We start from the raw sequence: 115,343 nt of genomic DNA, 5'->3' as shown, positions 1-115,343 counted from the left end.
GTCTTGACCTTCCCCATCTTGTGTTGGTCCTGTCAATACAAATTCCCACAATTGGATCCCCTATGGCGTCCATAAAACGGGCAATTAAAAAAAGCGTACCAATAGCTGAGGCATCAAGTCCGGAAATATCTGTATAAAAATACATCAGGTACGTGGAAGACATCATGAAGATTAAGTTTCCTGCCGTATCACCTAATCCATAACTAATTCTCTCTTTAAAAGGCACCTTTTGCCTATGCATACTTTGCGTTTTATTAAAAGAGTCATCTATCTCTGTAACATATTGCTCCTTTTCACTCATTGTTAACACCCCATTCTCATTGTTTTAAAAAGAAAGATTTTAACTGGCATGCGCTTTCATTTTTCGTTTAAACCACATGTTTAGGTAAGCATAGATTGTCTTGTATCTTTATAAACATAATTTATTATGCAGCTGGATTGTTTTCAAGAGTAAATAAAAATGAGACGGGTAAAATATTGCTGCCAGAGGGAGAGGGGGGCATATCATGCTTAGCTGAAAATGACCGAATCAAGGAATCGAAATGACTTGCAGAGTGTGAGCATAATAGATTCTATTTAATGCAACCACCTGAAAAGGGGCCGGAGAATCCGCTCCTTAAGTAGTCTCAGGCTGGATAAATAAGGAGAGATCCAAGCAGCCCAAATAAACCTTTTTATAATCGTGGGGTTTTATGTAATGTACATATATCCAATTCTATCGACTAAAGCATCCTGTCTAAAATCGCTGGGTGAAACTTTCATCCACTTTTTAAACACTTTAGCAAAATAATTACCACTAGAAAACCCACACTGGATAGCAATATTCTCCATAGAATCGGATGTATCTATAATTAACTGAACAGCTTTTTTAATTCGTAATTTAATTAAATATTGAACAGGCGACTCTCCTAAGTTTTCTTTGAACAACCTGATCAGGTGGTACTTTGAAACACCAGAAGCAAGAGTCATTTCACGAAGTCCAATACTTTTGTGGAAATTTTTCTGAATAAATGTCATACAATCCCGAATTGGCCTGGAAAGCGCGCGTTCCTCTGGCGCCCTGTCAACCCACCGCTGCAGCTCCATCAAAAAGCAATAAGCCAAAGAGGAGCTTGTATACACATTTTTAATAGCGTCAGAACATGCTAAACCATAAATATACTCCCAATAGGTTAATACATCATTTTGATTTTTGAAATTACCAAAATTAATGATGTGTCCATTTTGTTTTATAATAGAACTCCACAAGGAAGTTAAACCAAGAGACAAGGTAATAAATTTAAACTCCCAAAACTTTTGGCTGGGTTCCTGCCAATATCTATACGGACCAGGTGCCATGATTAAAAAACCTTGTCCCGGCTTAAGTTTATGAACCTTGCCGTGCACTTCTAATCTCCCTTCACCAGAAACTGTATATTGGAAAATAAGCTGGGGTTCTTTGCGCAGTCTGCAATCATGATTGTATTTGTCTTCTGGAATTCTGCGTTCCCAACCGATATTATAGATTGCTGGTAATTCTTTATACTGATTATCTAAGAATCTGAACCCTATGTTTTTCTCAAAGTTTAATTGCAATATAATCTCCTCCTGCAGAAGGCAATTTTTCACCTATATCTGTTTTATTTACTATTGTATTCCATATCTTAACATAATAAATTTGTAGTAGCGTTATAGGAATATAATGCTTTACAGCCAAAGATATAAAGTATGACAGGGGGATGTATAAAATTGATTATTGTAAATGATAAATGTTTCATGTTACAAGGGAAAAACACAAGTTATATGATATCGGTCGACGAACATAAAGTGCTTTATCATCTGTACTATGGTAAAAAATTGTCTTCTCGTTCCTATTCATTACATAGGAATTTAAGCAGAGGACGGACCCCCAAAGATAGAGATTATTCTGTCCCGCCAGTAAATGATGTAGGATGGCTGCCAAAAGACAGTCAGGGAGGATTTTCTCTAGATGAGCTGCCACAGGAATACCCTGCTTATGGACATCTTGATTTGCGTACGCCTGCTTATCAAATTGAGACAGAAAGCGGCCACTGTATAACTGATTTAAGGTATGAGAGTTACCAAATTATAGAGGGGAAACCTGAACTAAAAGGGCTTCCAGCTGTCTATGATAACAATCACACTGCGCAAACCTTGATTATCACGCTTGTTGATGAAATAGTCGGGGTGAAAGTTGAGCTTTCCTATACTGTTTTTGATGATAGCGATGTCATTTGCAGGAATACAAAGTTTATAAATACCAGCAAGCATCGCCTTATATTACATCGTGCCCTATCTGCCAATGTTGATTTTGTAGGTTCTAATTATGAAGCCGTTTATTTAGCCGGGGGTTGGGCCAGAGAATATGAGCTCAACAGAAGACCAATAGGGCAAGGAAAACTGGAACTATCGAACGCCAGAGGCGGAAGCGGACACCAAATGAATCCATTTGTTATTTTATGCGATGAAAACACTACTGAAACAAACGGCGATGCTTATGGTTTTTCATTGGTATACAGTGGGAACCATTCTACTGTAATTGAAGTAGATCAATATAATATGACGAGGGTGCAAATGGGTATCAATCCCTTTACATTTCAATGGAACCTGGGCCCTTCTGAAACTTTTCAAACACCAGAATGCGTTCTGAGCTATTCGGATAGCGGGCTTGGAAATCTATCAAGAACATATCACGACCTCTATCGGAACAATCTTGTCAGAGGTACTTGGAAAAATAAAGAAAGACCGATATTAATAAACAATTGGGAAGCGACATACTTTGATTTTACGGAAGCAAAAATTATGGAGATAGCATCCCGCGCCCAGGAAGCCGGTATCGAACTATTTGTTTTAGACGATGGCTGGTTTGGAAAACGTAACACCGACCATTGCTCTCTGGGTGATTGGAATGTGAATACAGATAAAATACCCAATGGAATAGATGGCCTTGCTAAAAAAGTGAATGATATCGGAATGGACTTTGGACTTTGGTTTGAGCCGGAGATGGTGTCACCTGACAGTGACTTGTACAGGACGCATCCCGAATGGGTAATCAACGTAAAAGGAAGAGAACCGAGCATTACAAGACATCAATATGTCCTTGACCTAACCCAAAAAGAAGTTAGGGAATTTATAATTGAGGCGGTTTCCAGCATATTGGAAAGCAGTAATATATCATATGTAAAATGGGATATGAATCGCCATATTACCGATATGCCCTCTACAGACTTCGCTCATAAATATATGCTGGGATTATATTCTATTTTGGAGACAATCACGAGCAGATTTCCCAAAGTACTATTTGAAAGCTGCAGTGGCGGCGGTGGAAGGTTTGACCCCGGTCTTTTATATTACATGCCGCAAGCGTGGATAAGTGATAACTCTGATGCGGTTGAAAGATTGCATATCCAATATGGAGCTTCCATGTGTTATCCGCTATCAACGATGGGGGCTCATGTAACGACTGTTCCAAATCATCAGACCGGCAGAATAACACCATTGAAAACAAGAGGCGATGTAGCACTAAGCGGGGTATTTGGTTATGAATTAGATATTACTGAAATGACCGATACAGAGTTTGAAATGGTAAAAAAACAAGTTGCAGACTCCAAAACATTGAGGAAGTTAATGCTTACCGGGGACTTCTATCGACTCATTAATCCGTTTGGGAGCAATGAGTGTGCCTGGCAGGTAGTTTCAAAGGACTTGTCAGAAAGCTTTGTTTTATATTCCAGAATCTTATCTGTCCCCAATCCCAATTTAACGATTTTAAAATTACGTGGGCTTGATAAATCGTCCCAATATAAAGATGTGGAAACGGGTACAATATACGGCGGTGATGAGTTAATGTTTTATGGTATCGCTTTGTCTCCATTAGCAATGGATTACAGCACACTTACCATCAGACTTAAAAAAATAGAATAAGTCCATTTTTTCAGTTCTGTTTTTATAAATTTGTCAGGGGGAGTCATTGGATAGTCCAAACAGGGCTAATCAATGGCTTCCCCTGAAGCATTTCTTCTTAATTAAACAGAACCGTCCCGGCGCTTACTATCTATTATCCACTTTTTCCGGATAGAGATCATGTTGCATAAGCCGCTTGTTTGCCATTTCTTCGAACATCGTACCTGGCTTTCCATAGTTGCAATAAGGGTCGATGGATAAGCCGCCACGAGGGGTAAACTTCGCCCAAACTTCAATATATCGAGGATCCATCAATTTGACTAAGTCCTTCATCATGATATTGACACAGTCTTCATGGTAGGCCCCATGATTCCTGAAGCTGAACAAGTATAATTTCAATGATTTGCTTTCTACCATTCTCACATCCGGAATATAAGAAATATAAATGGCTGCAAAATCCGGCTGGCCAGTCATTGGGCATAAACTCGTGAATTCCGGGGCATTGAATTTTACAAAGTAATTATTTTCCTGATGCTGATTTTCAAAAGTCTCCAGCACATCAGGGCTGTATTCATAATGATAGTCTGTATGCTGATTACCTAACAACGTAAGGTCTTTTGTATCGCTTTTTGTCATAGCTGATTTTCCTCCTTATGATATCCTGTTTATCTTGCTGTCTTTATTGACTGTGTATTTGCATGTATATGATCAGTGATATTCGGCTCATATATGCCTAATTTGATAACGAAATGCCTGATTCCTCCTGCTACTATCAGCTGCATGAGTGCTTTTGCCACCCATTGCCCTGCTATGGCATATGGTACTAACTCCCATGGAACGTAGCCAAGCCCTAAAGGACCGATTCCGATGATGACGAAGACAGACGAATCAAGCAAGCCAGCAACCACTCCTGAATACATCACGCGCTTTACAAAAGGGATTTGGAATCGTGTATATATTTCTGTATCTGCCGTTTCGGAAATGATGAAACTTAACGTGGAGGCAAATACGACCCATAATGCGTCACCCAGCAGATGACTGGTAATGGCTGACAATGCCAGCGCCGCCACAATCCACATATATGTTTTTAAACGGCCATACCTATTTTGGACCATATCACGCATGACCAGCGTCAGACCAATGAATAATGTGCCATAAGGGATGATGAACAACCCAATGTTAAGCGGGGCGAATTTCGCTGTAATCACATTCGCAAGTATAATAGACAATAAATATATGAGCACTCTATACATGTTGATATCCTCCCGCCAAATAGGCTTTTAAACCTTGCTGTCTTAATTTGCAGGAAGGACATTCACCGCATCCGTCTCCGATTATGCCATTATAGCAGGTAGTGGTATGCTCCCTGACATATTCCAACCTTCCCATTTGATCTGCCATTTCCCATGTTTCCGCTTTGTTTTTCAGCATTAGCGGTGTATGAATCTTTAAATCAGCATCCATAGCCAGATTCAGTGTTCTGTTCAATGACTGGATGAAATCATTGCGGCAATCCGGGTATCCGCTGAAATCTGTCTCACTTACACCGGTGATGATGTGCTGTGCACCAGCCTGCTGTGCATAAATGGCGGCAAACGAAAGAAAAATATGGTTTCTTCCCGGTACAAATGTATTTGGCACCTTCCCGCTCTCATCAATGTCCATGTCTTTTCTAGTCATGGCATTTTCGGTCAGCTGATTGATTAATTGCATATCGAGTACTTTGTGTTTTACGCCTAAATCCCCCGCAATCTTTTTCGCTGAATCCAGTTCAGACACATTTCTTTGGCCATACAAAAAAGTGACGGCCTCAACTTCGTCAAACTCCTTCAATGCCCACAGAAGACACGTCGTTGAATCTTGACCGCCACTAAATACGACAACTGCTTTTCCCATATGTAATTCCTCCTAGTTTTGTTTATAGAGGGGATGGTTTCGAACCCTCTGTATAATAGTATAGGGCAAATCCCGGCGTTTTTTAAGAAGAAAATATAAATCAGTATCTATATTGCTGGATTTGAAGAAGGAGCTTCCATGTAAAGCCCCCGCCACTTGACATCAAATAGAAAAAAGAGTATAGTTACCCTTGTTAACAGTTAACTAAGGTAACTAAACAAAAGGGTGATGTTATGCAAGGCTTTATCCACCAATATTTACATCTCTATCGACCACTTACGAAAAAACTAAATGAATTGCTGGCTGCGTTTGGATTATCTTATTCTTTATGGCAGGTCATTTTTTATATTGAACAGAATGGATCATCACAGCTTGCATCCATCTCCGCTTACTACCATATTGAAAGACCATCGATTACAAGGGTGGTACAACGATTGGAAGAAAAACAGATCGTCGAACAAATACCAGGAAAAGACAAACGAGGAAAAAGCATCCGGCTTACCAAATTTGGGTTAGAGACATACCGTATCTGCCGGAAAAAGATTACAGAGCTGGAACACAGCATGCTAAGCGATGTACCTGAGGAAATGAAACAGAACGCTTTTGATTTGTTTCCTCAAATCCGCGAAAAACTGATCACTAGCGAGGAGGATAAACGTGAACCAAAGGTTATGGAATAAAGACTTCATTATCGTTTCGTTATCTAACTTATTTTTGTACTTTATATTCTATTTATTGATTTCAACCATCACTGTATTTGCCATCGATACATTCCATGCCAGTACGAGTGAAGCTGGATTTGCAGCAGGTGTCTTTGTCATTGGAATGCTTATCGCACGTATCTTTGCGGGAAAATATGTGGATAGTTTCGGTCCAAAAAAAATGTTGATCCTTGGATTAGTCCTGACAGGAATTACAACGTTTTTTTATTTTGCATCTGCAAATTTAACGATACTTTATATCATCCGGCTGCTGCACGGTGCTTCGTTAGGGATTGCAATTACTGCAACCGGAGCAGTTGTTGCAAGGATCGTACCCCCTGAAAAACACGGAGAAGGCATTGGTTATTATGCATTAAGTGTTCCCCTGGGTGCGGCGATTGGACCGCTTTTAGGCATGTCGATCACACAGCACGCATCCTTTCAAGTAAATATTATATTGTGTGCGCTTTTAGTCGTCGTCGGTTTGCTGTTTGCCATCTTTCTTAAAGTGCCGGAAGTAGACGTGACGGATGAGCAATTAAGCGAAATGAAAGGATTTAAAATGCGTAACTTCCTGGAACCAAAAGCATTTCCGGTTGCTATTATTGCTTTACTGATCGGTACCGGTTATGCAAGCATCATTTCATTTTTGAATTCCTATGCCATCGATATCAACCTAGTTGATATTGCCAGCTTCTTCTTTATTTTTTATGCTGCGGCAACGGTTGTTTCCCGGCCATTTGTCGGCCGCTGGTTTGACCAAAAAGGAGAAAATTTCGTCATGTACCCGGCATTCATATCGTTTGCGATTGGCTTAGTCATATTGAGCCAGGCACATATTGTCGGCTGGTTCATTTTATTGGCAGGTATTTTTGTCGGTCTTGGTTACGGTTCGTTTACATCAAGCGGGCAAGCCATCGCCGTCAAAGAATCGCCAGCCCACCGTACAGGATTGGCTACTTCCACATTCTATATATTCTTAGACGGTGGAGCCGGTATCGGTCCTACAGTGCTCGGGATATTCATCCCTGTTCTTGGCTTTAACGGACTGTATCTTGCCATGGCAGTCCTCGTTGCAGTCAGCGGTGTTCTTTACTATTTTCTGCATGGGCGGAAAAAGCATCATATGGCGCATGGGAGTGCCGCTTAAGGTAATAGGAGTAAAGAGGCAAAAAACATGTTTAAAAGAGTTCCAATCAAATGGTGATTGGAACTCTTTTTTGGCAATCCGGAAAGCATAATCCCTTCAGCATCAGTGCGGCCAAGGCATTCGTTAACCCATTGTGATGTGCCATTTTCTAAGTGAGCTGGTTTCTGCGGCGCGATGTAAAACCACCAAACTTTCTGCATTCTACTCCAAGATGCCGTGAAGGATTGTAGATTATAAAGAATTGTATGCGGATCAGCATCCCTTACCCCATGCACGTCCTAGTTACGCTTTTGTTTCTTTCTTGAAGAATCTTTCTTCTGTCTTCCAGTTTCCCTATTGGTTGTTCCTTGCCCTTCAACATCTGAAGAACCCATTCCAACACCGGCTTTTCTTTTGGCCATGATATCACCTCCAACTATAGTATTCCTAGAAACAGTGAAGGTATTTACGTTGTCTAGATCCGGTCAGCATTACCGAAGGGCGCTTTATTTGAATTGAATAGGACTAGCCTTCAAGTAGTTCATCCGTTTAAGAAAAGCTAGTGGAAGCAAAACGGACTGTAAGCATCATGTACAAGTTCATTTAAGAGCTATGTGATACATTCTTCTAAAAATAGCAGCATTAATTGCAAATTTCATAAAGAAGCGCAAAAAATTCGGAAGCGCCACTTTGTTGGCGCTTCCATTTCACTTACATTGTGCTATAATGATAACAACCTTCCCTGCCAGTCCCCCACATTGCCCGCAACAACTCCAACCTTTTTCAATACAAAAAATAAATAGAAAGAAGATGATAGGATTGAAAAGTAAATACTTTTATACGCATGAAAAAAACAAACTTCATGCGTATAAAAAGGAACGACCGCCTGAAATTAGAATATGGTCGCACCCATTCACTAAAGCAGTCGAACGACAGGCTATGCTGGAAAAATTACAGGTATGTTCCCAATTTGATATGCGCTACCGAGGTTTGTTTGAATTCTACAGCGATGATTTGGCAGCCTACAAGCGCAAAAAAGCTTCGGGAAAATATGCTACCGAATTCCTCCGCATCCTTGCTAAACACTTCACTGACAATCTGGAAGACAATTGTCCATCTTCATGGAAAGCATGTCAACCGCAATTCTGGGAAGAACTAATCCACTGCACATTCCCTCAACGAATGATTATTTCAACCAAACAAAAAGAAACAGAGAATTTTTTACGGCAGCTCAACCGGTTCGTTCAATGGCTCGACCAGAGCACGGGCACTAATTGGGGTAAGTTGGTTCAAAAATATGCAGATACTGCCAAACCAGAACTGATAACATGTGAACGCCTGCTGAACCGCCTCATTTCATGTGACTTCCCGACCATCCATCAAAAGAATTGGGATTTAAGAGAGGAATTGGTTGCAATCGAGACAGGATACAACCAATGCACAATAACCATTGACAGTATTTTTCAAGTAGATAAAGTATCCAACAACGTCGTTACTGTCACTAATCTGGATACTTCCTGGACCTATCAGCTGACCGAAATGCCAATCAGGATGATAAAACCGGGCATGCTGCTGCATGGCAATATTGGCAAAAAAAGCAGTGACATTTGTTGGACATGGTTTGTAACTAAAGGCGTCTACCCTGCTAAAGCAAAAAACTACATTGTATTTGTTGACTGACCATGGGGTAGCTTGTTCAGTCACCCTCCCATTAAAATATGAATAAGTAAGCACTCTAACAGCGTCAAAGATCTTAAGGCAATGACGATATCTGCTAAAAAATTTAAGGTATAACAGCTTAATGGGCTAAGACAAGACCAGCATCTGAACACGAACCGTACTCCTGTTATACCGGGTTAGTAAAACACCTCCACTAGCAGCAGGGCCACGGCCCCTAACAAAGTGGCATCATCTCCAAGGTGGGTCACGGCCACTTTCGTACTTTTTGCATTCTCCGTTAAAGCATGCGCGATGATCGTCTCCTGCACAGAAGGTAAAATGAATTTCTCTGCTTTCATTACGCCTCCACCGAGAATAATCATTTCCGGGTTAACGACATGGATCAAATTAGTAAGGCCCACCCCGATAATCCTTCCGGTTTCCTGAAAAACACGCAGCGCAGTTGTATCCCCCGCCTCTGCCAGACGAAATACATCTTCACCGGTTTCTATTGATTCATTATGTTCCAGCTTTAGGATACGCTTTACTATAGCCGGTCCGGTGATATATGCTTGCAAACACCCTTTATTACCACAGTCACAGACCTCTCCATTTATATCTATGGTCATATGGCCAACTTCACCAGCTAAATCCCTTGTGCCATGGTAGAGTTTTCCATCAATGACAATGCCGGCTCCAACCCCGCGTCCAATATTAATAGCCATGATATTTTTATATGAATCGTCATTACCAAACCACGATTCTCCGATAGCCATCGCCCTGGCGTCATTTTCAACTTTTACAGGGATATCAAAGTTTTTTTCCAATTCTTCTTTAATCGGGATATCCCGAAGTCCAAGATTTGGAGCGACCAGTGCAGTTCCTGTTTTCAGATCCACAGCGCCTTGCATGGCAATTCCTATTCCAAAGACTTTTTCAGTGTTGTCTACAGCTTCCAAGAGGGAAACGATGACGCTTTTTAACGTATGTAAAAATTGATCATTATTTTTAACATTGGATAATGACTGTGATTCGCGTGCTATGATTTTCCCCGATAAATTTGTAACGATGCCATCGATTGTTATAGGACCAGCATCAATACCAATGATATAAAATCGATCATGATTGATTAGCAGTGTCATAGGTTTTCTTCCACCGCTGGATGCTCCCAAAGAACTCTCCTGGACAATCCCTTCCTCTATTAGCTCTTTTACAATACTGCTTACCGTTGGGGGCGTAAGCTTAGTCAATTTTGCAATCGCAGCACGGGAAATTGTCTTGGAGGTGCGTATTTTATTTAGTATTATCGTTCTGTTTACTGTTTTCATCATTTGAAAAGTTCCACGTTCCATACTTCATCACCTTATCCATACTATAATCAATATATATTTTAATTGTCCATAAAAAACGCTTGACTAGTGAAGTGCCAGTCAAGCGTTTCTCTTAGCATGAATAATAGTCATCGAACTATTATTTGAGCGTTTGGATGCTTTTCTCCGAAAACTGTATTGGTGTAAATTTATCCGGTTTATGATTATCATCCGATCCAACAGGGTCCCAAGCCCATCCTACATTTTTATTTAAGGATTTTAGTTTTTCATACCTTGCAAATTGCAGATTCCATTCATCTCCATTTTGCGGAGGCAGGGAACGCCCGTTGGCCAGCCATTTCATCCCTGACCACGGAAAGGCGAGCTCAGCCGTCCAGCCCTTGTCAACTTTCGTATCATCATTTATAGTTCCATTGATGTGAACTGCTGTTTTCAAACCTGGGAAATCCCAATCTGTAAACGCCCATCTTGTCCCTCTGGGATGTGTCCCATTCCAAAAATGCTGTGGCACCCTATCATGGTTTCCGCCAAAAGAATACGCTTGTCGTTCATGTACATTAAACTCCGGGACGTCGTATTTACCACCAGGTTTATATGCATCTCTCCAAATAAAGAATACTTCATAAATGGTATTTAATGCATTTAATTCAAATTCATAATACGTGTCACCGCCATCGATGAAAATTTCAACATCATTCTCCTGAAAAATGATCCCATCCCGCTCAGAGATTTTTGCATCGACATAAGGTTCTTCCACCCAAAAGCCAATATAAAGGTATTCATCATCCCAAAGTACAGCCGAACGAGTATCATAAAGGGCAGGTTCACCATTTACAATATCGACAAAACGCGGTGATTTGGGAGCTAATTCCCAAATCTTTTTGTCTAAGCGGCCATCAATTTTCAATTTTTCATCCGTGCGATAGGCAATATATGTCATTCAAATTCCCCTTCTCATTTCTTTATTTGCTCGTTGCTTTCTGAACAGCTTCATGAAGCTGAAAGTCTTTTTCCAATGGAAAACAAGGCCTTGGGATATGTTTGAAATCAAGCTCTTCAATTAATTGATACGTAGCACCTGGCGTCAATGCTAAAATCTCAAGTGCTGCAAGCTTGCTTAACTCTGGGAACAGATACCCTTGTTTGACAAAAATAACATCGTACTCTTCAAGGTTCAGTCCTGCGGCGCTAAAGTGGCCAACAGTAATAAAGGATTCGCCGCTATTTGCCACCACGATATCAAGATCGCCGACTGAGATCGTACATACCTCGCCTACCTTATCCGTAGTCGCGCCCAAGTATCCCAATAAATCGCCTTTGGCCTTTAACACGCCTTTTACAAGATGGCTCTTACTGGATTCATCGTAATCGACACCTAAGTTGATGCTAACCTCATCTCCAATATCAGACTGATTGCATTGTTCAAACGCTTTTTCATCAAAAATAGCAGTCAGACATACCTTTTTGCCTTTTAAATTCTTTTTCAGCAATAATTCCAGCAGGATGGTGTTGATACCGACTGCGCCTCCTGTCGTGTTATCGCCTGAATCTGAAATGAACACCGGCTTTTTATCAAATGCCAAAGCCTTATCAATGGCCTCTTCCGGCTTCAGGGTAATGGCGTCAAACGTAAATGCATATCTTTTAGAGAAAACATATTCTGCAAGTTCTTCAGCCTTTGTCTTCGCTAAATCTGCATACTGCTCCGATTCAGGTATGACAAAAACGGAAGCCGATGAATCTACTGTATCGGCCCATGAAAAACCGATGAAAAATGATGCTGTCGAAATACCACCTATTGTTTCCAATTCCTCTAATTTGGCAAAAATGGATTTCATAGGCTCCGCGTTGCCAAGTGCTGTTTCTCCGCCTATGATCATCGGAACCCTTTGATAAGCCGGAATAATGTGCGTACCGTTATTTAGTGCATCTACTAATAAACGCGCTGTAATTGCTTCTGTTTCACCCTGATCCGTATGCGGCACTGTTCGATAAGCCCTCACAATGTTTACATATTTCTCCAACTCCACTGCGTTGTTGCCATGTATATCCAGTGCAAGTGAAATCGGAATGTCATAGCCGACAATCTCTCTCATTTCTTTCAACAGCTGCAATTCCCCCGAACCAATTCGTTCAACCGTCATAGCACCGTGAAGATGCAGCCAAATACCATCAATGTCTTTTTCGTTTTTCAATACCGCCAGCAATTTATCAGCAAAGTATCTATATGCGCTTTCTGTAACCATACCAGAGGATAAGCCAAAGGCATGGATGCTTGGTACTATTTCAAATCCAGCTTTTTTAAAAACGCTGGTGCTTTCTACTCTGTTCAACATCTCTTCTCCTTCAACAAGAACAAAATCTTTTTCGCTTGTTGAAAAAGGATTAAATGTGTTTGATTCATGATATAAACCGCCTACTACTACTTTCATGTCATCACCTCAGAAGAAAAAATTATATGTTTGACATATGTGACAAAAAATCTATTACCAAACTTTATCACTTATCCAAAAATTTAGCTTTCAAGATCCTCAATAATCTTGTGGTGGAATTTATCCAGCTTATAAAACAACAGCAATATCACTTGCAACGCTGTTATAATAATTGGAAAACCAAACGTTAGCATTTTCATCATGTCTTTTGCATTGTCTGTCACTGCAGCGGGGTCATAGCCGGCAAACCCTAAAGCAAACCCTACCAAAGAAGATCCTATAGCAACACCTACCTTTAGTGAAAAGCTATAACTGGATGTTAATAATCCTTCCAGCCGATTGCCGAACTTCCACTCATGGTAATCTATCGAATCTCCCAGCATTGTCAGATTAGCAGGATCACCGAACCCAACTAATATATTTGCCAGGAAAAATAAAGTGGAGAATAGAATTGTTGAATCGCTTCCAAGCAGGTATAGAACAATAAACAGTACGGTTGCTATGGCATACATGATCACACTGGAATTTCTGCTTCCCCATCTTTTTAGAACAAAGAAAGCTAAAACTGTCCCAAGCAGATTCGCAACATTGAGCAAGGTCAAATAAAACGGTATCATTCCGGGTTGTCCAAGGTAATACTTAATATAGTATATTAAAGCTGCATTCATCGTCCCTGATCGAAGAAACCACAATGTGGCACTAATCGAAACAAGACTCCAGCTTCTATTTTTCATCATATCTTTTACGGATTGACCTAAACTAACCAGCTTATCCGTGTTTTTGGGAACAACTCGCTCATGACAGCTCTTAAAGGTAACGAAGTACAAAACTGTAGCAACCACTGAATAAATACCCATCGTAATAGGAAACCCTATTTTCTCATCGCCATTGCCAAGTAAACTTGCCAGAGGTAATGTAGCCGCAGCAACAATGATCGTTGCAATCGTCCTGCCCATTCCCCTGTAACTATTGAGCTCCGCTTTCTCCCCTGAATCCCTGGTCATCCTCGGCATCAGCGATGCATAAGGCAAATTAATGGCAGTAAATGCCATTCCAAGCAGGGTGTAGGTTATATACGCGTAAACCAATTTCCCTCCTTCTGAAAAGCTTGGCGTAATAAAAGTCAGCACGCTGATAACAGCTAATGGAATAGGCAAATAAAGTAAATATGGTCTCGTTTTTCCATGCTTACTTTTTGTTTTATCAATAACAATTCCCATCAAGGGATCATTGATGGCATCCCATAACCGGGTAACAATAAACAATGTACCTGCAGCAGCAGCCGTTATCCCAAAAATATCCGTGTAAAAGAAAAGCAAGTAACTTGAAACCATGCCCCACACAAAATTCGAAGCAATATCACCAATGCCATAGCCTATTTTTTCCTTCGTGCTTATCTTACCTGTCACATTCGCACCCTGTACTTCTGTTTCCTTTAATGCATCGGCCAATACCAACGCCTCCCCCTGAAATGTTATCGAACCCGCTCTTCGTCTCTTTGATCACCGCTTTCATTACTTCAGTTTGATTTGATTCATCGTTAACCCGTTTCCACTAACTCAACTAATCAAAAAATTAAATCAGTAAACCGCTGCCAAAACTATTAATATACTCGGTACCGAATTGTCCATTTTCCGCTGTGTGCCGAACCGGTTACTTGGAAACGAATTCATTTGTTCATGCAAGTAAATGCACAACTAAATTAAATTAATTAACAAACTAAATATAATAGTTAATCCAAAGATTGTCAACAGTCCTGTTATGTTAAATTTTCGCTGGAATTTATTTTTATCTATCTTGGTAAGGTTGTCCACCAGCGTTCTTGGAAACGGCGTCGTTTGTTACGTTGATGCATTTAAAGCGATATGTTGCGTCATCTTTTTAACAAATCTACATTCCAGCTTTCAAGTTTAAAACCAATTTACAGAGATTTCCAAAAAGCGTTTGACAACGTTTATTTGAAAGTTTATAATTCACTATAATTTAATATATTACGTTTCATTCTTATCAAGAGAGGTGGAGGGACTGACCCTGTGAAGCCTCAGCAACCAGCAGACACTGCATGGTGCTAATTTCAGGGGATACACTGTATTCCGAAGATGAGAAAAATCGAAGCATGATTGAAACACATCATCCTTCTCTCATCTTATGGGAGGAGGTTTTTTATTGTAAAAAGAACAATAAGCAGGGATTTTTACATAAATAAAGTATTTTTATAGGAATAATATATTTTAAAACGGAGGAATAAATCATGACAACTTATGGTTTGTGGTTAATTTTATTCGCATGTCTCTATACATTTGGATTAATAGCAGCGGGACATGTTTCACGAAAAAAAGCCAATCGGCATACAGGGTTTTTCGTTGGCGGCCGAGCTTTCAATAAATGGATCGTCGCCTTTTGCATAACCGGTTTATTTTCAGGATCTACATTTATATCAATAGTCGAATTGTCCTATCTATCTGGCGTATCAGCAATTTGGTATGGAGTCGCGGAAACGACACAAATATTGATTATAGCTTTCTTGATCATTGGGCCATTCAGGGAAAAGTTGGTAGTCACCGTTTCCGGAATGATCGGAAACCGTTATGGCAGATCAGCGCTTGGTATTGGCGGTGCAATCACTGCCTTTGCTTTTCCGATGTGGTCTGTAGCTACTGCTATTGCATTTGCATCAGCCGTCCACGTATTCACTGGGGTTTCCCTGACAATATCCATCGCATTTACGGCGCTGCTTTTATATATTTATTTGCAAGCTGGCGGCATGTGGTCCATTGCGTTTACACAAACGATCAACATCTTCTTGTTCGCAGCTATGTTTGTGATAGGAATTGTTGCATTTCTGCTTAATCCTGGCATAGACGGCTTGCTTGCATATGCCACTTCCAATCCGGAAATGTTTCAATTTGGCAGCGTCGGAATTCAAATAATCGTCGCATGGTTTGGTACATTTTTGGTCAATGTGATACTGGCTCAGGCAGCATTTCAAATGGCTCTTTCCTGTAAGACACCAGAAGAGGGGCAAAAGGGATTGAAAATAGCATCCATTTTCGGCATCCCTTTCATTGTATTAGGTACATTGTTTGGAATCTCGGCTGCAATTGTTGTTCCAGGGTCCACACTTGGTTTGGTAGCGCTCCCGCAATACTTGATGGAGGTGTTGCCTGCACCCCTTGTCGGTTTATTTTTCCTCGGCGTTTGGGCTTGCGCCCTTGGATGGGGAGCACCGTGCCAATTTTCCGGTGCAACAAGTTTAGGCAAAGATGTAGGAAGCGCCCTTCATCCCACAGCCACCTCTGACCAACTCATCACATATACGAAAAGATCCTTACTGATACTCACCGTACTGATGATCGTCTTTGGCATGCTCAGGACAGAGCAATCTGCATGGTGGAATGTATTGGCCTGGACCATGAGGAATTCCGCGACATTCGCTCCAGTGGTTGCTGTATTGTTCTGGAAGCTTGCTACAAAAGGGGCCGTAGTCAGCTCTATGGTTACCGGGTTTTTATCTGGCATTGTGTGGTATCACCTTGGCGGATGGCTGCCGAATGAATTCTATTTAAATATCCACCCGGTCTGGATCGGGATGTCAGCCAATATCATCATCCTTGTCATCGTAACGTTCATACAAGAAAAAGGTAATATAAAAGTCAATTTGTTCTCAACAGGGGCAAAAAAGGGGTATTATGCATTCGCATTTAGTGTACTGTTGGTTCTTACACTTATCGCAGGATTTCACACGATTTATGATTTGGGATTACTTGGTATAACGCTGTTCACTATCATTATCAGCCTGTTCATAGCCATTATTATCTTGATACCGGAATCAAAAGCAGAGGAGCAGCCCGTGAGTCGGCAGATGTCGATGTGAAGTGAATGGAAGAAGAGGGCTATTAATAAGTAAGTTTTCTCCTGCTTCAGTTCGAAAGTGGAGCAGGAGATTCTAACAATAGACTGGCTTGACATGAGGGATTAGGCGCGCACTCCTTCTGGGATTTTCCCATGAAGGAAGGTGGTGCCATGGATACGTATAACGTATTAAGACTGATGATTTTTTTCGGCATGTTAATCGTGTTTATCGTGTCCCAAAATAAAAAATAATCCCTCCTGTGCGCTAGCCAGCTCGCGAGGAATTATTTCTCTTTCTAAGGCTGCGCCTTCCCCTTTCGTTTGGGTAGCACAATATAATATTTTTACAGGCTTTTTTATTTCCAAACAAAGCAATAAGATTAATAGCTTTGATAGATATATATTTTCAGTAGCACGGCACTTTAGTTATAACCGTTTGATTCAATCTTTTCCATCACTGAAGAGGCTGTCTCTTGAACCACTGCGTCCAAAGCTTCAATATTTTGCTTTCCTTGTGTTTGCAGCCATTCTCTTGCATCACCCTCGCCCAATTCAGAATAGATCTTTACGCCATCCTTCCAAGTGGCTCGACCGCATAAAACACCGTTAAAATTTGATCCCGCAGCATGTGCAAACCGTAACGTTTCTTGAAACATCTCTGCGCTCACTCCGGCGCTCAGGAAAATGAATGGTAAACCTGTTGTGTAGCTCTGTTCCTTAAAATATGCTTGCGCTTCTTGTTCGGAATACACTGCCTCCGCTCCGTGTCCCTCCACGTAATCCATGTTGACAGGGACTTCCACTTTCAATACATCCACTTCATATCGCGATTTAGAAAATTCCTTCATGGACCCGTTTACTTTATGCGGCTTCACCCTTGCATAAGCCTTACTCTTCGAATCTGCAATGTGTGCATCATACGTTACAATCTCCAGAAAAAACGGAATATCTTCCGCCCTACATTCCGCGCCGACGCGCTCGACAAAGGCGTGTTTTTGATCATTGATAGCTGCAGGCTCATCGATATCATAATAAAGAAGGAATTTGATAGCATCCGCCCCTTGTTCTTTTAACCGGCGAGCTGACCATATTGATAAAAGATCTGGTAGTCTGCCAGGCTTGGTCGTATCATAGCCCGTCTTTTCATATGCGAGGAGTAAACCGGCACTGGAAGACCGCTTTTCCGCTGCAGGCAGTCCATATTCGGGATCTAACAGAATAGAAGATGCATAAGGTGTAAGTTCTTCGGAAACAATACTTTTAAATGCTTCTATATCCTCTGTAGTAGCTTCCTCGCTCATCATTCTTTTTAATGCACCACGCTGGTCTATCGCTAGTGCACTGATAATCCCGTTTTCATTCATTATGTTTTTCAATGCCAATCTCTTTTTTTCGCTTACTGTTCTCATTTTATACTCCCCCTTTTAAGATACGCGTTCCTTAAACATTTGATATATTTCGTCTGGAGCCTGTGCTCGATGCAATTGATCAATAAATTCTTGATGAATTAAAAGCTTGGATACCTCTGACAAATATTTTAGATGACCATTACTTTGTCCTTTTGGGATGAACATAGCAATAACGATATTGGTCAGTTTCCCATCGAGGGCGTGCCACTCAACACTTTGATCCAGCTTCAATATGACGATACTGGCTTTACGAATGCTATCCAGCTCTGTATGGGGAATAGCTATGCCTTGCTCCATCCCTGTTGAACTTAATGCTTCTCTCTCTATAAATCCTTTGATAACAGCCTTTTTATCATCACTAATATAATTTTTCTTGGCGATCTCTGCCAATCTTTCAAAAACATCCCTTTGGCTATTTGCTTGCACGTTACAGAAAATGGTTTTTACATCGAGTACGGAAACAAGACTTTCGGATTCCTCCACAGTGGTCGAATCTACTCCATTCATCTCATTTGAAGACTCGTCTGTCACTTTATCTTTTGCAGCTATCCTTTTTTGGTCCGCGGCCATCAAAAGTCCACTGACTAGAGAACCAATAACGATCGCTAAAACCCAGAGGAAAGCATGTGTGACAATCGGCAACACTATGAACCCGCCATGCGGAGCAGGGACCTGCACTTTGAAGACATAAGTTAAAATGGCTGCAATAGAAGACCCCAGCATCAGTATCGGAATGACTTTCAGAGGTTTCTTAGCAGCAAACGGAATTGCCCCCTCTGTAATATGGGTGGAACCTAGCAGGAAGTTTACATATCCCGCACTGCGCTCACTATTGGAATACGCTTTACCCCCGAACATTACAGCAAATCCAGTTGCAAGCGGTGGAGCAATACACGCGGCAGATACACCTGCCATAAAGAAATAATCTCCTTGCGCCAACAATGCTGTACCAGTGACATAAGCAGCTTTATTGACTGGACCTCCCATATCGAATGCGCTCATGCAACCTACTATCAATCCTAATAAAATAGGATTTGAATCTTGTACACTTGTCAGAAATGACATCATACCTTTATTAATGGACTCCATTGGAGCGGAAAGAAACCACATGGCAAATCCGGCTATAAAGATTCCCAAAACAGGAAAGAGGAAAATTGCTTTCAATCCATCCAATTGCTTTGGTAAACCTTTCAGCAGCCGTGCTAAGCCAACCATAATATAACCGGCTAAAAATCCCCCAACGATTCCCCCTAAGAATCCTGTGCCATTCATATAGGCAATCATCCCAACAATGAACCCGATAATTAACCCTGGTCTTTTGGCAATAGACTCTGCAATATACGCACATAAAATCGGTACCATCAAATTCATGGAAATACCGCCGATTGTATTTAAATAATAGGCAAACTGGTTATATTCTGAGCTTTTTGGATCAGCAGAATTGATACCAAACATGAAGGAAATTGCTACCATCACACCACCTGCAACCACAAATGGAAGCATATGGGATACACCATTCATGAGAGATACATAGATACTATGCCAAATAGAACTATTTTTATTACTACCATGACCTGTTTGCTTTCTCTCCCTATCTTGGTGTTCTTTATATCTGGAAACATTTCCAGATAAGATTTGGTCTATGAGCTTGTCTGGTTCTTTAATTCCTTTACTAACAGAAACATTAATGACTGGTTTACCAATAAAACGGTCCGCATCCACATCTTTGTCGGCTGCAATAATCACACCATCAGCTGCTTCAATTTCTTCTTCGGCTAAAGAATTGTTTATCCCTTGCTGACCATGTGTCTCTACCTTGATAGTGACGCCCTTTCGTTTCGCAGCTTCTTCCAAAGCTTCTTGGGCCATGAAGGTGTGGGCAATGCCTGTAGGGCATCCTGTGGCCGCAACGATCCGATATGTTTTCATCTACATTACCACCCTTCTTAATTTAATCTGCTCTTTCAATTTCTGTAAATCACTTAAATCCGTTAGACCTGCTGAAAAAGCTGTTGATGATCCAGCAGCAGTCGCACAGATTAGTGCTTCCTCCAGGTTCTCCCCTTGTATCAGCTTTCCAACAAATACAGCAAGCATGGTATCACCCGCACAGGCTGTATTTACCACCTTCCCAATTGGAGCGGTCGTGAACAGAGATTCATTTTCATCCACATATAGTGCTCCTTTCTCTCCAAGAGATACCAACACTTTCCCCGCCCCTCTATCCATCAATTCTCGCGCGCCACCGATTAATTCTTTATCGGTTTTCAAGGCTGGAACCCCTAACAAATGGGCCAATTCCTCATCATTTGGTTTAATGAGGAACGGATGGTAAGGCAAGCAATTGATTAAGCTTTCTGAACTGATATCCCAAATTAGTTGAAACCCCTTTTGTTGGGATAATTTTGCAATATCAATAAAAACCTCATCCTTTATGCCTTTGGGCAAGCTCCCCGAAACAAATAGCATATCCTCCTCCGTTAAAGTTTGCAGTTTTTCAAGAAGTTTATTCTGTGCAGTTTCGCTAATTTCCGGCCCCTTATTTACTGCTTTATATTCAATCTCGCCTGATCGAATAAAGGTGTTTATTCTCGTTATGCCTTCTACATGAATAAAATCTACGGCAATAGATTTTTTGGCTAACTCTTGTTCAATAAAATCTCCGGTAAACCCACCTAGAAATCCTGTTGCAGTGCTTTCAATACCCATGGCTTTTAGAATAAATGATATATTAATTGCTTTCCCGTTCGCCTGATAGTCTTCTTGTCTACTACGGTTCACTATAAAAGGGGCAAATTGTTCAAATTCCGTAAAAAGGTCGATAGCTGGATTCATTGTGCATGTATAAATCATAGTGTTGTTCCCTTCTCTCTTAGCTGCTTGAAAATTCACTTTGTATTGTAATTATGGCACAATAGGTAATGAAAATGTTTACACAATTAAGCGTTTTCAATGTAAAACTTTACTTATTGGAGCTGGTCAAAATGTCAATGACATTTTTAAACAGGGTTAAAAATGAACATGATTCTTTAAGAGAGACAGAACGTTATTTAATCAATTATGTAAAGCAAAATATAAATGAAATCCCTCAGATTTCTATTGTTAAACTCAGCGAGCAAGCAAATGTTTCCACAGCAACCATCGTCAGAACAATGCAAAAACTAGGATATAGTGGTTTTACTGCTTTTAAAATTCATTTAAAGGATGAATTTGCCGCTAGCCCAGAATTTTCAATAGTGGAGAAAATTGATAAAGAAATACAAGAGGCTATTTTGAAAAATGAACAGGAGGTAGTTAAAACGATTGAACTACTCGAGAGCGGGACAATCGAAGATGCACTGCAAAAGATTATTCATTCTAGCAAAATCACTATCTTTGCAAGAGGATTTTCAGAACTTATAGCGAAAGAAATGATGGTCAAATTTCAGCTGTTGGGAAAAAGCTGCGAATTGCACGACGACCCGAATATCATCCGAACCATCAGCACAAAGATTGATAAAAAGTCGATCGTTATTTTTGTTTCGTTGAATGGAAAAACGGAAGAGCTTGTTGAAGCAGCTGCTAACTGCCAAGAAAATGGCGTGAGTACTATTCTATTGACAGCCAACCAAAGCAGCCCTTTATATGAACTTTGCGAGATTTCACTAGTAGGTTTCAAATCAGAAAAATCCTATTTCCCGGATTACGAGGTACGCTCTCGTTTACCGATACAAGTAATTGCCCGTATCATTTTGGATGCTTACGCTATCCGTATGTAGCACGGAGTCTGTCACTTAATATACTGGCGTAATTTGTCTTTGCTTGATCCTGTTAGAGCTTATATACAATGTAGACATTCAAATACAGTTACGAAGGGAGCAGATAAAGTTGATTGCAAACATAGCGCAAAAAACAGGCGTACTTACCGCAACATATGAACGTTCATTACAACATGAGCCGGAGAGTGTTTGGGCTTATCTAACGGACAACAGTAAATTGAAACGATGGTTTCTGGAGCTGGAAATCCAGGATTTGAAGCGAGGCGGAGAAATACGGTTTGATCTTGGGAACGGGAACCATGAGCGGATGAAGATAACAGAAGTGGATCACCAGAAGGTGTTGGCATTTACATGGGATAAAAATGTAGTTCGCTTTGAATTAACTGCTGATGGAAAATGCTGTATGCTCGTCTTCATAGCGTACTTGTATGAAATTACTGACCATACGCCAAAAGATTTGGCGGGCTGGCATGTTTGCTTGGATGTGATCGAGACCTTGCTTGATGGTCGCACGATGGAAGACCGTACCGCGATTTGGCAAACATATTATCCGAAATACCAGCAGGCATTGCAAAAGGCTGTAGCTGACTTGTGATTTCACAAGCCAGCTTTTTTAAAACCAAGTATTTTTAAGGAAACGTGTATATCAAGCGCTTCTTCAGGATTATTCAAATGAATACCGGTAAGCTCCTCGATTTTCAACATGCGGTTTTTAACTGTCTTCCAGTGAATATGGAGCTTGTCAGCAGTATTTTTATAATGTTGTTTTTCATCCAAGAAAACCATTAATGTGGTCAGCATTTCATCTTTGTTCGAATGATCAGTATCTAGCCATTTTTTGAGCTTGGGATTCATATAGCTTTCCAAGGCTATCTTTTTTTGGAGATTGTACAGCGTTCTATGGATTCCCAGCTCCATATGGGAAAAAATATTTTTCTCTTGCTCGGTGTATAGATGTTTTCCCATCTCCAGTGCGTCATCCGCCTGGGTATAGGCCTTTGGAAAATTCAACGCGGGATCAACTAATTCGGAGATCCCCACACATATTCCAAAATCAGGGGTAAAAAGTGTCGTAAGGCGGTGATATAGGTCCTTTTCCATATCCCTTGCTGATCCTTCAATAATGACAGCAATTCGATTCTCTTGTATCCGGAATTTGATTAATTTTACCTTCCCATACAAATGTAATGTCAACCGGTCATCAAAATGGTGCAAGGCTTTCGAATCAGAACTGCTGTTATTATCAGCGATAATGACAAGAAATTTCTTTTGCGAGGACATTCCAAGGAATGCAAGCCTGCTCTCTCTTTCATGAAATGATAATCCTGTATGGTGCAGCAGGCCTTCAATACTTTGCAAATATTTCTGTTGCCTTTTTTCTTTAATAGTCAGGTTTTTGACGTAATTCAATTTGATAAATGAAGCTGCAACATGGATAGCGATTTTTTCGTTGTTCGTAAGGTTTTGCTTTTGTGTAGAGACAAATAGGTACATCTTCTTTAGTTCGTCCAGCCGGATTATCATGGTATACGCCTTGGGGGAATCATATGCCATCAAATAATCATTCAAGCTTTCTGCACGTACAGTGTCAGTGTCCAGTTGAAAAGGTACACTATGCTGTGATGGGATCACTGCATTTTCACTATCATCATAAAGCGTAACCGGGCGATTAATAATGTCTTGCAAGGATTGGATGATGCTTTCTGACTCCTCGCCGTCCAAGGAAATCGTCATGAATTTTTCGTACATTGCCCGATAGTAGTTCAGTGTTTTGTTTTCCTCATTGAATAGAGCCTGCATGACATCATAGGTCACAGCATTATATGACGTATGCTTACTTATTTGGATTACAGGAATCCCACATTGTTTCCCGCCCTCAATAATACCTTGGGGGACTTTTTTTACATAAGCTTCCGTTTTTATAATGAAAGCGGAGATATCTGTACGTGCCAAACGTCTCATCAAATCAAGCTGCGCGTTATATGAGAAATCCTGGGTCGCATACAAGCTGGTCAGCAGTATCGTCTTTGGCTGAACCCAGCTCTCGAAGTCGGGTGTTTCCATGACCGAAATATTGCCCGCCTCTTTGTAGATCCCTTCCAAACCGGCAAGTAAATGACTTTCCTTCATACTCGGCATTGTCAATATATCCTTTATTAGAATCATTATTTGAACCCCCCGGTGCGCCAAATGGTAAAAAACAATAATATTATTTGCCTATTAGCGCAATTGTCTTATCTATGACATCATATTATACTATTTTTATCTTTTTAAATAGCCTGCCACCTCAATCTGATTCATACTATTTTGCAACCGTGATCATTTTTTGCAAAGGTTTTATCATAACTTCCATATACTGGTTAAATCATTTGATTCTGTCTAAAAATGCTTACGAGAAAGGATACAACTATTATGGACAATATACATTTGCAGTCAATCAATTCACCTGACTTAGGAGAAGTGACATTACTAGTAGGCGATCCAGGCCGTGTAGAACTCATCTCAGCAAACTGGGAAAACACAAGACTTTTATTGGAAAATCGTGAATTTATTCTTGTTTCCGGAACATGGAAAGGTAGACAGGTTTCTATTTGCTCTACTGGAATTGGAGTGGGCTCTACAGAAATAGCAGTTATCGAACTCATCCAAAGCGGTGCAAAAAAGCTTGTCCGTCTCGGGGGCTGCGGGGCCTGGAAGGAAGATTTGGCCCCAGGAGATATTATGCTCAATCATGCAATGGTACGCGACCAAGGTATGCTGGCAGCTTATGTAAGCGATGTATATCCGGCTGTTGCCGATTTCGATCTCTTACAAAAGATCAAATCGTATACTGCACGTGCCGGATTCAACGTACACACAGGAATCGGGATGACAACCCAAAGTTATTATCTGGGACAAGGACGCGGCCATGCCATTGAGAGTGGTCCAAAGCCTGACACATCATTGATGTCTTATTGGCAGGAAAGACATATTGCCAACTGCGAAATGGAAACTGCGGTTTTATTCCTTTTGGCTTCTCTATACCAAATTCCTGCCGCAAATTGCCTGGTTGTCCATGTCAATCGTCTAAGTGATCAATGGGTGCCCGATAAGGTCTATAAGGGTTATCATCTAAAGGCTGCTGAAGCAGTTCTCGGTGCCTGTCTCGAATGACAGGCGTCAAGATGTCTTTGCCTGCATTATAAATTTCATGTTGAAGAGGGGAATAATCATGACAGAAAACCTGCACAAGGTCAGTAACAAAGAAAGCAGATACAGAAAGAAAGTACTTGCTTCTTCTATGTTTGGATTAGGGTTAGAGGGCATGGATATCATGTTCCTGTCGTTCGTATTGACCAGCATTATTACTGAATTCGGTATTTCTTCAGCTGCAGGGGGATCCATTTCTTCTATCACCAATATCGGAATGCTTATTGGTGGGCTGGGGTTCGGGGTTCTCGCAGATAAGTTTGGAAGGATTCGTGTATTTACCTATACTATTTTCATTTTTGCTATTGCCACTGCTTTAATGGCTTTCGCAACCAATATTTATACAATTTATATTCTTCGATTCCTTGCCGGAGTTGGTGGGGGCGGAGAATTCGGAATAGGGATGGCATTGGTTGCAGAGGCTTTTCCAAAAGAGAAACGCGGAAGAATGACTTCTTGGGTAACGATTGGCGGCCAGGGAGGAGCAGTTCTTGCTGCTGTTGCCGCTGCGATCATCATACCTTTATTGGGCTGGAGATCCCTATTCATAGTCGGTATTTTACCTGTAGCATTAGCATTCTTTGTAAGAAGAAATTTGGACGAAACAAGCGACTGGAAGGAAGCGCATCGCCAAGCGAAAAAAGAAAACAAAGAAAAAGCTCCTTTGGCATTGCTATTCAATTCACCTAAAACGACATATGTCACCATTGCGTTGACTATCATGTCCAGTGTACAAGTCGCGGGATATTTTGGATTGATGAACTGGCTGCCATCCATTTTACAGAAGCAACTAGGTTTAAGTGTTTCCGGATCTTCCCTTTGGATGATTAGCACCATTATCGGCATGTGTGCGGGGATGCTGCTGTTTGGACAAATATTAGATCGCCTTGGGGCAAAAGTATCCTATGGAATCTTCCTTGTTGCATCAGCTGCTTCCGTATTCCTTTATGTTTTCGCTCACAGCGCCGCTGCTATTTTGATCGGCGGAGCCATCGTCGGATTTTTCGCGAATGGTATGAATGCCGGATATGGCGCCTTAATCAGCAGCTTCTACCCTACTGCCGCCAGAAGCACCGCCAATAATGCTATCTTTAATACAGGTAGGGCAATTGGTGGACTTTCACCCATTGTTATCGGATTTTTACTGGACAAGTATAGCGTTACCGCTGCAATGGCCTTCTTGTCAGCGCTTTATATCATTTCATTGATCATTATCTTAACATTGCGCGATAACCCGTTAAAGGGTTCGAAACATTTAGCAAAAACAGAATAGAACTAAGGAGAGTGAGACAAAACCCCAAGAAACGAAAAAAAGTTGCGCGGTACCATCTTGACATGGAACCGCACAACTTTTTTGTCGAATGCTGTAATTTCTTCATTGACTGATAATTGATAGAATGTTATTATTAATAGTACGATTCTGTGTAAACGGTTGCATGTTGCGAGTAACCATAAGCTTCCCTTATCGGTCCCTCGCATCGTCTGTCAAACGTTGAAGGAGAATTAGAAAATGTATAATCAGCATACGATTTACGTCATCGGGGATGCGAAAGCTTCGCAAAACAATCCGATTACAAAGAAGTTCAGCCAATTTTTCCTTGCTTTGGTAATAGACTATGACAATGATGAAATTGTTGATAGTGAATGCTCGGCGACTGTCGGATTGACCAATCGATTTGTCCATTCATTGTTTGCAGGGCGAAAAATGGATGACAGCATGATTGAACAAGATATTCGCCAACGGTATCATGGTGCATCACAAAAAGCGCTTATTGTGGCATTTCATGATGCAAAAAATAAATATGTACAAGCAAAAGCTGCTTTGTCTACATAAACCTAGGCAAAATCCAGTCTGACATTCACCCGTCAGGCTGGATTTTTGCTTCTATATTTACGAGGGGGAAACAGAATGATTACAGATGGTTTTATGTACCTCAGTGTTCTCGTGGCACTAGCCGCCCTGATGGTGGCAATTGAGAAGAAGTTCAACACGAATCGATTTTTTAAATTTATTCCTGGAATTGTGTTGATTTATATCGGGGCGGCACTTCTACAAACATGCGGATTGTTTGCTGATAATGATTCCGTAGATGCCGCCTATACCAACGTCAAAGGTGCACTGTTGCCGGCGATGCTGATGATCATGCTTTTAAAATGTGATATCAGGAGCATCATCAAGCTCGGACCGCGAATGCTCGGCGGTTATATGGTTGCTGTTGTCAGCATCCTGATGGGATTTGTCATTGTCTATGCCCTGTTCAAGCATTTCTATGCAGCCGACACGTGGCGGGCGTTCGGCGCGCTAGCTGGCAGCTGGACAGGTGGGTCAGCCAATATGATTGCGCTTCAAGGCATACTTAAAGTACCAGAAAACATCTTTGGCTATGCACTGATAATGGACACGATCAATTATGCTGTATGGGTCATGTTCATGTTCTGGCTTGTTCCGTTTGCCGGACGATTCAATCGCTGGACCAAAGCTGATACAGGTTTCATGCAGCAAGGTCTTGAAGATATGGCAGCAACCCAGCAGAACAATGATTCCAGCATCACATTCCAGCACATTTTATATTTGCTCGGCATTGGACTGCTTGTGTCCTCCTTATCCACCTATGCCGGAGATCGTCTGCCGGAAATCGGGGCTGTTATAAATGGAACAACATGGACAATCATGATCGCGTCTGTGGTCGGTCTTATTCTCGGCCAAACTCGGGTTTCCAAAATTCCGGGTGCACTGGATGTATCCAATGTCATGTTATACATCATTGTGGCACTCATCGCATCCCAATCAGACTTTTCACAGATTACACAGGCACCAATTTATTTGGTTTCCGGTTTTCTTATCATGATTTTCCATTTAGTCATCATGCTATTGCTGGCGAAGCTCTTCAAATATGATTTGTTCACGCTTGGCATTGCGAGCCTCGCCAATATCGGCGGGATGGCTTCAGCGCCGATGCTTGCTGCAGCCTATAGCAGAACATTGATTCCGGTGGGCGTTATCATGGCCCTGATTGGTTCATTCCTTGGAACTTATTTCGGTATGCTGGTTGGCAAAATCCTGGGTGTCCTTTAAATAGCCTGACACCCGCAACTTTCAATGAGGAGTGATGAAATGATTATCAAGGATTTGCAGATTGCACATCGGGGCATCCCGTTAGAAAGACCATTCAAGACTGCGCTGCGGACAGCAACTGAAATCGAAAGCATTGAAGTGGCCCTCATCTTGGAAAATGGCATTATAGGCAAAGGGGCCGCGGCTCCTACCTGGGTGATCACCGGGGATTCCGCGGAAAGTATCCAAGCTGCCTTACTCGGCCCGATCAAGCAGGTTTTGGTCGGAAAGGATGTCTATCGTTTTCGGACACTGCTGGCTGCCATCGAGTCTTGTTGTGTCGGCAACACCAGTGCGAAGGCTGCTGCCGATATGGCAATGCATGATGCCTACTGCAAGCTGCTTGGTGTCCCGCTTTATCGTTATTTAGGGGATAAAAAGCCGCTGGAAACTTGCATGACAGTCGGGGTAGATTCACCGGAAAAGATGGCATCAGATGCCAAACAAGCTGTTACAGATGGGTTTCGGCGACTGAAAATCAAAGTCGGATCCCAGCCTGGCCTGGATATTGATAGGATCGAAGCGATACGCAAAGCTGTACCGGATGATGTGATGCTTCGACTTGATGCGAACCAGGGATGGAAACCGAAACAGGCTGTGCAGCTTATTTCGCAAATGGAAAAGAGAGAATTCGGCATTGAATTGATCGAACAGCCTGTAGCAGCACATGACTGGGAGGGCCTAAAATTGGTCACCGATCACGTGGGCGTCCCTATCATGGCGGATGAAAGCCTGTTTTCCACACGCGACGCACTTCAATTAGTGGCCGGACATTATGTTGATCTGTTGAATATCAAGCTAATGAAATGCGGCGGGATAGCTAACGCTTGGAAGATAGCCAGTATTGCAGAAACATATGGGATTTCCTGCATGATTGGCAGCATGATGGAGCCAGGGCTTTCTGTAGGAGCAGCAGCACACTTTGCCGCCGCTCATCCAAATGTAATTTATTTTGATTTGGATGCACCATTATGGCTGACGGAAAAACCTGATACGATGCAATACAATAGAGGGGAAATCTCGTTATCTGACAAGCCAGGTATTGGCAGGTTATAGATTGCCAAATTTGAAAAGAGCTAAGGGAGGAATGGAAATGAATCGTTGGTTGATACGTTTGCTCACTGTTTTGCTGGTGGGAGGTCTCTTATATATCCCATCTGTATCACACGCAGCAGGCAAGCCTCATGGAAAAGATAAAGAAAAAACAGCATATATAGATGTAGCTGTCGCTACGCTCTGGACAGCACCAGGAATATTGCGTCCAGTGGATGCGCCATCCGCTTCGAATCCAGTAGATATATGGCAATGGAAAAATGATATGAGCTACGAGCAGCAAGTACAACTTTCAGATGACGGTATGCTGGAAACACAGGCATTGTACGGCAACAAGGTTCATATTTTAGAAGAAAAAGGTGACTGGGTAAAAGTGGCTGTTGCCGGCCAGCCTTCTCCCGGGGATGAATTAGGCTATACCGGCTGGATGCCAGCCTCCCAGTTAGTGTACAACAATAAGTTCGATAAAAAAGCTGAAAAACCTTTTGTGATGGTCACATCCCCCACGGCATTTATGTACCAAACACCATCATTTAGACATAAAGATGTCGAGCTAAGTTTTAATACAAAACTGCCATACCTCGGTGAAACGAAGCATGCCTACCGGGTATTAAAGCCAGATGGTAAACATGCGTGGATCAAGAAAAATGATGCTGCCGGCTACAAGTCAAAGCAAGCTATACCGGCTCCGACTGGCGAAGATTTGGTAGCGACAGGCAAACAATTCTTGGGCTTGCATTATCTATGGGCAGGTATGAGCGGGTTTGGCTTTGATTGCTCTGGCTTCACATTTACGATGTATCAATCCCATGGCATCACCATTCCAAGAGATTCCAGCGTCCAGGCAAAACATGGACAACCGGTAGATTTCGCTGAGATGAAACCTGGGGATCTATTGTTTTTCGCGCATGATCAAGGAAAAGGCAATGTACACCACGTTGCTATGTACGCTGGAAACGGAATGATGATTCATTCCCCGAATTCCAAAAAAGACGTGGAAATCATTCCCGTTAAAACGAAAGGATATATAGAAGAGCTGTCCGGTATTCGCAGGTATCTGCCTGATCATAAATAAGCAAGATATCTGTAGGGCACGCTTTATCAAAGACATATTTAAAGAGGACTTGCGTAACCTAAAGATGATTTCTGTATCAGTCAGGAATCATCTTTTTTATATCCCATTAAGGCCATAGCGGCGCGCAAAACGCATAAACCTGTCTTCTATGATACGGCAATTTTTATATATAACTAAAAGTTATCAATTTGTATATTTTTTATGTATTTTATTTATACATACTCTTGTATTATGATTAATTTGTAAGCCAGTAATCCTTACTATAACTTAGAAGGGTTCATCAGTTTGATTTTATTCATGTGACAGCTATGCTGTGCAATCACTTTAAATAGGAGGAGTTATGATGTGGATTATTACGCGTTATGAGGACACAACTATTTCCATGTTTGAATATAAAACAGAACAAGAGGCAAGAGAAGCACTCAAAACAATGAAGGGCAGTAAGATTCTTTCGGAAGTCGGATGTCTCCCTGTCCCTCACACGAAACGTAATGCTGCTTAACTGCTGAAAAATGTACAGGCCCTTAAGATGCTGAACCAAGCGCATCCTAAGGGCCTATGCATTGTATATCCCCCGTACTGGCAAGCCTCAGAAGGGGGGAAGGACCCCAGGAATAGTACTGTAAAAGTTACCTGTGTAAAGCGGGACATGATGGCTGTCATTCAGTCAGATTCATTCCATATTGGCAAACCCTTCAGGAAAATCGATCTTGCCACGGATACGAGAAATTGAAGTATTTTTTCCGTTCAGCCATTCATGAAATTTAAAAATCACCGGTGGCCGGTCGGGACCTATCGCGTACCATGCCTGCATCTCTTTTGGAAAGTAGACAGAGGTATGCAGCGTCCCTGCTGCGGCATCATATTTATCCGAATAGACGTCATATGCAGGGTTGTTCATAACCTGGAACGCCTGATAAGGATTGGTTGTATACTGCTGTTCGTTTTGGATGGTTTTTTCCCGGCGGCGCGACTCCTCCTGACGATAGCGGTTTTCTGCCTCCAACAGATGGAAGTGGTTTGTACATACGTTTGAACGGCGCACTGCTACTTTCCTTGGCGAGGCTTCAACGACATGCGGTTCACCAGAGGGATCCAGCAAGATATAACTGAACGAATGCCGATGCGGTATGTCTTTGAGGAGTTGCACCGCTTCTGTCACATTTTTGCATGTCTCCAATATCAGCCGCCCGATCATATTACATAAAAATCCGTCGGCAGATTTTTTTCGATGAGTGAAATTATATGCCATCACCAGCCCCTTTTCATTCAAACCATCGATTCGGCCGGTGACCTGCATCGAGGGGCCTATCGTAGCATAACCTGCATCTGTCGGCTGGTAAAAAAGATAGCGCCCTTCATACGAACGGGGATGGCTGTCATAATTGCGTACCATGTAGTCTTTATCGGCATAAACGGAACAGCCGCTGCGTACGTATTCCAAATAATAACCGCTGAACAGTTGAATTGCATCGTTCATTTCTATTTTCAATGCCTCGGCCAAGCCGCGTATTTCCTCTAATATGCCCGGGGCAATGGGTTTGATGATTTGTGTAAATCCCTCCGGGTCGATGATGAAATGCCTTTCTTTACGGGGGCCCCATTGTATTTCCCGATTAGGCAGTATGGGGGAAGACAGAAGTTTTTTTCCTTGAAAATAGCCGAACTCTCCATGTGTTCCCCGGAATTGAATCACATCACTGTACACGTTCGTCACGATCTCGTACCTCTCTCATCAAGAATTACCGCTAGGGTAGGATTCTTCCACAAAATGCCCTGGCGAAAGTCATACTTTATGCTAAAGACAGGGTCTCATTTCCCGCCAGCTGCCCCAAAACGAATACACGCTTGAACACGGCACCCCGTGTATCGATATCCTCTAGCGTATCCAACGTCCCATCATGGTAAGCCATCAAGTACGTACCTGCTTTCTAGATTAGCATCAAACAGCACCTTGTTACCAGGATAACAGGTCTCTTAGCTTTTTTGGGCTGATTTTATCGATTATTACTGGTTTTGTGTGTTCATTTTCAGGCTGTTAGGATAAATGAACGGTGTTGTATAGTATACATGCCCAAGCTTGCAGACTTAATCCTGCGCTTTTTTTATCCATGTTTATAAACCATGCGTGTTTCATATAGAATACATACTGTCACACAAAGAAAATTTTGGAAGATGAGTGGTTATGTCAATGGGCAAAGAAAAAACAGCCAACGAAAAGAACTGCAACGCCAATTGTCATTTGTCTAACAATTGGCGTGCAGTTCATTTTGCCCCCTGGCTCTACTCACGATTTCTTGCTGTTGCTGCTGCTTTTTGTTTCTGATATTTTTCCCAGGAAGAAGCTATCGACTTCAGATAGCTTTCCACGCCATAGAATTTTACCTTTGGATGGGGTGGGCTTGCTGTCACCGCAATAAATGCGTGTGTTCTTGAGGTGTATGAAATGGACCTCTTCGCTATTGCCTGATTCTGCCGATTTTCCTGCTTCAGAGAGCTGCTCGCTTAATTTTTGCGAGATATCATTTCCGCCCTCAAAGGATTCACTTAAGCTGTCGAAATAATCATACGCAGGTATTATCGTGCCTGACACGATCGTTCCATTGACAAGCAAGGAAATATCAAGCTCGAATCCATGTTTGTTTGCTGCGGTTACAAAAAACTCCAGAATATTGTCTTTTGCTCCTTCACTCATACTCTCATCTCCAATCGCGATTATTCAGTCAGAGGATGTATCATCATCACTTGAAACAGAGGTGTCTTTATCATCCTTGCCGCTTTTTTTTGATTTTTTGCCAGTTGTTCCTGTTTTCTTCTTGCTGGCAGATTTACTTGTTGACGATTTCTTTTTCTTGTCTTTACCACCATTGTTGTTGGAGGCAGTTTTGCTTTGTGATTTTTTAGAAGAAGTCTTTTCACTGCTGTCCTCGGCCTCGTCATCTTCTTCTTCGTCTTCGTCTGTCTCAGCGGTTTCTTCCTCCTCGTCTTCATCATTTTCATCATCTGGTTCTTCGTCTGATTCTTCTTCCTCTTCTTGCTCCTCGTCTGATTCTCCCTCTTCGCCATTCTGTTTCTTTAAACCAAGCTCCAGTAATTGATCCATTTTATCTTCCAATGTTGCCAAGCGAGTTTTCATTTCTTCATTTTCATCTTTTAGTTTGTTGTATTCCGAATCATCCTCATGGTCATTTTCACTGCTTAATTCGGACTCTTCATCTTCCTCGGATCCATCGGACTCGTTCTTATTGAAAAGACTGGAAGCTGAATCCTTCAATTTTTGAACAGCCTGGCTGGACTTATCTTTACTGCTGTCCTTTAGAGATGCAACAGTTTCTTTCGCTTTATTGCCGAGTTGTGTGCCTTTTTCTTTGACAGCATCCTTGTCGACAGCCTCCATTAATTTCTTACGGTTTTCCGCTGAGGAGATGTACCCGACAGACGCCCCCACTACACCTCCGACGACAGCTCTTTTCAACGTGCCGTTTTTCTTTTCATCTTGTTCTTCGTTCTTCTCGGCTTTTTCTTCTGACATGTTGGCTACCTCCTGTTATTTTTCTTCTGACATGTTCAAACGATCTGTACCTTCCTTGTTTTCCAATGCATCCAGACGTTCCCGCAATTTTTTGTTCTCTTCTTCCAATGCATCGTACGTGTTCTGGTTTGCCTGGGAGCTCAAATAAGGATCGTTTTCCCACCAGTCCATGCCGATCTCCTTCGCTTTATCGACGGAGGCGACAATCAGGCGTATTTTGATGGTGATCAGCTCCACATCCGCGATACCAACACGTATATCTCCGGCGATTACAACGCCTTTATCTAAAACCTTTTCAAGCACATCTACAATCGTATTCGATTGCATCGGATGCTCAACAGCCATAACGTATACCTCCATTCGCTTTTTCACGCCTGCTTAGAGTTATATTCACAGCAGGTTTCCCAAAGGTCCAAGGTCTATATTCAAGTCTTCTGCTGATAGCCCGAAGACTTCTTTCAATTCCTCCATCTTTTCCTCTAAATTCATTAAAGCGACACCCAAATCTTCAATTTGCTGGTCAGTCAGTGTGCCGCCTTCCACGCGGCGGATGGCGTGACGCTCGACAATTTGCCTCAATAATTCGATCACTGTCATCACCAGCTGGGCGAGGCCATCTTCCGCTTTGTCCGGATCCAGATTAATCCGTCCACTTGCTGGATTCGCCGGTTGCATCGACAAGCTCCCTCCTTTGCTCATCAAATTGTTCAGATGTGACATCCTTCCTGTTTTGTCCATAGGACTGGACGAGTGTTTCCACGGAGGAAATCAGCACTCGCAAATCAAGGTAGACGAGATCAACGTTGGCTATGGATATGATTAAATCTCCCTTGATGGCCACCCCCTTATCGAGAATGACATCCAGGATGTCAATCAATCCCACCTCTTTGTTTTCAACGGTTTCTCGCAATGTCGGCATGTTCTCATCTCCCTTGCATTATGAAAGGCGCAAGCGCCCGCTTAGCAACGTACAAACTGGAGAGCTTCTGCACGAGATAAAGGGAACACGGTGAACTGGAAGCGAACCGATGTTGACTTATCGCAAAAAGAAGCTTGAAGTTTGCTAGTTGCTAGCCGCTGGAGCTGAGCACGGCTGTTTCTGCTAAAATTCTCCATGCGGCCATTTTTTTATACTTCATTATGCATTATGAAAAACTCGAAAAATGATAGGCAGGCCATGGACCAGTTGCATTTATTCGAAACCCAGCCGGCTCCATTTCTTTTTCCTTCACATTGACGGTATCCAGGAACGCAGCCACCTTGTCTTTTGGAACAAGGTATACACTGTTCCAGCTCATATTTTCTTTTAACCCCGTCACATCTTTCCCTAAGTTCTTCTTGATATCTGAATCCATCGCGAATAAGCTGAATTTCTGATGAACATGTTCACACTGGCGATCCTGTTCTTTTTCTATCTCTTTTTCAATCAGCTGATCAATCTTTTTCTTCTCAAAAAACTGACGTCCCTTTGGGAGCTTTTCCATTTCCTTTTTCTTTTCCTCGATGTGCGGACTATTGCCGCTGACACGCTCTTTTAATGCATCCTCATCACAGTAAATCTTGATATTCCACTCTTCATTTCCTTTTACCAGCCGGAAAGATTCTTCTATCTTATCTTTTTGAGAAGCGACGGATTCTTTCAAACTGCCGACGTTATTGTAGATCGTGCAAAACTTTAACGGAATAATGGTATAGTCCTGGTGGAGTCTGGTTAAAACCTTGTGATGATGCAAGGCTTTATCTTGCAGCCAGGGCATATCATTATTCACTTTCTCTTTGATATTCTCTTCGGTGAATTCATCGCCGTCCAGATCGCTGACTATGGCGGTAATATCCTCAAGTGGAAGGGTATATAATGCATTTTTGTCATCAAATCCCTTTACTTCAGGGAGTTTTTTCACATTTGTTTCATGTGTCGGTATAAGCGCATATAGATAAACTTTTGTCATTTTTCCTCTTCATCCTTTTGCTTTGTCAGTTCTTCCCATTGCTCCATTTCTCTGCGTTTCGCTATTTCGTACCGTTCCATCAGCTCAGTTTCTTGCTGTTCATAAACCTCCCCTGAGATTTCATCGAGCTCATACATCGTCTGAAGCTGCACCAATTTACGCTGAATCGTGTTCAGGTCATACAGCTCCTTATCGGCCTCCTCTTGCACTTTTTCGCCAACCTTTTTCACAAGATGGACAGGTGCGGTGAACAATTTAAAAAGCATTATGTTTCTTCGACCGTCAGCCGGATATTGATGAAATTATAAGCCGGCCACGGCCCTGTATACTGAAAGCCGACCTTATCCTGCCATTTCTCATACGCTTTGTTCACCGCATCATCAAACGCTGTCTCATTCTCTTTATCTACCAAAAAGGAAGCATTCAGCAACATGCGCTCTCCAATCGGATCATTCGCTTTGGCAGCCTCTGCTTTTTCTGTAAGGGGCATGTAAACATCTTCTTTGATCTCGTTCTGGAGACCCTCGACCATTTTCTGTGCTGCTCCCCCGAGTTTGATTCTGTCGTAATAGCCTGCTGCTTCTGATTTGCTCTGGACGGTATCAGCCATTGCGCTGATTTGCGGATCGCGCTGGACTTCCTGCTCCAGCCATTCCTTTTTACCGATCACTTTGAGGCCAACCTCCATCTTTCCTTTTATTTTTGGAAAAAGCTCCGAAAACTGCGGATATAAATTTTCCAACAAGGCGGCCACATCCGCTCTTGTCTTGAATACATTGCCGAAACTGATCGGAATCACCGTATCACACCGCCCCATCACGCTGGCGATGACCTCCTGGTGCATCAACAAATTTTCCTTATTCGGCTTATATATTTTCATTGGTACTTCTGCAGCGACCATGGCGGCGTCTTTGAAGTGGATGGTAAAGATTTTTCTTTCAGTTCCTTCCACCATCACGCTTCCGAAGTCCTTTTCTGCTTCTGTTTGCATGCCGCAGAAGATATAAATACCTTTATCAGCATTTTCCACTATTTTTTCTCCTTCCCCTTTTGGCTTTCTGTATTTTCACATGTGTGGAGAATCAGTTTTTCGGCTTTCTCCATCGCATTGTCGCTATCCAGACAACGACTCAGCGTGAATTTCAACATATCCTGGCACAGCTGCTGAAAAGCTTTATCTGAACCATCTATCACGATATCTTCACGTGCCGCAAGCTGGCCAATCATAAGCGATGTCCTTAAACTTGGGCCATACCTGTCTGCTTCTTTGCAGGATTCTCTCAATTTGCTGACAATACTTGTAATCACTGTGGCATCCCGCCGGCTGATATCACATGTTTTAGCTACGATTGCCGATTCCTGTTCTGCATTTTGATGAGGGATCGGTATCGTAATCAGCCGGTCCCATAAAGCGTCTTGCGCCTGGAAGACTCCGGCATATTCCACCGGATTGCTTGTGAAAATGATTGAAAAAGAGGGATGCACTCGTTCAAAGGGTTTGGTAGCTTTCATGCCATACAAAGGGATGACGCCCTCTTCCAATATGGAGAGAAAAATATTATTGGCTGCTGCCGTTGAACGAGTGAACTCATCATAAATCAACGTATAGCCATTAATTGCTGCTTCAAGCAAACGGCCGTTTTTCCACGTTTCGGTGACACTTTCATCTTTTTTATAAACAGTCCGGATATATTGATCTACTACTTTTTTGCTGGTGTAGCCTGTAAAATCTCCAATTAAATCTCTGTTGTTTAACTCATGATTGCCATGTATGAGCATGATCGGTCTTTTTTTCTTTTTAGCCAGTGCGAGTGCCAAAGTCGTTTTCCCGGTGCCAGCCGGCCCGGTATAGTGAACTGGGTAACCCGCTTTGAGATATGCCAGCGATCGTGAAAGCAGTTTTTTTGTTTCTTCATTCTGAAAGAATTGGTTTGTATCCGAATGGACCTTCTCTTTTATAAAACTCATCGGCCTCGTCCTCCAGTCACTTCATCAGTTTTCAATTTTGCTTCGATAACGGATTTCCAACCGTTTGAATGAAGTGACCGCTTTATCTTTGTTCATTTTCACATCATAGACTCCAACCATTTCATCTTTTGCATATTTCTTCATATATTCTTTTTCCTCAATGACTTCCACTGTTAGCCGCCAGCCATCCTCCTCTGTCTCTTCTACTGCAGTGATTTTATGTGGAGGGGCGACATGTTCCGCAAAAAACTGATTCACATTGTCCATCACTTCTTTGATTTCCATTATTTTCCTCCATCTCTTGCATAGTAAAGTGAAGGGGCCGCCTTATCCAAAGGCCCCCTTCACGGACTGTTAAATACTGAATTGTGCGTTTCGTTCATTTTGCTGTTGGGGTAGACCTTCCTCTTCCACCTCATCTCTTAAAAGGCCGACCGCCTCTGCATAACGCAACCATGTATCGACACTGGCAATGACGACTCTAGCCTCCACTGTCAAAATTTCAATACCTACTACGGAAACTCTTGCATAGGCATCAATTACAATACCTTTATCGAGAATGCGGTCAATCACCTCTGCTAAACTGGAACTGTCAGTCGATTTTTGAATAGCCATTTCATATTCTCCTTTCGAATTGTCAGTTTACGAGCCTACCTTTTTGATATCATTAGAAGATTTGATATCGGAGGTCTTTTTCACATCTGCCGGGCCCTTGATATGCGTGGCGCTTTTTATATTGGAAATACCTTTGATATCTTTCATTCCTTTTACTTTTGCCTGATGATTGTTTGAAGAAGAAACCTTGCTCTGGAACTCCTCCCCGGCCTCTTTCAAATTGCCGAGCTTATCCTTTAATGCCAGTAAAGCCTGCTGCGTCTTGTCCTTCGCTTTTTCCGCTTTGGAATGAACCTTTTGTGAATTCTCATCCTTCTTTTCGGAGAGCTTTTCTGAGGCTTGCGCAGCTTTGGATTGGACTTTCTCCTCAATCTTTTTGGCTGATTGCTTCTGGGCTTCTTTCTTCGCCTTTTCTTTCCATTCATCAGGAGCCTTCTCAACGGCTTTCTTTGCCAACTTTCCGACCGTTTTCTTTACAGGGCCCGTGCTCATTTTTCCTCCTCCTCTCCGTTTGTTTGTCCTATTGCTCCATGGCCTGAAGCAGTTTGTTAAGTTTATCCTCTATACGGTTCAAGTTCTCATTCAATTCTTTGTTTTCTTCTTTCAATTCCTTATACTGGTCTGTCATATCTGTTTGCGGTTCATTTTTACCGGCATCATTTTCACGATGCGCAGCCTTTTGTTCCTGCAGCGGGTGAAATATTTTTTGCTGGTATTTGGTCAGTGAATTGGAAAGGCTCTGCTTCAGCATAATCTTGGCCTGATCATAGATAAGCTCCTGGGCTGTTTCACATAATTCCTTGCCCGCTTTTTGAAGCATAGCCGACTGGCCGATTTTGCTGACGATCTTCTTTCCTGTGTTCGCACTTGCCAACAGCCCGACCCCTGTTCCGACGACACCGCCAATAATAGCGGGATTTACCGCAGGTTGGGTTTGATTTGTCTTTGTCTGGTCTGTCACCTATTTCCTCCTTTCTGCCTGAAAAGGAACCGCTTATGGTTTCGTGCCATTCCAATGATGGATTAACCTTCGATTACATTTTTTCTTTTGAAGGTTTATTGGGTTAATATCCCATCAAAGACCGTTTAAAACATTTATTTCTCTGCAGCATGGATATAAGCTTGATCGAAGAAACCATTTGTAACACAATGGTTTTCCTGTTTTTGGTAAAATGATTTTGCTTCAGGACTTAAGTGCTCCTCTTCCACATTTTTATTCCTGTCTTGCCAGATGGCATATGAAAATTATTATTACAGCGGAATGATATTTTCGTAACAAAAAACGAACCAGCCCCGTATTTCCTGGTTCGCTACCGTGCATTTTGTTATCTGACTTAGGTATCATTCCCATATCTCTGCTTGGAGGTTTATCGCAGCCTTAGAAAGTGTATATAGTAATTAAGTAACAAAATAACGTCAAACAAACTGACAGGAGTGGGTGCAATGAAACGTTTTGAGAATATCCTAGTTGCTTTTGATGGTTCATTAGGCAGTATTCAAGCGTTGGAAGCAGCCGAGTCCCTTGCAAATGATCAGCAATCACATCTTACGGTTGTTTATGTTCATGACGAGTCAAACGAAACATCTGTTTATCCTCCGTCTGCCACATCCGCGCAGGATGAACTGAATCTGACTCAAGCGCAACCCTTTATCGGCCCGGGCCCCATGCCCGCCTCTCCACCTCATACTCAGGAAAATCATGAGCGAGTGGTCTGGGAGGTTGATAAATCAGACCAGGTCATTTCCAATGCCAGAAGCCGCATTTCCGATGTCATCGATGCCGATTACGAAGTGCTGTCAGGAAAACCTGCGGCGGAATTGGCTAAGTATGCGGAAGAACACGATGTAGATCTCATCGTTATCGGCAATCGCGGTCTCAGCGGTATTAAAAAACTTGTTATGGGCAGTGTCAGCCAAAAAGTGGCCAACCATGCAATGTGTGCAGTACTCGTAGTGAGATAATTGCTCAGACTAACCGGTTCCTGATGAAAACAGAATAGGCATTATGACAGTGAAACGCTGATTCATGGTAACGAAAAGTCCTCCTGGGTACTATGCTCTGGGGGACTTTTTTACACAATTATAGTCTTTTCAAGTCACTCCGAAAAAAACAATCGTATTTTTCTGAAGATAATGTATGCCGCTTCTCTTTGGAACACAAATAAAATAAATAAGGCTGTCCACAAGTTTTTTTACCTTGTGAGACAGCCCTCTCCAAATACTAATTGCTATGCCTCTTTATTCAACACCGCGATAAAGCGCTCAAATGCACACTTTTCTTTGAAAACTCCGGCGTCTTCCAAAACACGGGAAAATTTCTTTGCCAGCTCTTTCTTCATTATTGTTTTTGCTTCCTCATCCTTCTTTAGCGTTCCATACGCCTCTTTTAATTGCTGTGCCCATTCCTGGTGGTAATCAGCGACATCCTGAAGTTCTCCACCTAATAAGAAATTTTCAATTACCTGCAGTTCATCCTTCAGCCGTGCAGGAAGAACAGCGAGCCCCATCACTTCAATCAGGCCGATATTTTCCTTTTTAATATGCTGCACATCTGCATGGGGATGAAAAATCCCAAGCGGATGCTCCTCAGACGTACGATTATTACGCAGTACTAGATCAAGTTCATGCTTGCCATGGCGCATACGGGCAATAGGCGTAATTGTATTATGTGGTGTATCACCGGTGAATGCAGCGACATTCGCTTGCTCATCCGAATAATGGCGCCATGTTTGCAATATATAGTCTGCTGCATCTGCTACCTGGTCTGCATCCACGCTTCTCAGACGGATGACTGACAGGGGCCAATGCAGAACGGCTGCAGAAACTTCCGGAAATGGATTCAGCGTAAAACTAAAAGCCGCTTCCGCTTTCGTCATGGCGAATTCGTATCTTCCGCCCTGATAATGATCGTGACTTAAAATCGAGCCGCCGACGATGGGCAAATCCGCGTTAGAGCCAATGAAATAATGAGGGAATTTACTTGTGAACTGCATCAGCCGCTGAAATGCTGTTTTATCAATTTTCATGTCCCTGTGCTGTGCGGCAAGAACGATACAGTGCTCATTGTAATAAACATATGGCGAATACTGGAAAAACCATTGTTCCCCCATCAGGTCCACAGGAATGATACGATGGTTCGCACGTGCCGGATAGCCGGTACGGCCTGCATAGCCCTCATTTTCCACACACAACATACACTTCGGATAAGCGACAGTTTGTTTTAGCTCCCGCTCCCGTTTAATTTGTTCCGGATCTTTTTCCGGCTTCGACAGATTGATCGTGATGTCCATCTCTCCGTAAACCGTATCTGCTTTGAAATGAATATTCTTACGGATTCGGTTCATTTGGATATAATTGCTGTTCTTGCTTAGCTCATAGAAATAATCCGTAGCTGCTTCCGGTGATTGGTCGTACATGCATGCGAATTCACCTTGAATGACAGATGGGCGGGCAACAAAACAATTCATCATATTTGCAGCCAGCATTTCTTTTTCATCGAATACATCGGCAATGACGTTATTCGCAATCGCATTATCTACCAATTTATCCAGCAAGTCTGGAATCGAGGCTTCACTGACTCTATCCAGCTGTTCAGGAAATGCCTTCAGCTTTAGCAGATGCATCAACTGGTTGCGCGCATAGACTTGATCGGCAGATGTGATCAACCCCTTTTGTAAAGCTGCATGCACGAGCCCTTCTATGTCCTCATAAATCATGTCATATTACTCCTCTCCATAACCGTGCGGATGGTTCTGGTGCCAGTTCCATGCATCCTCCATGATTTTTTCAATTGATGTACGTGCAGGATGCCAGCCAAGCACATGTTTCGCTTTATCAGAGCTTGCAATCAATATGCTTGGGTCACCGGCGCGGCGTTCGCCTGTTTCAGCAGGAATATCCTTGCCTGTGATCTTCCGGGCAGTTTCGACCATTTCCTTGACAGAGAACCCTTGACTGCTTCCGAGGTTGAACACATCACTTTTTCCCCCATCTTGCAAGTAGTCAAGTGCTTTGATATGCGCCTGGATAAGATCCTCTACATGCACATAGTCGCGGATGCAGGTACCGTCAGGCGTATCATAATCAGCCCCGAAGATCGTGATCGCCTTGCGCTGTCCCAACGCGGCCTGTAAAATGATTGGAACCAGATGGCTTTCCGGACGATGATCCTCCCCGATCTCCCCCGATTCCCTTGCACCTGCGACATTGAAATATCTTAGTGACACATAGCGAATGCCATGTGCCTTTTCGGTCCACTTCATGATTTTTTCCATCGTCAGCTTCGTTTCCCCATAGGCATTTTCCGGATTGGTCGGCATCTTTTCTGTGATTGGTGTCGCTTCCGGCTCACCGTACGCAGCGGCAGTGGAAGAAAAGACGATGTTTTTAACATCATTTTCCACCATGACCCTGAGTAAAACTTGTGTGCCATATACATTGTTATCGAAGTATTTTAAAGGATCCTCCATCGACTCCCCGACAAGTGAGTTGGCAGCAAAATGGACGACCGCTTCAATCGATTCCTTCTGAAAAACATTACGCAAAAAAGCAATATCGCGAATATCTCCTTGATAAAATGCAGCTTTCGGATGGACTGCTCCTTTATGTCCTGTTTCCAGGCTGTCGACAACCACCACGTTTTTCCCCTGGTCAATCAGCTGATATACTGCGTGCGAACCGATATAGCCCGCTCCGCCTAAAACCAATATACTCAATGTACAGCACTCCTTTTAAGGACTATTTTCAAAAAGCCCGTTTAAAAATGAAAATGATATGGCGAAATCATTTTTTCTCTTACCTATTTTTTTGAACCAACCATTATAATTTTTTTGCTCCATCGTGAATTGCAGCTGTATAAAATGTCGCATCGTACCCGATGGTATCTTTATAAACCTGATTGACCTGCTGCTTGAATTCCGCAATCTGATCATCAGCCACAATGGCAATAGCACAACCGCCAAAACCAGCACCTGTCATGCGGGCACCTATGACTCCCGGCTGTTTCCAAGCCGTGTGGACAATCGTATCCAATTCCTTGCCAGTCACTTCATAATCCTGTTCCAGTGAGGCATGGGATTGGTTCATCAACTGGCCGAAACCAGCCAGATCACCAGCCTGCAATTTCCGGACAGCCTGCTTTGTCCGTTCATTTTCCGTCACCGCGTGTCTAGCTCGCAGACGGCTGATTTCATTATCAATCAGATGCTGATATTGTTCAAATTGTGAGACGGACAATTCTCCTAGGCTTTGAATGGGAAGCTCTGCCTGCAAATTACTTAACGCCTCATCGCACTCTCTCCGTCGCTCATTGTATTTGGAACCCGCAAGTGTTCTTTGCTTATTCGTGTTGATAATGATGATGCTGTATCTGTCCAGCTTGATTGGCGCGTATTGGTAATCCAAAGTCTGGCAATCCAAAAGCATAGCCTGATCTTTTTTGCCCATTCCGATGGCGAATTGATCCATGATCCCGCTGTTGACGCCGATATATTCATTTTCCACTTGTTGTCCCAGTTTGATCATTTCCAGACGCTCTATGTCTAAGCCAAATACATTCTCCAGCAGTACACCCGTGGCCATTTCAATCGATGCTGATGAGGACAGCCCGGCGCCGTTCGGAATATCACCATAGAAAAAAATATCCGCGCCGCCGGAAATCTCATATCCAGCCTCCCGGATATACTTTATCATGCCTTTCGGATAATTGGCCCAATCATCTTGTTTACAATAATCCATATCTTCCAGTTCACTAGTAATGATCCCTATTTCCGGGAAATTGGCTGAATAAAATCGAAAATACCGATCCTTCCTTTTAACCGCCAATGCATATGTTCCAAATGAAATTGCAGCAGGGAACACATAACCGCCATTATAATCAGTGTGCTCACCAATCAGATTGATTCTGCCTGGCGCAAAAAAGCGCATCGGTCCCTCATTCGTATCGAATACACGCTGAAAATCCTGTACCAAATCTTTTTTCATGCAAAATCCCCCCTCAATACTGATGTTATTTCCTTATCTGTTTCCATTCTACTATGAAAGCGGTTTTCTTCACAATGATTTTATATTATTTTTTAGTAAAAAATTAAATTTATTTTACTAAAATAATCTTGTGCTTCGAACGCTTTACAAATAATTATTGAAAGCGTATACTCAAACGTGCATCGTTTTAGAAAGGATTGGTGAGAGATGGCAAGTAAAATTGTCAGTAAAAAATTGATATTTTTTCTAGGTGCTTTAGGCGGACTTCTGTACGGTTACGATATGGGCGTCATTTCCGGGGCACTTTTATTTATTAAAGATGATATACCTTTAACCAGTTTTACGGAGGGCTTGGTCGTAAGCTCCATGCTGATTGGAGCAATTGTTGGTTCGGGTTTCAGCGGGCCGCTTTCTGACCGGATGGGCCGCCGCAGAGTGGTATTTATGGTTTCTGTCATATTCATTATCGGTGCATTGGTGCTTGCTGCTGCACCATCAATGGCGGTACTTGTCACTGGCCGGCTGATTATCGGTCTTGCAGTTGGCGGATCGACTGCCATCGTTCCTGTTTATTTGTCGGAAATGGCTCCGACAGAACAGCGCGGGTCTCTCAGCTCTTTGAACCAGCTGATGATTACTATCGGTATCTTGGCATCCTACCTTGTCAATTACGCTTTTGCTCCTATCGAAGGATGGCGCTGGATGGTAGGCCTTGCTGTCGTGCCTTCCCTGATTTTGATGATAGGCGTGCTATTCATGCCGGAAAGTCCAAGATGGCTGCTGGAGCACCGCAGTGAGGAAGCTGCACGCCGTGTAATGAAGCTGACCAGGAAGCCTGATAAAATCGATCAGGAAATTGATGAAATGCGCAAGATTAACGAGGTTTCCGACAGTACATGGAAGGTGCTTTCTTCCACATGGCTGCGTCCCACACTCCTTATCGGCTGCTGCTTCGCATTGTTTCAGCAAATTATCGGCATCAATGCGATCATTTATTACGCACCAACGATTTTCAGCGAAGCCGGCTTGGGAAATGCGACTGCTATCCTGGGCACTGTAGGGATCGGTACGGTCAATGTCATCATTACTATTTTTGCGATTATGATCATTGATAAAATAGACCGAAAAAAACTGCTGGTCATCGGAAATATCGGCATGGTTGCATCATTGCTCATCATGGCCGGATTGATTTGGACGATTGGTCTCGATTCCAGCTTCGGCGCTTGGATCATTGTCGCATGCCTGACCTTGTTCATCATTTTCTTTGCTTTTACATGGGGCCCGATTTTATGGGTCATGCTGCCAGAATTGTTCCCAATGCGGGCCCGCGGTGCAGCAACCGGCATTTCTGCACTTGTCCTGTCGATCGGCAGCTTGCTTGTTGCGCAATTCTTTCCAATGTTGACTGATGTCATGGGTATTGGTGAAGTATTCCTCGTGTTCGCTGTCATTGGTATCGCTGCGCTGATCTTTGTATTGAAATTTTTGCCAGAAACACGCGGCCGCAGTCTGGAAGAAATCGAAGCAGATTTACGCAGCCGTACATCTGCCAAAAAAGCAACGTTTTAATTCGAATTCACATGCCAAATTGAAGAATGAATGGAAGCGGAGTTGAAATGGTTGGCAACAATTAAAGATATTGCAAAAGAAGTTCAATTATCCATTGCCACGGTTTCCCGGGTACTGAATGATGATCCGGCGCTATCTGTCAGCGAAGAAACCAGACAGCGCGTTTTGCAGGCTGCGGAAGCGCTGAACTATCAAAAGCATAAGAAAAAGAAATCGAAGCAACCACTGCGTATCGCCATCGTCCAGTGGTATACTCAGCAAGAAGAATTGAATGATATGTATTATTACACCATTCGGAATGGGGCTGAGGAAGAAATGGAACGGAAAAACTATACGTTCACTCGCTTGTTTCCCAGCACTGATAAAATCGGAGACAAACAGATTGACGGGATCATCGCGATCGGGAAATTTTCCGAAGCACAGATGAAAAAGCTGCAAGAATGGTGTCCCGCCATTTGTTTTGTCGATAATCGCTATTCTTTTCCGGTTTATGATGCCGTCGTAGTTGACTTTGAATTGGCTACGAGAGGCGTTTTGGAACATTTTGTAAAAAATGGCCATACACACATTGGCATACTGTCCGGTGAAGAAACATTCTCTGATGGTTCTAGTGTCATCATTGATCCAAGATTCCAGAGCTATAGCCAGTACATGAAGGAAAAAGGGCTCTACGAAAAGACGCATTGCTTCAAAGGCAGCTTCACTGTCGAAGCAGGCTGCAAGATGATGGAAAAGGCCATCCAAACATTAAAGGATGACTTGCCCACGGCCTTCTTCTGTGCGAATGATTCCATCGCTGTCGGTGCATTACGCGCTTTGCAGGACCATCGCATTCCTGTGCCGGACAAGGTGGAAATTATCGGCTTTAACGATACAAGTGTCGCAAAATATGTGTCGCCAGCCCTCAGCACCGTCCAGGTTCCAACCAAAATGATGGGCGCAACAGCGGTTTCCATGCTGGAGGAGAGAATTTTGGAAAAAAGGGCCATTTCGAAGCAGGTAACACTGGCAACAGAATTAGTGATACGCAAGAGCAGCCGTTAGTTCAGTTGTTCTGCACGGAAGAGGGTGGGACAGAACTATCCAAAAACAGCTATAAAGTGCCATTTCATATCTAGTTGATTGGAGCGAAAGGCGGCTGACTCCTTGAAAAAGAAATTCGCTTTTTCTGCGTGCGATGTGAATGCTGCCGAAGCGTTCCTTGTCCTGCGGGAACAATGGTTTTCGATGGGAAGCGTAATCGCAGTCCCAGCACGAGTCTGAAGCCCCCGCAGGAAGTGATTTTCTTAGAAAGTACATGAGGGAAGGCAAGCTGCATACGGCCTTTGCGGCCAACGCTTGCACACTCCTTGTCGGGGCGCCTGGCGTGCAAATCAACGAAATTACTTAGCTAGATAAAAAAAGTTGGACGGTTCCATGTCAAGATGGTACCGTTCAACTTTTTTACATTTCCCAGGGTTTTGTCTCACCCTCTTTCTTGTTGGCCACATTATATGGCAGATTTCCTGTTTATTTTTATAGATTGCAACTTGCCGTAGGTAAATGAACGCCAGGCCCATTCTAATGGTCCGAACCGGAAATACTGTAACCAAACGAAGCTGAAAACTGCCAGCATAGGAAATACGATGAAGCTGATAAGGATTCCAAGCCGTAGATTCAACGTTCCAAATATGCCAAAACCAGTAAAAATACCAACACCGATCATTGTTTGCATGATATAGACAGTCAATGCCATTCTTCCAATATAGCTAAGTGGATGAAACACTTTTTTCCATCTTTCTTTCTCAAGCAATAATAGAATTGATGATATATAAAACAGCGAAAGACTGACCCCGCTTATGATCAATAGAATCTGGACGAACTGTTCATTCATCACACCAAAATCCAGTATTTTTAAACGCAGCAGGAAAATGCCAATACTCAATGGTATACTGCACCATAAACTGTACAGCCATGTGCGTTTAACAAAAGGTTTATGTAACACATAGTTACTAAAGACCCCTCGCTTTGCTGCATATAATCCCATTAAAAACATAAATAAGGAGGTTGGAATCTCAAAGGGGATGTTTTCAAGGACGGGAATCACTTCATGAAAAAAACGGTAAGATAGCCATTCGGCATAACTGCCATTTTGATAAATATGAATCGCTTCCTCCGCTTTAACTTTTCCCTCCGCTTGCAAGTTGTTTATTTGCGTTTCTAACGATTCAGGGGAACTGAAAATATTGATCGATAAGAGACAGATTAATATAATGGCAATCGCCAATAACCCCTTCAGGATTGTTTTTTCTTTGCTTCGGTAGAAGAAAATTAACAGAAAGCCAGATAATGCATAACGCAATAAAATATCTCCATACCACAAAAAGATAAGATGAAGCAGTCCAAATATGGCAAGTGCTATCAAGCGGCGTGTATACAATAGATAAAACCTGCCTGTTTTTTCTTCCGCGCGTTTCATAAAGATATAGAAACCAATGCCAAATAAGAAAGAAAATATCGTAAAGAACTTAGCCTCCACAAAAATGTCGAGCAACATCCTCAAAAATTGATCCACTGGGGTAAGGGCAGGGGATAGCATATATAATTCATTGACTAAGGGAGTCTGAAATAGCGGCATATTCACCAGAAGAATGCCAGAGAGCGCGAACCCTCTGATAATATCCAACGAAATAATACGCTCTCCGCCCTGTACAGGCAACATTTTTTGCACATCGCGGTTCAAGTGACCGCCCCTTTCTTTTTAACAATAAAATAAAGCTTTTTTCAGCATGCTGTAAATCCAATATACATAATTTTCGTTTTAGTTGCAATTTGAATCGGGCTGCTGGGCCATCTTCGCGATTATTAACTCGTTTCCCTGCGTTGCCATTTATTTGAATCCACTGACAGAAATATGTTAATCTTTTCAAAAAGGAGCGATAGATATGGGAGAATCAATTCCAGAAATCACACTTCATGATGGACTTACTGTGCCGGCAATTGGTTTCGGCACATACAATTTGAATGGGAATGAGGGAGCCGCAGCTGTCCAAAATGCTATAGAGGCCGGTTACCGGCTAATTGATTCAGCTTACAACTACGAAAATGAAGGCACGGTAGGAGAAGGGATCAGGCGCAGTTCTGTGCCAAGGGAAAAATTGAGAATCACTTCCAAATTGCCAGGGCGCTATCATGCTTATGATCAGGCTGTGACCACCATACAGGAATCCCTGTATCGCGCAAACCTTGATTATTATGATCTATACCTGATTCATTGGCCAAATCCCAAACAGAATAAGTATGTGGAGGCATGGCAAGCCCTTATTGATGCTAAAAAATGGGGATTGATCCGTTCTATTGGTGTCTGCAATTTTCTGCCTGAGCATATCACCCGCTTGGAAAAGGAAACGGGCATCAAACCAAGCATCAACCAAATTGAATTACATCCGTTTTTCAACCAGGAAGCCTTAAGAAAATGGCATGAAACACATGATATCCAAACGGAGTCCTGGAGCCCGTTAATCCGGGCAAGCGACAACTTGCAGCATGATACACTGCAAAAAATCGCCCGCAATCATCATAAAACCATTTCACAGGTTGTCTTGCGATGGCATTACCAGCTTGGAGCCATTGCTATTCCGAAATCGGCATCACCCGCAAGACAACGTGAAAACATTTCGATCTTCGACTTCTCACTCGATGATGAAGAGATGAAACAAATCAGCGAACTAAGCCGTCCAGATGGCAGAATTAAACATCAAGATCCTGCCGTTTATGAAGAGTTTTGATACAAGCCTTGTAAATGGCATATTCCCTTGCTGGGTTAACTCAACTGATGTGTTTAGACTCACCCGCTTCATTAACAAAGCAGCGCCTTGTATACATGAACTGCTCCTCCAATTATTAGATGTATCCAACAATTGAGGTGCAGTTCAATAGAGGGCAGCTGCTTTTTCAATGCATTATTGATTTTTTCCGTTTGTTTCTTCTTTCTTCCCGGATGGCAAGCGTGCCATTCTCCACGCCAAGTTCGTCCAGCCACCTGCGATAAGCGATAGTAAGGGCGTCCGATTTCAGGTGCATTTCTGCTTGCAAATCTAATGGCAGCAATTCCGGTTTTTGGCTTTCAACGATGTCCAAATCTTGATAGAAAATGATGTCCTGGAATTCACGGAAGGAATCATCCTGCGCATCCAAGTCATAATTCCTTGTCAATAGCATGAACGCCTTCGATTTTTCTTGATCTTCCTGATTGACAGCCAGCAATATAGTAAATGCCTCATCTGAGCCTTCTGTCGTTTTTGTGAAGCGTGCAGTGGTCGGATTCAGAATCTCATATACATAATCGGCATACCCGCCTTTGGAACGCCCGTCCGGATTCGGTTGATAAACAGGGATTTTGCTTGTGATGAAGCGGTTATCTGCAAACGTCACATCATAATCGGTCACTTCCGCATGGTCCGTCTCTCCCAACATGCCTTCATGAACAAACATCAAGTGGGAGACATCCAGAAAATTTTCAATAATTCTTGGGGCATTCGCTTTTACTTCGTATGGACCACACAGGACGGTACGGTGCCCTTCTGCATGATACTCGGGATAGGTAATGAACGGGGCCGGGGCTTCCTCCAGATTGACCCAGATCAAGCCGTACTGTTCCTCGCAATGATACACGGTCGCTCGCGCTTTTTTCGGTATCGGTCTGTCACAAGGCAATGCAGGAATCTTGACACACGTGCCATCCGAATCATATTCCCAGGCATGATACGGGCAGACGATATGACCATTTCTCACTTTCCCCAGTGAAAGTGCTGCACCACGGTGGACGCACAGATCTTTAAATGCATGCACGCCTTTTCCATTTCGAAAAATCACCACACGTTCACCAAGAACGAATACCTGCTTCGGTTCTCCCTGCAATTCCTCGGCTTTACAAACTGGATGCCATTCACTCCATAATCGATCCTGTTGCATCATACATTTCCCCTTTCCAGCTTCAGCGTTACACTTGGTTCCTTTACCAGGCCGCAATCTTCAGGCTTTTGTGGTAGGATGACATTCAGCACCAAAGCTGCAATTGCTCCAACAGCTGTACCCGAAGAAACGAAGTACGTCACCAATTGCGGTAATCCACTCAGGATGTCAGCCGGCATTAGTACTGCGAACATCGCAGCCATGATAGACACGCCGATGACAAGCATATTTCTCTCGGTGAACGGCACTTCTTTGATCACTTTGAAGCCATTCATCATGATAACAATACATATGATGGCAAAAACACTATTCACTACCGCGGCAGGGATACTGGCAATTATGTTCATCAGCTTTGGCATCATACCAAGTATTACCAATATTCCCCCGCCGATGATAATGGGCTTGCGGCTTTTCACACCGGTGATGGCGATGATACCGGCATTGGATGAATAGCCTGTTACAGGCGTCCCTCCGAGGAAAGAACCTGCAAAGCACCCAAGCCCTTCCCCAAGTGCACCTCTGTCTAATCGTTTATTATCAAGGTGCTCACCCGTCACTTTACTCACGGTGAACCATGTCCCTGTCGTTTCAATCATAATGATGAAATAGATAGCCAGCATAATGAGAATCGCGTTCCAATCAAAGGCAGGTTTGCCAAATGCAAAGATACTCGGCATCTGGAACCATGCAGCCTTTCCTGCTGATGAGAAATCAACTAGACCATAAAAGGAAGCCGCTATGGAGCCAACCGACAATGCTAGAATAACGGATACAACCTTCACATATTGGAGCTTCGTTTGCGATTTTTCTCCGACATACATGCAAAAAATCAGAACAGCAGCGGTGAGAAATGCAACGAGCATATTTGGCCCTGTCTTTCCTTCTGCCGTATAAATAGCGTTTATCGCACTTGGCATCAAGGAAATACCGACGACGACAATGACCGTCCCAGCAACCACTGGCGGTATAAATTTTTTCACCGTTTTACTGAATAATTTGAACGGATAACCCAGTAAGGAGATGAGCAGAGCGCCTGGTATCAGACTTCCGATCATCACGCTGACACCGGATGTACTGCCGATGACAGCAAGTGCACTGATTGGCACGAAAGACGGACCCTGCATGACAGGAAGCTTCATTGCAAGCCCCGCCTGTATGAGTGTTGCCAATCCACAGGCAATAAAAGTCATTTGTATGAATAAGGCGCTATCTGCCACGGAAAATGATAGCATTCCTGCTAAAATCATCGGTGGAATGAAAAGATCCATGGCTAATACATGCTGGAGACCCAAAAATACAGTTTGCGGACGAAAAGCATCCTTCTTTTTCTCGTCGGCTGCATTACCTCTTTCACTAGCTGTTTCCAACTTTCTGGCAGTATTTTCCATCGTCAAACGCCTCCTGGGTTGTTTTCATGACACCAATATTCCTTCAGGCTGCCGTCATCGTCAAAAGACACGCGGGCCCGGCTGTGAATTAATCTGCATTCCAACCAAACGCTTTCATGAATGCTCTGCTGTAAACTTCCTATCTCATGACAAAAAAGCCCGAAGCACATGCTTATCCGCAACACAGAAAAGCAATGTACCCCGAGCTTCAGAAGACGAAATACAAAGGCTGAGATATACACGCTGACCTATCAGCGCCTATCTTGCCTTCAGCTTTTCATAGTCCGTTCATTTACGGTAAACAGGTAGAAACTTGCGGGCCATATCCCCGCGATTATATGAAAAACAATATGTCGTTGTTTTGAATGTTTTTAGTATAACACTCATTTTCCACAATGCAAGTGATTGTTCGGAAAAAAGTTGAACTCATCTTAAGCAATTTCGCCAAAACCTTTATTTTTACTATTTTACATGCAAATCCTATTTATATAGATTAAGTTATTCGAATCTACTATAATAAGCAATATACCAAAAACGAACAACGGGAGGAAAATATGAATAATCATTCGGAAATTTTCTTAGGAACAGCTTTTTCCAGCCGCTCCCCAAAAGAAATAGCCATATGCAAAGACTATCTCTTTTTCATCAATGCAGAAGGGGTGATTGAAAGGATGGTGGCACCCGACCATGCAGAATATCAGCAGCTGCTGCGCACATGTGAGAACGCGGAAAACTTCCATCGCTTAGCCGATGGCCAATATATCCTTCCAGGTTTCATAGATTTACATGTGCACGCGCCGCAATGGGCACAATCTGGCACTGCGCTGGATCTACCTCTTTATGATTGGCTGCATGAGTACACATTCCCCTTGGAAGCGAAATACGCAGATCTCTCCTTTGCAAAGAATGTCTATGAAGACTTGGTTGGAACTTTGCTTGCGAACGGAACAACGACAGCCCTGTACTTCGCTACGATACATAAAGAAGCCAGTATGCTGCTGGCGGAAATATGTGCCGAAAGGGGGCAGCGCGGACTGGTCGGAAAAGTTGTCGCTGATGACACGGAACAAAATCCTCCATACTATCGGGATGCAGACAGCAAGACTGCCTTAGAAGATACGGAGGCATTCATTTTGGCTGTGAAAAAGCTCGCCAAAAAAGTGAAGCAGGGGGTTTATCCCGTTGTCACGCCGCGCTTTATTCCAAGCTGCACGGACGAGGTACTAAAAGGGCTGGGAGAATTGGCTGCGAAGCACAACACACATATTCAGTCGCATTGCAGTGAAAGCGATTGGGCACACCAGCATGTGCTGGAGCGATGCGATAAACACGATGCTTTTGCATTGCATGATTTCGGTTTATTGAGCGACAAAGCTATTATGGCCCACTGTAATTTCCTGGATAATGAAGATGCAGCACTGTTCGCTGAAACAGGTACAGCTATCAGCCATTGCCCGCTCTCGAACGCTTATTTTGCAAACAGTGTCCTCCCAGCCGCGCGCTTTAAGGCTTTGGGGGTGGACATCGGTTTAGGAACAGATATTTCCGCTGGCGGCACAGCAAGCCTCTATGATAATGCCAAACAAGCCGTCGCTTCTTCACGAATGTTGGAAGACGGCGTAGATCCGGCACTTCCGGCAGAGCGTCGCGGTGTACCTGGCTCACGTATCACGATGAATGAAGCATTCTATTTTGCAACTGCCGGCGGCGGGGAAAGCTTAAGCCTCCCCATCGGCCGCATTGAAAAAAATTATGCATGGGATGTGCAAATCGTTGATACCAAGGTAAAAAATGCAAAACTCCCTATTTTTGATTCAAACGAAGATTTATATGATATTTTCCAGAAAATCATGTATAATGTTCGGCCGGAGAATATCCGCCAGGTCTGGGTACAAGGGGAAAAAGTCCATGAAAGAAACTGATCAATGACTTGATGCAGAGGGAGAATCCCCCTCTGCTTCATATTTTTTAGGTGTAATACGTTCGAATGAAGACGCATACTTGTCAGTTTGGCATGCTTACTTGTCGGTAGTGGTATAATACTTGTCCATTAGGCATCTTACTTACCAGTTGGAGACGGATACTTGTCAAATCAGTGTATTTACTTGTGAGTTCAAGATTAACGCTGTGCAACATTATCTACCATAAAAATTTCGAAAAACATTCCATTTTAGAAATTTTTATGGTAATAATAGCTATGACACAAAAAATTCATAGATTTCGTATTTATCATGTGAATTATTTCACATGATAGGGGGAGGAGAAAATGAAAAGTTTTCTAAAGAGCAAAGGGGTTTCTTTATCACCCAGGGAATATGTCATCACTGCGCTAAGCTATATGGCTTTAGGTCTGTTTTCATCTTTGATCATCGGGCTGATCATTAAAACCATCGGGGAACAATTAACTGGGTCTTATGTAGCGGCTATCGGTGCTTACATGATCCAAATGGGCAGCTTCGCCATGGACACGAAGATCATGGGCGGTGCCATCGGAGTGGCCATCGCTTATGGGTTGAAGGCACCGCCGCTCGTCTTATTTTCCGCTTTGTTTGCCGGCGCTTTCGGGGCGGAGCTGGGCGGACCTGCCGGCAGTTATGTCACTGCATTATTCGCAACGGAATTCGGTAAGATGGTTTATAAAACCACTCGTATCGATATTGTGATTACACCTTTAGTCACCATCATCGTTGGTTTCATTGCCGGGAGCATCATCGGAAAACCGATCAACAGCTTCATGCTGTGGTTCGGGGAGATCATCAATTGGTCGACAGATCAGCAGCCATTCGTGATGGGCATACTGGTTGCTGTGCTGATGGGATGGGCCTTGACCGCCCCGATTTCCAGCGCTGCTATCGCCCTGATGCTTGGACTTGATGGTATCGCGGCAGGAGCCGCAGCAATTGGTTGCTCTGCTCAAATGATTGGATTCGCCATTTCCAGTTACAGGGAAAATGGCTTTGGCGGTTTTTTAGCCCAGGGAATCGGCACCTCCATGCTGCAGGTGCCCAACATCTTGAAAAAACCGATTATTCTGCTGCCCCCGACTATCGCCGGAGCTGTCCTGGCACCCATTGGCACTGTTTGGCTGGGGCTTACGAATAACCCATCCGGTGCAGGCATGGGGACGAGCGGACTTGTTGGGCAGATTATGACGTTCGAATCCATGGGTTTCTCTATGGGAATATTAATCAGTATTCTCATTTTACATATCATCGCGCCTGCCATCATCAGCCTGCTTCTGTCTGAGTGGTTTCGGAAAAAAGGCTGGATTCAGCACGGAGATATGAAAATCCATTACGAATGAAAAAAAGCTTGCATACCCACCTGTTGGCGGGGTGCAAGCTTTTCAACATTATTTTTCAAATACTGCCCGCAAAGCGTCTGCAGCTTCCTTCAGTGCTTCTTTTCCCTTGTCCAGTTCCGCCGACATGCTGGCAAAACCATGGATCATACCCTCATATCTTGACTTGACAACCTGCACACCAGCTCTTTCCAGCTTTTCAGCATATGCCTCCCCTTCGTCACGCAGCGGGTCATATTCTGCTGTGATAATCGTTGCTGGCGGTAAATCTGAAAAATCTTCGGCTAGAAGCGGAGAAGCCAATGGATCTTTTGCATCTTCGGGGTTGTTCAGGTAATGATCCCGAAAATAAGTCAGACCATCTTTTTCCAAAAAATATCCTTCAGAATTTTCCCGGATGGAATCATTGTCAGCTGTAAAATCGGTGGCAGGATAGAACAGTATCTGATAAACCAGCTTAAGCGTCCCGGCTTTTTTTGCCAGCTGGGAAACTACTGCGGTCAAATTCCCTCCTGCACTGTCCCCGCCAACAGCGATACGCGATGGATCGATATGGAATTCTCCAGCGTTTTCCTGGATGTACTTCACAGCCGTATAGCAATCTTCCACGGCAGCAGGGAATTTATTCTCCGGTGCCAGACGATAATCAATAGCAATCACCGCACAGTTTGCGGCATTTGCCAGGGTGCGGCAGATATCGTCATGACTATCCAAATTGCCGATCACCCAGCCTCCACCATGAAAGAACACCAGAACGGGGTAAGGGGCTTTTCCTTCTGGATAATAAGCACGGAATGGTATTTCTCCCGCTTGACCAGGTATCGCGCCCTCCTGCACACGTTGCACTTCTGCAGCCGGTTCAGATTGCTCCTGATTCATCTTCCGGAATGCTTCTCTGGCAAGCTCTGGCGGGAAACTTTCTAACGGCGGCGTCCCTGCCGCTTTCATTTGTGCAAGTAAATGTTTTACCTGGGGATCAAGTGTCATCGGTTTTACATCTCCCTTTTTTAATAGACTGCTTCTACCTATTTTATTGCCCTACGACCATCAAACATGACGGGTGCTGCTGCAAGTACTTATGTGGCCACGGAATATTCATTTTCTCCCATCGCTCCTGGTCAGCATCCAACCGAAACAGCCCTTGGTTATTCAGTGCGTAAAAAATTCCAGGCTGTGCCGGATCTGCTGTCAGCGTATGGATAAATGAGCCGTCACATGGCAGACCAGCTGCAGTTTCTTTCCAGTCCTCGTTTCCCTTCTTACGATATATCGTAGCATACAGAGAATCATGGTGCGCCTTTGCAGCACTTTCCGAAGCAGAGACCAGACGGTAGTCCGCGTCTTCGGGGTGGAGGGCCATACTATATAGATAAGGATGATTCTCCAGACCCTCGCTCATAAATGCCCAGCTTCGGCCTTCATCCTCGCTTTGGGCATAGGCAAGTTCCGGATTTCTTAAACCATCGCCACAAGCTGCATACAGTCTCCCTGGCGCATTCGGATGCGCAAGTAATGTATGTGTATCCAGCGGACTCAAGAATGGTCTGTCTTGCCAATGCTTTCCATGATCGCTTGAGCGGATGAATGCTCCGAATTCAATGGACACATTCAACTGATTTTCATTCGCATAACTTGGGGCAATCCAGCGAACATGACTTGTATGCGGACGCGGAGGAAATTGCCAATTTGGTCTGGAAGGCAAATGCTTGATACCGTTGAACGGTATCCAAGTTTGACCAAGGTCTTCTGAAAAATACAGCGCGCTCGGTTCTGTCCCGGCATACACGATGCTGTTGCCATTACTGGACGTTTTGATTGGATGAACCATGACCCCTGTAATACAAGCTGAGCTTATGCCATTTCCCTGGTTTGGTCCATGATAAGAATTCACCTTACCGACAGCTTTCCAGTGGTAACCTCCATCTTCACTTTTCCAGAGTCCATGCCCATAAGTGCCGCAATACAGTCGCTGCTTATTTTGCGGATCGGATGCAATCTGAACAGGCTGCGCCCCCTGCAAATAGGCTGAAGCCCGATAGCCTTTTTCAGTCTCCTCCACCATCACGAGTTCATCTTCCATCCCTAATAACCATTTTCTCACGATTTAACCTCCCCTTCCCTTAGCGCAAGACAGTGCCGCCGGATATTTTTACGGACTCGCCAATGATATTTCGTGCTGCATCTGTGAGCAGAAAAGCGATGGTATTGGCAATCTCCTCCGGCTCAGACATTCTTCCCGATGGAATAGATGCTTCCAGCAATGCTTCAACAGAGCTGCCGGAACGTTCAGCCTTACGTTGCACTGATTGCTGTCCCATTTTCGTATCCACCCAGCCAGGACAAACAGCGTTGACCCTAATACCATGGGCAATCGCTTCGACCGCCATAGCGTGCGTGAAACCGATCAAAGCAAATTTAGAAGCGGCATATGCCGTATTGCCATATGTTCCACGCAAGCCGGATAACGAGGACACATTGACAATCGCTCCCCGTTTCAGCTGTACCATCTTTTGATAAACCTGCTGTGTCAACAGTACCGTAGAGGTATAGTTAAGATCCATGATTTTTTCCATGTCTTCCCTTGTCAGCTTATCGACAGTGTTACCACCCGCTGCACCTGCACTGTTGACAAGTAATGTAATCGATCCGCAGGTTTGCTCAGCGGTTTTCAGGAGTTTCTCCCTGTCTGCATCCACACGAAGGTCAGCTGTCTGCTTACATAGTTTTGCTTCAGGATGTTTGTGCTGGATTTCATCAGCAAGCTTTTGCAGTTTTTCCTTATTTCTGCCTGTAATCGTCACCGCCGCTCCCATCTCCACTAAGACTTTGGCGGTGGCAGCCCCAATGCCGCCTGTGGCTCCTGAGACCAGTGCGTGTTCACCTTTTAATGCATCACTAGAAAATATAGACATCCTCATCTCTCCTTGTCTTTTAACATCAGTTTAAAAAATATGCGCTAGTCTTATCTTCCTGTTAAAAGCAGGTTGTCAAACCTGTTTCGGGGGGTTTAAGAAACAAAATACCCGGATGAAGCAGCTTTTCATTCAATCGTTTCAGGAATCACCGTAAGATAGTCGCATTACCATAGAAAAAAAGCAAAAAATCCTTTGACAGGCGAATAAGGTTAGTGTACATTACCAATATACGAAAATTAATATCACTAATTAAATAATTGTTCAGTTTCTCGCATTCTTCGTATAAATTTGGAAATATGGTCCAAAAGTTTCTACCAAACTACCGTAAATAGTTTGACTATGAGGAATAACAAAAGCGATACGCCATGAACCCGGCAAAGCCCGGTCTGTTTCATGCTTCTTTTGCTTTCTGTTTTTTCCTTTTGTCAAACTCCGGTGAATACTGGAGTTTTTTTATTTCCTATGCACGACCAATGAACAGGGAGGCAAAAAGAATGAAAAGGGCAGTACAGAACAATACCGCTTGGAGTCATATCAAGGAGAACCACAAATTATATCTGTCAGCTATCATCATTGTTGTGATTGCAGAGCTGATTGGGACCAAAACGTTTCATCTGGGAACTGCATTAATCATCATTTATCCGATGCTCTTTGCCATCTTGATTGGCATTTTGCTTGAACCAGATATTTTTGGATTTTTTAAGAAAAAGGAGACAAAAAAAGCCTCTTCGCTGGTGCTTGTAACGATAGCCCCATTTATGGCAAAGGTAGGCGTGCTTGCTGGAGCAAATCTGCCCAAATTGATAGATGTCGGGCCTGCCCTCGCTTTCCAGGAACTAGGACATATAGGAACCATGATGATAGCCTTGCCGATTGCTCTCATGCTTGGCATCAAAAGGGAGGCAATCGGCGCTACAAGTTCTACTTGCAGAGATAAGGATTATGGCTTGATTTGTCATTTGTACGGAGCAGATTCTCCCGAAGCAAGAGGAGCGCTTTCCATCTACATCATCGGTTTTTTTATCGGCACAACGTACATTGGATTTTTGGCCAGTTTTGTGGCATCAGCAGATATTTTCCATCCTTTGGCACTCGCCATGGCTTGTGGAATCGGCAGCGGGGTAATGATGGCAGCTGCGTCCAGCACCCTCGCAGCGATTTATCCGCATGACGCAGACCAAATCATCATGCTTGCCGGCGCAAGTGATATGCTGTCTGCACTAATTGGAATTTACTTTACCTTATTCATTTCACTTCCACTTACAAGAAAGGTCTATTTTTGGCTTGAGCCAATCATCAGTCCATCCCGCACGCGGGATATCAAACAAATCAATGGTCGGAAAGCAGGTTGATCATATGGCGATGAATATGAAGGAGTGGACGATTTCTTTATTACTGACTTCCGTGATCACAACGATTATCGCGAATCTTTTTCAAAATAACATATCCGTTTCGGACTCCATACCCGGTGTTTTGATTTTGTCGGCTATCGCTTTCATTGGAATAGCAATCGGGCGGATTATTCCTTTAAAAATACCTGCCGTTGTATTCGTTGTTTTAACTGGATTGCTTTTGGCCAGTCCTATTTCACCAATTTCAGAGGCAATGATTACATATACTTCAAAAATATCCTTTATGGCTCCAATAACGATTGTTGGCACGGTGGCTGGTATTGGTCTCGATTTCAAATCTTTTTTCAGCCAAAGTTGGAAAATGCTGATCGTTGCCATCTTTGTTTTTACTGGCACCTTCCTTATACAGGCTATTTTTGCCCAGATTTTTTTAAATGCTACACATGCTCTAGGCTGATTTAAACAGACTGACACAGGAGGCTCACCATGGAAAAAGACCACACACACAGCGCGGATCTCATCATCGATAATTGTTCCATACTGACATCCGCGTTTGAATTTAAAAATAACCAGTGTATTGTTATCAAAAATAAAAAAATCGAGGCAATCGGCGATCAAAGTGTGCTGGCTGGTACCTATCATGCTGCAGAACAGCTTTCCGGAAAAGGAAAATTGGTCATGCCAGGATTAATCGATGCTCATACTCACACAAACCAGCAGCTGCTGCGGGGGAGAATTACCGATGAATACCCCATGATATGGACACGCATCATGGTTCCGTTTGAAAGTAATCTGCGGGAAAAAGATGTTTACATCAGCACAAAGTTAAGCTGTCTGGAAATGATACGTTCTGGGACAACCGGGTTTATCGATGCAGGCGGCCGGCACATGCACCAAGTAGCTGAAGCGGTGATAAAAGCGGGATTGCGTGCCGTGATCACTTGTTCCACCATGGATAGCGGCAAGGAGATACCAGCAACGATGAAAGCCAGTCCAGGATATAATATTCGCCGCAACGAACAGCTGTTCAAGGATTTCCAGGGTGCTGGTGATGGGAGACTGGACGTATGGTTTTCACTCCGATCACTTATTTCATGCTCAGCCGATTTGGTTTTGAAAGTTTTTGAAGCAGCCGATTCCCTTTCAACAGGTGTTCAAACACATATGAACGAATACCCGAATGAGATAAGCTATTGTTTGGAAAATTTTCGTATGAGGCCATACGAATTCCTGGAGTCTTTAGGCGTGCTGCATGAGAGATTCCTGGGTGCCCATAGTATTCTGTTATCGGAAAATGAAATGGACATCATCAAAAAGCATCAAAGCAAAATTGTCCATTGTCCCATCAGCAACGCAGGCAAGGGAATACCCAACACGCCCGGTTTGCTGCAGAAAAAAATGGACATCGGTATGGGGACAGATGGAGCGGCACATTCAGGTTTAAGTCTGTTTGACCAGATGAAGGTTTTTAAATCTATGATCCGCGCAGGATTCGGTGTGCCAATTCACGATCCGGCCATCCTGCCGTCTGCCAGTATTTTGGAAATGGCAACATCAGGCGGTGCGGAGGCAATGATGAAAGGGGATCAGCTTGGTACATTGGATGTCGGCAAAAAGGCTGATCTCATCACCATTAACATCGATCAGCCGCATATTCAGCCAACACACAGCATAGTAAATTCGTTGATAGAATCTGTGAATAGCAATGATGTCACTGACACGATCATTGATGGAAACATCGTGATGAAGAACAGGGAAGTACTTACGCTTGACGAAGAAAAAACCATCTATGAAAGCAGGCTTGCGGCCAAAGATCTTTTCGTCCGAGCAAATTTAGCATCCCTGCCTTCGTAAATAATTTAAGTATAATTGAGGTCTACAATATGTCGTATATACTGTTTTTAAGTATTATCACAGGCGCTAACTTGATGATTGGCGTCTTATTGGGGATATCCGGCATTTCCGGCTTTCTGCTCCCTTTAATCTATGCAGGGTTTCTAAAGATGCCTGTGCATGACTCTCTCGCACTCAGTTTCCTGGCTTTTGCGGTCTCAGGAATCATTGGTGCCTATTCCTATTGGAAAAGTGAGAACATGGATATGCGGCTGGTCCTGCTGCTGAGCATTGGCAGTCTTCCCGGTGCATTCTTAGGCGTGCAGATCAACGTGTTGATCTCCGAGTTTCTGGCAAAGCTGCTGCTCTATTTATTTGTATTAGCTGCGGGTATATCCATTCTGATAAAAAAAGACCATCCGCATACAAAAAATGCACGATCCATTGTGTTAGATCGTGTCCCAATGGTTATGTTATTAGGATTTATCATCGCGGCTATTTGTGCATTAACAGGTGCTGGAGGCCCTATTTTGTTAGTACCCGTTCTGGTCAGTCTGGGCATCCAAATCAGAGTGGCAGTAGGTGTAAGTCTTTTAAACTCTGTCGTGATCGCCCTCCCGTCCATCTCGGGATATTTCGCGCATGCCACAGCAGAGATCACACCGATGTTAATCATCACCAGCCTGCTTGGTATCATGATAGGGATTGTTACTGGGGCACGCCTTGCAAACAAGGTTCCTGTTCATCATTTAAAATTAACCGTTGCTATGATAACGATTCTATCTTCCATTTATATGTTGGCAACGCTGCATACAGGTTGATGATCACCGTGTTTTGAATGTTATGCCGTGCGTATCTTCGACTGCCAGCATTCTTCATTGTTTAACTATTAAAAAAGGACTTCCTTATCTGGGGAAGTCCTTTTACTCTGTAACATGATTCATAGGGGACATGACAGCCAACTTCAATCTGAAATCGTCACTCAGGCATTCAGGCTTTCAACGTTCTCTGTCAGACCAAGCATTTTTTCTGTTGTCTTCATAATTTGTGCAATCAGTTCCGTATTCTCTGTCAGAGACTTACCGTAGGAAGGGATGATTTCTTTTATCTTCGGTTCCCATTCCTTCAACTGCTCTGGGAAGCATCTCTGGAATACATCCAGTACAACATGAACCGCAGTCGATGCACCAGGAGATGCGCCGAGCAATGCAGCAACGGAACCATCAGCGGCACTGATCACTTCCGTACCAAACTGAAGTGTTCTTTTTCCGCCGGCAGTATCTTTGATGACCTGTACCCGCTGGCCAGCGGTCACTGTATCCCAATCCTCGCTCTTCGCATCCGGGATGAATTCACGCAATTCTTCAATCCGTTGTTCCTTCGACAGCATCAGCTGCTGCACCAGATATTTTGTCAGCGGGATGTTTTTAGCACCTGCTGCTAACATCGTGATGACATTATTCGGTTTGACCGATCCGATCAAATCCATATTCGAACCCGTTTTCAAGAATTTCGGCGAAAAACCGGCAAATGGTCCAAACAATAACGTCCGCTTCCCATCGATATAACGTGTATCCAAATGGGGTACAGACATCGGTGGTGCCCCAACCGCGGCCTTGCCATAAACTTTTGCGTTATGCTGTTTGATCACTTCCGGATTGTTACATACAAGGAATAGCCCGCTTACAGGGAATCCCCCAATATGTTTGCTTTCCGGTATACCGGTTTTTTGAAGCAATGGCAATGCTCCACCGCCTGCACCGATAAAAACAAACTTGGCAGTATGGCATTCAATCGTGCCACGGTCGTAATTACGTACAGTCACTTCCCAATTACCATCTTCCGTACGTTGAATATCATCCACTGTATGGTTGTATTGGATATTGACGTCTTCACTTTTCAAATGCCCCAGTAGTTTACGTGTCAGCGCTCCAAAATTGACATCTGTTCCACTGTCTATTTTCGTAGCGGCGATCGGCTGCTCCACTTTGCGGTCATTCATAATCAGCGGAATCCATTCCTTCAGTATTTCCGGATCGTCTGAGAATTCCATTCCTTTAAAAAGCGGATTGCTTGTAAGGGCTTCAAATCTTTTCCGCAAGAATCTCACGTTATCTTCCCCATGCACCAAGCTCATATGCGGTAATGAGTTGATAAAGTCATGCGGGTCACTGATCAGCTGTTTTTTCATCAAATAGGACCAAAATTGCTTGGATAGCTGAAACTGTTCATTGATTTTTACCGCCTTGCTGATATCAATCGAGCCATCAGACTTTTCAGAGGTATAGTTGAGCTCACACAATGCGGAATGCCCTGTCCCAGCATTGTTCCATTCGTTCGAGCTTTCCTCCCCAGGTTTATCAAGTTGTTCAAAAAGCGTAATTTTCCAATCTGGTGCCAATTCTTTTAATAATGTTCCCATTGTCGCACTCATGATACCGGCACCAATTAAGATAACATCTGCTGTAGTTTGGCTGTTACTCATAATTACCTTCCTTATCTTTGTATCTTAAGATTTGCAGAAAGGATGCAACCTAGCACCGCATCGTTTCTAAATCAATATATCCTAAATATAGTGTATCACTATTATCAATAGATTAAAATATTTATTCTTTCCGAGAAAAACCGAGGTACAAAGCTTCTTCCAATCCAACAGCAAAAAATGACGGTTCCACCTGAAAGGCCAGCATGGAAGAAAAATTTCATCATGCTCTTACCTGCTGGCAGGATAGGTTTTCTTCTCCTATCCTTCATTTTTTCAAAAAAATCAAGAGAAAATGTGATCCATTTTAAACTGACATGCGATAGCTAGCAAAAAGAAAAGGCTGCATCAATAGAAACAATTCCCAACTTCCATAGTGGTAAGCGGCTAAAAGGTAATTGAAAAGTGAAATGGAACACGCCCCGCCTCACGCTGATTCGTTGATTCCGGCTAGAACAGGGCCCAGAGAATGAAAAAAGTAAAGCGCTGTTGTACACGCTTTACTTCTTTCTTGATTATTCAGCTGCGGATAAAGGCAGCAATTTCACTGCCACAGTCTTTCATTTATTTATCAATTGTCTTCAGCACGTCATCAATGATGGCTTTGTTCGCAATCGGTCCGGTATACAGCCAGCTTGAAGTGGAAGGTATTTCAGCCACTTGATTATTTTTAACCGCAGGCAGGTTCTTCCACAACTTATTATCTAGTTCACTCGCGCCTTGCTTATCATAATTGATCAGGAAAATATAGTCGGCATCAAGCTCTGCCAGCTTTTCAAGGGAGATTTCATTCCAGCTATTCGTCGATTTTGCCGAAATTTCATCTACAATTTTAGGCGCCTTTAAGTCAAGGTCATTATATAGCACGTCTCCGCTGGACAGGTTTTTGGATACAATAAAGAATTTATTATTAGTGAGCCAAATTGCTGCAGCTGATGGTTTCTCTCCTTTATCTTCGAGTTTGGCTTTTGCATCTTTGGCGTACTTCTCATAATCCGTGAGCACTTGCTTTGCTTTATCTTCTTTATCTAAAACCTTTCCTACTTCCAACAATACCTTTTTCCAATCATTATCCTGCTCTTTCGCTGCAACATATGTCGGAGCGATTTTACTGTACTGGTCATACTTTCCGCCCTCTACCATACTGCTGGAATTCATCAGGACCAAATCCGGTTTGAACTTCTGGACTGCTTCATACGGCAAATCATAGGAAATGGTCGGCACTCCCTGCAAATAATCGTCCTGCAAGTAATCCTGGACACCATTGCTGACACTCCACTGTGCAACAGGCTTGACATCCAGCGCTGCAAGATAATCTTCCAGATAGGAAGCGACGATACGTTTAGGCTTTGTTGGAACCTTCATTTCATGGCCCATTACATCTGTCACTTGGCGCACATCATTTTTCTGCTTTGCAGATTGCTTATCATTCGCTTGATCATTGCTTGCGCAAGCGGCAAGTCCTATTGATAAAACAGCAACTGCGCATAACTTGCTGATTTTATTGCATTTAAATTTATAACGCATTCCAATCCCTCCATGATTGTGATAAAATAATGAATGCTCTAACTGATAATGATTATCAAGTCAATTAAATATCTATTACAGGCTAATGTCAACAATTATTTCAGGCTTTTCTTCTTATAACTTCAAAAAAGAGGCCATTCATGCTTGTGGGAGCTTATCATTCAAAGGAAGGTCATGACATGGAGAAACAACATGCAGAGGATAAAATACATAGATTAGATGCGGAAAAACCGTATAAACGAAAGACGGCTTTTTTCATCTTGACTTTTGGATGGGTTGCTATTCTGCTGGCAATTGTCGGATCGATACGTTTTGGGGCATCTGACATAAACACAGCTATTATTTGGGAGAGCATATTTCATTTTGACGGTGCTGACTCGGCACAGGTGATCATACACGATTTACGGATACCACGTGCCCTTGCTGCGCTTTTTGTCGGAGCAAGCCTGGCAGTTTCCGGAGCAGTCATGCAAGGAATGACAAGAAACCCACTTGGTGATCCTTCTATTTTGGGCGTCACTGCGGGGGCGCTTTTTGCTATGTCCCTTGCACTGGCTTTTTTTCCCGGAAGCAACTACCCCAATCTGATTTTTGTTTCATTCCTTGGCGCAGGCCTCGGAACAGCGCTTGTCTTCTCGACGATTTCCATTTCAAAAGGTGGTAACATCGCGGTTAAAATGGCGCTTGCCGGATCAGCTATCACCTCATTATTGATTGCTTTATCGACCGCTGTTGGCTTACGCTTCGATATTTCCAAGGATATGAGCTATTGGTACGCGGGAGGCGTTTCCAGTATACAATTTGGTCAATTGAAATATGTCATTCCAGCAATGATTGCGGGTATTTGCCTGGCAATTTTCATTTCTCGTTCCATCACGATTTTGAGTCTTGGCGAGGAAGTAGCAAAAGGACTGGGACAAAACACGAAATTCGTATACGTTGCTGGTATCATCACAGTACTGCTTCTGACTGGAGCTGCTGTATCCATCGCGGGCATGATCGGCTTTATTGGGCTGGTCATCCCGCATATTACCCGTTTTCTGGTAGGGGTAGACTATCGTTTGATCATTCCTTGCTCCGCTGTCTTGGGGGCACTTTTGATGGTTGGCGCCGATGTTATTTCCAGAATGGTCAATCCCCCCTTTGAAACGCCGGTTGGCGCTGTCACAGCAATTGTCGGTGTCCCTTTCTTCCTGTATTTGGCCCGTAAAGAAAGGAGTACGCTATAATGGCTTCCCGTCAATTGAAAAGCACATCAAAATTCGCTCTTATAGCAAGTATGCTTATCCTAATACTTATCACGATGTTCGTTGTCAGTATCCATACGGGCATGATCAATATACCGTTTACAGAAATTTGGTCTGCTTTTTTTGGAAATGATATTGGAGATCAGCGGGTGACCATCATTGATTTCCGTCTTCCGCGTATCCTGCTTGCCATCATGATCGGAGCCGGCATCGCTGTATCTGGAAGTATTTTGCAAAGTATCTCGAGAAACCCGCTTGCTGAACCAGGCATCATCGGCATCAACGCAGGGGCTTCCTTTGCTGTTGTCCTTTACACGTTTTTATCAAGCGGAGCCGCTTTTTTATCAGATACACTGTCTATTTTCGTCATACCTTTTACAGCCTTGGCAGGCGCTTTCGTATCAGCTATCCTCATTTATACGATTGCCAGAAAAAAGGGCGGTGTGACACCTATACGCCTCGTCCTGGTCGGTATTGGGATCAATACAGCTTTTTCCGCCGGAACCATGGTTTTACAGATGAAAATGGAACCGCAGGATTTCACCAAAACACTGACATGGATTTCTGGCAGTATTTGGGCAACCAACTGGAATTTTGTGCTTTCTACCTTTATCTGGCTCATCATTCTTATTCCCATGGCTATTTATAAAGCCCGCTTTTTAAATGTATTCAGTCTCGGTGACCAAATCGCCATTGGATTAGGTGTGCCGCTGGAAAAGGAACGCCTGAAACTGCTTATCATAGCGGTCGGGCTGGCTGGATCCTGTGTATCTGTTGGCGGGGGAATCACATTTTTGGGTCTCATCGCTCCCCATATCGCACGAAAACTCATTGGTGCCAAACACGAACAATTATTGCCGCTTACAGCTCTGCTCGGTGCTTGTATTATACTGATTTCCGACACCATCGCAAGGGTCGTCCTGGCACCGATGGAGCTGCCCGTAGGCATCATCGTGTCGGTTCTCGGCGCCCCTTATTTCATCTATCTGTTAATGAAAACAAAGTGAACGCGATTTACCCCCGGTTGCGAGCTGTATCCAGCAGCGGGGGTTTTTCATGTGTTTCCTAGCCAACCAGATAGATAGCGTACGTAAGCAAAAATTTTCTTTGATATGTTAAAATGGACACTATTATGGATTTAGGAGGGAGCACCATTGAATAGGAATAAGTTAGTGATTGTCGGTGCAGGACATGTTGGTTCATATGTTTTAGCAGATGCGATGAAATTAGGTCTTTTTGCAGAAATAGCTGTGATTGATAGCGATAAGGATGTTGCTTATGGCGAAGCGCTTGACCAGGAACACGCGACCGCTCTGCCATATATGACGAATACAACGGTTCGAGCCGGAGATTATTCCGAATGTGCGGATGCGGATATTATCATCTGTGCTGCCGGCCCAAGCATGATAAAAAATGAGGATGATCCAATGCCGGACAGGGCCCAATTAGCGGCAGTCAATTCGGAGATCATTCGGGAAGTGATGGCGGGTATTACCAAGTATACGAAGGACGCCATTCTCATCTTCATCACCAACCCGTTGGATAGTATGGTGTACATAGCGGAAAATGAATTTGATTATCCAGAGGGACGCATCTTTGGAACTGGAACGATGCTTGATTCTGCACGCCTCCGCAAGGTGATTGCTACCAATTATGACATCGATCCAAAAAGCGTGACAGGTTATATGATGGGGGAGCACGGGCATACAGCATTCCCGGTTTTAAGCCGTTTAAATATACAAGGATTTAGAGAAAAAGAACTGGATCAAGTTTTTCAAGGGAAGACAACCTTAAACAGGGAAGCAGTAAAAGAACACGTCGTAAAAGCAGCCTTCGATGTGTTGAATGGCAAAGGATGGACAAATGCCGGAGTCGCCCAGGCTGCTGTTACACTGGCAAAGTCAGTTATGCTGGACGAACGCAGTGTTCACCCTGTATGTACTACTTTACGCGGACAATATGGCTACGATGGGGATGTCGCGTTAAGCATGCCGTGTATCATCGGCAGGAACGGCGTGGAAAAACAATTGGAGATCATCCTCGATGCGCAAGAAATGGAATGGCTGCATCAGTCAGCAAATTATATTAAGGAAGCGATGAAAGTCGCAGGAACTGGTAAGGATTCTAAATAGCCTAACGTCCAATTCCAATTTTTTCAAATGATGAGCCTTGCGCGCTTTCATGCAACGATAGCCAGCAATGCTTTTCTGTAGGTGTCGTAGTCTTTTTCCGAATACAGCACCATGACAACCTTCCCGAATGATCGTCCCTGTAAAAAATCAACGATTGTTTGCATCGCGATCTGCGCAGCTGTATCAACAGGGAAGTGGTATACACCGGTTGAAATTGAAGGAAAAGAAATGCTGGCGAGATCATTGTCCACAGCGAGCTTGAGGGCGTTTTCATAGCAATTGGCCAATAATGTCTGTTTTTTTTCCTTGTCTCCGCTCCATACCGGCCCGACTGTATGGATGACATATTTCGCTGGCATTTCATATCCCTTGGTAATCACTGCTTCTCCTGTACGCAAACGGTCGCCGTTCAGCTCGTTTTGTCTTATCTGTTTACACGCCTCAACCAATTCTTTTCCCGCTGCGCTGTGAATGGCACCGTCTACACCGCCGCCTCCCATAAGTGTTCCATTGGCAGCATTGACAATGGCATCCGTCTCCTGTTTTGTAATATCGCCAGTCATCAGTATCATGCTATTGTGGTGGATAGTAACTTCCATGAGCTGTTCCTCCTTGTTTACGTGGAGTCCGTTTGCAGATGATATTATTTGCTTTATTTTTTTGGTTTTTCCACGCTGCTTTCTGCCTTGAAATTTTCATATCTCTTTTCAAATTCCTTTTCTGTCACAGCATCAAACGTCAGTTGTTGCTCGGTTTTCCAAAAGGACAAGGCCAAACTGCCCGCATCCTTGTGAAAATGCCCCTTCATGTTGGTTTCCTTTCCCTCTACAGTCGTGAAAAACTCCACCATCAAGCCGTCTGTTATCCCATGCAGCCCATAGCGCTCTTCTTCGTAAGGCTTGTTCGCCTTGCCAGTATCAGTTACAACGACTAGGGAACCCTGCAACTCGCCTTGATGCAATGCCTCATCAATTTGCAGAAACAGCAGATATTTATCACTCTCAGATATATGAAGAAAACCATAGGTGCTATTCAGATTCGAAAAAAATGTTTGCAAACGTTTCTTTTCTTTCTCTTCCGATTGATCAATAGCTGTTTGCAAATTCTGCTGCAAGCCTTTTGCATATTGTTCAAGCTCACCGGCCTTTGCTGCATGGAAAGTTCTCACAGCTTTTTTACCATGTTCTTGTACCAAAAGAAGATTGGAGCCGGAAAACTTGGCATCAAATTGCTTTTTTTCTTTGTCATCGCTAATCTGGAATGCGTAACCTTTTTCGGTGGTTTTTCCGGTTAGGGCATACTTTTTCTCATCTAAAACAGGCACTTTCCCAGGCTCTTCAGAGATGCTGCGCTGGTGAAATGTACCCTCAATACTACTTTGTTTACCGGTAATCTCGAACCAATATAAATTTCCTTGCTCATTGTAAACAAACGTGTCAACTTTGTTGAAAGGATGATTATTTTGGCCGACATACCAGACAGTTAACCCGATCAGCAACAAGATCAGTACTGCTGTGGTCCAAGATTTCAACTTGCTCATCTTGCTTTCCTCCTTTACTTGTAAGAGCTTGAAAACAAGATCGTCCCTACTACTCATTTTATCGTTTTTTGGTGATAAGATACCAATAAAATGGGCCGAAAGGACGTAAAAAAGGCGATACAGCGAGTTGTATCACCTTGTATGCAAATATTTCCCTCAAGCAACCTGTAACATCTTATCTCTGCATAAAGTCATCCATCTGAAGCAAGGCTTCCGCTTTTATTCGGTTTCTTCTACTATTGTGAATGAGGGCAATGGATCCAGGAAGGAAGAAGCAGGCCTTTCCATTTCCTTTTCTGTTGCTAAACAGCGATTCAATTCATATATCATCTGTTCCTTATTCATATTACTGCCAATAAAAACAAGCTCCGTCATTCTATCTCCTGCATATTCATCCCATTCTTCAAACAAATCGGGATCTTGCATTTTTAACTGCTCCAGTTCCGCATTGCTATAACTTGCAAGCCATCTGCCAGCAGCCTCCAAGGTAATCACGGATCCCGCTTGTGACAACAAACCTGCTAGATCATTTCTCGTGATTAACCAAAAAAATCCCTTGGCACGGATGATTTCTTTCGGCCAGTTTTCCAACCATTGATGAAAACGCCCTGGATGGAATGGACGTCTGCTCCTGTAAACAAATGAGCTGATACCATACTCTTCTGTTTCCGGGATATGTTCCTCGTTCAATTCTTTAATCCAGCCGGCGCTCTGGCTTGCTTTCTCAAAATCGAACAACCCGGTATGCAATATTTCTTTAGGATCCACCTTACCATATTGCGTATGAATGATGTTTGCTTCGGGCTGTAACTTGCGAATCACTTCTTCTAGCTTCTGCAGCTCTTCCTTACTCACTAAATCTGTTTTATTCAGAATAAGGACGTTGCAGCACTCCATATATGCCTGGCATCCACTACTGTAATCACACTGTCAATCTTGTATGATGCTGCAATTTGTTCATCCATTAGAAAAGTCTGGATAACCGGTGCGGGATTAGCCATTCCTGTTGTCTCGATCACAATACGATCCATGTTTTTTTCTGCTTCCATCCAATTATTTAATATACTGATGAGATCGCCCCGCACATTACAGCAAATACAGCCGCTGTTTATTTCAATGATTTCTTCCTTCGTGGGAACTACAAGATGACTGTCAATCGATGTTTCCCCAAATTCGTTGATGATGACAGCAACATCCTGCTCAGATATATCCTGTAATAATTTATTCAGAAATGTTGTTTTGCCAGCACCTAAAAAACCAGTCAATATCGTTACGGGGATCGTTGCTTCCTGTGACAATACGCCTTTTCTCCTTTCTAATGGGTGATACCCATCAACAAGCCTTGCAGCTGAAATGTGGGGCAGCCATAATACAGGGAAACAAACCGTGGGCCCGCTGTTCCTTTTAGCTCACGTTTATTACCAACTGGATTTTTTTACACCTGGTATTTGTCCCTTGTGAGCATAATCTCTAAAAGCTATACGTGACATGCCAAATTTCCGCAAGTAACCACGTGGTCTGCCAGTAATTTCACAACGATTTTTTAACCGGGTTGGAGAAGAATCCCGCGGTAATTTGCGGATTGCTTCATCATCTCCTTTTGCTTTAAGTTCTCTTCTTAAAGCAGCATATTGTGCAACTAATTGCTGACGTTTTTTCTCTTTTGCAATTTTGGATTTTTTTGCCATTGGTCTTGCTCCTTTCAATTCATTCCTACTTAACCATCGTCATGGATTTCTTTCCATAAAACGTAATGATTACGTATTAGTAAGTATTATAAGCCTGAAGCGCCTAAAAGTAAACCGTAATGATTACGTTTTTTAATTTGTGTGGGGCAGGGCAGGAAATAAATAGCCACACGGAGGTACGGTAGCACCGCACAAACACAACATAGCTTTAAGGTTAGTGACATTATTTATGGGCAGAATAAACTGAATCTCTCTCGTAAGCTTTTTAAAACTTCTTCAGGCATTTTTCTGATCTTGATGTCTCTGCCCAGGAAGAGCAGCCAGTTTGTTATTTCGGCCACTTCATCGGAATGATTCACATTGATATAAGCACTTAGGATAGCTGTGGTTTGAAAAGGATTCGTAAAGGATATGGAAACGTTTAGTGGATGGTATTTTTTGAACTGAGCAATCGCCTCTGGTCCAACTTCAAGCACAAGGTTCACTTCTTCCTTCAGCTTATTTCGCTTTTCTAAAATCTTTTTCCTGCTTAATTTTGTTTTCACTGGGTATGGCTTGACCTCGGCAAGATTGTCGACAGAAATAACTCTTCTTTTTTCATCTTTTAGATCAAATCCTTCAATCAGCCAAACGCTTTTTTCACGATATAGGTGCAGGAGATAAATTGGATAAGATCTCTCCGTGTTCTCTTCTATCACCGTAACCGATAAATAGCTGTCCAGCAGAAAAGTTTGGATAAGTTTTTCTAATATAGGGTGGGGCAGGTCCGATAAATCAAGCAAGTCGGGATTATGTGGATTAGTTCCTTCGAATAGTAATATTTGATTCAGGAGAATCAGATCATCCTGTTGATTTTCGGAAAGCAGCGCTAATAATTTTTCCGCTAAAGACTGACGGCTTTTCAAATAAGGAAGCTGTTGATTTCTTGTAGCCATAAAAGCAATAAAAAGGGCTTTGATCTCATTATCAGTAAAACGGACAGCTGGAAGAACAGAATTGTTCATGACAAAGTATCCTCCGTTTCTGCCAACTTCAGCAACGAGCGGCACGCCCATGGCTTCTATTTCTTTAATATCCCGAATAGCTGTTGAACGAGATATGTGGAATTCCTGCATGATTTCAGAAATGGTAAAATGGGCACGATTGTTAATATACCGCATGATGATATTAATTCGTTCAACTTTTTTCATGAAGGCCTCCTAAACAGTGTCTCTTTTTGACACGATTTAAGGTTATTATAAATGCATGAAGTGGAAAAACAAATTATTTTAAAAGGAGAGGTTTTGTATATGGCAGATTATACTTTAGAAAGAAAAGACAGTTTTACCGTTACAGGTATTGGAGTGGAGCTTAAGAGCGATTACACAGATTTCGCCGGCATCAACGAGGAAAAGGCAGCATTTTGGCAGACCATCAGCGAAGATGGAAAGCTGGAAAATTTGAAAAAACTGGCCAGCAATGACTACATTTTTGCTGTGAACGAAGCTGTAAATAACAAGATGATGCATTATGCCGGCGTTATGACAGATACATCGGTGCCGGAAGCATCGAGAGTTATTCAATTCCCTGAAGGAGAGTATCTTGTCGTGAAAGGGAAAGCGGCGACAGCTGACGAGTTGCACACTACACTAACTGGTATTACATTTGGTCAAGTATTACCGGAAGCAAAGGATTTTGCCTATGTTGGCGGACCGAATACCACTGTTGAAATGGGACATCAAAACGGACTCGTTTTTGGGGAAATGTGGATCCCTGTCGTTAGGAAATAAAAGGATAAATAAAACGAAACAGCACTGCTCCATCAATTGAACAGTTCCCCATTTAGCAGACAGATGGGGGGCCGTTCAAACTTGAAGGGTGCTGTTATTTTTTGCGGTAAAGGTTTGATGTATTATAAAAAAACATCCGCTACTTTTCTTTTTTTAATTTTACCAAAATTTAACACAAATTTTACCATTTTCCATGTATACTAATATTATAAAATATTAGTAAAGGAGAGTGAAGAAGTGAAAAGTCGTTATAAGAAGAAGTTTTCCGTAATTTATTCCCTTTTATTAGCAGTTGGCTTGATGAGTGGCTTTATTTTTACACCAGGGGAGGTTCAGGCAGAAGGTGCTCCGCCAATCACCTCCATTGATGCACCTGCACCATTTTTAGAACCAACCGTTGTAAACGACAACAACGATAGTAAGGTATTATTTGATAATACGCACGGTCAGACTGCCGGAGCCGCTGATTGGGTTATTAATGGCGGGTTTTCTGACTTTGGACAAGCTATCGCTGATGAGGGTTATCACGTTAAAGAGCTTCGTCAGGCAACCCCGATAACGTATAACGATTTAAAAGATTATCAGGTTTTTGTTATTCCAGAAGCAAATATCCCTTTTAAAGATAGTGAGCAGAACGCCATTTTACAATTTGTAAACAATGGCGGCAGTGTATTCTTTATCGGGGATCATTATAATGCAGACCGTAATTTGAATCGCTGGGATGCAACAGAGGTGTTCAATGGCTACCGTCGTGGCGCCTATGACGATCCAACAAAAGGTATGAGCAGTGAAGAAGCTAATTCTGAAGCGATGCAAGATGTTTCCAGTTCAGATTGGTTATCCGACAACTTTGGCATCCGTTTTCGTTTTAACGCATTAGGAGATGCGGTTGCAAGTGATGTCGTCCCTGCTGATGATAGTTTTGGCATCACCGAGAATGTAAGTACGGTTGCGATTCATGCTGGTGCCACTTTGGCTATAACAGATCCGACGAAGGTAAAAGGTATTGTCTATGCCCCGGAAGGTGTAGATGCCTGGGGAAATGCCGTTGATCAAGGTGTTTATTTTAACGGGGGGCGCGATGAAGGCGCATTTGTTGCCATTTCAAAGCTGGGAAAAGGTAAAGCTGCTTTTGTAGGGGATTCATCCACTGTGGAAGATAAAACTCCCGTATATGTCCGCGAGGAATCAGGGGCGGCGAAAACAACCTACGATGGCTTTAAGGAACAAGATGACAGCATTTTATTAACAAACTTAATCAATTGGTTAGCAACGCAAGAAGACTACACTGACTTTGAAGATCAAGGAATCACTTTAGATGAGGAATCACCGCTTCTTGATATGGAGGCCCCGGAAAAATCAACTGAACCAGAAACAGAACCATGGTCAAACCCGCCATCCGGCTATAAATGGTATGATCGCACCACATTTCGTCCGGGCTCATACGGATCAGGAGAAATGTCGGTGAATCCGACCTACGATGTCGTCCATCAAGATACATTACCGGGCGAGATGCAAACGTTCGCCATTCGGATAACAGGTGAAAAACTATCACCCTTTGCTTCTGAATCCGATTTCCGCCTTGGACTTTACCTGGATGGCGGAATGCAGGCAGGCCAATTTAGCTTAGATGGAGAAAACTGGCAATCTGACTTTGGCTACAGTGATTATTTTAATCTGACAGCAGACTCAGATGGGAATGCAGAGAAGGATATTTATGTTCGTATTAAAAACGGTATAAGTGGTGATGCCCATCTGCGGCTCAAACAAGGCAGCTCGAATGTCTTCACAAAAGATGTAACGATTGACCCGAATGCCAAGCCAGAACCATTACCAGATGGGAATGCACCAACCATCCCTGCACCAACGAATCTGGATCAAGTGCGTACCATGGGAGAGAACCAACAGGTTACTGCACAAGGAATCGTTGTTTCAGAGCCAGGATTGTTTGGGGCACAAGGATTTTACATGCAGGATGAAACCGGCGGTATTTATGTGTATCAAAGCACAGAGGGGATCCACGCTGGTGATGTTGTTTCCGTCACTGGTAAACTCGCGAAGCATAATTCCGAGCTTGAAATAACGAATCCTAACATCATCAAGATAGATACAGCCGACATCCCTAAACCGAAAGTTGTCGAGCAGCTCTCAGAGAAAAATCAAGGGGAATTGGTACAACTAAATGATGTCACGGTTAAAAACATCCATCAGGCAGCGGGAAATGCATTCGAATTTGATGTAACAAAAGGCAAGTATACAACATCCGTACGCATTGACAGCCGGACAGGAATTGATTTGGACAAATTCCCTTATCAAGAGGGGGACGTGATTGATATAGCTGGTATTTCAGCCGTTTTTAATGGCGTATACCAACTGAAACCACGTCAATGGCAGGATTTACACCATACTTTTAAAATAAAAGAAGCACGAGCATTAGGGGTTGATCAACAAGTAACCGTGGAAGGGGTCGTTACAACAAAGACCGGGCTGTGGGGAGCTAAAGCATTCTATATCCAAGATGTGACTGGCGGCATCTACGTGTTTACAAGTAAAGATTTCAACGTCAAGCCAGGGGACGTCGTAAAAATTTCAGCAACGACGACAACCCATGACGGAGAATTCGAACTAAATGATATCACATCCCTTGAAAAGACAAGCACAGGTGAATTGCCAAAAGCGCAATTTGCATCTCCAAGCAACTTAAAAGATCATCTGGGAGAACTTGTTACACTTGAAGCGGTAAAAATAACGGATCTGCATCAAGCTGATAATTACGGAACAACTGAATTTACAGCCGTTAGTAATGATGGCGCGTCTACTGTGGTTCGTCTTGATAATCGGACAGGTACGGTATTCGACGACTTCCCTTATCAAAATGGCGACATGGTGAGTATAACTGGAATTAGCAGCCAATTTAAGGACACGTATCAATTGAAACCAAGGAGCATCAAGGACTTTGCTTCGATAGACATTGATTGGATCAAAGATTATGTGAACAAAAGCAATATACATCCGAAGGGGATTAAAAATGCGATTCAATCGAAGCTGGATGCTTCCAAAAAGAATCCAAAACACCTCCCTAAGCTAATTGACTTTATCCAGCATCAGCCAACAAAGCATATTCCAAATGATGTGAAGGAAGCGTTGATACATTTTATCCAGGCGATACTGCCGTAAAATGGCAGGTATGGTTTACACATATATAACGAAACAAAGCATCCCCAAAAAGGATGCTTTGTTTTCGTGATTGCACTTTAGAATAAAATAGAGCATGTAATTTGCGCTTCCATCCTCTTCATCCACATAAAGCGCCATGTTTTGAATGCGTAATTTTGATAGGATTTGATCAAGAACGTCTATGTCTAGATCAGCCATGTCTTGCATTTTACTTCAGGTTTTTAATTCCCGTTTCCAATATCTCCATTTGCAGCAGCGTCTGTTCATCTGTAATGGTTTTATCTTTTCCATTGATGATGGCTTCGTATAAGTCATCATACACCCTTCCATAATCACCATTGACAGATTTTACCTTTTCTTCACGGGTTGTACCTTCTTCATCCAAATATGTCAGTACACCATAATGTTCTAATGAATCTACACCAAAGTCCTTGTGACCAGGCATATAGAATAATTTTAAGTGTTCTTCCTGACGATCTTTGGTTTGTTTCACAAAGCACCCGTTTTTACCATACACGGCAAAGCTTGGTCTTTCTTTCAGTCTAAAATAACTGGATTTTACCGATACCTTTAACGTGCCATAGTATAAATCCAAATCGAAATAATCATTCATTCTTCCTTGGCCTAATAATTGCCTTACATCATAATGGATATGATCAGGCTTGCCAAAGTAGCTGATGACCTGATCCAGTGTATGACAGCCATGTCCATATAAAAACGAGGAAGCGGGGTCGAAAGACTGGGCAGACTCAGGTACTTCTGGACGATAATAGTCATAATGCATTTCTACCTCCAGCAAGTCTCCCATTTTCCCTTCTTCTATCACCTTTTGAACAGTTAAAAAATCACTGTCAAAACGCCTGTTTTGATACGTCTGAACGATTAATCCTTTCTCTTTTGCCAATGCGAATATTTCTCTTGCTTGTTCTGATGTTTCCATAAAAGGCTTTTCGACCAAACAGTGTTTATGATGTTCTAATACTAATTTGGCATATTCATAGTGGCTGTCGTGTTTGGTGCAGACCACAATGAGTTGAATGTCCTTGTCATTTAATAATTCATCTAAATCAGAAGTATAATTCACACCCGCAATCTGCTCCCAGTTGTCATGTGCAGGATTCCTTCGATAAATAGTCTTTACCTTTATATTCTCACGTTGCAGTACGAACGGCAGATGGTATCTGTTTGTACTTTTTCCATTTCCAATATAACCGATAGTAAGCATAGCAGCCTCCTGAAATGTATTGATGTGCAATAAAGTGGCCTTCTTCCTTGAATCGTTTGAAAAAGCACCTCCTTATGTTGGTAGACTTCTCATACCAGGAGGCACTTTTCTATTGGTATATTTACGGGCTTAGATTCATTCCTTGAAAAACCCGCCCATTATTCTTACATCAAGTGAATAGCGTGGAAGATGACACCAACCACGAATAATCCAAGAATCATCACAATCGGCGAGACTCTCTTCCTGAGCAGCCACATACAAAGAAGTGTTATCAACAATCCAGCTAAACCAGGAATTAAGCTATCCAAGTTGTCTTGTAAAGTCGTTATATCATATTTGGTTAATGAACGGCCGTCAGCTTGCTGCTGCAAGGCGGTTTTAATCCCTTCAGCTCCAGCAGGCAATTTATCCCAATCAATATAAGCACCATCGTCAAGTTTAACTTTAGATACCGTCGGTGTAAATGCTACATTCACCCAGCGATTAACTAATGAACCAAGGATGAACATACCCAGTATCGATGCACCTTTTGTAATATCCTGGAGTAATCCGCCAGACAAGTCTTCCGTAATTTTGGAACCAGCTTTGTACCCGAGTTCTTGTGAATACCACATGAATCCCATGCGAATGAGATTCCATAAAACGAAGTAAAGAATCGGTCCAAGTATATTGCCGGTCAGCGCAAGAGAAGCCGCTAATGCACCAAGGATCGGTTTAACGGTGAACCAGAAAGTCGGATCCCCGATACCTGCCAATGGCCCCATCATACCGACCTTAACCCCTTGAATTGCTTTGTCGTCAACCGGCGCACCATTTGCACGTTCTTCTTCAAGCGCTAAAGTTACGCCAATAATAGGGGAAGCCACATATGGATGTGTATTGAAAAACTCTAAGTGACGTTGCAATGCAGCAGCACGATCTTCTTTTGTTTTATATAACTTTTTAATCGCAGGAATCATGGAAAATGCCCAGCCGCCGTTTTGCATACGTTCATAGTTCCATGATCCTTGAATGAAAGTAGAACGCCACCAAATAGAAACACGATCTCTTCTAGATAATTTCAATTCTTGTGCCATTTTCATATCCTCCTCCTTCTTTAGTAGTTATCGATAATATCGCCTAACGGATCCCTGGTGTTTCCATTTCCGCCATTACCCGAACCGCCTTGTTTCGTAAGCGCCAAATAGATAAGAGCGAGCGCTACGCCGATACCGCCAAGTCCCAATAAGGTAATGTCCGGAATAGTCGCTAGTACAAAACCAATCGCAAAGAATGGCCATACTTCTTTTGTTGCCATCATGTTAATAACCATTGCATAACCAACAGCTACTACCATTCCTCCGCCGACTGCCAAACCATCCGTCAACCAGGACGGCATCGCTTGCAGCAACTCTCTAACAGGTGTTGCACCAATAGCCACAATCAATGCAGCCGGGATTGCAATACGTAACCCCTGCATGATAATACCGACGATGTGCCACAGCTCTACTTTTCTGAAATCGCCTTCTTTTGCTGCAGCATCCATCAAGTGTACCAATCCAGTTGCGAGCGTACGGACGATGATTGTCAATAATAAACCGGCTACCGCAAGTGGAACTGCAATCGCGATTGCAGAAGTCACACCAGCTTGACCTTGTCCACCTAAAACTAAAATGATTGCAGATGCAACAGACGCCAACGCAGCATCCGGTGCCACAGCAGCCCCAATGTTTGCCCAGCCTAAAGCGATCAGTTGCAATGTACCGCCCAGGATCAGGCAAGCTGCTAATTGTCCTGTAACTAAGCCAATTAACGTACAAGCAATGATTGGCTGATGGAAGTGGAATTCATCCAATATGCCTTCCATACCAGCTAAAAATGCTATGATGACCACTAATATTATTTGAATAACATTCAAATCCATAATGATTAATCCTCCTTTTTCTGATAATCAGGATCATTTCTGTTTGTCTAACTCTGCTTGAGCCCTTTTCATAATTTCATCCATGTTGCCTCTTGAATCGTTCGGAACTTTACGAACGTCGAATTTCACGCCTGCTTCTTTTAATTTTTTAAAAGTATCAAGATCATCCTGGCTAAAGGCTAATACCTTATTCGGCTGAACTTTACCAGGTGAGTGTGACATCGAACCAACGTTGATAGTATCCAATGGAACACCGCCTTCAACCACTCGCAGCGCATCTTGCGGGTTTTCGAAAAGAAGCAACGCGCGCTGGCCGCCAAAGTGTTGATCATCTTTAGCAAGTTCGATCATTTTATGAATAGGGACAACATGCGCTTTTACACCTGAAGGAGCAGCCTGCTGGATCAATTTTTTGCGAAGCTCATCCTTTGCCACTTCATCAGATACAACGATGATACGTGTTGGCAGTGTGTTTTTGGTCCAGGATGTCGCCACTTGTCCATGAAGTAAACGAGAGTCAATACGCGCCAACACATATTCAAATTTACCAGGCGCACCTGTAACTGATGGCTGTGCAGCTGCTGCTGCAGGCGCTGCAGGTTCTAATTCTTCCGGCTTTACTTTAACCGCTTCTTTAGCTGTGTCGAGAACATGCGCAGCAATCTCATGCGCTGTATCCATTGAAAACCGCGATGAATAAGCTTCGATCAGCATTGCTAAGTTCAAACCAGCAACAATTGCCCATTTATCTTGGTGTGCTTCCATCAAACCGCTGGCCTGGTTGAAAGGAGTACCACCCCAAAGATCGACTAAGAATAACACTTCGTCCTGGTTGTCGAAAGATGTGATCGCTTCTTCCATTTTTCTCTTTACATCATCAGGTCCTTCGCTTGGCATCAATGTAACTGCTTTTACATTTTCTTGTTCTCCAAAGATCATCGCTCCAGATTGCAAGATACCATCAGCAAATTCACCATGACTGGCAATGATAATTCCTACCATCTTTTTACCTCCTCTTATTATTGTCAGGGATTAAATAAACATGGCAAGCTCCTAAAGTAGTATTATTGCAGCTCATCTGAAGCGTTACATCTTCGGTAATAAAAACGGCATGAGCAAAAGTAGATTAGTAAGTTAAAATGAAGGAAAAGGATAAAAAAGCCCCTCTTTCTTCGTTTTAATCACTACTTTTCACTCATGCCTGATCGAATCAGTAGCACGTAAAATAGATGCGACGGTTATTTATTTAGATTTTGAAAAGGCTTTAATGATAGTGTTAAACAAAACTGCAACCGAACTACTTTAATAAGCTTCTATCAAATAGCTTAACACACCCCTTTTTCTCTTTCAAGAAAATGGTTATTTGTTCCCACCTTTGTAACAATATCAAGATGACCCAACAAAAAAAGACAAGTTTCGACCTGTCTTGGGATGTTAAACAATCACTTTTTGGATTTACGCTTGAAATTGCGTTTGATTACATCAAAAAAACCCAATGACCGGACCATATGATTCGGATCAACATATTCGCGAATGGCCCGAAAGACTCTTTTGGGATCTTTTGAGGAAAATTTATAGGTTCCATTCCGCTTCGTTTGGATAGCATAACGCGGAATCCATTTCCCCTTGAACAAGACGGAAGCGATCACGTAATCAACTTCCTCCCAAGGAATTTGAATAAATTTACGTGCATCACGATGATTAAAGAATTCAAATCCTTTGTCGCCAATCATGATCTTACCATAATCTGAAATTCCCAAATGTGAGGTTCCATCAATAACTAAATCGACTTTTGTATTGATTGATTGGACCATTTTGATCGACCCCATTCTTTCTTTTCATACTACTATCATTATACACGCTTTGTCGGTTTAAACAAAATGATGGGGGGAAGTTTTGGTTGTTACGGGTAGTGGGATGAAATTCATAGTCTGATGGATAACTGTGGGGAAAATGATGCTTTTACTCACGGTTCGGTAATTTTAGTAGTGAGTACTTTCGCGGAAAACATACGTTAAGGAAAATTCACTCTAATAGTGGCTATCCCTCCAAGTTATCAGTCTCCAACGTTGAATTATTAATGTAAATCTCAAAATCAATAAAAATATAATTTTTAAATAAAGACCCTTAAAGTTACTATTTTAGTTAACTTTAAGGGTCCAGTTAATGTAATAAGGTAAACTTTTACAATTACATATTTTAAATTTAACGGTTTACCGATAAACTCATACGATTAAATGTATGGCGCGTCCCTCTAATAGCCACACTTAAAGCATAAATAGTTTCTGGTGAGGAACAATCTCCTATATGTTGAATATCTACACCACAAATTTTGTTGCGAAGACCAATATCTTCTAAAGTATGTGCAGACGAGCTTTCTTGACTTGTCCCTATAGATGACATTACTAATGCACCTTTTGAATGTGCTTCTTTAACAATTTCTTTTTGTGTTTCATCGTCATGTTCCGGAATCGTGCCAACTGAAGGCACCAAAATAATATCCGCACCTGTTTCAATAAATGCATCTACTGTTTGAAGGTCAATTATTGGTTCATCTACACCAGCGCTATGCATTTTTCCAGCAATAATTAACCCACCAAAGTTCTCTTTAGCTAATTTAATTGCGTTTAAAATGCTCTTGTTATCCACACCTGTACGAGGATTACCTGTTATGCAAACAAAGTCAAATCCCATATCGTTCGCTTTCACAAAGTTCTCAGCTGTCGCAATACGACCATCAGAAATGTCTTTACGCTCTTCTAACATATTTGCATCTTTGTCAACGGGTTCTAAATTTAATCCAATAACTCTTCCAGTCATCTTTTTCAATATTCGAATCGTATCTTCATTAGGTTTAATCTCAAATAAATTGTCATCAGTTGTTTCTAATCCATTAACGAACGGGCGATTTAAATCGAAAAAATTCATCAATAACATATCAGCGCTAAATCCTGCATGAATTTCAGCACTAGTTATCTGATCTACCAATGGTTTATAAATAACCATGTTCTCTGCCATTATAATTCTTCCTTCACTTGCTTTAATTGACTGTTTTAGTTCTAATTTATTCATTTTTGATATTTGTGAAGCAGTTGCACTTAATAAACGTTCAGCCATTGTCTTCTTCTCCTTTTAGTTATAATTTAATTAAACTAACAGTAATAACTGTTCAGTTGGATTTACTACCTGCTCTTCTACTAAAGGTACTGCCTTCTGTCCAGAGGTTACTATGATAGGCGTTGTCATATCATAACCCTTTTTTACCAGATAATCGAGATCAAATTCCATAATAATTTCACCTTTACTTATGCTATCACCTGCCTTTACATTTGGAGTGTACCCCTTACCATTTTCATTAACAGTTTCTAATCCTATATGAATCATTAATTCCAAACCGTCTTTTCTTTTCAACCCTATAGCGTGATTTGTTGGAAACACTGAAATCACTTCTCCATCAAAAGGAGCAATAACTTTCCCTTCCGATGGAAATATAGCGCATCCCGTTCCCACTAAATTATTTGAAAAGGTAGAATCCTTAACATCTTTAAGAGAGAGAACCTTGCCTCTCAATGGCGATAAAATAGTATTCTTTTCATCAGGTTCCGTTGCTGAAAAGTTTACATTATTTTCTTTTTTTAATTCCAATTCAGTTTTGTCTTTTTTAACCTCACCAAAACCAAAAATTAGACTCAAAGAAAAACTAACAGCGAAAGATACTGCACAAGCAATTATGCCAGGTACAAAAGCTTTTCCATCACCACCGGCAAACACTGTAAAAAACAATAGATTCCCAGCACCGTAAGCATACGCTTTAACGTTAAAAATTGAGGCAATCGCTCCTCCTATAAATCCACCTGCAAAAAGCCACATAATTGCTTTCTTGAAACGAAAAATCACACTAAATAATGTTGGTTCACTTACGCCACCAAATATTAAAGTAATCGAGTTTGAAATTCCCAAACCTCTTTCCTCTTTTTTGCTTCGAATAACATGTGCCAAAGCGACCCCCATTAAAGCATATGTACCCACTACTGCACTCAACCAAAATAAATCATCATAACCTTGAGTAGAGAACTGATTAAAAATTATTGGTAATAAGGCTTTATCCATACCTAACCCAACAAGGATATACCATAGGCCACCAATTATGCCAACAGCTAGAGGTCCTACCGTTGCCGCTAGCCAATTCACAACATTTGCAATTAAAATTCCGACATACGTTCCAAAAGGTCCAATGAAAGATAACATTAAAGGCAACATAATTAAAGCTGTCACCATAGGTACAAAAACGTAACGTAATGATTGTGGAATTACTTTTTCAACATACTTATAGACGTACGACATGATCCATACAATTAGAATAGAAGGAATGAGTTGATTTGTATAAGTTGTTAAAGTCATAGGGATTCCATAAACACTAAAGTCTTTTCCTTCTGTTACAATATTGATTAGCTCAGGATGAACTAATATTGAACCTAAAAATATTGCCATTGGAATACTTGTTTTGAAGTGTCGTGCAGCCGACCACGCAATGAAAACTGGCATGAAATAAAACCCTGCATCTCCCACAAGACCTAGAAGCCGTAAAAGATTGCTATCTTCAGAAAACCAATTCAGAAGATTCGGACCTAAAATATTAACAATTAATTTTATCATTCCAGCTCCCATGAAAATGGGTAATACTGGAAAAACACATGCAGATAGCGTACCGATTAAAGTATCTGAAAAAAATGATTTAACTGTAAACCTTTTTTTTGGTTTATCTACATCGTTTTTTATAAGGTCGTTTGAATTTTTTCCTAAGACTTCACCAAAAGCATTTGCTACATTGACTACATCTTGACCAATAATTATTTGAAGTTGCTCACCTACAAACTGTGTACCTAAAACACCTTTTAGTTTTTGAATTTGTTCTATATCTATGATACTTCTATCCTTAGTTACAATCCGCAAACGTGTCACACAATTAGTGTAAGAAACTACATTATCCTTCCCGCCAATATATTCAAGAATATGCTTAGATAAATTTTCATATTTATTCATTACAAGATAACTCCCCCCCCCTAATTAGTAACTTTGCAATAATCTAAAGTTTAATTCTCCGCATTGAACAGTCGGTTAATGTGAAGTAATAAATATAGAAGCTCATCTTCATTTAAATGCTGTCTATATTCTGAATGCAGGTATTCTTCAAGTAAAAGAACTGCATTATTAACTGCAGGATATTCAGATTTTGTTATCGCATACATTTTGCTTTTAGATTTACGCGCCTTATCTTGTTGTGAAATTCTTTTAAATAAATATTCTAGGTGCACTAAAAACCGTGTGTATTGTGTGCTTTCTTTATTAATTTTAAAATTTAGTTCTTTTTCTATAATATTTGCCACATTATCTATTATTCCTTCCGTTTTCTCAAGTTCTTGTACATTATCAATATTTGTTTCGGCCATAATAAAATGTACCGCTATATTTGCTTCTTCTTCACGAGGTAATAAAATATTTAATTCGTCAGAAATAAGCTGACGGGCAATTCGACCAACTTGCATTTCTTTTTTATAAAGATACTCCACATCTCTTCCTAAGGGATTTTTTACAAAAATCCCTCTTTTTTTTCTTTCAATTGCAAATTGAATGTGATCCGCAAGAGAAAAAACAAGATTTTGTGATAATGATTCATTCAAATAAGCATTTGCCAAATCAACGATTCTAGAGGAAATCTTAAATATGTCATCCGAAATATTCCCAACTAAAAAATACATTTGGCTGTCCACATTGTAAAAAGTTCTTTCGATTTTGGATAAATCAGTTAGTTCATACGGAATTTTGCCAAATCCAATACCAAGTCCATAAGCTATTAACTCTTGGCTGTTAGAATCTACGCACAACGCAAAATTATTGTTTATCTTCTTTTTAACTAACATCCATATTCACCTCTATTAATCAAAAAAAACTTCTTTAAAGACACCTCCAATACACATAAATAATTATGAGTATAGGTTATGCCTTCAAAGAAGTTACAGTCCTATTTATTAAATTCAGTATAATACTCAGTTATGAGTATAGGTTATGCCTTTTAAAGAAGTTACAATCCCATTTAATTTAAATTCAGTATAATACTCTATTAAAATATTGTCAACACAGTATTCCGAAAAGTATGTGTTAAGTTTTTCTCGACAGTGTTAATAGGTCAATATTTCCGGCGCTCTCATTTTGTACACTTTTTCAGCTACCGCGCTTTGCTTGCTGGTCTCATTTTTGCCGGAACGGTCTTCAAAACCAAAGACCCTTCCATCAAAAACAAGGAGTTATTGTAATGCCTTGACCAAGTTTCCAGTTGCTGTGGAATGTGCCGTATACAACGCAATAGAGCCCTGTTGTGCCCCAATAGATGGCAGTGTTGGCTGACGTAGAAATTGGGCTACTCTGACAGCCTTTTTCACATCTCGCTGTTTCCTGGCACTTCGGTCATTTACGTTAAGATAGGCCCTTCTCAAAGTATTGTTCAACATTCCCTGTTTAATTTTCACCATAGCCTCGCCACCAGCTACACTCCAGTGCATCCCTCGCTTTTTCATGCGAAAAGAAATATGCCTTTGGTTGAACTACATAGCACCCAATTTCCTGCCCCTTCCGGGCAGTCCATCATGTTTTCCCGCCAGTCATAAATGCGTTCCCAGTTCTTGAGAATGGAGCCACGGAATATATCAATCTTCTCGATCTGCTTATCATCTTCCAATGTACTTTCTTAAGTGTCCAGTTGAAGTCTGAATGCATCTTTATCATGTTTTTTCAAAGCTTTTTTGGTCGCGTTCTTGTATGTGGTGTTACCACTGCCAAAAGCACGATTGAAGCCTTGGGAAACATGGTAATCATCCAATTGATTCAACACGGGTTTATTCGATTGGGAGAAGGCTGTTTGAAACCTTTCAACCGTATGGCCTAGGCCGCCATCACTGTTGGTGACCACTTGCGCGTCTTCCAATGCATAGCGATTCGCTGCCATTGCCTGTGTTTCATCCCAAAATACATCCGTGGATTGCATCGTCATAACCACCACCGGTTCCTTTAAAGAAACACGTTTACCATTTACATTCCAACCCTCGTACATGACTGTATGGTGCACTTCCATACTTTGTTTCTTTTTCAGCCCGCGAATAAAGACATCGTCTGCTTCCGCATAGTAAAAATCAACCTTTTTCCCATCTGGTAGGGACGCGGCCTCATCCAATTCCGTTACCATTTCCTTATCTGCATCTGCTTGGGCTTTTCCAACTGCCTTCACCATGTTTCCTACCGTTTGATGGCTTAAATTCACAGGCGTCCATTCTTCAAGCGTCCGTGCCACTTGCCGATAAGTGCTTTCACTCGCCATTTCAGCCACTTTCAGCTCAACTAATGGGCTATACCGCTGCCTCTTTCGCAGACCAATCCACTCGTCAAATGGATAGACTGCCTTGCCATTTTTATCGTGCATCAAGGTATGATTAAAGATAACTGTCCCAAACATAAAATGGAGACTCCTTGAATCCGTTCTTTCCGCTTTCCAGCCATCTGCCCATCGCTACGAAACAATAACATTATCCAATTCAGTGAACACACGCCCCACTAAGGAACCAAACAGCTCATACATCAGGATTTGTGCTCTATCTTCCATTCCCAACAGATTTGTTGTATCCTTTATTAATTTAAATAGCTTTGTTATAATTTTTTCCATGAGAAGGCCTCTTTCCAAAATGTATTATGCCGTGCAAAGCATACATTTTAATGATAGAGTGCCTTCTCCTTTTTGGCTATTGGAAAGCCCTATGCCCCCACCGAGTATAATTTTATACATACTGGACAGGTTCCAGGGGGGGTTGGAAATTCAAAACCTCCGTTACTTATATTTGTGAGATAAATCACAATTCGCTCTCGTTATTAATGATATCATTCTAATGAGATGGAACTCACCTAAAAGTAGTGGTCTTTTCTCACAAATATTTTTACTATTACATTCTCCTCATAAAGGGAGATCACATAAAGGAGAGGTTATAAATGTCTGAAGTGAAGTTGTCAGAATTAATTAGTCCTGAAGCTATTATTAATTTTGAAACTGGTGCAATTAAAGCAAGCACTTTGGATTCAATTATCAATCTTTTACCATTTGAAATGGGTTTTTGCGATGCTAACGATATTTTCCGCTGGTATTCAAATAATCCAAACCGCGTCCATGGTCGTCGTAAAGAAGCAATTGGCCGCCATGTGCTTGAGCTTCACCCACAAGTAGTTCATTACGTGGAAAAATTGTTAAAGGATTTTCATTCAGGAACACGCGATGAATGGGAGTTTTGGTTCCCGAAACGCTCTGGTGAATCCGGTCAAATTTATCAAAAATTCATGGCAGTACGTGACGAAAACGGAAAATATCTTGGATGTATGGATGTGACCGTTAATATCGACCTTTTCCAAGGAAAAGAAGGTAAACACACCCCTGATACCATTGGCGAATTTATTGCTGTTAAACCAGAGTGAAAAATATCTTTTTCAAATTGAGAGACCGCTGAAAAACACACTGGATTTGGTACTGCACCCCAATTCAATGTGTTTTTCTTTATTTCCGTGTATGCACCATGTATATAGTTAGCGTAGTTATTTTAAAAAAAGCAGAAACCAAACATGGAACTGGTATCACACGTATAGTATTTACCCGGCTAAAGGTAAAAAATAGAATATTCGGTGGTTCTGTTTCAAACAAAATATGAGGGGGCTAAAAACCACTCTTATTTATGATACGGTTCTCCGTAGTATATCTAAGTGAGGTTTTCAAGTCAAAATAACAGCTTTCGTGCGCTTGATACGAAAGCTGTGTTTAATATTCATTCACATTTTTCCAATAAACCTTTTATCTCCACAGAGATTGTAGGATAATCACTCTTTCCAAGTAAGCTGTGTTTCTTATCCAAAATAAGAGTTTTTCCTTCAAAACTTATATCATTCATTTCAACAAGACCCAATATTAATTGTGAACCTTCTGGTTTTTTTCTATTATAAAGTCTAACATTTTATCCAAGTTTGCTTTTTCTTTGTCTTGTTGGTTGGGGGAGTCAATAACTATTGGACAGAACACTGAAGTTGAGAACTCCTTCATTACTTCAAGAATACTAAAATAATATGCTAATAATGCTCTAGGTTTACCACTTCCAGTCTCCGCTATTTTGGAAGTGATTTTTTTGTATGATTTTTCGCTCATTGTTAATACATCTAGCTTCATTAAATTACTTTGCATTAAGTTAAAGTATTTTGTTCTAATTTCTTTTTGTCGTTTCTTATCCTCGAATTCTTTTAATTCTTCTTTTAAATCCTCGATTTATTATATATTTCATTATTTAATGAACTTATTTCTTCCTCCATAAGTAAGTTCATTTCTCTTTTTCCTTCATTTAATATTATATCTTTCAGCTTTACTGCTCCTTGTTTTTTTGAGAGAATACCCTTTATTTTTTCTTGCTCATGATTATTCTTATCATAACTTTTGTATTCAGATTGAATGCTTTCTACAATTTTTTTAAGTCTGAATTCAGACTCAATAACAAATCTTTACAAGTATCTTCATCTTTTGCAATTGCAAAACGCTCTGCAAATGAGTTCTCATAAATATTACCGCACGTCGGACACTCTACAGAATCAGTTTGTTCCATTGCAAATTCAAAATCATCCTTTAATTCAGCTATAGTGCGGTTTACTACTTTGATTTGCTGTTCTATGTGTATCTTATGATTTTCTAACTCTAAGATTTTCTGTTTTAACTTAGAACCTTTTTTGTTTAATACATCATAAAGCGATAATAACTCATCAATCTCTTTTTTAAATTGAACCGTGTCAATAGCTACAACTTCCTTCCGCTCCTGGTTTTCTTTTTGTTAAAGAGTTCAGAGTCCAGTTTTTTGAACTTGTCTTTATCTGAGAAAAGGAAATATTTTCAAGGTCTGTAGCTGAATCATAAACAACAACATCATCATAATAGTCCATAACTAATAAGAAGTCTTCTTCTACTTCATACATTTCCATCATCTTTAAAATAGCCCAATCCTTTTGGTAATCAAATCTATTTGAAGAACGGGGACCACTAGTGTCTCTAGGCTTAACAAAGGAATCTTTTAGTTTATCCACCTAATCACCTCTAATACAATTATATTTAAAAAATATGTATATTCGATTGCAACTTGAGTTGCATGTCATTTATTTCCAAAACAAGTTCTTCTAAAATAGTACTTTTGATTATAATAGTAAAAGCCAGGTGGAACTGACATAAAAAAAATGTTCTTCACTATAAGAATATTTTCTAAATAATAACTTAATTTATTATTACTATAAAAATTAATATACAAGACAATTAATGTGTTATTTTAAAAAACTCTTCAAAAAATTAAATAGATTAATACCAAAACTCGCTAATGGTTCGTATTTTAAAAATAGAGTATATATATAGCTTAATTCTTGTTGTTCTATTAATTGCTTATTTTTTAACTTCTGTAAGAATGCTTCTATAACCTCTTTGTCTTGTAAATCTATTGTATTGTCCTGTGATATATATTTTTCTATACTTACTATTTCATTAGAACTGAGGTCTATAGATATCAATCCTTCGCCATATTGATTAATAACAATATTGTTATAGTTTTCACTTCCTTGCTTCGAAATTGCCTTTCCAAAATACCTAATTTCTTTCTCTATGAAAAGAGCATTATTTACTGGAAACAATAGCCCGCCATGAGTAATTACATACTCATAGCCATTGAAATGTAAATAAGTATTTTGCATATATAGTTTTTGGGCTTGCATGATTTTGTTTTTTTGCCAAACGAAAACCCTAACAAAGAAATAATACTCTCCGTTTTCGAATTGCCTCATATAAATCGGAATGTTTCCATAATTAGTTTTTTTATCGTAATAGATTAACAGAAACAAGATTATAATCACTACTATAAAAATCATTACTAGACTCATTTTCTATCACCCTGTGCTTTTTCTTTAAGCGTTCAAGATAAACTTGGTATTGAATCGCTCTATTAATTTCAATTTATTTAACAATAATGGATCTATGTCAATAAATTGGACACACGAAATGTTGAAAATCCTAAAACTGCTACCGCGCGTTGCTTGCTATCCATTCAGTTGGCGTAAGGGTATTCACCCTAACGTCACCTGAGAGGATGTTGAATTCCCTTCATGCAGTTGATTTTAGCCGTTGAATATACATTTTTTCATACTGTAACGGCGACATATAATCAATAACTGAATGAATACGCTTGAAATTATAAAAGGTCATAATATAGGCGAATATACTTCGTTTAGCTTCAGCGCGTGTTTGAAACTTCTCGTGAAATATTAGTTCCTTCTTAATTATACTGTGAAACGATTCGATACAGGCGTTGTCATAACAGTTTCCTTTCCTGCTCATACTCGTGGTGATTTTATAGTCTTGTAGAATTGCTTGATAATCAGTTACGGCGTATTGGCTGCCTCGATCAGAATGATGAATCAGCCCTTCGTTTGGCAGCTGTTGATTAATAGCCCTCTTTAAAGCCGTGATTGTCAGTTCCTTTGTCATTCGATGACTCATTTCCCACCCGATGATTCTTCTTGAAAACAGGTCCATTACAGTGGCTAAATATAACCAACCTTCTTTTGTCCACACGTATGTGATGTCGCTGACCCAGACTGCGCCAGGTTTATCCACGTGAAACTGCTGCTTTAACAGATTACGGGATAGTTATGTTTGGAATTTGTCGTTGCTTTATATTTTTTCACTGTCTTGGAACGCAGACTGTTCTCACTCATGATACGCGTTACTGTCTTTTGCGACACATTCCAGCCATTCTCATTTAGTATTCTAGTGATTTTCGGACTTCCATATCTTTTCTCAGATTCAACAAATATTCGTTTGACCTGTGCTGCAAGCTTTTTCTTTCGCTTTTTCGTTTGCACTGGGGTCGATCCCTCCAATGGTAATACCCACTTTTGGACACTCCCAACACCTGACACATCCTCGCTACACGAAACTCGTGGCGGTGTTTTTCAATGAAGTCATAAATTACTTCTGGTTTTTTGCGAAGATGCCCATAGCCTTTTTTAAAATAGCTACTTCCTCTTCCAAATCACGAATTCGTTTGTCCTTTTCATATTCTGCTTTATCATTCGGGCTTCGGTTTCCACTGCCTACAAAACCATCCCCTGCTCCTCTTTATATTTTGCAACCCATTTGTGCAGTGTCTGATGCACCAAATCCAATTCCCTTGCGACTTCCGCAACCTTCTTGCCGTCTTCCACTACCAATTTGACAGCATATAGTTTAAACTCTTTATCGTAACCTTTAGCCATTTTGGACGCTCCCAGAAATTATTATTTACAGTATAGAAACCTCCATTCTCCGTGTCCAATTATTAGACTAGCATCAAGTATTATACTAAATTTAAATCCTCCACTCTATAACTGGCAACTAATGAAAAGTGGCCAGGCTAACTGAACTTTGGAATTACAGGGGTTTTACTTGCATTCTATTTAATAAACACTAATTCAAGTCATCCATCTAACAAATAACGGTAAATACTCTTCTCAATCGGGTTTTCAAGCAAAATATTCATCGTTACAACAGGGATAACTTTATCTTCCGCATTCCGCATTTCTTCCTGCTTCACTGTTTCGATATCTGGGTGGGCTTGTCCTAAATAATAAAAGTCAGTTCCTTCATCGTCATCCCTTTTTACAAACAAATGGATCTCTATCCCTTTATTATCTGCTTCGATTATATCAATCACTTCTTTAGAGGCAGTGGTGCGTTTACTTCTAGTGTACCACCTTAATGTATGCTCATTTAAAAATTCGTCCCCATAGGCCACGCTTGATTCTACTTCCTCGTGTTTATGATAAGTTACGAAGATAGGGCAAGTCTTGTGTTTCGTTTTGTAGCCGTATATTGTGGAACTTTCATCATTACTCCATTTCAATAGACGACAAGCATCTTTTCTAGTATATTTTTCATATAAAGTAAGCTCATTATGATCATATCTCTCGTTACGCAATTGAGCACAAGTTAGGGCATCACTAACCAACTGGGTAAACAAGCCATTTGTAGCAAGGCCGTCTGCTAAATCATTAGCCAGCTTCAGATAATTGCCTGCCAACGTAACAAGCGGAGTCTCACCATATTTCCTTTGATTTGCCTGATTAAAAAACGTTAAATCAACAATACGAAGAACAGATTGGATTGTTTGTTCATCATTGCGCTGGTTATTTTGTGCCAATGCATTCTTATAGTCTTCGAGTGAGATTGTTGGATGCTTCATTAACAATTCTAACAGGATTATTTCATGCACTCGTTTTCCATTTACCAACTCTTGAGAAATCATCGTTAAGACTTTGTCTTCATAAGCTGTAAGGGGTAATATTTCTTCCTTCATAGCCAATAAAAAATGATGATAGTTTGGTTTTCGTTGCATTAATACCTCAGGATCAAGTGAGTGATTCAAAATAAAGTCCTGTAAATATGGTACTCTCCCTAACCTGTTTTTCAACACTGTATATGCTTCTTTTAGTGTCTTCATTGCTGTTAGCTTGCTATTATTGATAGACTGATAGATTTGTTTCTTCGCTACTTCTTCAAAATTTACAGTGGAGATCCCTTTAATAAAATTGGTATTTTTAATTCGTCTTCTAATATTATCTTTGTTCTGCGAGCTATCACCTGATAGAGCAACAGGGATTAAATAGTTGTTTTTATAATTACCAATAAAATCAATAATCGTTACATACTGTTTAGATGCATGCTTTCTTAATCCGCGGCCAAGCTGTTGAATAAAGACAATGCTAGATTGAGTCTGGCGCAGCATAACAACCTGATTAATACATGGAATATCTATTCCTTCATTAAAAATATCAACCGTTAAAATGTAATCAAGTTTACCATTTTCCAATTGCTCAACTCGTCTTAAACGCTCATCCTGTGAATCATCACCAGTTAAAGCACAGGTTCGAAAACCTTTATCGTTTAAGGCAGCGGCCAGCTGATGTGTTTCTTCCTTTCTACTGCAAAAGATGAGTCCTTTAACCGTTTCACCAGAAAAGCCATAATAGTTTATCTTCTCAATGATATGGTTAATTCGTTCATCCGTAATCAAATGAGAGAGCAACGCTGTATCGCTAATTAATTCCCCATTATATTCAATATCCGTAACTCCGTAATAATGGAAGGGGGACAGCATATCTTCCTCCAACGCCTCCTGTAGGCGAATTTCGTATGCGATATTATAATCAAATAGCTCATATATATTAAAGTCATCCATACGCTCCGGAGTTGCTGTCATTCCTAACATAAAGGCAGGAGTAAAATAATCGATCACTCGTTGATAAGATTGCGCACCCGCTTTGTGAACTTCATCAATTAAAATATAATCAAAGGCATCATTTTCAAATAAAGATAAGTTTTCCGTCTTTGACAACGTTTGAATAGTGGCGAATACATATTTACTATCTATCTTTCGCGAAGAGCCTGAAAAGATACCGAGTTCATGACTTAGCGCACCTAGGATTTGTTGATAGTCCGTCATAGCCTTCTGCAAGATTTGTTCACGGTGAACAATAAATAGCATTCGCCTTGGTTGGAAACTACGGACATCAAAGGCTGACAGGAAAGTTTTTCCGGTACCTGTTGCAGAAATTACGAGTCCTTTTTTATGCCCTGCGTCTCTTACTGCTTGGATTTGTGACAAAGCCGCTTTCTGCATTTTGTTAGGCTTAATACTCAGAGCTTCTTGAACCGTATTTATCTTATAATCAGAAGGCAGCTCAATAACTTTTTCCAATGCACGCTTCTCTCTATTATCCTGATAGATGCTCTCATATTGGGCGATCCACTGTTCTGTTAGTGGTTTAGATTGATCCCAAACATCCTCGAACTGATTAGAAAAGTGTTGAATAATTTCTCCATTTTCATGCGAGTTTAACTTTACATTCCACTCATAATTAACTTTAAGCGCCTGCGCTGTTAAGTTTGAACTTCCAATAACTAAAGCATGATGCGTATTGTGTTCAAAGATATAAACTTTCGCATGAAAACCAGGTAAATCTGTTAATCTCACTTCTACATTCTCAATCTTCAGCAATTCTTTAAAAGCCTTTGGTGAATTGAACTGCAAAAAAGTAGACGTCAGAATCCGGCCCTTAATCCCTTTCCGCGCAAGATCAAAAAGATGCGTCTTGAACATCGCTAGACCACTCTCAGTAATAAAGGCAACTGAGAAAATAAAGCCATTGCAAACTTCTAATTCCTCTAATAAAGCCTGTAAAACTGTTGTATTTTCATGGTAATTATTTACTAAGAGCTGCGGGTTAAAGCTCTTTTGGTTACTATATGTATGATCGATAAAACCATTATGCAATGAATCTTTTAAGCTACTAATAAAATTATCCATTTACTCCACCAATCATTACCAATTAATTAGTATAATTGTAATGCTTTTCTAAGCAGTGTGCAAATGGATAATTAGTAAAATATACCTATTTATGGTCTGAAACTATTTTCTCTATCGCAGGAATATCTGCAGGTGCCCAATCTAAGGAACCTAATTCTTCTGGTAATAGCCATTTTATATCTACGTGTTCTGTTAAAAAAGGCTCTCCCTCACTTAGTTCACAATAGTATGTCTTTAAATTCACAACTCCAAAGTCATATTCGTAAGTAGTATCTTCTACCGCTTCTCCTACTGAGATTGAACACTTCATTTCTTCTGTTAACTCTCTTTTTAAGGCTTCTTGAGGAGTTTCCCCTTGCTCAATTTTACCACCAGGAAACTCCCATTTTAAAGGAAGGGATTTTTCGGTTCCTCTTTGGGCACAGAGGATTTTTTTGTTTCGCTTTATTACAGCCCCTACTACGTTTATTGTTTTTCTCATGTAAATACTCTCCTTAATTGTATACTAATTATAACTTAACATATCTAAAGATTTAATTTACTTCTGCTAACAATTGGGAATAAGTACTTTTATAGTTAATAATCGATATATAGTCGTCTTCGTCTATTGAATTGATCCTAACGTACCTTTTGAAGTCAAAATGGTCTACACCAACAAAAAGTCTGTTATGAAACTACCGTAATAACACAGGACATTGTTCAGAACACTACAGTAAATGTCTATTCCAAGCAACATATCTAAACCCAGAGTATTCACAATTGTTATACTAATAATATTGATCTAGTTTTTTGGATGTTATTCTGTCCATATTCAAGTTATTACGAGGAAGTAATTCTATGATCATTAACAACTTCAAATATTGAATAAGCATTTAAGTTGAGATTTTAAGTATTGAGAAATGAGATATTCCGAATACTTTGTGAACCTCACACAAACACTATCAATCGTATTTACTGTGAACCTCAGCAACCTGCATTGCGTTGCCTTCTTCTCTACTATATAGCTCTTCACGTTTCAACCTATTTCTAAAGTATTCTCCCATCCCTTTATCTGTACAATAAATATAACAACCCTTTTGTCCCCTGGTCATCAAAGTCCTATATGTATTACGTATAATACTATCGGCTATTTCTTGAGCTTCCACAGGATTTTCCTTCATCATCTTTTTAATGCCTTTCAAAGATTGATCAGATTTTGCCCTTTTAGAATAATCTGTAATGACTTTGCCATTTTCATATCGTAAGTCGTCACCTATTATTACTCCGACGTAATCAAATTCTAGTCCTTGACAAGTATGAATGCAGCCGGCTTCATGAATCGATTCATTGTCAATTGCCCATGTAGATGTATTATCTAGGTTCCAACTCATTCCAAAGTTATGTTCTTCTATCTTTATATCGTGATAACCAGACTTTGTACGATTTTTCTTGGGCCATTCCCAGCAATAGCCAGCTACAATTCTTGACTTGTTACTTTTCTCATTTTTCAATTCAATTTGTTGCTTCATTTCATGAGGATTAGAGAACACTTGGAAATCATAATCTAATCCCATATCATTGGCGTTGGCTGTTTCCCTAATTTGCAATACATCATCTAACCATGCTATATAACCATCTGAACCATCACATCTAAATTGAGAAGCTAATTCTCCCGGTGTAATTTCAGACCCATATTCTTCAGCAAAGTTCCTAATCATTTCCACACTACCAATGTCTTTTAATGTCACACGTTGGTTCTCATCGATAAAAAAAATGGACATGTTAGACGCATGAATAACTTCTTTGATTTGATTCTCGCCTAAGTTTTGAAACATACCTGACTTTTTATTCAGACGATGAGCCTCATCAACAATTAAAACATCTAATTCATTTAGATCTGATTCCGTGTAGCTGCCCGATCCTTTAAATAAATTATCAATCCGTGTTTTTCTAAAATCACCTTTTAACTTTGTGGAATATACGTTTCTTGGTGCAGAATTTTTTGTAACATACTGGCAAGTTAATGAATGATTCGTAAGGGCAACTAGTAGATTAATAGCTAATACTGATTTCCCGGTCCCCGGGCCACCCTCAATAATCATCACTTGCTTGATCCCTGTTTCAATCGCTCTTTTTGCTAACTCTAAAGCCGTTTCATAAATTACCTTTTGTTCGTCAATCATCACAAACTCTTGATTTCCCTTTAACATGCTTGCTAAGGAGTCTTGTAAGGATTTTGAAGGCCTGATTCTTCCTTGGTCAATTTGGTAGATAATATCCTTGCTATCGCCATATTTAATATATTTCTTAATAAATGTCCTTAATTTCTCAACATCACCCTTTGTATATACAGGTGCCAGATCTAAATAATAGTCATAATAATTGTCTGTTAGAGGGTCCTTTTCTGCTTTTCTATAATTATGTAAATAAGCACAAGGCTTTAATTGAATCAATTGCTCTTGTACATTTTCGTTATAATCTTCAATTAATGCTGCATAGGACCACGCTTGATAGGAAGGATGGGCGACCTCGCATATACCTCGGTTAAGAAAGGTTTTTACGATAGCTTCCTTCCCCTCTACTTTTTTAACTTCTGACCACTGTTTAAGCTCAACTATAATGACAGAGTCTTGATCACCATCATGACCTGAAATTAGAAAATCTACGCGTTTTGAAGTATTTGGGATCCTATACTCAATAGCCACCCCTGCATCATCTGGAATAGAAGGATCATTTAACACGCGATACATGTGTAGCATCGAGTTATCCCAAGAACGAATCTCTGATTCACTCGTACGCCCTAACTTTAAATTAAACTCTTTTAATATATGTGCTACGATTTGATCATGATCAACGTGCTTTAAAAATTCCTGTTTGCTTGCTTCATATACAATCATGTTTAACCCTCACTAACATTCATACACTATTTTCTAATACACAATCTTAAGTAAGAAATGGTTTTCTTCACATCTCTCGAATTTCATAAGAAACGATTTAGTAGTTTTTAAGTATACAGTTCAATTGTACTATATTTCCCCTTATATTTCTCTTTTCTTATTTCTTGCATGTCTCCCTATTTCCTTTCAACATCTAGTTGTTTGTGCAACAAAACTTTTGCACCCTCAGTTTAATGGAGCTATTTTAAATAAATTTTTATAGTTATAATTTAAATAATCATTATGAAATACTACCACTTTTTGAATTAATTAAAATGAAAATAGTATTTATCTGTTGTAGCTCGTAAACTGACCATCTCTACAGTTCTTCAGAACTAATTCAATATGCCCGATCAGCTGTCTGACCATTAACATGTACAAATTCTGATACAGGTGCATGCCCTCATGTTTTGAATATGCCTTTAGCATGTACATTATTAATATTCTTATTCCATATAAGTCCTCATCTCTGATACCCTTTCACTTCGCATTTCAGCTCTGTTCTCATTTTTTACTTCCATTTCATAGTCTTTGATATTATCTAACCACGCTTCACAACTGTCAATAAAGTGGAAAATTCCTAATAAATAGCTGTAAAAGTTAGCTACATCAATTTCTTCATCATTAAACTTATACTCATTGCTGTATGTACATGGATACCTAAATATATCTCCATGCTTATCTATACAATCTAAAGACCTAATATAGTTCTCAGCTAGTTCAAGTGTTTCTTCTTTTTGATTATCTTCTTTGGAGTAATGAACTAACATCGGTTTGATTGAATTCCATAGGTCATTAGATAACAAGTGTGAATTCCTTTTCCTTATAACGATATGCAAGTCAACCGCTTGGTCCATCTGCATATGAAGGAGTCTTTTTAATCCTATCTCAATAGCATTTCTCATTAAGAAACTATCGGAAAAATAACGCTTCATCTCTTGACACTTTAAAATTTTCAAACAAAAATGTTGCAGCCTCACTATAGCCTTTAATCTGCTTACGAAATTCATCACTCCGTGGTGAATCCCATAAATAGCAATTATTTCTCCTTCAGTAAGGTAATTTTGACCATCATAAACAACTTTATAGCTTTTCCCCATTGAAATATCTAAAGCCATTACTGTTCCCATTCAACTACCTCTTTCCTTTGTTTTTTATGAAAGATCTTCACTTATTCATTTCAATTCCAATTTCCTATACACGAGCTTTACTGCCCCAACATACTTAAACCTAATTCAAAAATGAAAGTGAAGAAGCCCTGTTTTTAATTCGGATTCATAATCCTCGAGGCTTCGATCGAGCTTTCTTTCACTTCTCACTATAACTAAAAAACAAATAGTGGGTAAGGACATTAAAAGAAAATAAAGTATTTCAAAGCATGTCACGCAAAGTAACCTGTGCAGATAACGCCTCGATGGAGAATTTCTTCGGTATTTTAAAGCAAGAAATGTACCATGGAGAAGAATTGGTGAGCTATGAAGCATTAAAAAAACAGATTGAAGAATATATCTACTGATATAATCATGAACGAGCAAAAGAAAAATTGGCTGGATTGAGTCCAGTCGAATACCGAACTCAATCCAGCCAATCAGCCGCATAATAAAACTCTAACTTTTAGGGGTAACCACCATTTTGGGCTTTTTTCATTTTTTAGTAATTACAATAAAATGAATCTTCCCTTTTTTGATTAATTCGATCTAAGGATTTAGCATACTCCATTTCCCTGTTGAATATCCGACATTATAATACAGATCCCTTTATTTTCACCAACACTTTGATGACCTCGTTGTTATAAATTATTTATGATACGGTTCCCCCCTAACAATCCTAAACGCCCGATACACCTGCTCCAGCAGAATCAAACGCATCAGCTGATGTGGGAAGGTCATCTTGGAAAACGACAATGCAAAGTCACTCCGCTTCAAAACCGCATCACTCAGCCCCAGTGAGCCGCCGATCACCAATGCAATTTTACTTTTTCCATACGTGGTGAGCTCGTCCAGCTTTGCTGCAAATTGCTCTGATGTCAACATTTTACCGTTGATTTCCAGTGTGATGACATACATATCAGCCGGGATATGCGCCAGAATCCGCTCTCCTTCCTTGCGCTTCACTTCAGTTGCTTCGGCATCACTCATATTTTCCGGTGCTTTTTCATCCGCTACTTCTATGATTTCAAGATTAGCATAGGCCTGCATACGCTTGCAGTATTCCTGGATACCTTGTTTTAAATATTTTTCCTTTAACTTTCCGACAGTTACAATCTTTATTTTCATGATTTAAGCTTCCTTTTCACGCGCATTTTTGCTAAGTATACCATATTCTACGAGTATTTAATTCCCAGATTGATGCATATGCCACTGATGACACACACAAACAAGAGCCACCACGTTTTCCAGAAGCGTGATGACTCTTTTGGTGTTGCTATTCAACTGCCCCTGACTTTAGTAAAAACCATTATAAGGCGAGTAGCCAGGGTATGGCTGATATGGGCCACCTGGATAGTATCCATATCCTGGTCCCCCATATGGGTAAGGTCCATATGGATAACCGCCACCGTAGGATAGCAGTGATCCTGCCAGCAGTCCGCCGGCCAAGCCGCCCAGTAATGGAACGCCTACCGGAAAACCGCCACCGCCAAATGGAGGTCTGCCAGGTCCTCCGTGATAGCCGGGATTGCCGTGGGGACCATGCGGCCCGCCGCCGTGTACTGGTCTGTACATCATTTCTTCCTGCCCGTCGCCATATGGAAATGGCTCAGATGTGACTGCGGGCATATACCATTCATGATTCATATCATTTCCCTCATCTCAAGGATTCGTCATACAGCAGTGTATGCAAATGCCTATTGAAGGTATGGGCACCTGTCCGAAAAACGGGATAATTGCTTCCTTTCCTTCAGAAAATCAACCGCCGCTCCTGTTGTTTTTTTACGCATGAGATGTCAGCGGAATTAATGGATATGCTGTATGGAAATCGACTGTTGGCCGTACAAACAGCATATCTTCTCCGGTAATTTTCTCTATGCGTAATTGCTTGTTTTCCAACTCCGGTATGAAATGGCATCTGATTTCCTTCGTTCCAAGGGAGATCATGTTACTTATCATGGCTTCCAATGGCTGCCTTGTCCTGCTAAGGACGTCAAAGAGATGCAGCTGGTCTTCTGACTGCTGAAACAATATAACCGCATCATATTCCTCCAAATAATAAATACAGTCAGGTAGCGCGATGAGAAAATAAAACATGCGCAAATGTGTGTTATCTCTGACATCAATGATCTTTGCATAGGAAATGCCATCCACTGCAAACTCACGCAGGAGGGAAAAGTCGTCCCGATCATGAATGTCCAATTTGCGGTATGCTGGATGTAAAGAAGACGTGGGCTTCGGCAAGCTTGCCGCGTCTAGGATATATTTGTATTCCTGCACCCTTTGAAAACCGAAGGCAGGATAAAAGTCCAGTACCGTCTGATTGGCGAACAGATAGATGAAGTCGTACGAATCCTGATAAATATCGAGCACATGATGCATCAACTTTTTTATTAGACCTTGATGCCGGTAATAAGGGTGTGTCATGACCGTGCCGATTTGGATTGCGCGCTTTTTTTTCCCGTGGATTAGCAGCTTCATCTGATTGACGGAGACATTAGCGATGACGCGCTCCTTGTCCACATATGCATAGCAGATGAATTTGTATGTCCAGCAGCCTTTTTCATACCAGGGACGGAAATCAACCTTGAAAACCAAATCAGCCAAGGTAAAAAAGCTTTCCCTGAATGTATCATTATCTTTAAAATCTTGGATAAGCTGATAGCTGTGCATAACATCATGCCCCTTTCCCATAGGATGTCAGCTCATTGATATACCAAGTGTCCCGGTAAGACTTCTGTCATGTGACCGTCGGGCTTTAAGCTGTTTACATCATATGTCAGGATTTTCTTGTTCTTTTCATATATGGGGTCCGGAACAGGGACAGCTGAGAGAAGGGCCTTCGTATAAGGATGAAGGGGGTTTTCAAACAGTTCCTTTGTCGGTGCCATCTCCATCATTTTGCCTTGCAGCATCACGCCGACTTTATCACTGATAAAACGGATAATGGAAAGGTCATGCGCGATAAAAAGGAAAGTGAAACCATATTTCCTTTGTAAATCCTGGAATAAGGTCACAATTTGTGCCTGGATAGAAATATCCAACGATGCAATCGGTTCATCAGCGATAATTAAATCGGGATCCATACCGATACATCTTGCAATTGCTACCCGCTGTCGCTGTCCTCCTGATATTTCGCCAGGATATTTTGATTTGAGGCTGCTATCCAGCCCCACTTCCAGCAGCAATCGATCTATCTTTTCTTGCAGCTCCTTTTTCCCGCTTGCAAGTCGGTGAATTCTTAATGGCTCGGCAATGATTTGTTCGATGGTCATTCTTGGATTGAGCGCTGCAGCTGAATCTTGAAAGATTGTCTGCATATTTCTGCGCACCTTTTTTTTGTTTTGGCGAAATATCCTTTGATTAGAAATCATTTCCCCTTTAAAATAGATCTCGCCTTCGACAGCGGGGTAAATGCCCATGATTGTACGCGCTATCGTTGATTTGCCTGACCCTGTCTCACCGACAAGGCCGAAGATTTCTCCCTTCTTGATCTGGAAACTTACATCATCCACAGCCTTCATTGTCAGGTTCTTATTGACATGAAAATATTGTTTCAGTTTACGTACATCCAGTATACTATCTGATGCATTCATATATCCGCTCCCCTTTTCGGCAAAATCGGCGGCTTGACCTGCGGTGCTCGTTCATCAAGCAGCCAGGTCGCCGCATAATGGGTCGCAGTGATTGGAAACATTGGAGGCATCTCTTCATAGTCGATGGCCAAAGCATAATCATTTCGAACAGCAAAGGCATCGCCGGGAGGAGGATTTAGCATGACAGGAGGCATGCCCTGGATGCTTCTAAGAGTGTCCCCCTCTTTTGTATGAGATGGCAGAGCCGCCAGCAACCCCCATGTATACGGATGGCGGGGATCATAAAATATTTCTTCCGCAGTACCGATTTCTACGATTTTCCCGGCATACATCACTGCCACACGGTCTGCGATGCGCGCCACCACACCTAAATCATGAGAGATAAATACTATTGATATCTCTGTCTTGTCTCTGATATCTAAAAGAAGATCGATTATTTTCGCTTGGACAGTTACATCCAGTGCAGTTGTCGGCTCATCCGCAAACAGGATATCGGGATTGGACGCTAATGCGATGGCCAGTACACATCTTTGGCGCATCCCCCCTGAGAAAAAGTGCGGTTGTAAGGAAAATCTGTATACAGGATCGTCAATACCTACTAAAGAGAGCATCTCTACAGCTCTTCGTTTCGCCTCTTCCTTACTGACTTTGTGATGCTTCAGGACAGCCTCTGTAATCTGTTTGCCAATCGGAATCGTTGGATTCAAGGTTGTCATCGGATCCTGGAACACCATGGACATAACTGATCCTCTAAGATTCCGCATTCTTTTCTCTTTCGCATTCGTAATATCTTCACCGTCAACGATGATCTGTCCGTTTTTGATTCTTGATGTTTTCGGGAGCAGTTTCAAAACGGATTGAGTCAACACGGTTTTTCCGCAGCCAGATTCACCTACAAGCGCCAAAATCTCACCTTTTTGAAGGGATAAGTTCACATCTCTGACAGCCTCTACTTCACCATCCTGTGTATCAAAGCTAACCGATAAATTTTTTAGTTGTAGGATTGGTTCCATGGTTATTAAAACATCTCCATTTTATTTGTTAAGGAACGGCCGGGTGCTCAATTGAACACCCGGTGATAGCAGATACAGCTTTATTTTTTAAGCGTCCAATTTTCAATGTTCCACATCACACCTACCGCATGATGACCAAGAACTCTTCTTGTATCAAGTCCTTCAAGTCCTGAGATGCTTACATAGTTCCCGTCGAGATACGAGACAAAAACGATACTTGGGTGTTTAGCGTAAGCAACTTCGAAATCATTGTATATTTTTTTTCTTTCTTTTTTATCAGACGTATGTCTGCCAGCCTTTAGCAGTTCATCCACTTTGTCATTGGAATAGTGCATCAGGTTATCGCTTGCTCCGGTAACAAAGCTGACATAGCTCATATCAGGGTCGAACTGAGCTGCACCGCCATAAAGGAAACCGTTATAGCCCGCATCCCAGTCAAACTTATTAACAAGCTCCACTTCCATGTCGACACCAGCTTTTTTCAGCATTGTTGAGACGATTTTTGCGATATCTACACGCTCTTCCTCATAGTCACGAACTTGAATGGTGAAACGGAATGTTTCACCGTCCCTCTCATACAGCCCGTCTTTACCTTTCTCCCAGCCAAGGTCCTTCATCGCTTTCTTGAATTGACCCAGATCATACGGATACATATTTGCGGCTTTGTTGCCGCCATAAGCACTGAGCTGAATTGGGCTGTAGGCGGGAAATCCGTTGCCTTTCAGCACACTGTCAACAATTTTTTGTTTGTCGATGGCATAGTTTAATACACTAACGGAGTCAGCATGCTTCTTCCAGAAGTCTGTTTTGAAATCCATTGCCATACCACGATAGTCGGCGGTTTTAAAGTCAATATTCTTATACTGATCATTGTCACGGAAATCCTCCGCATAATTTGCGTTCAGCCATGCAAGATCCGCTTCTCCTGATTGGAGCATCGTTGCTTTTGTACTTTCAACAGAAACAGTTTTATAAATGACACGCTTGATACGTGGCACCTTATCATAGTAATCTTCGTTTCTTTCAAGGGTGATCATACCGCCTGCTGTGTCCCAATCTTTGAATTTATAACGCCCTGTACCGACTGGATGCTTGTTAAAAGAAGCGGTGTTGATATCTTCCCCCTTAAGTAAATGCTTCGGAAGAATACCCATGGTAAAATAATCAAGCATAGCTGCATTATATTTGGACAGTTTAATGACAACCGTATGGTCATCAAGTGCCTTAACACTGCTTATATCTTCAAAATTGCTGGTGACACTGGCTGATAACGTTTTATCTTTTGTCAAAATATCATACGTAAAGACAACGTCATCGGCGGTGAAATCTTTCCCATCATGCCATTTCACGCCTTTTTTTAGTTTGAACGTATAGGTATTGGTTCCTTTATCAAACTGATAGCTTTCAGCCAAATCCACTATCGGCTTGCCCTTCGCATCATATTTCATCAGTCCGGAGAAAATAATATCCGGCAATTCGTCATGGCTGTTGAGGATCGGGTTAATGGTATCCTCGCTTTCCCCTGCGTATACTAATGTATTGGACATATCTGAATTCTTTGCTGATTTACCTTTATCTTGATTCCCCTCATCACTTGAACAAGCAGCAAGTGTGATACAAAATAATACAAATAATATGACGGTTGTAAGCTTTGTCATGTTTCGTTTTATTCTCATAAACTACCTCCTCGGTTTCTTGACCTTGATTAAAATATTCGTTCGTATAGCAAGCATTTGATCAATGCATGAAGTCATAGATTACTAGCTTTTCTATTTACTTCTTTTCTAAAGTAATTGCCGATATTGGTGATTGCTAATAAAGTGACCAATAAAAATACGCCAGGTATCATAATGACCCACCATGTATTTGATAAAAGGGCGCGATTTGCTAAAGAAAGCATACTTCCCCAGGAAATAATATGTGTTGGTAGCCCCAGCCCCAGAAAACTTAATGTTGATTCCATCGACATGCTCGTACTGATACTGGATATTACAACGAACAAAATGGCAGAAATAAAATTGGGGATCAAATGTTTTTGCATGACATGCGGAAAGCTTGCTCCCATACATCGTGCAGCTAACACATATTCACTGTTGCGTATCTGCCTGACTTCACTGCGTACAATTCTTGCCAGCGCAAACCAGCCGGTTACACCTATAACGAAAGAAATCTTCCAGATGTCTTGCTTGCCCATGATGGATGCAAGTAATAACAGAAGCAGTAAAGAAGGGATACTGTTTAGAATCTCTGCAAAACGCATCATCATTGCATCTATTTTGGCGCCTGCCATGCCACTGATGCAGCCATAAGTCACTCCTATGACTGTAATAATGACCATACTCAACATGCCGATCATGATAGATACGCGGCCGCCATACCAAATCATCGAATAAATATCCCGTCCCAAAGAGTCTGTACCGAAGTAGTAGGATGCATTTGGCGCTTCATTAAGATTCTCCAAGTAAAAATCACTGGGATCATGATGGCTTAGATATCCCGCAAAAATGCAGCATAGCACTATCGCAGCAAGAACAATCATAGAGAAAAAAGGCTTCCCTTTCCATTTTACCCAAAAAGACGGTCTCTGTTTCTTGGGTGTATATGTCTTGTAATTCGCGCCTACGATCCGGAACTGTTCGTCGGTTCTTTCTGCCATGTTGCTGCCTCCATTTCTTTCATTCTCGGATCTATCACTTCATTAATGGACTTCGCAATCATACTGCTGGCAATAACGAGTACACCGGTAATCAGAACGAGCAGCATGAGCAGATTGTAATCATGGTACTTTGCGCTTTCAATCGATAATGCCCCCAGGCCGGGATAGTTAAATACCGCCTCGACAATATATGTGCCACTTAGTATATGTGGCGTGGAAATCGCCATGATACTAATAATAGTAGGTGCTATATTGCGCAGAGAATGCTTGCGTACGAGTTCGATTTTTTTCAAACCTTTCATTTTTGCCAGCAAGATATAATCTTTGCGAAACTCATCCAGAAGCTTGTTGCGAAACATATAGGCGTAGTACCACAAATGACTGAGAACCATAACGCATATCGGCAAAATCAGATGTTGGAGACGATTCCAAAAATCTCCGGCTTTACCAAAGTCATACGCACCGCTGCTTGGGAACCAACCCAAATTAATACTGAATAGCAATATCAGGACAACGCCCATCCAAAATGCAGGGATATAAAATGCTGCGGTACCGACTTTACTAATGATACGGTCCATCATGCTATCTTCGTTCAATGCACAGCATATTGCCAATAAGATGGCAAAGAAGAAAACCACCACGTATGATATACCGCCCAATATTAGTGTGTTGCTAACAAGCGGTGTGACAACTTCCATCACAGGGAGCTTATATTTCAAGGACATCCCAAAATCTCCATGAAATGCATTCGCAACCCATTTTAGATATTGTATATAAGTTGGCGCATCCAAACCCAGCCGTTCTTTGGCATTTTGTAATTCTTGCGGTGTCATGGTATCGAGTGCATCTCCGTAAAACGACTGTAACGGATCCCCTGGTGCCAGGCGCGCAATGTAAAATACGATAACAGATAACAAAAACATAGCAACAATAAATCCGATTATTCTCGTTAAAATCCTTTTGAAGATGACAGTTTGCCTGTGCAAGTGAAAAATCCCTCCTCTCATTTGGTTAAGTAACCTTTATCCAGAAAGGATATGTCCGTATTCTTTTGAGTTTAAGCAGACGTTGGAAGGATCTAATGGTTGTGGTTCAAAAAAATGATGTTACTTTTCTTCGTAAAAGTAACACCAGAAGTTGAATTGATATAAAATACTGTTACCCAATTGTCTAAAAAGACTGCTGTTTTACGCAAAAGTGACACGTTTGTATAAATAGGTAACACGATGGGGCATATAGATAAATCAATAACTTCTTTCTTACGCAATCACAAAGTCTGACCAATTCATACCACAAAGACAGCAGTGAAGTCAAGAATTGTGTTCACGCTATAAGAATTATATTAAGGCTGCTATGTATAATAGTCAAGTTTAACAACCATCTTTTTAGATAGTTAGTGATATTAACCAGAATTGATATGCTCCATATGCCATCTGTTACTAAAACAATAACAAAGCTGTCCTGCATTTTACAATCAAGGAATCATCGTGTACATCGCAATGATGGCGATAATCGGTATAGACATGGTTGTAGCCATGGCGATATTGGAAAAATTCTTGGCAAATGCCTTCATATCCTTCGGGACGCCAACGATACGCTGTAATACGATGAAGAGGGCAGCGAAACCGATCAATACGATGACAAGCAGTCCGGGCATATATAATTCTTCCATTGCCGATACTGTTTCCAAATTGGAAAAACCATAGACAATCAGAATGATAGGGATGATTTCACTTAGGGCAAGAATGAGAAAAAAACGGCTTTGTACTTTTTCTTTGTTTTCTGGAAGCTCCTTCATTGCATCCATACTGACTTTGTAATTCATGACATTCACAAAAACTGCTATGGCAGCGGCCAGGACAAACACGTAAGAAATCCCCATTTTATCTCCTCCATAAAAGGCCAAGGGGGACTCCCCCTGGCTTACTTTACATTAACGCCAGCTAAAACAGTGGCAATTTGGTCCTCAATTGGTGTGATCGGACCATCGATGTAGTTATTGGTTAAAATCGAGAAGGTCAGCTTTTCGCCATCTTTGGATGTGACATAACCGGATAAAGTCGATACACCAGTGATCGATCCAGTTTTGGCTTTGACGTTTCCTTTCGTCGCATCTCCCGTCATACGGTTGCGCAAAGTCCCGCCTACCAAACGATCTGACTCTCCTGCGACAGGCAGTGCTTTTTCAAATGCAGGAAACCATTTTTGGTCTTGTATTACATATAAAAGCTTCGTCAATTCACTGGCTGGGATCATATCCTTGTGAGACATGCCTGAGCCGTCACGCAGCATGATTGTATCTGTGTTCAATCCAAATTCCTGTAATTTATCCTGCAACACATCAAGGCCTGCATCCCAGCTGCCATCATGTCGAACAACTTTACCCATTTCTTTGATCAGCACTTCCGCATGACCATTGTTGCTAAGCTTCATGAATGGTATATACAAATCAGCCAGCGGCATGGAGCGCTTATCAGTCAACTTTTTGGCATGCTTCGGTGTCTTGCCGGAACGGATTTTGCTGTTGCCGATTTGTTTGATTCCCTGTGCTTGCAGTGACTTTTTGAAAACATCCAGCGCATATCCAGTCGGCTCCCAAACAGCGACCCATGCACGGCTGCTGGAGGCTTCTGCAGGAATCTGTCCGCTGACAACAATGTTATTCGTCCCATGTTCCCGTTCAATTGAAATATGCTTCGCCTCATTTTTTCCTACCGTTTTGGCCTTATTGATAATTTTAACATAATCTGTTTTAGGCGTGAGCGATACAGTTGGTTTGCTGCCTGTCCTTTTTGCCGGATTCACATCCACGATGACAGTGCCTGCATCATAATCCTCATTTGGTGATAATGTCAATGCTGATACCTGGGCGCCGACATAATTGGATTCATCCGACCAGTTGAGATCCTGGGAATAGCGGATATCATCATACCTGGTGTCATCAGCAATCAGATCGCCATGAATTTTCTGTATACCTTGTTTACGGAGTACTTTTGCAAACTTATCCAGATCTTCCTTCATCAAAGTGGGGTCGCCTTTTCCGCGCAAGTAGATATTGCCTTGCAGGACTTTTCCGCGAACCTTGCCATCTGACAATACCTCCGTTTTAAAGCGATAGTCTGGCCCCAGGACGTCAAGCGCTGCCGATCCTGTCAAAAGCTTCATGTTTGATGCTGGTCGCAGGCGAATATCTGCATCATGTTGATAGAGCGTCTTTCCGTCGCTGGCACGGCGCACATGCACACCAGAAATCGCACCTTCCAGCCGCTTATCCTGTAAAATACGGTCGATTTGCTGCTCCAAGTCTGTCTCTGCCTTGATTGCTTGTGTTTGAGCCGCGGCTTCTGCTTGAGATGTTTGGCTTTCGTGAGCTATCGGCAAAGCGAGCAGCAAACTCATAACAACAAGTAAAAACAGTTTCTTGCCATTCATCAAACTATTCACACCCTTTCCTTTCATGCTATTAAATCATATGTTAGAAAAAATAGAAAATGTCTATAGACCTATTTCTAAACTTGAATTTTCCAATATTTCACTGACATAATCTGTAAATATTGTTTGACGCCTCTAGTATTTCGCGATAATATAAATTGTATTAGAAACTTGAGAAGATTCGTCACATCATGAATTTACAGGAGGAAATTATGTTACGGGTATTAAAGATTGCAAGCGCATTCATAGGCGTTATTGTCGGCGCAGGTTTTGCCTCAGGGCAGGAAATCCTGCAATATTTCACAAGCTTTGGATTCCTCGGTATTCTCGGTGCGTTAGTCTCTACTGTTTTATTTGCCATGCTGGGTATGATTCTGGTCAGACTTGGCAGTCGTACACAAACAACCTCCCATAAGGAAATCATTTATGATATCTGCGGTCCCGTGTTGGGCAGAATTATTGACTACATTATCATTTTCACCCTATTCGGTACAGGTGTGGTCATGCTTGCTGGTGCCGGATCGATTCTCCACCAACAATTTGGCATGCCAAGTATTGCAGGCAGTTTGATCATGGCGGCGCTTGTCATTGCAACTGTTTTACTGAACGTTGACAAGGTAGTAGCGGTCATCGGCAGCATTACACCTTTCTTGATTTTGGCCCTGATTGTTATCGGCATACACAGCTTGTCTACGATGGATTTATCTTTTACCAAACTGGAGCCAATCGCACTGGCGCAAAAATCTGCAGTGTCTAATTGGCTTTTATCCGGCGTCAATTATGCCTCTTTCAATATTGCTCTCGGCGCAGCCATGGCCCTCGTAATGGGGGGCGCGGAGAAGAACGAGAAGCAGGCGGCTATCGGCGGTTTGCTAGGCGGCCTTGGAATCGGGACTTTGATTCTGATCAGCAATTTGGCAGTATTTTCCCGGATTGATACGGTTGCGGCGTATGATATGCCCATCCTGAAAATCGTGGATGATATTTCTCCTTATCTGGCTATCATCATGTCTGTCATTTTATTCGGTATGATATTCAACACAGCTGTCGGGATGTTCTATGCTTTCACCACACGCATGATCCATATGAACAGCAAGAAAAAGACAGGGATTTTCATCACTGTCACGGTTGGTGTCGGTTTTATCGCAAGCTTCTTCGGTTTTACCGATCTTGTTTCCTTCTTTTATCCGACCATCGGCTATTTTGGCCTATTGCTGATTGCAGTATTATTTTATGCACCGTTCAAGTATTTTCGCAAACCGCAGCCAGTTACAGCCAAAACAACGAAAGACCATCTGACTGGAAGCTGATGATGAAAATGATATCAGTTCGAAAAAATAATTGACTTATCATAGGCTGTTGCTTTTCTTCTGTGGGGGATCTCCGGATCCATCCATGATGCCCTGCAGGAAAGCAACAGCCTCCTGGCGTCTATTCATGCCGATTTTTTTATATGCACTGCTGACATAGTCACGAATTGTTTTCTCTGTTAAATTTAATGAAACTGCCATCTCTTTGTTCTTGCGATTTTTCAAAAGCAGATATAATATATCCAACTCTCGCCACGATACCTCAATATGGTGATCAAGCAGCCTGTTTTTCAGCTCCTGCTTCTCACTGTCGTACATGTCCTGTAACTTTTTCATGGCAAACGCGGCAATCTTCCCAGTCAATACATATTCTCCCTCGTACAGCTGTCTGATACTCGTCGCCAGCTGCTTTTTACTGATATCGGACTCATCAAGCAAGAATCCCTCTACACCGGCTTTCAATCCCTCCAGGATGAAATATTCTTCAAAGACAGACATCAGCATCAAAACTTTGACCTGCGGCTGCTTTTCACGCAGTGTTCGTACTTCTTCCATAATGGCAGTTTCAAGTATGTCGACAGGGAATATCACGATATCAGGACAGTAAAGGGCTATTTCCTTCTGTAATTTGCCGGAAAAAGGTTCAGTAGCATGCACTTGCATGTCTTTATTACCTTGCAGCAGCATCTGCAGTCCATGGCGTATAAGGCTATTATGGTCTACAAGCATGACTTTAATCATTGGTCTTCATCACCTTTCGATCATTTATCCATTCCTATAGCTCTTTTGCGGCAAGTCTCCCATTATACCATTCTGCCTCTTTTTTTATTTTTTAACCTCTTCCGCTTTTGTCAGATGGCAGACATGGCTATTCTGCTGCTAAGAACAATAACCTTCCTCATATACAAAAATGCCATCCGTCTTCTGCTTAATCATCACAATGCTATTTTAATCTGAATGAAATTGCTTAGCTTTCGTTATTGAATACAAAATCACTTGATTTTGAATATATTTTTAACAAAAATTTGAATACGTCATTTTATTTGTTCTTTTTAAAGAACGTTGGTAAAATAGCTAAAAGGGGGTGGAGATAAGGATGGACAAGAATGAAATGAATTATATAGAGAGAATGGAAGGTGACGAGAGATACATCTTATCACTTGATTATGCCAACGTGATACAGACATACGATGAAAAGATTTTTGTAAGTTTAGTGACAAAGGATGAGATTGGTGCGGAAGCATACTTATCGGAAGTATGTTTCTTCCTTGCTGAGCTGCCAGAGAAGGATCAGATATTCATATTACATATTTTTTTTGTCAGCATCGTGACTGATATGACCAAACTACACCAGCGAAACGGACGTCTGCATCCAAGTCACATTACCAGCAGCTACGCGTTGATTTCTACCATCGACAGATGGCAGACCACCACAGATTATTTCTCAGCAATCAGCTGGTTTATTCATAAAGTCAGCACTACATTAGTTCCAGGCGTGCATTTCCTGGAACAGCAACCCCATATAGAAAAAATAATGGACCTGATTCATGCGCATCTGACCGATAAGAAGCTGTCAGTAGCCTGGCTCGCAGAACAATTGCAATTCTCGACAACACATTTGGCCAGTATCTTCAAAGGTGTGATGGGTGAATCCATTTCCCATTATATTCAGCGCCAAAAGACAGAGAAAATTACTTTTGAGCTGAGGTTTTCTTCCAAACCGCTGAAGGAAATATGTCAAAGCTATGGCTACAGCAACGTGAGCAACTTTATCCGGACATTCAAAAAACAGATGGGCACCACACCATTGAAATATAGACAATCATATATGCTGGCAGTCAGGAATAAGAAAATATAAGGTTTGAAAGAGGGCCGCCATTCCTGGACAGGAACAGTAACCCTCTTCATAGCGTTTTATATAGGGAAAATATTCAATACAAAAAATATAAGTGCGCCTAGCGCTGCTGATATCGGCAACGTGATCACCCAGGTCACAACCATCCGTTTGGCCGTTCCCCAATTGACACCTTTGATGCGGTGAGATGTGCCAACCCCCATAATGGCAGTAGAAATGACATGTGTCGTACTGACCGGCAGGTGGATGAGTGTTGCTCCAAAGATGACTGCAGCTCCCGTCAAATCAGCCGCAACGCCGTTTACTGGCCGGATTTTCATGATTTTGCCGCCAACGGTCTTGATAATGCGCCAGCCGCCAATCGATGTGCCAAGTGCCATGGCCGTCGCACAACTGAACTGGACCCAAAACGGCACATCCGTTGTTGTATGTAATCCACCGACAATCAATGCCATGGTGATAATCCCCATTGATTTCTGAGCATCGTTTGTCCCGTGTGCATAAGATTGCACAGCAGCTGTGAGAATTTGTACACGACGAAACTGTTTATTCGTTTTAGCCAGATTGCTGTTTTTAAAAATCACCTTGATAATGGAATAAACAACATAACCAATAACAAATGCAATAATCGGGGAAGCCAGCAAACCTTCGATAATGGAAATGAAGCCTTTGTATTTTACTGCTCCAAAACCATCTGAGGCAATAACCGCGCCGGCAATGGCGCCAATAATGGCGTGTGAAGAACTGCTCGGTATGCCGAATACCCATGTAATCAGGTTCCAGGCAATAGCAGCTATCAACGCTGCCAGAATCACTGTCGTGCCATTTTGCAGATCGAATGGATTGGCAATGCCGCTCGTGATCGTCTGCGCGACACCGGTGAAAGTGAGTGCACCGATGAAGTTCATCGTTGCTGCCAACATGATGGCACGTCTGGGTGTCAAAGCTTTGGTTGAAACGGAAGTGGCGATAGCATTGGCTGTATCATGGAATCCATTGATAAAGTCAAATACCAAAGCGAATATTACAATACAGATGACAATCAACAGTAAACTGTTCATACGATCCAATACTCCTCATTACGCGTTTTTCATGATGATGCTTTGCATGACGCTAGCAACATCTTGACAATAGTCGGCAATTTCTTCTAGTGTTTCGTAAATCTCTTTGTATTGAATCACCTTGATTGGATCCTTTTCTGTCTGGAACAGATGCTTCAATGATTTTCTGTACAAATCATCACAATTACTTTCATGGTCTTTTATCTGAATGGCATGCTTTTCGATCTCATTCAGTTTTCCATGAGCCATCAATTCAATAGACAGCAATATTTCCTTGGAGCATTTATGGATGTATTCCGTGAATTGATCAATATATTCATCAGACTGGAAAATCTGGTGAATGTCCATCAATGCTGTGA

At 41.7% G+C, this 115,343-nt stretch carries 105 protein-coding genes, 4 pseudogenes and 3 riboswitches (2 of these 112 cut by a window edge); of the genes and pseudogenes, 33 read left to right on the top strand and 76 right to left on the bottom strand.

From position 1 onward, the window contains the following. Together ACFSMW_RS07670 and ACFSMW_RS07665 are read right to left on the bottom strand one after the other, a co-directional pair. Window positions 1–301, bottom strand: the start of a protein-coding gene (locus ACFSMW_RS07670; protein ID WP_390354477.1) for an MFS transporter. Its footprint begins 1,097 nt before the window's first position; the window shows 301 of its 1,398 coding nt (coding positions 1–301); it begins with the start codon at window positions 299–301; its stop codon lies off the left edge, out of view. 389 nt (window positions 302–690) lie between these two features. Then, a complete protein-coding gene (locus ACFSMW_RS07665; protein WP_390354475.1) occupies window positions 691–1,575 on the bottom strand; it encodes a helix-turn-helix domain-containing protein in 885 nt (294 codons plus the stop codon). Between the two features lie 180 nt (window positions 1,576–1,755). Between ACFSMW_RS07665 and ACFSMW_RS07660 the strand changes: the two genes are divergently transcribed. Beyond that, complete coding sequence (locus tag ACFSMW_RS07660; RefSeq protein WP_390354769.1) at window positions 1,756–3,924, top strand: alpha-galactosidase; 2,169 nt, start codon at window positions 1,756–1,758, stop codon at window positions 3,922–3,924. A 126-nt stretch (window positions 3,925–4,050) separates the two neighbouring features. On the opposite strand, the gene queF is transcribed toward ACFSMW_RS07660, so the two are convergent. Genes queF through queC form a run of 3 tightly spaced genes read right to left on the bottom strand, consistent with a single transcriptional unit; the run spans window position 4,051 to window position 5,799 of the window. Further along, a complete protein-coding gene (gene queF / locus ACFSMW_RS07655; protein ID WP_390354473.1) occupies window positions 4,051–4,539 on the bottom strand; it encodes a preQ(1) synthase in 489 nt (162 codons plus the stop codon). 29 nt (window positions 4,540–4,568) lie between these two features. Beyond that, the gene (locus ACFSMW_RS07650; RefSeq protein WP_390354472.1) at window positions 4,569–5,156 is read right to left on the bottom strand and encodes a VUT family protein; all 588 of its coding nucleotides are present in this window, start codon (window positions 5,154–5,156) and stop codon (window positions 4,569–4,571) included. Then, window positions 5,149–5,799, bottom strand: coding sequence for a 7-cyano-7-deazaguanine synthase QueC (gene queC, locus ACFSMW_RS07645; protein WP_390354470.1), 651 nt, complete (start codon window positions 5,797–5,799; stop codon window positions 5,149–5,151). Before queC ends, ACFSMW_RS07650 begins: the two co-directional genes overlap by 8 nt. A 233-nt stretch (window positions 5,800–6,032) precedes the next feature. On the opposite strand from queC, the gene ACFSMW_RS07640 reads away from it, so the two are divergent. Beyond that, the gene (locus ACFSMW_RS07640) at window positions 6,033–6,479 is read left to right on the top strand and encodes a MarR family winged helix-turn-helix transcriptional regulator (protein WP_390354468.1); all 447 of its coding nucleotides are present in this window, start codon (window positions 6,033–6,035) and stop codon (window positions 6,477–6,479) included. Then, window positions 6,457–7,650, top strand: coding sequence for an MFS transporter (locus tag ACFSMW_RS07635; protein ID WP_390354467.1), 1,194 nt, complete (start codon window positions 6,457–6,459; stop codon window positions 7,648–7,650). Before ACFSMW_RS07640 ends, ACFSMW_RS07635 begins: the two co-directional genes overlap by 23 nt. 278 nt (window positions 7,651–7,928) lie before the next feature. On the opposite strand, the gene ACFSMW_RS07630 is transcribed toward ACFSMW_RS07635, so the two are convergent. After that, window positions 7,929–8,051 carry a YuzL family protein gene (locus ACFSMW_RS07630; protein ID WP_390354465.1) on the bottom strand — a complete coding sequence of 41 codons (123 nt, stop codon included), beginning with the start codon at window positions 8,049–8,051 and terminating at the stop codon, window positions 7,929–7,931. Window positions 8,052–8,448: 397 nt separating this feature from the next. Between ACFSMW_RS07630 and ACFSMW_RS07625 the strand changes: the two genes are divergently transcribed. Then, complete coding sequence (locus tag ACFSMW_RS07625) at window positions 8,449–9,309, top strand: hypothetical protein (protein ID WP_390354464.1); 861 nt, start codon at window positions 8,449–8,451, stop codon at window positions 9,307–9,309. A 176-nt stretch (window positions 9,310–9,485) separates the two neighbouring features. On the opposite strand, the gene ACFSMW_RS07620 is transcribed toward ACFSMW_RS07625, so the two are convergent. The 4 genes from ACFSMW_RS07620 to ACFSMW_RS07605 form a co-directional block, all read right to left on the bottom strand. Then, the gene (locus tag ACFSMW_RS07620) at window positions 9,486–10,640 is read right to left on the bottom strand and encodes an ROK family transcriptional regulator (protein ID WP_390354463.1); all 1,155 of its coding nucleotides are present in this window, start codon (window positions 10,638–10,640) and stop codon (window positions 9,486–9,488) included. Window positions 10,641–10,758: 118 nt separating this feature from the next. Further along, window positions 10,759–11,559, bottom strand: a complete 801-nt coding sequence (locus ACFSMW_RS07615) for a carbohydrate-binding family 9-like protein (protein WP_390354461.1) — start codon at window positions 11,557–11,559, stop codon at window positions 10,759–10,761. A gap of 22 nt (window positions 11,560–11,581) precedes the next feature. Next, entirely contained in the window at window positions 11,582–13,051 is a 1,470-nt protein-coding gene (locus tag ACFSMW_RS07610; RefSeq protein ID WP_390354460.1) for a M81 family metallopeptidase, read from the bottom strand. Window positions 13,052–13,134: 83 nt separating this feature from the next. After that, window positions 13,135–14,502 (bottom strand): MFS transporter, encoded by a 1,368-nt coding sequence (locus tag ACFSMW_RS07605; protein ID WP_390354459.1) that lies wholly within the window; start codon window positions 14,500–14,502, stop codon window positions 13,135–13,137. A 550-nt stretch (window positions 14,503–15,052) separates the two neighbouring features. After that, a riboswitch (SAM riboswitch) is annotated at window positions 15,053–15,157 on the top strand. Between the two features lie 145 nt (window positions 15,158–15,302). On the opposite strand from ACFSMW_RS07605, the gene ACFSMW_RS07600 reads away from it, so the two are divergent. Beyond that, window positions 15,303–16,925, top strand: coding sequence for a sodium:solute symporter family protein (locus ACFSMW_RS07600; protein ID WP_390354457.1), 1,623 nt, complete (start codon window positions 15,303–15,305; stop codon window positions 16,923–16,925). Between the two features lie 400 nt (window positions 16,926–17,325). Here ACFSMW_RS07600 and lacD read toward each other — a convergent pair whose 3' ends face one another. Genes lacD through pfkB form a run of 3 tightly spaced genes read right to left on the bottom strand, consistent with a single transcriptional unit; the run spans window position 17,326 to window position 21,165 of the window. Next, window positions 17,326–18,312, bottom strand: coding sequence for a tagatose-bisphosphate aldolase (gene lacD / locus ACFSMW_RS07595; RefSeq protein WP_390354455.1), 987 nt, complete (start codon window positions 18,310–18,312; stop codon window positions 17,326–17,328). A 15-nt stretch (window positions 18,313–18,327) separates the two neighbouring features. Further along, entirely contained in the window at window positions 18,328–20,241 is a 1,914-nt protein-coding gene (locus ACFSMW_RS07590) for a fructose-specific PTS transporter subunit EIIC (protein ID WP_390354454.1), read from the bottom strand. Beyond that, complete coding sequence (gene pfkB / locus ACFSMW_RS07585) at window positions 20,242–21,165, bottom strand: 1-phosphofructokinase (RefSeq protein WP_390354767.1); 924 nt, start codon at window positions 21,163–21,165, stop codon at window positions 20,242–20,244. A 131-nt stretch (window positions 21,166–21,296) separates the two neighbouring features. Here pfkB and ACFSMW_RS07580 point away from each other — a divergent pair, with 131 nt between their 5' ends. Both ACFSMW_RS07580 and ACFSMW_RS07575 read left to right on the top strand, forming a co-directional pair. After that, window positions 21,297–22,070, top strand: a complete 774-nt coding sequence (locus ACFSMW_RS07580) for a MurR/RpiR family transcriptional regulator (protein ID WP_390354452.1) — start codon at window positions 21,297–21,299, stop codon at window positions 22,068–22,070. 109 nt (window positions 22,071–22,179) lie between these two features. Continuing rightward, window positions 22,180–22,665 carry an SRPBCC family protein gene (locus ACFSMW_RS07575; RefSeq protein WP_390354450.1) on the top strand — a complete coding sequence of 162 codons (486 nt, stop codon included), beginning with the start codon at window positions 22,180–22,182 and terminating at the stop codon, window positions 22,663–22,665. 2 nt (window positions 22,666–22,667) lie between these two features. Here the strand turns inward: ACFSMW_RS07575 and ACFSMW_RS07570 are convergent, their stop codons facing one another. Beyond that, a complete protein-coding gene (locus ACFSMW_RS07570; RefSeq protein WP_390354448.1) occupies window positions 22,668–24,236 on the bottom strand; it encodes a PucR family transcriptional regulator in 1,569 nt (522 codons plus the stop codon). Window positions 24,237–24,482: 246 nt separating this feature from the next. Here ACFSMW_RS07570 and ACFSMW_RS07565 point away from each other — a divergent pair, with 246 nt between their 5' ends. The 7 genes from ACFSMW_RS07565 to ACFSMW_RS07535 all read left to right on the top strand — a co-directional run bounded on the left by ACFSMW_RS07565 (window position 24,483) and on the right by ACFSMW_RS07535 (window position 31,004). Further along, a complete protein-coding gene (locus ACFSMW_RS07565; protein ID WP_390354446.1) occupies window positions 24,483–25,223 on the top strand; it encodes a nucleoside phosphorylase in 741 nt (246 codons plus the stop codon). A gap of 58 nt (window positions 25,224–25,281) precedes the next feature. Continuing rightward, window positions 25,282–26,532, top strand: a complete 1,251-nt coding sequence (locus ACFSMW_RS07560; protein WP_390354445.1) for an MFS transporter — start codon at window positions 25,282–25,284, stop codon at window positions 26,530–26,532. 237 nt (window positions 26,533–26,769) lie between these two features. Then, on the top strand, window positions 26,770–27,093 hold the full coding sequence (locus tag ACFSMW_RS07555; protein ID WP_390354443.1) for a DUF3870 domain-containing protein: 324 nt from the start codon (window positions 26,770–26,772) through the stop codon (window positions 27,091–27,093). Between the two features lie 75 nt (window positions 27,094–27,168). Beyond that, window positions 27,169–28,335, top strand: a complete 1,167-nt coding sequence (locus ACFSMW_RS07550; protein ID WP_390354442.1) for a DUF819 family protein — start codon at window positions 27,169–27,171, stop codon at window positions 28,333–28,335. A gap of 39 nt (window positions 28,336–28,374) precedes the next feature. Beyond that, window positions 28,375–29,430 carry a dipeptide epimerase gene (locus ACFSMW_RS07545; protein ID WP_390354440.1) on the top strand — a complete coding sequence of 352 codons (1,056 nt, stop codon included), beginning with the start codon at window positions 28,375–28,377 and terminating at the stop codon, window positions 29,428–29,430. Window positions 29,431–29,461: 31 nt separating this feature from the next. Next, window positions 29,462–30,502 carry a C40 family peptidase gene (locus ACFSMW_RS07540; RefSeq protein ID WP_390354766.1) on the top strand — a complete coding sequence of 347 codons (1,041 nt, stop codon included), beginning with the start codon at window positions 29,462–29,464 and terminating at the stop codon, window positions 30,500–30,502. Window positions 30,503–30,845: 343 nt separating this feature from the next. Further along, window positions 30,846–31,004, top strand: a complete 159-nt coding sequence (locus tag ACFSMW_RS07535) for a HEPN domain-containing protein (protein ID WP_390354438.1) — start codon at window positions 30,846–30,848, stop codon at window positions 31,002–31,004. A gap of 171 nt (window positions 31,005–31,175) precedes the next feature. Here ACFSMW_RS07535 and ACFSMW_RS07530 read toward each other — a convergent pair whose 3' ends face one another. From ACFSMW_RS07530 to gvpT (ACFSMW_RS07460), 15 genes are all read right to left on the bottom strand, one after another. Next, complete coding sequence (locus ACFSMW_RS07530) at window positions 31,176–32,219, bottom strand: C45 family autoproteolytic acyltransferase/hydolase (protein ID WP_390354436.1); 1,044 nt, start codon at window positions 32,217–32,219, stop codon at window positions 31,176–31,178. Window positions 32,220–32,295: 76 nt separating this feature from the next. Further along, window positions 32,296–32,418, bottom strand: a complete 123-nt coding sequence (locus ACFSMW_RS07525; RefSeq protein ID WP_390354435.1) for a hypothetical protein — start codon at window positions 32,416–32,418, stop codon at window positions 32,296–32,298. Between the two features lie 371 nt (window positions 32,419–32,789). Further along, window positions 32,790–33,197: a gas vesicle accessory protein GvpU gene (gvpU, locus tag ACFSMW_RS07520; protein ID WP_390354434.1), complete on the bottom strand. Its 408-nt coding sequence runs from the start codon at window positions 33,195–33,197 to the stop codon at window positions 32,790–32,792. Window positions 33,198–33,221: 24 nt separating this feature from the next. Beyond that, window positions 33,222–34,034 carry a GvpT/GvpP family gas vesicle accessory protein gene (gene gvpT, locus ACFSMW_RS07515; protein ID WP_390354432.1) on the bottom strand — a complete coding sequence of 271 codons (813 nt, stop codon included), beginning with the start codon at window positions 34,032–34,034 and terminating at the stop codon, window positions 33,222–33,224. Between the two features lie 15 nt (window positions 34,035–34,049). Beyond that, on the bottom strand, window positions 34,050–34,379 hold the full coding sequence (locus ACFSMW_RS07510) for a gas vesicle protein GvpJ (RefSeq protein ID WP_390354430.1): 330 nt from the start codon (window positions 34,377–34,379) through the stop codon (window positions 34,050–34,052). Between the two features lie 45 nt (window positions 34,380–34,424). Next, a complete protein-coding gene (locus ACFSMW_RS07505) occupies window positions 34,425–34,709 on the bottom strand; it encodes a gas vesicle protein K (RefSeq protein WP_390354428.1) in 285 nt (94 codons plus the stop codon). Further along, window positions 34,675–34,953: a gas vesicle protein gene (locus ACFSMW_RS07500; RefSeq protein ID WP_390354427.1), complete on the bottom strand. Its 279-nt coding sequence runs from the start codon at window positions 34,951–34,953 to the stop codon at window positions 34,675–34,677. Before ACFSMW_RS07500 ends, ACFSMW_RS07505 begins: the two co-directional genes overlap by 35 nt. A 226-nt stretch (window positions 34,954–35,179) precedes the next feature. Further along, entirely contained in the window at window positions 35,180–35,983 is an 804-nt protein-coding gene (locus tag ACFSMW_RS07495) for a GvpL/GvpF family gas vesicle protein (RefSeq protein ID WP_390354425.1), read from the bottom strand. After that, entirely contained in the window at window positions 35,980–36,249 is a 270-nt protein-coding gene (locus ACFSMW_RS07490) for a gas vesicle protein GvpG (protein ID WP_390354424.1), read from the bottom strand. Before ACFSMW_RS07490 ends, ACFSMW_RS07495 begins: the two co-directional genes overlap by 4 nt. Then, complete coding sequence (locus ACFSMW_RS07485) at window positions 36,249–37,016, bottom strand: GvpL/GvpF family gas vesicle protein (protein WP_390354764.1); 768 nt, start codon at window positions 37,014–37,016, stop codon at window positions 36,249–36,251. The genes ACFSMW_RS07490 and ACFSMW_RS07485 overlap by 1 nt, the downstream gene beginning before the upstream one ends. After that, on the bottom strand, window positions 37,013–37,951 hold the full coding sequence (gvpN, locus tag ACFSMW_RS07480) for a gas vesicle protein GvpN (RefSeq protein WP_390354422.1): 939 nt from the start codon (window positions 37,949–37,951) through the stop codon (window positions 37,013–37,015). Before gvpN ends, ACFSMW_RS07485 begins: the two co-directional genes overlap by 4 nt. Window positions 37,952–37,975: 24 nt before the next feature. Continuing rightward, window positions 37,976–38,236, bottom strand: coding sequence for a gas vesicle protein GvpO (gene gvpO, locus ACFSMW_RS07475; RefSeq protein WP_390354421.1), 261 nt, complete (start codon window positions 38,234–38,236; stop codon window positions 37,976–37,978). A gap of 69 nt (window positions 38,237–38,305) precedes the next feature. Further along, window positions 38,306–38,566 (bottom strand): gas vesicle protein GvpJ, encoded by a 261-nt coding sequence (gene gvpJ / locus ACFSMW_RS07470; RefSeq protein ID WP_390354420.1) that lies wholly within the window; start codon window positions 38,564–38,566, stop codon window positions 38,306–38,308. A gap of 27 nt (window positions 38,567–38,593) precedes the next feature. After that, a complete protein-coding gene (gene gvpQ, locus ACFSMW_RS07465) occupies window positions 38,594–39,058 on the bottom strand; it encodes a gas vesicle protein GvpQ (RefSeq protein ID WP_390354418.1) in 465 nt (154 codons plus the stop codon). A gap of 28 nt (window positions 39,059–39,086) precedes the next feature. Then, window positions 39,087–39,527, bottom strand: a complete 441-nt coding sequence (gvpT, locus tag ACFSMW_RS07460) for a GvpT/GvpP family gas vesicle accessory protein (protein WP_390354416.1) — start codon at window positions 39,525–39,527, stop codon at window positions 39,087–39,089. Between the two features lie 482 nt (window positions 39,528–40,009). Between gvpT (ACFSMW_RS07460) and ACFSMW_RS07455 the strand changes: the two genes are divergently transcribed. Beyond that, complete coding sequence (locus tag ACFSMW_RS07455) at window positions 40,010–40,528, top strand: universal stress protein (RefSeq protein ID WP_390354414.1); 519 nt, start codon at window positions 40,010–40,012, stop codon at window positions 40,526–40,528. Between the two features lie 266 nt (window positions 40,529–40,794). Here the strand turns inward: ACFSMW_RS07455 and galT are convergent, their stop codons facing one another. The 3 genes from galT to ACFSMW_RS07440 all read right to left on the bottom strand — a co-directional run bounded on the left by galT (window position 40,795) and on the right by ACFSMW_RS07440 (window position 44,548). Beyond that, entirely contained in the window at window positions 40,795–42,282 is a 1,488-nt protein-coding gene (galT, locus tag ACFSMW_RS07450; RefSeq protein ID WP_390354412.1) for a UDP-glucose--hexose-1-phosphate uridylyltransferase, read from the bottom strand. A 6-nt stretch (window positions 42,283–42,288) separates the two neighbouring features. Beyond that, window positions 42,289–43,281: a UDP-glucose 4-epimerase GalE gene (gene galE, locus ACFSMW_RS07445; protein WP_390354411.1), complete on the bottom strand. Its 993-nt coding sequence runs from the start codon at window positions 43,279–43,281 to the stop codon at window positions 42,289–42,291. Window positions 43,282–43,384: 103 nt separating this feature from the next. Then, entirely contained in the window at window positions 43,385–44,548 is a 1,164-nt protein-coding gene (locus ACFSMW_RS07440; protein WP_390354409.1) for a galactokinase, read from the bottom strand. A gap of 207 nt (window positions 44,549–44,755) precedes the next feature. Between ACFSMW_RS07440 and glcP the strand changes: the two genes are divergently transcribed. Beyond that, complete coding sequence (gene glcP, locus ACFSMW_RS07435) at window positions 44,756–46,117, top strand: glucose transporter GlcP (protein ID WP_390354407.1); 1,362 nt, start codon at window positions 44,756–44,758, stop codon at window positions 46,115–46,117. Window positions 46,118–46,168: 51 nt separating this feature from the next. Beyond that, a complete protein-coding gene (locus ACFSMW_RS07430) occupies window positions 46,169–47,161 on the top strand; it encodes a LacI family DNA-binding transcriptional regulator (RefSeq protein ID WP_390354406.1) in 993 nt (330 codons plus the stop codon). Between the two features lie 445 nt (window positions 47,162–47,606). Here the strand turns inward: ACFSMW_RS07430 and ACFSMW_RS07425 are convergent, their stop codons facing one another. Beyond that, window positions 47,607–48,839 (bottom strand): DUF418 domain-containing protein, encoded by a 1,233-nt coding sequence (locus ACFSMW_RS07425; protein ID WP_390354405.1) that lies wholly within the window; start codon window positions 48,837–48,839, stop codon window positions 47,607–47,609. Window positions 48,840–49,041: 202 nt separating this feature from the next. Here ACFSMW_RS07425 and ACFSMW_RS07420 point away from each other — a divergent pair, with 202 nt between their 5' ends. After that, window positions 49,042–49,884 carry an aldo/keto reductase gene (locus ACFSMW_RS07420; RefSeq protein WP_390354403.1) on the top strand — a complete coding sequence of 281 codons (843 nt, stop codon included), beginning with the start codon at window positions 49,042–49,044 and terminating at the stop codon, window positions 49,882–49,884. A 166-nt stretch (window positions 49,885–50,050) separates the two neighbouring features. Here the strand turns inward: ACFSMW_RS07420 and ACFSMW_RS07415 are convergent, their stop codons facing one another. Both ACFSMW_RS07415 and ACFSMW_RS07410 read right to left on the bottom strand, forming a co-directional pair. Further along, window positions 50,051–51,070, bottom strand: a complete 1,020-nt coding sequence (locus ACFSMW_RS07415; RefSeq protein WP_390354402.1) for an aromatic ring-hydroxylating dioxygenase subunit alpha — start codon at window positions 51,068–51,070, stop codon at window positions 50,051–50,053. Then, entirely contained in the window at window positions 51,070–52,458 is a 1,389-nt protein-coding gene (locus ACFSMW_RS07410; protein ID WP_390354400.1) for a solute carrier family 23 protein, read from the bottom strand. The genes ACFSMW_RS07415 and ACFSMW_RS07410 overlap by 1 nt, the downstream gene beginning before the upstream one ends. A 260-nt stretch (window positions 52,459–52,718) precedes the next feature. Then, a riboswitch (purine riboswitch) is annotated at window positions 52,719–52,820 on the bottom strand. A 192-nt stretch (window positions 52,821–53,012) separates the two neighbouring features. Between ACFSMW_RS07410 and guaD the strand changes: the two genes are divergently transcribed. Next, window positions 53,013–54,380, top strand: coding sequence for a guanine deaminase (gene guaD / locus ACFSMW_RS07405; protein ID WP_390354398.1), 1,368 nt, complete (start codon window positions 53,013–53,015; stop codon window positions 54,378–54,380). A 344-nt stretch (window positions 54,381–54,724) separates the two neighbouring features. After that, window positions 54,725–55,762, top strand: a complete 1,038-nt coding sequence (locus ACFSMW_RS07400; RefSeq protein ID WP_390354397.1) for a PTS sugar transporter subunit IIC — start codon at window positions 54,725–54,727, stop codon at window positions 55,760–55,762. A gap of 48 nt (window positions 55,763–55,810) precedes the next feature. On the opposite strand, the gene ACFSMW_RS07395 is transcribed toward ACFSMW_RS07400, so the two are convergent. From ACFSMW_RS07395 to ACFSMW_RS07385, 3 genes are read right to left on the bottom strand one after another with little or no spacing between them, the layout of a single operon-like run. Further along, window positions 55,811–56,746: an alpha/beta hydrolase gene (locus ACFSMW_RS07395; RefSeq protein ID WP_390354395.1), complete on the bottom strand. Its 936-nt coding sequence runs from the start codon at window positions 56,744–56,746 to the stop codon at window positions 55,811–55,813. Between the two features lie 43 nt (window positions 56,747–56,789). Continuing rightward, window positions 56,790–57,860 (bottom strand): WD40/YVTN/BNR-like repeat-containing protein, encoded by a 1,071-nt coding sequence (locus tag ACFSMW_RS07390; RefSeq protein ID WP_390354393.1) that lies wholly within the window; start codon window positions 57,858–57,860, stop codon window positions 56,790–56,792. A gap of 19 nt (window positions 57,861–57,879) precedes the next feature. After that, window positions 57,880–58,671, bottom strand: coding sequence for an SDR family NAD(P)-dependent oxidoreductase (locus tag ACFSMW_RS07385; protein WP_390354392.1), 792 nt, complete (start codon window positions 58,669–58,671; stop codon window positions 57,880–57,882). Window positions 58,672–58,932: 261 nt separating this feature from the next. Beyond that, a riboswitch (purine riboswitch) is annotated at window positions 58,933–59,034 on the top strand. 134 nt (window positions 59,035–59,168) lie between these two features. On the opposite strand from ACFSMW_RS07385, the gene ACFSMW_RS07380 reads away from it, so the two are divergent. Genes ACFSMW_RS07380 through ACFSMW_RS07365 form a run of 4 tightly spaced genes read left to right on the top strand, consistent with a single transcriptional unit; the run spans window position 59,169 to window position 62,680 of the window. After that, window positions 59,169–60,026, top strand: a complete 858-nt coding sequence (locus tag ACFSMW_RS07380; RefSeq protein ID WP_390354390.1) for a DUF3100 domain-containing protein — start codon at window positions 59,169–59,171, stop codon at window positions 60,024–60,026. 4 nt (window positions 60,027–60,030) lie between these two features. Continuing rightward, entirely contained in the window at window positions 60,031–60,483 is a 453-nt protein-coding gene (locus tag ACFSMW_RS07375) for a hypothetical protein (protein ID WP_390354389.1), read from the top strand. A gap of 29 nt (window positions 60,484–60,512) precedes the next feature. Then, window positions 60,513–61,880 carry an amidohydrolase family protein gene (locus ACFSMW_RS07370; RefSeq protein ID WP_390354387.1) on the top strand — a complete coding sequence of 456 codons (1,368 nt, stop codon included), beginning with the start codon at window positions 60,513–60,515 and terminating at the stop codon, window positions 61,878–61,880. Between the two features lie 29 nt (window positions 61,881–61,909). Then, window positions 61,910–62,680: a sulfite exporter TauE/SafE family protein gene (locus tag ACFSMW_RS07365; protein ID WP_390354385.1), complete on the top strand. Its 771-nt coding sequence runs from the start codon at window positions 61,910–61,912 to the stop codon at window positions 62,678–62,680. A 161-nt stretch (window positions 62,681–62,841) separates the two neighbouring features. On the opposite strand, the gene ACFSMW_RS07360 is transcribed toward ACFSMW_RS07365, so the two are convergent. Together ACFSMW_RS07360 and ACFSMW_RS07355 are read right to left on the bottom strand one after the other, a co-directional pair. Then, on the bottom strand, window positions 62,842–64,344 hold the full coding sequence (locus ACFSMW_RS07360; protein WP_390354384.1) for a malate:quinone oxidoreductase: 1,503 nt from the start codon (window positions 64,342–64,344) through the stop codon (window positions 62,842–62,844). A gap of 561 nt (window positions 64,345–64,905) precedes the next feature. Continuing rightward, window positions 64,906–65,868 (bottom strand): ABC transporter substrate-binding protein, encoded by a 963-nt coding sequence (locus ACFSMW_RS07355; protein ID WP_390354382.1) that lies wholly within the window; start codon window positions 65,866–65,868, stop codon window positions 64,906–64,908. Window positions 65,869–66,047: 179 nt separating this feature from the next. Between ACFSMW_RS07355 and ACFSMW_RS07350 the strand changes: the two genes are divergently transcribed. The 3 genes from ACFSMW_RS07350 (at window position 66,048) to ACFSMW_RS07340 (ending at window position 69,247) form a co-directional block, all read left to right on the top strand. Continuing rightward, on the top strand, window positions 66,048–67,097 hold the full coding sequence (locus tag ACFSMW_RS07350; protein WP_390354381.1) for a FecCD family ABC transporter permease: 1,050 nt from the start codon (window positions 66,048–66,050) through the stop codon (window positions 67,095–67,097). Further along, the gene (locus ACFSMW_RS07345) at window positions 67,097–68,122 is read left to right on the top strand and encodes a FecCD family ABC transporter permease (protein WP_390354380.1); all 1,026 of its coding nucleotides are present in this window, start codon (window positions 67,097–67,099) and stop codon (window positions 68,120–68,122) included. The genes ACFSMW_RS07350 and ACFSMW_RS07345 overlap by 1 nt, the downstream gene beginning before the upstream one ends. A gap of 147 nt (window positions 68,123–68,269) precedes the next feature. After that, window positions 68,270–69,247 (top strand): L-lactate dehydrogenase, encoded by a 978-nt coding sequence (locus ACFSMW_RS07340; RefSeq protein WP_390354378.1) that lies wholly within the window; start codon window positions 68,270–68,272, stop codon window positions 69,245–69,247. 47 nt (window positions 69,248–69,294) lie between these two features. Here the strand turns inward: ACFSMW_RS07340 and ACFSMW_RS07335 are convergent, their stop codons facing one another. The 6 genes and pseudogenes from ACFSMW_RS07335 to ACFSMW_RS07310 form a co-directional block, all read right to left on the bottom strand. Continuing rightward, window positions 69,295–69,846 (bottom strand): O-acetyl-ADP-ribose deacetylase, encoded by a 552-nt coding sequence (locus ACFSMW_RS07335; protein WP_390354377.1) that lies wholly within the window; start codon window positions 69,844–69,846, stop codon window positions 69,295–69,297. A 53-nt stretch (window positions 69,847–69,899) separates the two neighbouring features. Further along, window positions 69,900–70,787, bottom strand: a complete 888-nt coding sequence (locus ACFSMW_RS07330; protein ID WP_390354375.1) for a hypothetical protein — start codon at window positions 70,785–70,787, stop codon at window positions 69,900–69,902. 219 nt (window positions 70,788–71,006) lie between these two features. Further along, entirely contained in the window at window positions 71,007–71,555 is a 549-nt protein-coding gene (locus tag ACFSMW_RS07325) for a CobW family GTP-binding protein (protein ID WP_390354762.1), read from the bottom strand. A 78-nt stretch (window positions 71,556–71,633) separates the two neighbouring features. Beyond that, window positions 71,634–72,052 (bottom strand): annotated as a pseudogene (locus tag ACFSMW_RS07320) (CobW family GTP-binding protein); the annotation flags it as partial. A gap of 153 nt (window positions 72,053–72,205) precedes the next feature. Continuing rightward, the gene (rpsN, locus tag ACFSMW_RS07315; RefSeq protein ID WP_390354373.1) at window positions 72,206–72,475 is read right to left on the bottom strand and encodes a 30S ribosomal protein S14; all 270 of its coding nucleotides are present in this window, start codon (window positions 72,473–72,475) and stop codon (window positions 72,206–72,208) included. Between the two features lie 227 nt (window positions 72,476–72,702). Then, window positions 72,703–73,665 (bottom strand): helix-turn-helix transcriptional regulator, encoded by a 963-nt coding sequence (locus ACFSMW_RS07310; RefSeq protein WP_390354372.1) that lies wholly within the window; start codon window positions 73,663–73,665, stop codon window positions 72,703–72,705. Between the two features lie 99 nt (window positions 73,666–73,764). On the opposite strand from ACFSMW_RS07310, the gene ACFSMW_RS07305 reads away from it, so the two are divergent. Continuing rightward, the gene (locus ACFSMW_RS07305) at window positions 73,765–74,244 is read left to right on the top strand and encodes a GyrI-like domain-containing protein (protein WP_390354371.1); all 480 of its coding nucleotides are present in this window, start codon (window positions 73,765–73,767) and stop codon (window positions 74,242–74,244) included. 237 nt (window positions 74,245–74,481) lie between these two features. After that, on the top strand, window positions 74,482–77,421 hold the full coding sequence (locus ACFSMW_RS07300; RefSeq protein ID WP_390354369.1) for a DUF5689 domain-containing protein: 2,940 nt from the start codon (window positions 74,482–74,484) through the stop codon (window positions 77,419–77,421). Between the two features lie 208 nt (window positions 77,422–77,629). Here ACFSMW_RS07300 and ACFSMW_RS07295 read toward each other — a convergent pair whose 3' ends face one another. The 9 genes and pseudogenes from ACFSMW_RS07295 to ACFSMW_RS07255 all read right to left on the bottom strand — a co-directional run bounded on the left by ACFSMW_RS07295 (window position 77,630) and on the right by ACFSMW_RS07255 (window position 88,263). Beyond that, window positions 77,630–78,646: an oxidoreductase gene (locus ACFSMW_RS07295; protein ID WP_390354368.1), complete on the bottom strand. Its 1,017-nt coding sequence runs from the start codon at window positions 78,644–78,646 to the stop codon at window positions 77,630–77,632. A gap of 164 nt (window positions 78,647–78,810) precedes the next feature. Next, the gene (locus tag ACFSMW_RS07290; protein ID WP_390354366.1) at window positions 78,811–79,722 is read right to left on the bottom strand and encodes a PTS system mannose/fructose/sorbose family transporter subunit IID; all 912 of its coding nucleotides are present in this window, start codon (window positions 79,720–79,722) and stop codon (window positions 78,811–78,813) included. 20 nt (window positions 79,723–79,742) lie between these two features. Continuing rightward, the gene (locus tag ACFSMW_RS07285) at window positions 79,743–80,543 is read right to left on the bottom strand and encodes a PTS mannose/fructose/sorbose transporter subunit IIC (RefSeq protein ID WP_390354759.1); all 801 of its coding nucleotides are present in this window, start codon (window positions 80,541–80,543) and stop codon (window positions 79,743–79,745) included. A gap of 39 nt (window positions 80,544–80,582) precedes the next feature. Next, window positions 80,583–81,551, bottom strand: coding sequence for a mannose/fructose/sorbose PTS transporter subunit IIA (locus tag ACFSMW_RS07280; RefSeq protein ID WP_390354365.1), 969 nt, complete (start codon window positions 81,549–81,551; stop codon window positions 80,583–80,585). Window positions 81,552–81,991: 440 nt separating this feature from the next. Further along, the gene (locus ACFSMW_RS07275) at window positions 81,992–82,363 is read right to left on the bottom strand and encodes a DUF956 family protein (RefSeq protein ID WP_390354364.1); all 372 of its coding nucleotides are present in this window, start codon (window positions 82,361–82,363) and stop codon (window positions 81,992–81,994) included. 391 nt (window positions 82,364–82,754) lie between these two features. After that, complete coding sequence (locus ACFSMW_RS07270) at window positions 82,755–83,666, bottom strand: DUF7916 family protein (protein WP_390354362.1); 912 nt, start codon at window positions 83,664–83,666, stop codon at window positions 82,755–82,757. Window positions 83,667–83,696: 30 nt separating this feature from the next. Beyond that, window positions 83,697–85,592 carry a glucose PTS transporter subunit IIA gene (locus ACFSMW_RS07265; protein ID WP_390354360.1) on the bottom strand — a complete coding sequence of 632 codons (1,896 nt, stop codon included), beginning with the start codon at window positions 85,590–85,592 and terminating at the stop codon, window positions 83,697–83,699. 50 nt (window positions 85,593–85,642) lie between these two features. After that, the gene (locus ACFSMW_RS07260; RefSeq protein ID WP_390354358.1) at window positions 85,643–86,470 is read right to left on the bottom strand and encodes a PRD domain-containing protein; all 828 of its coding nucleotides are present in this window, start codon (window positions 86,468–86,470) and stop codon (window positions 85,643–85,645) included. A gap of 384 nt (window positions 86,471–86,854) precedes the next feature. Beyond that, window positions 86,855–88,263, bottom strand: a pseudogene (locus tag ACFSMW_RS07255) (ISLre2 family transposase). Window positions 88,264–88,583: 320 nt separating this feature from the next. Here ACFSMW_RS07255 and ACFSMW_RS07250 point away from each other — a divergent pair. Beyond that, window positions 88,584–89,060, top strand: coding sequence for a PAS domain-containing protein (locus ACFSMW_RS07250; protein ID WP_390354357.1), 477 nt, complete (start codon window positions 88,584–88,586; stop codon window positions 89,058–89,060). A 484-nt stretch (window positions 89,061–89,544) separates the two neighbouring features. On the opposite strand, the gene ACFSMW_RS07245 is transcribed toward ACFSMW_RS07250, so the two are convergent. From ACFSMW_RS07245 to ACFSMW_RS07200, 8 genes and pseudogenes are all read right to left on the bottom strand, one after another. Next, a complete protein-coding gene (locus tag ACFSMW_RS07245; RefSeq protein ID WP_390354355.1) occupies window positions 89,545–89,778 on the bottom strand; it encodes a hypothetical protein in 234 nt (77 codons plus the stop codon). Window positions 89,779–90,407: 629 nt separating this feature from the next. Then, entirely contained in the window at window positions 90,408–90,698 is a 291-nt protein-coding gene (locus ACFSMW_RS07240; protein ID WP_390354353.1) for a dsDNA nuclease domain-containing protein, read from the bottom strand. A 231-nt stretch (window positions 90,699–90,929) separates the two neighbouring features. Next, window positions 90,930–91,535: a hypothetical protein gene (locus tag ACFSMW_RS07235; RefSeq protein ID WP_390354351.1), complete on the bottom strand. Its 606-nt coding sequence runs from the start codon at window positions 91,533–91,535 to the stop codon at window positions 90,930–90,932. Between the two features lie 220 nt (window positions 91,536–91,755). Then, window positions 91,756–92,909, bottom strand: a pseudogene (locus ACFSMW_RS20370) (IS3 family transposase). Between the two features lie 200 nt (window positions 92,910–93,109). Further along, on the bottom strand, window positions 93,110–95,998 hold the full coding sequence (locus tag ACFSMW_RS07215; protein WP_390354346.1) for a DEAD/DEAH box helicase: 2,889 nt from the start codon (window positions 95,996–95,998) through the stop codon (window positions 93,110–93,112). Between the two features lie 85 nt (window positions 95,999–96,083). Continuing rightward, a complete protein-coding gene (locus ACFSMW_RS07210; protein WP_390354345.1) occupies window positions 96,084–96,479 on the bottom strand; it encodes a (deoxy)nucleoside triphosphate pyrophosphohydrolase in 396 nt (131 codons plus the stop codon). Between the two features lie 460 nt (window positions 96,480–96,939). Beyond that, window positions 96,940–98,874: a DNA/RNA helicase domain-containing protein gene (locus tag ACFSMW_RS07205; protein WP_390354343.1), complete on the bottom strand. Its 1,935-nt coding sequence runs from the start codon at window positions 98,872–98,874 to the stop codon at window positions 96,940–96,942. Between the two features lie 485 nt (window positions 98,875–99,359). After that, entirely contained in the window at window positions 99,360–100,043 is a 684-nt protein-coding gene (locus ACFSMW_RS07200; protein WP_390354341.1) for a hypothetical protein, read from the bottom strand. 209 nt (window positions 100,044–100,252) lie between these two features. Here ACFSMW_RS07200 and ACFSMW_RS07195 point away from each other — a divergent pair. Continuing rightward, window positions 100,253–100,513 (top strand): annotated as a pseudogene (locus ACFSMW_RS07195) (IS3 family transposase); the annotation flags it as partial. A gap of 196 nt (window positions 100,514–100,709) precedes the next feature. Here the strand turns inward: ACFSMW_RS07195 and rlmH are convergent. The 10 genes from rlmH to dacB form a co-directional block, all read right to left on the bottom strand. After that, window positions 100,710–101,189: a 23S rRNA (pseudouridine(1915)-N(3))-methyltransferase RlmH gene (rlmH, locus tag ACFSMW_RS07190; RefSeq protein ID WP_390354339.1), complete on the bottom strand. Its 480-nt coding sequence runs from the start codon at window positions 101,187–101,189 to the stop codon at window positions 100,710–100,712. 168 nt (window positions 101,190–101,357) lie between these two features. Next, a complete protein-coding gene (locus tag ACFSMW_RS07185) occupies window positions 101,358–101,708 on the bottom strand; it encodes a hypothetical protein (RefSeq protein ID WP_390354338.1) in 351 nt (116 codons plus the stop codon). Between the two features lie 135 nt (window positions 101,709–101,843). Next, entirely contained in the window at window positions 101,844–102,734 is an 891-nt protein-coding gene (locus tag ACFSMW_RS07180; protein WP_390354336.1) for a GNAT family N-acetyltransferase, read from the bottom strand. A gap of 32 nt (window positions 102,735–102,766) precedes the next feature. After that, window positions 102,767–103,657: an ATP-binding cassette domain-containing protein gene (locus ACFSMW_RS07175; protein WP_390354334.1), complete on the bottom strand. Its 891-nt coding sequence runs from the start codon at window positions 103,655–103,657 to the stop codon at window positions 102,767–102,769. Next, window positions 103,654–104,670 (bottom strand): ABC transporter ATP-binding protein, encoded by a 1,017-nt coding sequence (locus ACFSMW_RS07170; protein WP_390354333.1) that lies wholly within the window; start codon window positions 104,668–104,670, stop codon window positions 103,654–103,656. The genes ACFSMW_RS07175 and ACFSMW_RS07170 overlap by 4 nt, the downstream gene beginning before the upstream one ends. An 80-nt stretch (window positions 104,671–104,750) precedes the next feature. Continuing rightward, window positions 104,751–106,346 (bottom strand): ABC transporter substrate-binding protein, encoded by a 1,596-nt coding sequence (locus ACFSMW_RS07165; RefSeq protein WP_390354331.1) that lies wholly within the window; start codon window positions 106,344–106,346, stop codon window positions 104,751–104,753. A gap of 74 nt (window positions 106,347–106,420) precedes the next feature. Continuing rightward, a complete protein-coding gene (locus tag ACFSMW_RS07160) occupies window positions 106,421–107,326 on the bottom strand; it encodes an ABC transporter permease (protein ID WP_390354329.1) in 906 nt (301 codons plus the stop codon). Next, window positions 107,290–108,312, bottom strand: coding sequence for an ABC transporter permease (locus tag ACFSMW_RS07155; protein WP_390354327.1), 1,023 nt, complete (start codon window positions 108,310–108,312; stop codon window positions 107,290–107,292). The genes ACFSMW_RS07160 and ACFSMW_RS07155 overlap by 37 nt, the downstream gene beginning before the upstream one ends. A 488-nt stretch (window positions 108,313–108,800) precedes the next feature. Beyond that, window positions 108,801–109,232 (bottom strand): hypothetical protein, encoded by a 432-nt coding sequence (locus ACFSMW_RS07150; RefSeq protein WP_390354325.1) that lies wholly within the window; start codon window positions 109,230–109,232, stop codon window positions 108,801–108,803. A gap of 17 nt (window positions 109,233–109,249) precedes the next feature. Continuing rightward, window positions 109,250–110,758, bottom strand: a complete 1,509-nt coding sequence (gene dacB, locus ACFSMW_RS07145) for a D-alanyl-D-alanine carboxypeptidase/D-alanyl-D-alanine endopeptidase (protein ID WP_390354757.1) — start codon at window positions 110,756–110,758, stop codon at window positions 109,250–109,252. A gap of 212 nt (window positions 110,759–110,970) precedes the next feature. On the opposite strand from dacB, the gene ACFSMW_RS07140 reads away from it, so the two are divergent. Further along, entirely contained in the window at window positions 110,971–112,068 is a 1,098-nt protein-coding gene (locus ACFSMW_RS07140) for a YkvI family membrane protein (protein WP_390354323.1), read from the top strand. Between the two features lie 39 nt (window positions 112,069–112,107). Here ACFSMW_RS07140 and ACFSMW_RS07135 read toward each other — a convergent pair whose 3' ends face one another. Then, complete coding sequence (locus ACFSMW_RS07135) at window positions 112,108–112,809, bottom strand: LuxR C-terminal-related transcriptional regulator (RefSeq protein WP_390354321.1); 702 nt, start codon at window positions 112,807–112,809, stop codon at window positions 112,108–112,110. Between the two features lie 355 nt (window positions 112,810–113,164). Here ACFSMW_RS07135 and ACFSMW_RS07130 point away from each other — a divergent pair, with 355 nt between their 5' ends. Further along, window positions 113,165–113,926, top strand: a complete 762-nt coding sequence (locus ACFSMW_RS07130) for a helix-turn-helix transcriptional regulator (protein ID WP_390354319.1) — start codon at window positions 113,165–113,167, stop codon at window positions 113,924–113,926. 56 nt (window positions 113,927–113,982) lie between these two features. Here the strand turns inward: ACFSMW_RS07130 and ACFSMW_RS07125 are convergent, their stop codons facing one another. Further along, the gene (locus ACFSMW_RS07125) at window positions 113,983–114,984 is read right to left on the bottom strand and encodes an inorganic phosphate transporter (protein WP_390354317.1); all 1,002 of its coding nucleotides are present in this window, start codon (window positions 114,982–114,984) and stop codon (window positions 113,983–113,985) included. 18 nt (window positions 114,985–115,002) lie between these two features. Next, window positions 115,003–115,343: the 3' portion of a DUF47 domain-containing protein gene (locus tag ACFSMW_RS07120; RefSeq protein WP_390354315.1), read on the bottom strand. Its footprint extends 277 nt past the window's final position; 341 of the gene's 618 nt are visible here — the last part of the coding sequence; its start codon lies beyond the right edge, outside the window — the gene reads right to left on this strand; the stop codon is at window positions 115,003–115,005.

Source organism: Tigheibacillus halophilus, from assembly GCF_042683165.1.
GTDB lineage: Bacteria > Bacillota > Bacilli > Bacillales > Amphibacillaceae > Tigheibacillus > Tigheibacillus halophilus.
The sequence above is the reverse complement of the archived record's forward strand: the minus strand, read 5'-3'. Positions and strand labels throughout refer to the sequence as shown.

What these genes read in the sequence shown, in the direction of transcription:
- ACFSMW_RS07400 (WP_390354397.1), top strand. Translation starts at nt 54,725, where the DNA reads ATGAAAAGTTTTCTAAAGAGCAAAGGGGTTTCTTTATCACCCAGGGAA.
- ACFSMW_RS07280 (WP_390354365.1), bottom strand. Translation starts at nt 81,551, where the DNA reads ATGGTAGGAATTATCATTGCCAGTCATGGTGAATTTGCTGATGGTATC.
- ACFSMW_RS07380 (WP_390354390.1), top strand. Translation starts at nt 59,169, where the DNA reads ATGAAAAGGGCAGTACAGAACAATACCGCTTGGAGTCATATCAAGGAG.
- ACFSMW_RS07335 (WP_390354377.1), bottom strand. Translation starts at nt 69,846, where the DNA reads ATGGAAGTTACTATCCACCACAATAGCATGATACTGATGACTGGCGAT.
- ACFSMW_RS07370 (WP_390354387.1), top strand. Translation starts at nt 60,513, where the DNA reads ATGGAAAAAGACCACACACACAGCGCGGATCTCATCATCGATAATTGT.
- ACFSMW_RS07660 (WP_390354769.1), top strand. Translation starts at nt 1,756, where the DNA reads ATGTTACAAGGGAAAAACACAAGTTATATGATATCGGTCGACGAACAT.
- ACFSMW_RS07170 (WP_390354333.1), bottom strand. Translation starts at nt 104,670, where the DNA reads ATGGAACCAATCCTACAACTAAAAAATTTATCGGTTAGCTTTGATACA.
- ACFSMW_RS07180 (WP_390354336.1), bottom strand. Translation starts at nt 102,734, where the DNA reads ATGCACAGCTATCAGCTTATCCAAGATTTTAAAGATAATGATACATTC.
- ACFSMW_RS07165 (WP_390354331.1), bottom strand. Translation starts at nt 106,346, where the DNA reads ATGAGAATAAAACGAAACATGACAAAGCTTACAACCGTCATATTATTT.
- ACFSMW_RS07630 (WP_390354465.1), bottom strand. Translation starts at nt 8,051, where the DNA reads ATGGCCAAAAGAAAAGCCGGTGTTGGAATGGGTTCTTCAGATGTTGAA.
- ACFSMW_RS07295 (WP_390354368.1), bottom strand. Translation starts at nt 78,646, where the DNA reads ATGCTTACTATCGGTTATATTGGAAATGGAAAAAGTACAAACAGATAC.
- guaD (WP_390354398.1), top strand. Translation starts at nt 53,013, where the DNA reads ATGAATAATCATTCGGAAATTTTCTTAGGAACAGCTTTTTCCAGCCGC.
- ACFSMW_RS07265 (WP_390354360.1), bottom strand. Translation starts at nt 85,592, where the DNA reads ATGAATAAATATGAAAATTTATCTAAGCATATTCTTGAATATATTGGC.
- ACFSMW_RS07510 (WP_390354430.1), bottom strand. Translation starts at nt 34,379, where the DNA reads ATGGCTGTTGAGCATCCGATGCAATCGAATACGATTGTAGATGTGCTT.
- ACFSMW_RS07500 (WP_390354427.1), bottom strand. Translation starts at nt 34,953, where the DNA reads ATGCCGACATTGCGAGAAACCGTTGAAAACAAAGAGGTGGGATTGATT.
- gvpQ (WP_390354418.1), bottom strand. Translation starts at nt 39,058, where the DNA reads ATGAGCACGGGCCCTGTAAAGAAAACGGTCGGAAAGTTGGCAAAGAAA.
- ACFSMW_RS07250 (WP_390354357.1), top strand. Translation starts at nt 88,584, where the DNA reads ATGTCTGAAGTGAAGTTGTCAGAATTAATTAGTCCTGAAGCTATTATT.
- ACFSMW_RS07235 (WP_390354351.1), bottom strand. Translation starts at nt 91,535, where the DNA reads ATGAGTCTAGTAATGATTTTTATAGTAGTGATTATAATCTTGTTTCTG.
- ACFSMW_RS07205 (WP_390354343.1), bottom strand. Translation starts at nt 98,874, where the DNA reads ATGATTGTATATGAAGCAAGCAAACAGGAATTTTTAAAGCACGTTGAT.
- queC (WP_390354470.1), bottom strand. Translation starts at nt 5,799, where the DNA reads ATGGGAAAAGCAGTTGTCGTATTTAGTGGCGGTCAAGATTCAACGACG.
- ACFSMW_RS07455 (WP_390354414.1), top strand. Translation starts at nt 40,010, where the DNA reads ATGAAACGTTTTGAGAATATCCTAGTTGCTTTTGATGGTTCATTAGGC.
- ACFSMW_RS07360 (WP_390354384.1), bottom strand. Translation starts at nt 64,344, where the DNA reads ATGAGTAACAGCCAAACTACAGCAGATGTTATCTTAATTGGTGCCGGT.
- gvpU (WP_390354434.1), bottom strand. Translation starts at nt 33,197, where the DNA reads ATGAGTGAAGGAGCAAAAGACAATATTCTGGAGTTTTTTGTAACCGCA.
- ACFSMW_RS07175 (WP_390354334.1), bottom strand. Translation starts at nt 103,657, where the DNA reads ATGAATGCATCAGATAGTATACTGGATGTACGTAAACTGAAACAATAT.
- ACFSMW_RS07565 (WP_390354446.1), top strand. Translation starts at nt 24,483, where the DNA reads ATGGACAATATACATTTGCAGTCAATCAATTCACCTGACTTAGGAGAA.
- ACFSMW_RS07395 (WP_390354395.1), bottom strand. Translation starts at nt 56,746, where the DNA reads ATGACACTTGATCCCCAGGTAAAACATTTACTTGCACAAATGAAAGCG.
- ACFSMW_RS07365 (WP_390354385.1), top strand. Translation starts at nt 61,910, where the DNA reads ATGTCGTATATACTGTTTTTAAGTATTATCACAGGCGCTAACTTGATG.
- ACFSMW_RS07550 (WP_390354442.1), top strand. Translation starts at nt 27,169, where the DNA reads ATGATTACAGATGGTTTTATGTACCTCAGTGTTCTCGTGGCACTAGCC.
- ACFSMW_RS07310 (WP_390354372.1), bottom strand. Translation starts at nt 73,665, where the DNA reads ATGAAAAAAGTTGAACGAATTAATATCATCATGCGGTATATTAACAAT.
- ACFSMW_RS07410 (WP_390354400.1), bottom strand. Translation starts at nt 52,458, where the DNA reads ATGGAAAATACTGCCAGAAAGTTGGAAACAGCTAGTGAAAGAGGTAAT.
- galT (WP_390354412.1), bottom strand. Translation starts at nt 42,282, where the DNA reads ATGATTTATGAGGACATAGAAGGGCTCGTGCATGCAGCTTTACAAAAG.
- ACFSMW_RS07610 (WP_390354460.1), bottom strand. Translation starts at nt 13,051, where the DNA reads ATGAAAGTAGTAGTAGGCGGTTTATATCATGAATCAAACACATTTAAT.
- ACFSMW_RS07245 (WP_390354355.1), bottom strand. Translation starts at nt 89,778, where the DNA reads ATGAGCGAAAAATCATACAAAAAAATCACTTCCAAAATAGCGGAGACT.
- ACFSMW_RS07540 (WP_390354766.1), top strand. Translation starts at nt 29,462, where the DNA reads ATGGAAATGAATCGTTGGTTGATACGTTTGCTCACTGTTTTGCTGGTG.
- lacD (WP_390354455.1), bottom strand. Translation starts at nt 18,312, where the DNA reads ATGAGAACAGTAAGCGAAAAAAAGAGATTGGCATTGAAAAACATAATG.
- ACFSMW_RS07600 (WP_390354457.1), top strand. Translation starts at nt 15,303, where the DNA reads ATGACAACTTATGGTTTGTGGTTAATTTTATTCGCATGTCTCTATACA.
- ACFSMW_RS07495 (WP_390354425.1), bottom strand. Translation starts at nt 35,983, where the DNA reads ATGACAAAAGTTTATCTATATGCGCTTATACCGACACATGAAACAAAT.
- ACFSMW_RS07440 (WP_390354409.1), bottom strand. Translation starts at nt 44,548, where the DNA reads ATGAAAAAAGATTTGGTACAGGATTTTCAGCGTGTATTCGATACGAAT.
- ACFSMW_RS07305 (WP_390354371.1), top strand. Translation starts at nt 73,765, where the DNA reads ATGGCAGATTATACTTTAGAAAGAAAAGACAGTTTTACCGTTACAGGT.
- ACFSMW_RS07275 (WP_390354364.1), bottom strand. Translation starts at nt 82,363, where the DNA reads ATGGTCCAATCAATCAATACAAAAGTCGATTTAGTTATTGATGGAACC.
- gvpN (WP_390354422.1), bottom strand. Translation starts at nt 37,951, where the DNA reads ATGAGTTTTATAAAAGAGAAGGTCCATTCGGATACAAACCAATTCTTT.
- ACFSMW_RS07160 (WP_390354329.1), bottom strand. Translation starts at nt 107,326, where the DNA reads ATGGCAGAAAGAACCGACGAACAGTTCCGGATCGTAGGCGCGAATTAC.
- ACFSMW_RS07650 (WP_390354472.1), bottom strand. Translation starts at nt 5,156, where the DNA reads ATGTATAGAGTGCTCATATATTTATTGTCTATTATACTTGCGAATGTG.
- ACFSMW_RS07555 (WP_390354443.1), top strand. Translation starts at nt 26,770, where the DNA reads ATGTATAATCAGCATACGATTTACGTCATCGGGGATGCGAAAGCTTCG.
- queF (WP_390354473.1), bottom strand. Translation starts at nt 4,539, where the DNA reads ATGACAAAAAGCGATACAAAAGACCTTACGTTGTTAGGTAATCAGCAT.
- gvpT (WP_390354432.1), bottom strand. Translation starts at nt 34,034, where the DNA reads ATGTCAGAAGAAAAAGCCGAGAAGAACGAAGAACAAGATGAAAAGAAA.
- ACFSMW_RS07345 (WP_390354380.1), top strand. Translation starts at nt 67,097, where the DNA reads ATGGCTTCCCGTCAATTGAAAAGCACATCAAAATTCGCTCTTATAGCA.
- pfkB (WP_390354767.1), bottom strand. Translation starts at nt 21,165, where the DNA reads ATGATTTATACATGCACAATGAATCCAGCTATCGACCTTTTTACGGAA.
- ACFSMW_RS07350 (WP_390354381.1), top strand. Translation starts at nt 66,048, where the DNA reads ATGGAGAAACAACATGCAGAGGATAAAATACATAGATTAGATGCGGAA.
- ACFSMW_RS07355 (WP_390354382.1), bottom strand. Translation starts at nt 65,868, where the DNA reads ATGCGTTATAAATTTAAATGCAATAAAATCAGCAAGTTATGCGCAGTT.
- ACFSMW_RS07210 (WP_390354345.1), bottom strand. Translation starts at nt 96,479, where the DNA reads ATGAGAAAAACAATAAACGTAGTAGGGGCTGTAATAAAGCGAAACAAA.
- glcP (WP_390354407.1), top strand. Translation starts at nt 44,756, where the DNA reads ATGGCAAGTAAAATTGTCAGTAAAAAATTGATATTTTTTCTAGGTGCT.
- ACFSMW_RS07490 (WP_390354424.1), bottom strand. Translation starts at nt 36,249, where the DNA reads ATGCTTTTTAAATTGTTCACCGCACCTGTCCATCTTGTGAAAAAGGTT.
- gvpO (WP_390354421.1), bottom strand. Translation starts at nt 38,236, where the DNA reads ATGGAAATCAAAGAAGTGATGGACAATGTGAATCAGTTTTTTGCGGAA.
- ACFSMW_RS07640 (WP_390354468.1), top strand. Translation starts at nt 6,033, where the DNA reads ATGCAAGGCTTTATCCACCAATATTTACATCTCTATCGACCACTTACG.
- ACFSMW_RS07590 (WP_390354454.1), bottom strand. Translation starts at nt 20,241, where the DNA reads ATGAAAACATATCGGATCGTTGCGGCCACAGGATGCCCTACAGGCATT.
- rpsN (WP_390354373.1), bottom strand. Translation starts at nt 72,475, where the DNA reads ATGGCAAAAAAATCCAAAATTGCAAAAGAGAAAAAACGTCAGCAATTA.
- dacB (WP_390354757.1), bottom strand. Translation starts at nt 110,758, where the DNA reads ATGAATGGCAAGAAACTGTTTTTACTTGTTGTTATGAGTTTGCTGCTC.
- ACFSMW_RS07185 (WP_390354338.1), bottom strand. Translation starts at nt 101,708, where the DNA reads ATGAATCATGAATGGTATATGCCCGCAGTCACATCTGAGCCATTTCCA.
- ACFSMW_RS07535 (WP_390354438.1), top strand. Translation starts at nt 30,846, where the DNA reads ATGTGGATTATTACGCGTTATGAGGACACAACTATTTCCATGTTTGAA.
- ACFSMW_RS07260 (WP_390354358.1), bottom strand. Translation starts at nt 86,470, where the DNA reads ATGTTAGTTAAAAAGAAGATAAACAATAATTTTGCGTTGTGCGTAGAT.
- ACFSMW_RS07620 (WP_390354463.1), bottom strand. Translation starts at nt 10,640, where the DNA reads ATGGAACGTGGAACTTTTCAAATGATGAAAACAGTAAACAGAACGATA.
- ACFSMW_RS07505 (WP_390354428.1), bottom strand. Translation starts at nt 34,709, where the DNA reads ATGCAACCGGCGAATCCAGCAAGTGGACGGATTAATCTGGATCCGGAC.
- ACFSMW_RS07570 (WP_390354448.1), bottom strand. Translation starts at nt 24,236, where the DNA reads ATGATTCTAATAAAGGATATATTGACAATGCCGAGTATGAAGGAAAGT.
- ACFSMW_RS07545 (WP_390354440.1), top strand. Translation starts at nt 28,375, where the DNA reads ATGATTATCAAGGATTTGCAGATTGCACATCGGGGCATCCCGTTAGAA.
- ACFSMW_RS07135 (WP_390354321.1), bottom strand. Translation starts at nt 112,809, where the DNA reads ATGATTAAAGTCATGCTTGTAGACCATAATAGCCTTATACGCCATGGA.
- ACFSMW_RS07125 (WP_390354317.1), bottom strand. Translation starts at nt 114,984, where the DNA reads ATGAACAGTTTACTGTTGATTGTCATCTGTATTGTAATATTCGCTTTG.
- ACFSMW_RS07270 (WP_390354362.1), bottom strand. Translation starts at nt 83,666, where the DNA reads ATGGCTGAACGTTTATTAAGTGCAACTGCTTCACAAATATCAAAAATG.
- ACFSMW_RS07215 (WP_390354346.1), bottom strand. Translation starts at nt 95,998, where the DNA reads ATGGATAATTTTATTAGTAGCTTAAAAGATTCATTGCATAATGGTTTT.
- ACFSMW_RS07140 (WP_390354323.1), top strand. Translation starts at nt 110,971, where the DNA reads ATGTTACGGGTATTAAAGATTGCAAGCGCATTCATAGGCGTTATTGTC.
- ACFSMW_RS07420 (WP_390354403.1), top strand. Translation starts at nt 49,042, where the DNA reads ATGGGAGAATCAATTCCAGAAATCACACTTCATGATGGACTTACTGTG.
- rlmH (WP_390354339.1), bottom strand. Translation starts at nt 101,189, where the DNA reads ATGAAAATAAAGATTGTAACTGTCGGAAAGTTAAAGGAAAAATATTTA.
- gvpJ (WP_390354420.1), bottom strand. Translation starts at nt 38,566, where the DNA reads ATGGCTATTCAAAAATCGACTGACAGTTCCAGTTTAGCAGAGGTGATT.
- ACFSMW_RS07130 (WP_390354319.1), top strand. Translation starts at nt 113,165, where the DNA reads ATGGACAAGAATGAAATGAATTATATAGAGAGAATGGAAGGTGACGAG.
- ACFSMW_RS07385 (WP_390354392.1), bottom strand. Translation starts at nt 58,671, where the DNA reads ATGTCTATATTTTCTAGTGATGCATTAAAAGGTGAACACGCACTGGTC.
- ACFSMW_RS07580 (WP_390354452.1), top strand. Translation starts at nt 21,297, where the DNA reads ATGTCAATGACATTTTTAAACAGGGTTAAAAATGAACATGATTCTTTA.
- ACFSMW_RS07290 (WP_390354366.1), bottom strand. Translation starts at nt 79,722, where the DNA reads ATGGCACAAGAATTGAAATTATCTAGAAGAGATCGTGTTTCTATTTGG.
- ACFSMW_RS07560 (WP_390354445.1), top strand. Translation starts at nt 25,282, where the DNA reads ATGACAGAAAACCTGCACAAGGTCAGTAACAAAGAAAGCAGATACAGA.
- ACFSMW_RS07330 (WP_390354375.1), bottom strand. Translation starts at nt 70,787, where the DNA reads ATGAGCAAGTTGAAATCTTGGACCACAGCAGTACTGATCTTGTTGCTG.
- ACFSMW_RS07415 (WP_390354402.1), bottom strand. Translation starts at nt 51,070, where the DNA reads ATGCAACAGGATCGATTATGGAGTGAATGGCATCCAGTTTGTAAAGCC.
- ACFSMW_RS07615 (WP_390354461.1), bottom strand. Translation starts at nt 11,559, where the DNA reads ATGACATATATTGCCTATCGCACGGATGAAAAATTGAAAATTGATGGC.
- ACFSMW_RS07375 (WP_390354389.1), top strand. Translation starts at nt 60,031, where the DNA reads ATGGCGATGAATATGAAGGAGTGGACGATTTCTTTATTACTGACTTCC.
- ACFSMW_RS07200 (WP_390354341.1), bottom strand. Translation starts at nt 100,043, where the DNA reads ATGGGAACAGTAATGGCTTTAGATATTTCAATGGGGAAAAGCTATAAA.